The sequence below is a fragment of the Priestia abyssalis genome (assembly GCF_002019595.1).
In the GTDB taxonomy this organism is placed as follows: domain Bacteria; phylum Bacillota; class Bacilli; order Bacillales; family Bacillaceae_H; genus Bacillus_BA; species Bacillus_BA abyssalis.
This window is the reverse complement of the sequence record NZ_KV917369.1, coordinates 2,053,616-2,168,958: the sequence shown is the minus strand read 5'-3', so window position 1 is coordinate 2,168,958 and position 115,343 is coordinate 2,053,616. Positions and strand designations below refer to the sequence as shown.

Genomic DNA, 115,343 nt, shown 5'->3' with positions numbered 1-115,343 from the left:
AAACAGAATCTTTCTTAATCTAGTTCTTGATAATTTCTCGTTCGTTTAAAGGCTGAACAGGGCGATGGTTATCTGGAAAGATTCGCTGGAATGCTTGAATTTGTTCTTTTGACATTTCAATCGGCTGTTCAAAAACAATCCATTTTACCTCTTCCGTACAAGGAGGCGTCGTTAACGAACCGTTGTAATGGAAAGATGTTTGATCTTCAGGGAGTAAAGCTTGTAAATCAACCGGCTCTTTTACGGAAATATCTTTTTCTGTTTCTTCCTTCGGTAATAGATCCCAAACAGATGCCAGTTTTTCGTTTTCTTTTCCTTCTTGAATCATCACGCCGAGGACGGCAAGCTTACCGTTCGCATCTTGATGCACAAGATGCAGTTCCATATCATACTGTTCACCATTAAACTGATGTAACGCTTTTTCTTTAATGTGATTTTCATTCACTTCTACCATCCCCTTTTATCATCGGTATTCAATAATTTTTTCTCTTTTTTAACTTTCCTAAGGAATCATGATATTCATTTTTGAAACAAATCAATAGGAAAGCCGTAACCGGGCATGCCTGCCGGTGTTGAAATTTTTATTTCTTCTTTCATTTCCCCATCCCATTTTTTCATGTTTTTCGCATCTCCCTAAGATGAAAAAACATGTTTGCCGCCTCATTGTAACAACAAAATATGCACATTGATAGATTATGAAATTTAATCAAATTAAAAATAATATGCTCCATTGTGTGTATAAAATCCACAAAAAGAATGCGACATGAGTAAAAGCACTCATGTCGCATTCTTTTTGCATAAAATGAAAATATTACATTACCGAAAACTGCTTGTTACCTTTTTTCCCGTCTGCTGAAGTGATTGATCGTTTTTGCCAAAAATCCATCTTAATATTAATGGAATGATAAAGAGGATGAAAAAGACCCGAAAAAGCTGATAGGCAGCGACCATAGAAACATCAGCATTGACCATATGGGCAGTTACCCCCATTTCAGGAAGGCCGCCCGGGGCTATGCTTAAAAAAGCCGTAACAAGATTCATAGGATAAATGAGGCTTAGTACATACGCAATGACAAGCGCGAAAGCAACAATCAAAAAACCTGCCGCCAGCGAAAATGGCAGCAGACGCCGCCAGTTGCCAAGCGTGTTAAATTTAATGCCAAGTCCCAAATAAATACCAAGACTGCACTGGGCTGCAATAATTAGTTCCTGCGGCAGATGCGGCGGCGCCCAGCCCGTTACAGTGAAAACAGCAGAAGTTATAAGCGGACCAAGAATCCACGGTGTTGGAAACCTATATTTTGCTGCAAGGACAGCAACAATTAACACAGTTGCAGCAACAATCAGAACACTCGGTATGGAAAAAACGGCAGATGGGCCTTCGGCAGAAACCTCCATTGCCATTGAGTTTCCACTGACAGATCCGGCCAAGCCGTGTATAGCGAGAGACGGAACTATGAAAACAACTGTCAGCATGCGGATGGTTTGCATGAATGTAACGATGGTCGGTTCAGCCCCTTTTATTTCTTCACTCAACAAGACCATTTGCGATAAGCCGCCAGGGGTCGTTCCCATCACGCTGCTAGGCAGGTTGATGTTGGTATAGCGGGATATAAAATAAGCAACGGCTAAACCGAAACCAATCATTAAAACGGTCGAGAAAAACATGAAGGGCAGCTGAGCGGCGATTTGACGGGCACTTTGGGCCGTAAAAGACAGGCCCATACTGTAGCCCAGCAATAATTGACCACCATTTCGGCAGCGAATCGGCCAATACAACTTACGTTTTGTCATTACCTGCCAGAAGAGAACAGCAGTCAATGGCCCCAGCATCCACGCGAGTGGAAAATGCATCACTGTAAATATTTCTCCTCCGGCAAAAGCGATAAGAATCGTTTCAATTAGCTTGAACAAATCGCTCTTACTTATCCAAAAGCTCCTGCTGGACGAATGGAGCATGATACAAACCTTCTTTCGTCATATACGTAAAGTCGATGATTAACATAATAGGATAAGGATGTACCTTTTCTTACTATCTTTATCCCAAGGAAAACTCGTAAGAAGCACAAAAAACTGCAAGGCTTCTGATCAGAAGCACTTGGCAGTTTTTTGTGCGAAACCTAGTATACTTTATAACCGTTACAATCACTTTAGGCTAAACGGAAGATTAGCCCATATTTTGAATTAACGCATCGCCAAATTCAGAGCATTTTACTTCTGTCGCTCCATCCATTAGACGGGCAAAGTCATAAGTGACAACTTTAGAAGCAATGGTTTTCTCCATTGAAGAGATGACTAATTTAGCCGCTTCGTGCCAGCCAAGGTGTTCAAGCATTAATACACCAGAAAGGATAACCGAAGATGGGTTTACCTTATCAAGACCTGCATATTTTGGTGCAGTTCCATGAGTTGCTTCAAAAATCGCATGTCCCGTTTCATAGTTGATGTTGGCTCCTGGAGCGATACCGATACCGCCCACTTGTGCAGCCAATGCATCAGAGATGTAGTCACCGTTTAAGTTCATGGTAGCCACTACGTCAAACTCGCGCGGACGAGTCAAAATTTGTTGTAAGAAGATGTCTGCAATCGAATCTTTTACGATAATTTTGCCTGCTGCTTCCGCTTCCTCCTGCGCTTTGTTAGCCGCTTCTTTCCCTTCAGCTTCTACGATACGATCGTATTCAGCCCATGTAAATACTTTATCTCCAAACTCTTGTTCCGCTACTTCATAGCCCCAGTTTTTGAAGGCACCTTCTGTAAACTTCATGATGTTTCCTTTGTGCACAAGTGTTACGGATTTTCTGCCTTCGCTAATGGCATAATTAATCGTCGCGCGAACGAGGCGTTTCGTTCCTTCTTCTGAAATAGGCTTGATTCCGATACCAGATGTTTCAGGGAAACGGATTTTATTAACACCCATTTCCTGCTGCAAGAAGTTGATGACCTTTTCTACCGCTTCTGTTCCTTTTGCATACTCGATACCCGCATAAATATCTTCCGTATTTTCACGGAAGATGACCATATCTGTATCCTCAGGTCGCTTAACAGGTGAAGGTACACCTTCAAAGTAGCGAACAGGACGAAGACATACGAATAAATCTAACTCTTGGCGCAATGCAACGTTCAATGAACGAATACCGCCGCCAACAGGAGTTGTAAGCGGGCCTTTAATCCCGATTATGTATTCACGAATGACATCTAATGTCTCTGAAGGCAGCCATTCGCCCGTTTGGTTGAATGCCTTTTCTCCGGCTAACACTTCTTTCCAAACAATTTTCTTCTCGCCATTATATGCTTTTTCAACAGCCGCTTCCAATACACGTGAAGCTGATGCCCAAATATCTGGACCTGTGCCGTCACCTTCAATAAATGGAATGATAGGGTTATTTGGTACATTTAATGTACCGTTTGCTACTGTAATTTTTTCTCCTTGTGTCACAATGATTACCTCCTCGATTGCTTGTCCAAACTTATTGCATGAGCCAGCCATAATAAAAAATGGTTTTATTATGCACAACAAACTTCGACATTTACGGTTATTGTATAGATTTTTCGACAATTTCATAACCAAGTTCCATCTTAATACCTTATTCATAATAAGTAAATAAAGTAATTCATTGTCTTTATCATAAGAAAAAGTTATTAAATGAAGTGATCCTTATTTAACTACTACATAATTAGCAGTACGTTCATTTTGAGGGAGAACAACTAAGAAAAGAAAATCTTGATTTAAAATCTTTCTTTATAAAGCATCTTTAATAGCTCCAATTTGCTTTTAAACAATTCTTTTCTTAGCTAGTAAACGCACATTAATGGAGAAAATCCTGCATTTTAATGTGTTTTACAAGACTCGTAAAGACCTTGTTCTTTTAAAACAGAGATTAACGTTTCACCCATGACAGAAGGTGTTTCCGCCACTTTAATGCCGCACTCGTTCATCGTTTTGATCTTTTCAGCAGCTGTACCTTTACCGCCAGAGATAATAGCACCTGCATGGCCCATACGTTTGCCTGGAGGGGCTGTTTGACCGCCGATAAAGCCGACAACCGGCTTCGTCATGTTGGCTTTTATCCATTCAGCCGCTTCTTCTTCCGCTGTTCCGCCGATTTCACCGATCATGATGACCGCATACGTGTCTTCATCTTCGTTAAACGCTTTTAATACATCGATGAAGTTGGTACCATTCACAGGATCTCCACCGATACCAACAGCTGTCGATTGGCCGATGCCCGCTTCTGTTAACTGATGAACGGCTTCATATGTTAACGTACCAGAGCGTGAGACAACCCCTACATGGCCTTTTGTATGAATATAGCCGGGCATGATGCCAATTTTACATTCTTTTGGTGTAATGACACCCGGGCAGTTTGGCCCTACAAGGCGAGTCTTTTTCCCTTCCATATAACGCTTCACTTTCACCATATCCAACACTGGAATGTGTTCGGTGATACAAATCACTAAATCTAGTTCAGCGTCTACCGCTTCTAAAATCGCATCTGCGGCAAATGGAGCCGGAACATAAATGACAGAAGCACTCGCACCTGTTTTTTCGACGGCTTCGGCCACCGTATTAAAAACCGGTACACCTTCCACTTCCGTACCGCCTTTTCCTGGCGAAGTACCCCCTACGATTTTGGTGCCGTACTCCAACATTTGTTTTGTATGGAATAAAGCGGTTGAACCCGTGATCCCTTGGACAATAACTTTTGTATCTTGATTAATAAATACGCTCATCGATAGTCCCTGCCTTTCTTATCCTACGAGTGAAACAATTTTTTGTGCGCCGTCTGCCATAGATTCAGCAGCTGTGATATTTAAGCCGGATTCTTGTAAAATTTTCTTTCCTAACTCCACGTTCGTTCCCTCTAAGCGAACCACTAATGGAATCTCTAAGCCCACTTGTTTTGTGGCTTCTACCACACCTTGAGCAATGACATCACACTTCATAATGCCGCCGAAGATGTTAACGAAAATTCCTTTTACATGTTGATCTGAAAGAATAATTTTGAATGCTTCCGTTACTTTTTCAGCTGTCGCACCGCCGCCCACATCAAGGAAGTTAGCAGGTTCTCCGCCGTAATGTTTAATGATATCCATGGTCGCCATTGCCAGACCGGCACCATTGACCATACAACCGATGTTTCCGTCTAATGAAATATAGCTTAAATCATATTTAGAAGCTTCGATTTCTTTTGGATCTTCTTCTTCTAAATCACGATATTCTAATACATCTTTTTGACGATAGAGTGCATTGGAATCAAAGTTCAATTTTGCATCAAGCGCCATGACTTTCCCGTTTCCCGTTGTCACGAGCGGATTAATTTCTGCAATGGAGCAATCCTTTTCTACAAATACTTGGTATAAACCCATCATGAATTTAACGGCTTGTCCCACTAATTCTTTTGGGATGTTAATATTAAAAGCTAATCTGCGAGCTTGGAAGCCTTGTAATCCGATAACTGGATCGATGACTTCTTTGAAGATTTTTTCAGGCGTTTTTTCTGCTACCTCTTCAATCTCTGTACCGCCTTCTTCTGATCCCATCATAACAACACGTGACGTAGCACGATCCAATACTAAACCAATGTAATATTCTTTTTGAATATCGCAGCCTTCTTCAATAAGTAAACGCTTAACTTCTTTTCCTTCTGGACCCGTTTGGTGAGTCACAAGCGTCTTCCCTAAGATTTCCTTAGCATATGTCTGAACTTCTTCTAAGTTCTTTGCGACTTTTACACCGCCGGCTTTACCGCGGCCCCCTGCATGAATTTGCGCTTTGACAACGCATACCTCAGAACCTAGTTCCTTTGCCGCTTCTACTGCTTCTTCTACTGTAAAAGCCACTCGACCGTTTGGAACTGCTACCCCATATTTTCTAAGGAGTTCTTTCCCTTGATACTCATGGATATTCATGAACCATCCCCCTATTTTTCGTGAAAATTTGCATACTGCTAACCCTAAAATGAAACTTGCATTGATTTTTTGCGAATAAAATCTATTTGTTGATAGATACTCGAAAAATTCGCAGCGACTGTAATCGCTCTCAAAACCATATATCCTATTTTTAGTTTTGGCTGTTCATTAAAGCAGGATACATGATATCGATGCGGCAATCATACTCTATTATTGCCCTTTTTGTAAATAATCAGGAATTTTATTTTATTAAAATCAATTTGTTTATTTTGTTCAAAAAAAATTATACTTTTCTTCAAACGAAAGGCTGAGAAACAAACATAATGTATACGTTTGCTTCCCAGCCTTTTTCATCCCATGTTTAAGGCTTATATAGCTGTAAGTACTAACCCTGGATCATTAAAATAAACAACTTGTGAAAGGATTTTGCATCCTGAAATTCCTTTGAGTGCCTCTCTTGCTTCTTTTTCGTTGTCATACTCAAACATTTTCGTGTTACCCTTTGAATAAACAGTGATTACCCACATGCACCTTTTCCTCCATTTAAATATATTTTCCTTTTCTCCCTGGACAGACAAGCGAATATTTGAAAGCGATGTCACTTTTATGTACCCTCTTTCTATCCAATACAGCAATCGAGCCGGCACGGTCCAAGTTGTTCATTAATGATGAAGGTTTGTTTCATCTCTTTTGCTGATGCAGTCATTCTAATACACCACATCTACCTCTGTAAATAATTAGAATAGTAAATTTATAAAATCTTAATAATTCATTTTGTTCATTTCGTTCATTGCTTCAAACCTGAATCATTCATCAGTTCTTCATACATCTTACTCTGCTGTTTGAGGAAGAGCTCCGTTTGCCGGCTATTTTTATAAAAAGGGCTCCAACTATATGTATTAAGTACCTCTTTCCATTCATCGGTTACGACCATCTTATAGATAACCTCATCCCAATACGCCACTTCTTCTTTTGTCATATCAGCAGGCCCCATGACACCCCTCCAGTGCTGAAACACTAAATCAATTCCTTGCTCCTTCCAGGTGGGCACTTCTTTCAGCCCTTCTAATCGTTTTTCAGAAGAAACCACTAATATATTCACTTTTCCCTCTTGATAATACTTTTCCGCCTCTGAAAAGGACATCGGAGCTGCACCGATTTGTTCATTAACCAAGGCATTCACCAGGTCTTCACTATTTCTATATACAAAAAATTCAAGTTCTGCAGGATTAATTCCAAATGCTTTACTTGCTTGCACGAAGGATAAATGGTCATCATTTCCCAGCTTTACAGAAACGCCCATTTTAACCATTTTCGCATCTTTCTTTAATCTGTTCATCAATTCTTCAGCACTCCGTATAGAAGAGTTTTTAGAAACGACTACTACCTCCCACTCAGTAGCTAATATAGCAATGGGGGTAAATTCCTCATATGTTAACTGACTTCGTCCCAATAAATGATTCGTGATCAGTAAGCTTGAATTCACAGCCAGTACATTTCCTTGCTGCTGTTTAACATACTTCCATCCCACTTCACCGCCGCCTCCTATTTTATTGGATACCACGATAGGATTTTCCACAATATTTTCCTCATTCAAAATGGATTGCATAGACCGAGCAGTCAAATCCCAGCCTCCGCCGACAAAATTAGGGGCGACGAATTCTATTTGTTTACTATCTGATTTTAGCTGATTTTCTTGCGGCTCGTCATATGAGCAGCCCGCTGTCATTCCTGTTAAAACGCATATCAAGCCCCACAGCCATCTAGTCCGCTTCTTCATGGTTGTTATATCCCCCGTTTTTTGTGTATTACAACTTCATTTGACTACGCTTCAGCGGCATGTAAAATCGATTACTCAAGCTAAATAATATTTGCGTTCCGGTCGTCCGACAATTCCGTATTCAAGCTCTGCCGTACATTCATTAGTCGATACTAAATATTCCAAATATCTTCTTGCTGTCGTTCTTGAAGCACCCATTTTTTCTCCCATCCCCTCTATGGTGATACCTTCATCCAAACTTTGCATAATCTCTTTTACCTTTTGCAGCGTAAAGGCATCAACCCCGGAAGGTAACTGCTTTTGGTCAAGCTCTTTTTCTTTTATTTTTCCGAAATATGTGTCAACTAACGATTGATTGACTTCCGCATGACTCTCTAACAGCTGTTTCTTTTTCTTGTAATCTTCAATGGTCTGAATAAACTTTTCCAATGTTACCGGCTTAATCAAATAGTGGCATACACCGTTGCGAATTGATTTCTCCAGCATGCTTTTTTCAGTGGCTGCTGTAATCATGATAATGTCGACATGGGGAAAACGATCTCGAATCTTTGGAAGTAAATCTGTACCAAGTTCATCGGGCATATAAACATCCAATAAAAGCAAGTCTACTTCCTTTTCTTCCAGCATCTCCATTGTTTCTTTCGCATTTAGAGCTTTTCCTACAACTTGTATTTCTTTTATTTTCATCAAAAATTGTTCCTGCACTTGTGCCACCCTAAAATCATCTTCTGCAATAGCAACTTTTAACATATCAATCCTCTCCCTCTCATGTATTGTTCTCAAGTGTCTTTGGAAGATAAATGGTAAAGATGGTTCCTCCACCTTTACGATGAGCGATTTCAATGGACCCCTTTAATATATCAACCATTTCTTTCACATTAGCTAGACCGTAACCACGATTTTCTCCTTTCGTTGAAAATCCTTTGCTAAAAATGACATCTATTTGCCCATCCGATATTCCTTTTCCGCTGTCGGCTATCTCAATAACAATGTCATGACCAATATCCGTTACGAAAAATGAGACGATCTTTTCTGGTTGATGGGCAACAGCATCAAAAGCGTTATCAATAATATTTCCAATAATAGTCACAAGATGAGAAATGCCGATATGTTCTGGCAGCGGACTGAGCGTACTGTCACTATCAATATCCAGCTGTATTTTCTTTTCGGATGCTTTTCCAAGTTTCCCTAACAAAATAGCCTGTACGGTCGGATCCAAAATCTGATCGAATAAAATCCGATTCTGGCTTTGATGTACGTTAGATTCCTTTTGAATAAACTCAAATGCCTCGGTATACCTGCCTAATTGGAGCAGAGCTGATAACACATAAAGCTTATTGGTAAATTCATGGGTTTGGGCCCGTAAATCTTCTGAGTACTTTCTCACTTCAGAAAGCGTATCAATTAACCTTTGCAGTTCCGTTTTATCACGAAAGCTGGCCACCGCTCCGACCATTTGTCCGTTTTCTAAAACAGGCGTCAAGTTAAGGATGAACACTTTTTCGTTAAACGATATTTCCTGGTCATTTTCTACTATCCCCGTTTTTAATACTTTTTCCATGTGAGAGTGAGGAAGAATATCGTTAATATGTTGGTGAGAGTATTCCTCTTTTATATCCAGCATATTTTTGGCAGAATGATTCATCATGGCTATGAAGCCATTTTGATCGATGGCGATAATTCCCTCTTTTATAGATAATAAAATGGCACTTCTCTCTCTATATAAAGAAGCGATTTCATGTGGTTCAAGCCCTAATGTATCGTTACGAATGTTTCGCGCCAAAAATACTCCTCCGACGATTCCCACTACTAGAACAGCCATAGAAACTAAAATAATGGTTTTTATTCTATTAAGTATATTGATTTGTATTTCCCTCTTTGAAAACTCCACCGTTACAACACCAACTACCTGATTGTAACCCTCATGTTCTAAAATAATCGGGGCTTTTCCCATCAGGGCCGGACCAATCACACCCGTTCCCTCTAATGTATAATAGCCGCCAAAAATCAAAGCCCTATAGCTTTGGTCATCTACTATTTTTCGCCCTATCGAATTAGGGTGGACATATGAGTAGATAATTTTTTCCCGGTTCTCCACTAGTACATTTGCCGCTCCCGCCTGTTCACGTGCTTGTTCAATGATTGGCTGTATATCCCCTTGAGGATTCGCTGTTTGAAATGCTTCTTTTATTTCCGGCATGAAGGAAATAGACTTCGCCGTCTGCAAAGCCAGCTGCTCTACTTGACGCTTTGTCTCAACTGATTGAATGTACGCAAATATAGCTGCGAGAAGAAAAACGACCAATAAAATTAAGATAATAATTAAAGTGAGAATCTTTGTTTGCAATGAAACCTTGAAAAACTTTTTCATGTTTGCACCCTTCAGCTATATAGATCGATTTAGCAAATTTGACCTGACCAAAAAACGATCATGTCAAATTTGCTAACCCTCGAGAGCACATTCAAGTTGTCTAAATGACTGATTGTAAATGCCCTTGTTGGAAAGAAGATGTGTCAAGTTATTAAGTAAAAATTTATCCTGCATTAACAAGCAGTAAGATGAAATATTTGTTATATTCCCAAAACAACTACAGCTAAATTTTACACTTGTTAATTCTATATATCAACGTCTATCTCCCATTGTATGAAGAAGAGCTGTCTTGCAGATTCCCAACAGACAGCCAAAGAAGTTTTTGCTAAAAGAACCCGCCTTCCCCCAAGTTTTATCGGGAGTGACGGGTTCTTTTAGTCAGTTAAATCATGTGTCACATCTTTTAAAAGATTTCTAGAAAGAAATAATGCCCGTAACGAGTGCAACAAGCAACATCACCATCGATGTGCCTACCGTCCACTTTAACGTGAATCGCTGATAATCTCCAAAGTCTACTTTAGACATTCCGACTAATAGATAGGTAGATGCCACAAGCGGGCTTAATAAGTGAACAGGTTGGCCAAGGAGCGAAGCACGAGCAATTTCTACCGCTTCAATGCCGTATGTAGAAGCTGCTTCCGCAATAATTGGCAGTACTCCAAAGTAGTAAGCATCATTAGACATGAAGAAGGTAAATGGCATGCTTGTAATGGCCGTAATAATTGCTAAATGCGGACCCAAAGCATCCGGAATAAGTGAAACTAGACTATTGGCCATGGCATCAACCATTTTTGTACCTGATAAAATCCCTGTAAAGATACCGGCTGCAAACACTAGAGATACAACTGCGAGCACATTGCTCGCGTGAGCAGCAATTCGTTCTTTCTGGTCATCTAGATTAGGGTAATTAATAATGATAGCAATGGCAAACGCGATCATAAACAAGACTGCAAGAGGCATGATTCCCATAATAAGCCCTGCCATCAAAGCAACCGTCAAACCGAAATTGACCCATAACAATTTTGGACGTTTCGTCTCCGCTATTTCTACGGTAGCCGCTTGCTCGGCAAATGCTAAAGATTCCTTTTGGATGGAGTCAAAATGGAGCACTCCAAGGCGTTTTCGTTCTTTCATTCCCAAAAGATAAGCTGTAAAGATAACCCAAACCGCACCGCCAATCATCGCCGGAATAAGCGGTATAAACACTTCTGACATATCAAGACTTAAAGCGCTGACTGCTCTTGCCGTAGGGCCGCCCCATGGAGTAAGGTTTGTTACCCCCACACCCATTAAAGCGATGGCCGGTAATATAAGTGGATTCATTCCAAGTCTCTTGTATAGTGGAAACATCGCTGAAATCGTAATCATATACGTCGTCGTTCCGTCACCGTCTAAAGATACCACAAGTGCTAAAACAGCAGTACCTATCACAATCTTTAATGGATCTCCTTTTACTGCTTTCAAAATTGTATGGACAATAGGATCAAATAAACCCGCGTCAATCATAACACCAAAATAAAGAATGGCGAACATTAACATAACTCCAGTCGGAGCCAATTGTTTAATCCCTTCTAATGACATTTCCCCTAGATCACTTGCAAAACCTCCGATGATGCCAAACAAGACTGGTATGACCATTAATGCAATCAATGCCGATAGCCTCTTTGTCATAATTAAAAACATAAAGACAACTACCATCGAGAATCCTAATATAGCTAACATAATACCCCTCCCATTACATTGGATACGCTTTCAAACGACCGCGAACATCTTTCACATCTAAGCCAAAATATCCCCATTGCTGCTTTTTTGAGTTCTATTTATCCCGCCTTAACGGATAGTAAATCCCACTGATGGAAATCTGATTTGTTCTATCAGTATGTACATGAATGCCCCATCACTCCGTTAAATCATGATCAGCATGATGAAGGTATTTCAAATAGATTAATAACGGTTTGAAACAACTGATTATGTTTTCCTTCCCCCTTCTGCCAGCTCTTGTTAACGCAAACTGACTGCTTGATTGTTATGCGCTTACAAAACTTTTTTTACAATTTTCTGTTTCTTATGAATTTAATCATAATTTAATAGAGGGTCATCGTAAATAATTCGAAAAATAAAACCTTAAAAAACGATTGGTTCGATTAATTCATTTTGTTTAATTTCGTTATTTCGTTCATTTTGTTTATAGAAGAATGGGCCATAGACTTAAAAACATCTATGGCCCATTTTTTACGCAAAAAGACCTTTGCCGTTGCGGGCAAAGGTCTTTCTAAGCATATCGTTAATTACTTTACAACCTTGTATTAACCTTCTAACAATAAAGATTCTGGATCTTCCAGCAAGTCTTTGACCATAGCAAGGAAGCTCACAGCCTCTTTCCCGTCTACGATTCGGTGATCGTATGAAAGGGCGATATACATCATCGGACGATTCTCCATACGCTCTTCATCAATGGCTACAGGGCGTAATTGGATTTTATGCATACCTAAAATCCCCACTTGCGGGGCATTTAAGATTGGCGTTGACATTAACGAACCGAAAACGCCTCCGTTCGTGATTGTAAACGTACCCCCTTGAAGCTCTTTTAGTGTCAAGTTATTGTCACGCGCTTTTTTGCCAAGCTCTGAAATTTCACGCTCGATTTCAGCAAAATTCAATTTGTTGGCATCACGTACTACTGGAACGACTAAACCTTCAGGTGCTGCTACCGCAATCCCGATATCGTAATATTTCTTGATAATGAGCTCATCCCCTTGAATCTCAGCGTTCAGCAACGGGAATTGCTTTAATGCCGCCACAACGGCTTTTGTAAAGAACGACATGAAGCCAAGACGTACATCATGCTTTTCATAGAAAGCGTCTTTTCGTTTCTTTCTTAAATTCATGACTGCTGTCATGTCTACTTCATTAAATGTCGTTAACATAGCGGCTGTATGTTGAACTTCAACAAGACGCTTCGCAATCGTTTGACGGCGGCGCGACATTTTAACGCGCTCCTCTGGTTTTGCCGGATTTACTTCCGCTTGTTTTGGCGCAGCTGCCGCTGGAGCCGCTTTTTCTTGCTTCACTTCCGGCTTCGCTGATGGTGCCTCTGCATGCGCTTTTACATCGTTCGGACGGATTCTGCCAAGCGGGTCACTGCTTTGCACCGCATTCAAATCAATTTTTAACTCTCTCGCCAATTTTCTCGCTGCTGGAGAGGCAACCGGACGTTTTCCTTTTTCCAACTCTTGTACCGTCGATTGAGCACTCGGTTGGTTAACAGCCACCGGTTCTTCCTGTTTCTGTTCAGGGACCGGCACTTCTTCCTGAGCAGCAGAAGCCGTTCCCGCTTCTGACTGCACATCTAAAACCGCGATGATATCGCCAACCTCCACCGTGTCACCAGGTTCTTTCAAAAGTTTCGTTACAACGCCCGAGTCTTCTGCCGTCACTTCTAAGTTGACTTTATCCGTTTCAAGCTCTACGATGCTTTCCCCTTTGTTGACTTGATCTCCCACTTTGATCAGCCATTGCAAAACTGTTCCCTCTGAAATGGATTCCGCTAGTTCAGGTACTTTGATTTCAATCATGTTCTATATCCTCCCTGTTCCTTAAGACTGCAGCGACATTGGCAGCTTATATATATGTTTTAGAGGTTGTTCAAAAAGTCCGGGAAAAATGACTGTCGAATTTACTTGTACAGGACGTACTGATCCGACGTTCGCCACAGGACGTGGCGGTCTTTAGTCGGGCGGCGTCAGCTTTCTCCCTTTTGAACATACATTTTTTTAGTAGTTGGTTAGATTTTGTTCGTTTGTTTGGATATCCCAAATGCTGTTTTTGCTAAGAGCTTCGGTCACAATTCGTTCTTGTTCTTTTTTATGAACATTCGGTTCTCCGCCTGCAGGACTTGAACGGTCTGGACGTCCAATATAATGAGCTTTTACGTTATCTGGAGACAAATCATATAAAATTGGTGCAAGGTAATGCCATGCTCCCATATTCTTCGGTTCCTCTTGAACCCACACGATTTCTTTTACATTTGGATAGCGTCGAAGAATGGCATCGATTTCTCCCATCGGGAACGGATATAACTGTTCGACGCGCACAACGTGCACCCAGTCCAGATTTTGTTTTTCTTTTACGCGATCAATTTCTACAGCAAGATCAATCGCCACTTTACCTGTCGTCAAAATTAAACGCTCCACTTTTTCAGGATGTTTCCCAAGCTCAGGCTGCTCGATCACTGTCTGGAAGCTTCCCTCGCTTAATGATGTATAAGATGAAGCCGTCAGCGGATGGCGCAGTAAGCTCTTTGGTGTCATAATGACTAATGGTTGGGCATAATCGGTTCCTGTAATCGCTGCTTGACGACGCAAAATATGGAAATACTGGGCAGCACTTGTCAAGTTGGCTACCGTCCAGTTGTTTTCCGCAGCGAGTTGCAAGAAGCGCTCCAATCTAGCACTGGAATGCTCTGGCCCCTGACCTTCATACCCGTGCGGCAGCAGCAGTACAAGACTCGATTTTTGTCCCCACTTGGCACGGCCCGCAGAAACAAACTGATCGAATAAAGCTTGAGCCGTATTGGCAAAGTCCCCGTACTGAGCCTCCCAAAGAACGAGCGTTTCAGGTGCAAAAACGTTATAACCATATTCAAAACCGACCACTGCTGCTTCAGAAAGCGGACTGTTATGAATGGAAAAGGATGCTTTTGCTTGAGGCAAACGATGAAGCGGCGAAAACTTTTTGCCTGTTTCCGTGTCATTCAACACAACGTGGCGATGGGCAAACGTGCCGCGCTCGGAATCCTGGCCGGTTAAACGAATTGGTGTACCATCTTGTAAAATGGCGGCAAACGCTAAAGTTTCAGCAAGTGCCCATTCCACTTTCCCCTCACCTTCAAGCGAGTGGATACGACGCTCTAAAATCCGTTTTAACTTTGGATATACATTGAAATCCTCAGGCCATTTCAACAAATCGCTGTTTATCTCACGCAGCGTATCAAGCGGCACCTTTGTATCCATCTCCGGAATTCCTTTAGCGATGAGTTCTGGTACTTCCGCTTCTTTTACTTGCCCATCCTTGCCTTTGTCAGAGATTCTGTCATATTCACTTTGAAGTTTCGTTTGAACCTCTTGATTGATTTTTTCTGATTCTTCCGCACTTAAGATTCCCTGTTCTTGCAATTTCTTTGCATACAACGTTTTGACCGTTGGATGGGCATTGATTTTTTTGTAAAGCTGCGGCTGGGTGACAGCCGGGTCATCCATCTCGTTATGACCGAAACGTCGATAGCCGACTAAGTCAATCAAGAAATCTTTTTTGAAGCGTGAACGATATTGATAAGCAAGATCGATCGCCGCCAAACAAGCTTGCGGATCATCTGCATTGACATGAATAACCGGTATTTCATATCCTTTAGCCAGGTCACTCGCATATTTGGTCGAGCGGGAATCCGGACTGTCTGTTGTGAAACCGACCATATTGTTAGCGATAATATGGATGGTTCCCCCAGTATGATAGCCTCTTAAGCCCCCTAAATTCAACGTTTCAGCTACAATTCCCTGACCCGGGAACGCTGCATCACCATGAATCAGAATTGCAAATGACTTCGATACATCTTGCTCCGGATATCCGGCTTTGTCTCTTTCCTCCTGGGCCGCTCTAGCAAATCCAAGAACAACAGGATCGACAAATTCCAGATGACTCGGATTGTTCGCCAATGTAATGCGTGCATGGATCGTTTCCGACTCTTCAATCGAACGGTCTCCCCCTAAGTGATACTTTACATCTCCCGTCCAGCCGTAATTAATGCCTCGTGAGCCTTCGGAAGGGAAAAGATCCTTGTTCGGAGAATGGTGAAATTCTGAAAAAATATTTCCGTAAGGTTTACCTAATACGTGCGCTAACACATTTAAGCGGCCTCTGTGGGCCATGCCGATCATGACATTGTGCACCCCGTCATGCACACCTTCTTTAATAAGTTCATCAAGCATCGGTACAAGCATATCGACTCCCTCAATCGAGAACCGCTTTTGACCGACAAATGTTCGATGCAAAAATTGCTCAAACCCTTCAACTTCTGTTAGTCTTTTTAAAAGCTCTTTTTGCTCTTCCTTAGAGAAGTCACGATGAATAGCGCCGGTCTCGACCATTTGGGTTAGCCAAGTGCGCTCTTCAAGGTCATGCACATGATCAAATTCATAGGCTAAAGAACCTTTATGAATCTCTTTTAAGCGTGCAATCGCTTCGTCCGCTGTTTGAACCTCATCCGGCGAATGCTCCCATATTGCTTTAGCGGGAATCGCTTTCAAATCTTCTTCTGTTAAACCGAATTTTTCAGGGTTCAATATATAGGCTTCATCAACACTCTTTTCTAAAGGATTGATTTTGGCTGCTAAGTGGCCATATGAACGAATATATTCAGCAAATTTTACTGCCTTTACGACCTTGTCGATATTTAGTGCATTGGCAGGGGCAACAAACGAATTTCCGCCGGCTTCGTTGACGCGTTCTGCTTCAAAAGAGGGAGCTCCCCAATTTTCAAACAGCTCTTTTAATTCCACCTCAACAGAGTCTGCATTAGTCAAATAACGCTCATATTGCTCCATCACATAGCCAAGGTTTGGACCATGAAAATTGTGCCATGGATTTTGTTCGTTGTTTTTCATCCCCATGTTTCATACCCCCAGTTGTGCTTGGTAATCTCTTCTAGTATACAACTACAGTATACAGTATTTCTAATAATCTGACTTTCGAAAATTCACCCAATTCTCTAAAACATGCTTATTTTTCAAAAAATTATACTGTAATCGTTTTCAAACTTATCTAAAGTTCGACGATTCCATTATACCTTTCCTTGCTGGAATGCGAAAGCCGAAAGTCTTACAACACACTGTAAATCAACTAATTACTCTCTTCTCATTTATGTACCTTCCTTTTACTCTTTATACTTGAAAAACAGTGCTGAGTTAATAGTAATCCATCCTTTTCATTATGTAAATAATTGAAAAAATAATTTTCCAAAAAATCTTTTTGTTCATTTTGTTCATAAAAAATCTACATAAAATAACTGGACATGGATCCAAGATCCCTGCCCGGTTATTCAGAGGTTTAAACTAGAAAAGCATAAAATAAGATAAAAATAACATAGATTCCTCAAAAATCTCACGAGGAGCTGCTTTTGCTCTCTTTTCTGTTTCTTTCCAGGAGCTTTTGTGCACGGATTAAAATCTCTCTCGGCTTTTCTTGGCGCTTTAGACGAAGTTTCTTTAAGATGTTAAGTTTGGTCATTCTATTTCCCCTTATGATTTACTGTCTACTCTTTTTACAAGGATGTGAAAGGTGACCGGCATGCGCTTCTCTTTCTTATAATCATCAAATATCTTACCCTCTCCTAATTATATCGAACATTTGTTCTTTTATCAACAAAAAAAACAACCATGGAGAAAGATCCCATCGTTGCTCAGCGTACCTTCATTCTATAGGCTTAACCGGTATTTGAATCTCTGTTAAAAACTCTTCTTTATTTTTGGAAATGTAATCATCAATAATCGTCCTTTCAATCGCATCCCCAATGATGGTATAACCATTTTTTTGTATAAAATCGAACAGCCGGTCATAGTAAGCGGATGCTTCAATGCGTCTTTCGTTGCAATACATGCAAACATACGTCCCTTTCGCCAATACGGCGACTAAATCATTTGATACTTCTTCGTCTTCCACTATTAAAAAAATGGAATTGTATTCGGAGAACTCCCTCTTTTTAATGTTTTGTATCGAAATGGTGACACCGACGCCGCCTATAAAAATAGAAGCTGTTCGTTTCGAAATGTTTTCCAGTTTCCTTAAGGACAGCTCCAGCTCCGGGGTCGAACGAATGGGTTCTTTTAAGCGTAATACACGCCTCTCCTCAAGCTGTTTAAAAAACGGCACCCCTATCTTATCCAAGTTTCTGGACTGTTCCAGCTCTTTAATCCGATTTTCAAAACGATGATTGATTTGCTGAAGCTCTTTTATTTTTTGAAGCGTATTTTCTTGCTGCTTTTTTAGAATGGTTAAGAAATAATTAATATCCCTTTGTTCGAATTGCGCTTTGATTTCTTTCAACGGGATACCTAACTCTTTTAAATAATTGATCGTATTTAAATGTTCAAACTGCTCCGTCGAGTAGTACCGATATCTACTCTTTTCATCTACCTTCATCGGCTTGAATAAACCAATTTCATCGTAATAACGAAGAGTTTTAACTGGTATATTATGAAGCTTTGAAATCTCCCCGATGGAAAATTGATTTTTCATTTTGCTCACCTTGCCTTATCTGTTACTTTCTACTCCTGCTGATTTTCACCCTACTTTTGCCTTTCTGTTCTTTCATTGAATAGACTTCCTTATGGTTTTCCTGACCGCTTATACATAAATGATGGAACAAGGGCTCTCTTTGCCCATGTTCCATCATTTTTTATACCTTCTTCCTACTTCCTTCACCATCTCTGCCACGGAAACTAGACCGCCGGCATTTTCATACGTTGAATCTTCATATTTTGAAAGGATTGTTCATTTAAATTGATGGTGCTGCAAAACTGGAAAAGAAACTCCATAAAGTTCAGTGTATAATCTTTAGTACGTAATGAATCGCAGTGTGAATGACAATCATTATGGGGAGACGCTCCATATAAGAATGGAAAATCACCTGATCATACACCGTTCGTCTATTTTGCAGCACCAGCAAGCTAAACCTGATTGGATGCTTGAGGAAATCAAGCAAAATAAACACAAATTTTGTTTTCGTTGATATTCTCGATTTCAATGTCCATATCATAAATTTCTTTTAGGATCGATGAATCGATGATGTGATCAGCAAGACCTTCCTTTACGATTCTCCCGTCTTTCAATGCAACGATATAATCCGAATAACAGGAAGCGAAGTTAATGTCATGAATGACGATAATGACCGTTTTTCCAAGTTCATCCACAAGCCTTCTCAATACTTTCATAATTTGAACCGAGTGTTTCATGTCCAAATTGTTCAATGGTTCATCCAAAAGCACATACTCCGTATTTTGGGCAATGACCATCGCGATGTAAGCCCGTTGCTTTTGACCTCCGCTTAATTGATCCAAATATTTATGCTGAATATCCTGCAATTCCATATAAGCAATGGCCTCATCGATGTATTTCCAGTCTTCTTTTGTCAAATTTCCTTGCGAGTATGGAAATCTACCGAATGAAACTAACTCCCGGATTGTTAGCCGGATATTGATATGATTCGATTGCTTTAATATTGCAATCTTTTTGGCCAAATCATTGCTTTTACATTGGCCGATTTCCTTGCCGTCTATGAAAATATTGCCATCATCCTTTGCGAGCAAACGGCTGATCATCGACAGCAAGGTACTTTTACCCGCTCCATTTGGACCAATAAAAGAGGTAATTTTCCCTTTTACTATGTTAACCGATACATTGTCTATTACTTTTTTGTTTCCATATTGTTTTGAAACCCCGATAACTTCTACCATGACTTATTCTCCTTTAATAGAAGATAGATGAAATACACTCCACCCACAAAATTGATGATGACACTTAATGTCGTGGAGAAGGTGAATACACGTTCAACGATTAACTGCCCTCCGACCAGGGCAATGATACTGATCAGAACCGCCCCTAAAATGAGTTGTTTATGCTGATACGTTTTCAAGAACTCATGGGTCACATTTGCCACAAGTAATCCTAAAAACGTTATGGGACCTACTAAAGCGGTCGAGACTGAAACAAGGATGGCGATAACGATTAACAACCTTTTAACGACATAATCATAATCAATCCCTAAATTGATCGCTTGCTCTTTTCCAAGGGAAAGCACATCCAAATATTTTGTGAATCTCCTAACATAACCGATGGTTAAGAGCACGAGGACAATCGCTATGATCAACAAATCTGTATTCACATTATTGAAGCTGGCAAACATCTTATCTTGGACAAGCAAAAATTCATTCGGGTCGATGAGGACTTGCATAAACGATGATAGACTTCCAAAGAACGTTCCAAATATTAACCCGATTAACAGTAGAAAATAAATGTTTTGCTCTTCTCTTTTAAAAAGAATTTTATACAGCAATCCTGCAAACACGACCATCATCCCTACCGATATGATAAAGTTAATGTTTTTATCGGAAGCTGTCAGGCTTGCAGATCCGAATACGAAAATAACAAACGTTTGAACTAATAGATAAAGAGAGTCGAGTCCTAGTATACTCGGTGTCAATATTCGATTATTTGTGATTGTTTGAAATATCATCGTTGAAAAAGCGATCACTCCGCCTGTTACGACAATGGCCAATATTTTTTTTCCCCGTCTAGGAAGGGCGTACCCCCAATTACTGCCGAGATCAAGGAATAAAAACAGAAGAACTAAGATTACAGATACAATAGCTAGAACACTTAACTTAACATTATTACTCATATGCCTTTCTCCTCATAATTAAATAAAGGAAAATTCCACTTCCGATGACTCCGACTGTCACACCTATCGCAATTTCATATGGATAAATAATAAGACGTCCGAGTATGTCACAAGCCAATACAAATACGGCTCCGAGCAAAGCTGTATGAGGAAGGCTTTTCTTCAAATGATCCCCCTGATACATCGTCACAATATTTGGGATAATCAGACCTAAGAAAGGGATGACCCCTACCGTAAGTACGACTATGGAGGTGACGAGAGCAACGATGATCAGTCCTATATTAACGATTTGCTTATGATTGAGTCCCAGATTGATGGAAAACTCTTCGCCCATTCCTGCAATAGTAAACTTATTCGCAAACAAGTACGCGATGATGACAACAGGAATGCTAATATATAAAAGTTCGTATCGGCCTTGAATGATCATTGAAAAATTCCCTTGCAGCCAGGAAGACATATTTTGAATGAGATCATGTTTATAGGCAAAAAATGTGGTGATGGAACTGATAATATTCCCAAACATCAACCCGACAAGCGGGATGAAAATCGCATCTTTATATTTCACTTTTTCTAAGATCTTCATGAAGATAAACGTTCCGAGCAAGGCAAACGCAAATGCCACAAGCATCTTTACCAATGGACTGGCCGAAGTGAATAGCATCAGCGAAACTAAAATTCCTAATCTCGCAGAATCCAACGTACCGGCAGTGGTCGGTGAAACAAATTTATTTTTGCTTAGCTGCTGCATAATTAAACCGCATATGCTCATGCTCATTCCGGCAATGATGATGCTTATTAATCGGGGGAACCTGCTGACTGCTAAAATCTGAGCCTGTTCGCTGCTTAAATGAAACAGGTCCAAAGGCGTTAAATCCTTTACCCCGATAAAGATTGAACAAATGGATAAAATAATCAGTGCAATGAATAAATATCTTTTTTTCATAATTCTTCCTTACTCTTTCACATCCCGAGAATTAGTTTATACTATGTATGGACTTTCAATGAAAACGATAATTATTATCAATATTTAATAAAAAATAAAAGAACGATTTCTTTATATAATTCGCCTACTCCCCCTGATCCTCCCTTATCTAACAACATTAATGGATAATCAATATACGGAGTGATATTGATTATCATTACTATCAATAAATTAAACCCTCCAGTTACTGGAGAGTCAACCTTTTTATAAAAAATTAATTTATATTCAAAAGCAGCCTTGTTAAAGACCACTCTTTTCAAATGTCTAAATCTCACTTTAGACTTCACAAATAAGCCGGTAACGGTTCCCTTAAAAACGATTGGACATGGGCAAAACAACCCATGTCCAATCTTATACGTAAATTCGTATGTCCCGTCCTTTATACGTTCATCTTGTCTGCTGTTTGAAGCTCTCGGTTTCTCAGTTCCACACGGCGGATTTTCCCGGAATCCGTTTTTGGCAATTCATCCACAAATTCAATCAATCTCGGATACTTGTAAGGAGCCGTCATGTTTTTAACATGATTCTGCAATTCTTTTGATAGGGCTTCCCCAGCTGTGTAACCCTCTTTTAAAATGACAAATGCCTTCACTACATTTCCTCTGATCGGGTCTGGACTTGCAACAACGGCGCACTCTTTCACACCCTCATGTTTCATGAGTGCATCCTCCACTTCAAAAGGGCCAATCGTATATCCCGAACTGATGATGATATCGTCCGCTCGCCCTTCAAACCAAAAATAATGATCTTCATCCTTACGCGCACGGTCTCCCGTTACGTAATAATTTCCTCTAAAAGCGGCTGCTGTTCGTTCAGGCTCTTTGTAATAACCTTTAAACAATGCCCCAAAGTCTTTTCGAACGGCAATATCCCCCACTTCTCCAGCTGGAACTGGTTCACCGTTTTCATCAATAATGTCGATGAACTCTTCTAAAATCGGTTTCCCCATCGACCCTTCTCTGAATTCCGCTCCCTTTAATGTCCCAATCAATAATGTACTTTCTGTTTGCCCGTAGCCGTCCCTTACGTGAACACCGAAATGGCGCTTAAATATATCTACTACTTCCTGATTAAGGGCTTCACCGGCGGAAACGGCACTATGAAGGCTTGTTAAATCAAATTCTTGCAAGTTATTAATCTTCGCCATCAACCGGTATTCGGTCGGTGTGCAGCATAGCACATTGATTTTTTCATCCTGAAGAAGCTGCAAATATTTACGAGGCTCGAATCGACCATGATAAACAAATCCTGTTGCCCCTTTTCCAAGCACGGAAAGAAACGGGCTCCATACCCATTTTTGCCACCCTGGACCCGCCGTCGCCCACACGGTATCCCCTTCACTAATATTCAGCCATCGGTCCGCAGCGATACGCAAGTGGGCATATGCCCAGCCGTGACTATGAATAACCCCTTTCGGCTGACCTGTCGTACCGGATGTATACGGCAAAAACGCTATATCATCTTTCGTCGTATCTGCTGCGGCAAATTCATCAGATTCACCATTTATCATTTCTTCCATTGATATCCAGCCGTCCGTTTTGTTTCCAAATGCAATCTTAAACATCAAGGAAGGCGTTTCGTCTTCGATGTTGTCTATTTCCTTACAAAAAGGAGCAAACGAAATAACAGCTTTCGCTTCCGCATGATTAATCCGATAACTAATATCTTTTGCCCGCAGCATTTCTGATGACGGAACAATGACAAGTCCCGCTTTCAAGCAAGCAAAATAGATAATATAAGATTCAATTAGACGCGGCACGGTGACCAGCACCCGGTCTCCTTTTGTCAGTCCCTTTTTCATCAATCCGTTTGCTAATTGATTACCTTGTCTTATAAGTTGATCATATGAAATGCTCTTTTTATCTCCTTGTTCATTTTCCCATTTCAATGCCATTTTTGGTGAAGCGTGCTTTTCAATTTCTTCTGTTAAATTGTACTGTTCAGGTGCAAGCAATTCTTTTACGTCCATAATTATTCTCCTCTCTTTTCTTTTAGCATCATTATAATATTTCTTGATGCAGGCACCCATCCCCTCTTCAATGAGTTATATTTCAGAAAAATTAGAAAATAAAACAGTATGTAAATCATCTTTTAAGAAATCCCCTTGTATTCATTTATTATATACCTAACAATTAGCATCAGCTACTAATATGTATTACTATTTTTGAACATTTACATTTCGACTAAAAGGAAAGAACAATGAATGACAAAATTGTGGCGTGCATCACAGCGCAAAATCATGCTTCCATTTTATATAGATGAAATCAATTTATATCACAAAAAGGCAATTTTCCGCTTTTTAATAAAAAGTGAAAAATTGCCTTTTTTTAAATTGGCCTATAGGATTCATATCTAATCGCAGTTCTCACGCTCTTTATCCCAAGCCTCCACAACTTCACTGACAGCCAATACTCTTTTGCCTTCCGTAATGTAAAGAGAGTGGTCATATATTTTGAAGTTTTCTAAATTCCATCCTTCATAAATAATAAATCTCCCGCGTTTAATCCATTGTTCTAACTCATGCTCCGTCACTGAGAAATACTTCATAATATCTTTTGAATCATACGCTTTGCTCATAAAGCCTCCTCCTGATTTTTATGTATTGATCGTACGGTAAATGTAAATTCCCCAGGCAGCATAAATACTAGACTTATGTAAATAAACCTGACCGCCGAAAAAGCCGTCTCACTTTTAGAGTTAGAGACAGCTCATTCATGCACATGTTGTTATATCTTTTACTATATAAGGGAGTCTAACTTATTTTTTTAACATACACTATGGATTCTTAGCATATTTGTGTGTTTCCTTCTCTTCCACTCAGAATAAACTTACAAAGTTTTTCTTATATACTATATACATTCCACATAGTTGTTTACAATCGAATTCATAAACCGCTCAAAAGCTTGTTGCCCTCGATCATCCCGTTTAAATACACCAGCATGCTCCAAGATCGCGGCGAATACCATTCCGATTTCTTCTTTTAAGATTTCATGCACATTTTCGTCCGAAAGTTCTGTATGCTTTGCTTTGACCTTTCTCGCCCATTCTAAATGTTTGATGATGTCTTCGTGCTTTTCTATTTCTGTTTCAAATTCATCAGAAACGAGACAGTGTGCCAGCAAGTTCATTTCCTCTTTTAACCGCCCTGGCAACACCGCAAGCCCCATCACTTCAATTAACCCAATATTTTCTTTTTTAATATGATGCACTTCTTCATGCGGGTGAAAAATTCCCATCGGATGGTCATCGTTTGTTCGATTGTTGCGAAGAACCAAATCCAGTTCGAAAAGTTCGCCCCTTCTTCTGGCAATCGGTGTTATCGTATTATGCGGCGTCTCATCCGTAAAGGCCAAAATCTCCACATCTGCATCGCTATATGTCTTCCACTCTTGTAAAATATAATCCGATAGCTTCACAAGTCCATCGCGCTCGCTGCTTTGAAGGCGGATAACAGACATCGGCCATTCCACGATACCTCCCCGTACATTCGGATAATGTTTAAACGTAAATTCTTTTTCGATTTCCGCCTTTGCCATCGGAAACTGGTGATGACCGCCCTGAAAATGATCGTGCGTTAAAATAGAACCTCCCACAATTGGCAAGTCCGCATTGGAACCAAGGAAATAATGTGAAAATTGGTCCACAAATTGCAGAAGGCGCGCAAACGTCTCTTTTGATATCTTCATCGGTGTATGCTCCGCTGAGAAAACGATCGCATGCTCGTTATAGTAAACATATGGCGAGAACTGCAAAAACCATTGTTCATCATTGAGCTGAACAGAAATGATACGATGGTTTTGTCTTGCCGGATGATTCACGCGGCCCGCATAGCCGGCATTTTCCTTACACAACAAGCACTTCGGGTAAGAGCTTTGCTTCATATTCTTTGCCGCCGCAATCGCTTTTGGATCTTTTTCCGGTTTTGATAAGTTAATCGTAATCTCTAAATCACCGTACTCGGTCCGTGCCAGCCATTGTTCGTTTTTCCCAATACGGTCTGTCCGGATATAATGAACATCTTTCGAAAACTGATAGAACGCTTTTGTCGACGCTTCTGCTCCTTCTTTTTCATAACATTCAAAAAATCGGCGATTTATTTCAGAAGGAAGCGGCACAAAGCATGCCATGATCTTCGTATCCAACAAATCACGATACGTGACGGTATTTTCCTTCAGACGTCCGTTCTCGGCTGCCCAATCTACTATTTTTTCTACTATTTCTACAGGAGTATGAGCCTGTTCCTTAACTGTTTCTACTGTTTCAAATTCATCGAGTTCCAGTACTTCCAACAGCTTATTTCGAACAACTTCTATATCCCATTTTGTAATTAATTCTTTATTTAAACCATACTGAAGTAACCGTTCAATTTGTTTATAAATATTGATTGCCATGATTGCCCCTCTCCTTTAGTAGAGAATAGAAGCAACATGATGACACGATTTTCCTCCCTGTCGGTCACCATGCTGCATTTTTTTATTTATCGTAGCCGTTCGGATGTACCCGGAACCAGTTCCATGCGCTTTCAATCATCTTTTCAAGCGAAGTATAGCGCGGCTGCCAGTCCAATTCTTTCATTGCTTTTTCAGAGGAAGCAACAAGTTTGGCAGGGTCGCCCGCACGTCTTGGCGCCACTTCTGCCGGAATGGGGTGTCCTGTTACATTACGTGCTGCATCAATCACTTCTTTTACGGTAAATCCATGTCCATTTCCTAAGTTATATGTGCCGCTCATGTTGTCACGGCGTAATTTATCAACCGCTAAAATATGAGCATCCGCCAAATCAGTTACATGAATATAGTCACGGATACAGGTGCCGTCATGTGTATCATAGTCATCTCCGAAGATGTTTATTTTCTCGCGCTTGCCTAACGCCACTTGCAAAATAATCGGTATTAAATGTGTTTCAGGAGTATGATCCTCCCCCAGCTTTCCGTCAATATGGGCACCTGCCACGTTAAAATAACGCAGCACTACGTATTTTATGCCATAAGCTTGCTCCGACCATTTCAACATCTTTTCAATCGTCAATTTAGTTTCTCCATACGGGTTTGTCGGTTCTGTCGGGTCATCTTCCAAGATTGGAAAGTTTTTTGCTTCCCCGTATGCCGCAGCAGTCGAGGAAAACACGATTTTCTTCACATCATGCTTCACCATTGTACGCAGCAAGCAAAGGGTTCCGTATACATTATTGTCATAATACGTTAACGGATCGTCTACACTTTCGCCGACAAGTGAATCTGCCGCAAAATGAATAACCGCTTCGATATCGTGTTTTGTAAACACATCACTTAAAAATAATTCGTCTCGCAAATCACCGACATAGAGCGTCACGCCTTCTAATACGGCTTGTTCATGCCCTTTCTGCAAATTATCGACTACAATCACTTCTTCCCCTTTATCGAACAACTCGGAAACGGTATGACTGCCAATATACCCAGCGCCCCCGCAAACTAAAATAGCCATTTGATGCTCCTCCTTTTTCCTTAAACGATTTCACGAACTAACTCTTTTGCACCATCGCCTACTTGTACGACGTAGAAATCGGCTGTTAAGCCTGTTTTTTCTGTATATCTCCGACCTGCATGTTCAATGAACGAATCGATTTCACTATTTTTCACAATGCTAATGGTGCATCCTCCAAAGCCGGCACCCGTCATGCGTGAACCAAAAACCCCTTCTTCCATCCAGGCTGCTTCCACTAATGCATCCAATTCTTCTCCTGTCACTTCATAGTCATCTCGCAGCGACTTGTGAGACTGCTTCATCAATTCACCAAATCCGGCAACATCTCCCGCTCGAAGCTTTATGACTGCTTCTTTTGTCCTTGCATTTTCATAAACGGCATGTTTCGCGCGCTTGCGGTCAGTTTCATCTTGAACTAAATATTTATGCTGTTCAAACTGCTCCGGGGTTATATCCCCTAACGATTTAATGTGAAGTTCTGTTTGCAATTGTTTTAACGCCCTTTCACATTCCCCGCGTCGTTCATTATATTTGGAATCTGCCAGCCCTCTTCGTTTATTTGTATTCGCAATGACTAATGAAGCATCCTGAAGCTTGAGCGGACTGTATGTATAATCTAATGTCTGGCAGTTTAAGAGAACAGCGTGATGTTCTTTTCCCATCCCAATCGCAAACTGGTCCATTATGCCGCAGTTAACACCGATAAACTCATTTTCTGCTCGTTGGCTCATTTTCACCATGCTCATCATATCTGCTTTTAGACCGAATAGTCCTTTTAATAGTACTGATGTTGCCAATTCAATGGAGGCCGAAGAAGATAACCCCGCTCCGTTTGGAATATTTCCGTAAAACAGTACATCAAATCCTTGATCGATGACATAACCATGTTTTTTAAATGTATCGATAACACCTTTCGGATAGTTCGCCCAATCATGAGCTGCTTCATATCGAAGATTATCTAATGAGCATTCGACAATGTCTATATTTTCAAAATTTACAGAATACATTCTGACCATCTTGTCAATCCGCTTTTGCACAACGGCATAGGTACCAATGTTTAAGGCACATGGAAAGACATGTCCACCATTGTAATCCGTATGTTCACCAATTAAATTGACGCGTCCCGGCGCGAAAAACACTCGGGTTCGTTCATCTGATACATGAAATGTTTTTATAAATTGTTTGATTAAATTTTCAATCATGGTTATCCTCCATCCCTTTCTTGCTATCTATTAGGCTATCGTTTGAAGCAACGATATAAGATTGCTGCTTCTACCTCCTTAGATCCGAATCCAATCATTATGATCTTTTATCAGCTTAATTTTATTAAAAAACGAAGTAAAATAACTAATATTTTTCGATATTTTTACTAAAATTATATATGTAATATAACAAAAAAACCGCTTTCATTCAATGTTATTTTTGAATTTATATGTATAAAAGCTCATAAATCCAGTAAAAACTTAATTTATTTTAGTAATTTTAACTAAATATAAAAAGCCACATAATAAATCCCCCAAAAAAATGGCGGTCTTCTATTAGTATTCAAAAACAACCTCAACCATAATAAGAGGAAACATGCACGAGGAGTGACGATGCCAAGAGAAAAGCAAACCTATTTTGTCCAAACGAACGTTAATAGATGTTTCGTATACGCTAAAAATGGCGAGAATAAAATAAAGAAAAGCGGATTTTAAAATTAATATGAAAAGTAAGCGTTTTTTTGCTATATTACATATAGGAATTAACATAAAGTTAAAATTAAATTTCCTATGGTTTGGTGATGAAATGACGACAATAAAAGATATTGCGCGTGAAGCGAATGTATCGACCGCTACTGTATCGAGAATATTAAACGACGATCAAACGTTATCAGTAGCTGAGGACACGAGAAAACGAGTATTGGAAGCAGCAGATTTATTAAATTATAAGCCTTCTAGAAGAAGGAATCCCAAGAATAGAAAAGTTGAACAAAATGATAGATACACGATCGGTCTAATCTTAAGTTCTTCCCAAGAAGATGAAATACATGATCCTTATTTCTTGTCTCTGCGTCTGGGAGTAGAGATGGGTTGCGAACAGCTTTCATTAAATATCGGTGCAGTCGTTAGAGTAAACAAGAAAGGTTCTGTAACAGGATTAAACGATTTAGATGGTATTATCGCAATCGGTGCAATAGACCCTCAAGAACTAAAAGAAGTTTATTATCAACACCAAAATATTGTATTCGTTGACTATTTGCCTGAAGAGGACGTTTATGACGCGGTGATATCAGATTTAGAAAAAGCGACCTATAAGGTGATGAATTATTTATTTGAACTCGGCCATGCAAACATCGGTTATATGGGCGGCAAAACAGGGATTAAAGGATTGAATGGAAAAGAGTGCGCAGAAATGGATGACGTCCGAAAAAGTGCGTATCAGAAAGTGATGCAGGAAAAAGGTCTGTATCAACCGGAAAATGTATTAATAGGCGAATGGGGACCAAATGGCGGATATCAGTTGATGAAAGAAGCCATCGAGAAAGACTGTTTGCCAACTGCAATGGTAATCGCAAGCGATCCGATGGCTATAGGGGCGTTACGCGCATTACATGAAGCAAACATAAAAGTCCCTGAGGATATTTCAATTGTCAGCTTTGATGATATTGAAGCAGCTCCATTTCTCAACCCTCCACTCTCGACAGTGAAAGTCCATACAGACGAAATGGGAAAAACAGCAGCAAAACTTTTATATGATCGATTGAACGGGAGAAGTATACCGGTAAAAGCCGTACTGGCGACTGATCTCATTTTAAGAGAGAGCTGCCAGCCTAAATCATAATTATATATCCATCTAGAAAATGGGACATGGTTAAAGCGACCATGTCCCATTTTCTAGACCTTTGAAGGCAGACTCAAGATGTCTAGATAACTATTTGTAAACTATGTCCAATCGAATAGAGAAATGTTGAGTTATTCCGCTAAGCCTTCTTTTTTCATCGTGTCTCCTAAAGCAGTGATGGCATTTGCCGCATCAGAGCCTTCAGCAATAATTTTGATCATAGCACCTTTTGGTATACCTAAAGACATAACGCCCATGATAGATTTTAAATTAACGGTTCTACCATTATACTCTAAGTTCACATCCGCATTGAACTTGCTTGCCGCTTGTACTAATGTTGTGGCCGGGCGAGCGTGAACTCCGGAATCTGCTGTTACTGTAAATTGTTTTTCTGCCATGTTTATCAATCTCCTTTATTTACTGTTAATTTCTATAATGTTTTCTAAAAAAATCCCCTATATATTAATATAATACTTTCCCCTGAAATCTCAATTTATCTTTAGCATGATCCTTCGTTATAATATCAATACCACTATCAAGTTGCTTTCGCGATCCTTTTTCCCCTTAATCGCCTTTAGCGCTTGTTCCACGCTCATATATCCGAACATCATAAGGATTCTGCGCCACGGCGGCACTCACCATTCCTTTCAGGATAGACTTCACCCTTTCCTCCGTTTCTTACTTTTTCTTTACGTTACTTATAAAAAAGAAAGCGGCCCACATATAACTAATTGTGTTGCCGCCGATTTCCGTCTATTTAGAGGCTGTCAGCCGCCATACACAGCTTTGGAAATCCCCTTTCAATTCTGCCGGAACACTTAAGCCCACATATTCAAGCTCATCACCGCCAAATACTTTATTCGTTTCCTCCACTTTGTATGTTTTGTCAGGATCAAGCCCTTTTACTTTAAAGCTGTTAAATGGAGCGTTCGCTTCTGCCAACACACGGAAATAAAAGACAATGGCTTCTGTTTTTTCTTTATTGACAAATAACCAGGCTGTTTCATTCCCTTCAAACGGACTAAGCAAACGATAGAAATCGCCGAACTGGATAAGCTGCCTCATTTCTTTATATTTGGCCACCTGCTGCTTCACGGTTTCTTTCTCCTCATCCGTCAACTTCGTTAAATCTAGTTCGTATCCTAAATTTCCTGACATCGCCACATCTCCGCGCATGTCCAGCGAAGTGATGCGGTTCACTTGATGATTCGGAACAGCCGATACGTGTGAACCCATCGAAACGATTGGGTATACAAGGCTTGTCCCGTATTGAATCTTCAAGCGCGAAACGGCATCTGTATTGTCGCTTGTCCATGTTTGCGGCATATAATAGAGCATTCCCGGATCAAATCGTCCACCTCCGCCTGAACAGCTTTCAAACAGAACATTCGGGAACGAAGACGTGATTTGCTCCATCACCTTGTATAAGCCAAGCATATAGCGGTGTGCCGTCTCTCTTTGCCTATCCGGCGGAAGTATTGCCGATCCGATTTCGGTCATATGGCGGTTCATATCCCATTTCACATACGTAATCGGTGCGCTTGCTAAAATATTAGATACCATTTTAATAATGGCTTCACATACATCTTCTCTTGAAAAATCAAGGATCAGTTGGTTTCGGCTTTCTGACCGGGTATGGTTCGGCACATGCAAGCACCAATCTGGATGCTGACGATACAGATCACTGTCAACCGAAATCATCTCAGGCTCGAACCAAAGTCCAAACTGCATATCCATATTCCGAACCTTGTTTGCTAAATCATCCAGACCATTTGGAAGCTTTGCTTGATCGACAAACCAGTCCCCCAGAGATGTCGTGTCATCGTCCCGTTTACCGAACCAGCCATCATCAAGGACAAACAACTCAATTCCTAATTCACGTCCGACACTGGCGATCTCTAAAATCTTCTCAGCATTAAAATCGAAATAAGTCGCTTCCCAATTATTCACTAAAATCGGACGTTCCCTATCCCTGTATGCCCCCCTCACAAGACGGGTTTGGTAAAGCTCATGAAACGTTCTGGACATCTCTCCTAATCCATTTGATGAATAGACCAGTACTGCTTCCGGTGTTTGAAACGCTTCTCCCGGTTCCAGCTTCCAGTTGAAATCAAACGGATTAATCCCAATGGTGACGCGGGTATTCCTAAATTGATCGACTTCCGCTTGAGCAAGAAAGTTCCCGCTGTAAACAAAGTTAAACGCATAGACTTCTCCCGCCTCTTCATTCGTTCCTTTTCTCAAAAGGGCCATGAACGGATTATGCTGGTGGGAGCTTGCCCCTCTCGTGCTTTCAATCGACTGGACTCCATGACGGAGCGGCTGTCTTTCAATATATCTTTCCTTTACATGCCCCCCATGGAGGTGCAAAAAGTCAAAATCCGCATCACGGAAATCAACACTCATGCTTAAAGCGCTTAAAAGTTTTAACGATTCTTTCCCTTCATTTATAAAGCGGGCTGAACGGGTAATTACATTCAGCTGTTCAAAAACCGTATACGTTAGCGCAACTTTTAAGCCCGATACAGCATCCTTCATTATAATCTCAAGCGTTTCTGCTTCTTCATCGTTCTCTGCATATGTCGCGGGCAAACCTTCCAAAGAACACTTTCCTTTAAAAATCGAATGAGAATCATATCTCAAGTCAGACACTGTTGATCCGTTTTCCAGCTGAGTTTGGTAAGCCGGCTTCCTAAAATCTGTATTGCCGTATTGCGGATATTCCTGCGGCAAAGTATCGAGCGAAAACGTACGGTCTTCCTTATGCTGATACGGATTTCCCGAGAATCCGCGGTCGGCAAACTGCAGCTGATTAGAATGGTTATACCGCTTTACTTTACGTCCCCAATACAAGTGTGATACATACCCATCACGGATAACTTGCATGACATAGCTCGTGTCCTTCGCTTGCAAGTGAAATATTTTTTGTTGTTCATCAAACATAATGCCCATAATAAACTGCAACCTCCTATTTTCTCTTTCTCTCTTTACTTAATCGCCCCTCTTACAACACCGCCGATGATCCATTTTTGTGCCATGATATAGACAATTACCATTGGTGACAATGCTAATAAATAAGAGGCAAAAGCTAAGTTAAAATCCGTACTGAATTGACCCTGGAAGACATACTGCACTAACGGAAGCGTGGCATCTGCCGGATCATTCAGAATGATCAGCGGGAGCATAAAGTCGTTCCATGCCCACAAACAAGTTAGGATGCCAACGGTTGCATTAATCGGTGATAACAGCGGGAAAATGACCTTCCAGAACACCCCCCATGTACTGCAGCCATCCACAATTGCTGCTTCCTCGAGTTCCATTGGTATAGAGCGGATATAGCCGACATAAATAAAGATGTTTAAAGCCGCACCATAAACAATGTATAAAAAGATCAGCCCGCCCGGATTATCCATCCCCAGTGCAGAAGTTTGTTTTACAAGCGGAAGCATGATAATAGGAAACGGAATAAACAAGGCGCTGACAAAGTAGTAATACAGCCCTTTAAAAAACTTGCGATGCATGTTTCGTGCAATCGCATACGCAACCAATGAGTTCGTTAAAATCGTAAATACCACGGTAACAATCGTAATAATTGCACTGTTTTTAAATGCCGCAAAGAAGTTTGTTGCTTCAATGGCATTTGCAAAGTTTTCAAAATGGAATCCCAATGGAAGCGCAAAAACAGAATCAGCCAGCTCTGCTGGTGTTTTTAACGCAATCGATACGGCAATATACAAAGGCAGGAAGATAAACAGGGATCCTAATGCAATTAAAATTGTAACCGGCCAGTTTGTCTTTTGTTTCATTACATATCCATCTCCCTTCGTTGGAGGACCTTAATTTGAAATACCGAGATGATGACAATGACGATGAAGTACACAACCGAGTTGGCAGATTGGTAGGCAAATTCCCCGCCTGAAAACCCACCTTTATAGATAAGGACCGAAATCGACTCTGTTGCACGGCCCGGTCCGCCTCCTGTTAAAGCAATAACTTGATCAAATACCATTAAAAAACTCTTCATTGAAAGCACCATATTAATCGTGAAGAAAGGAGCGATCATTGGGAACGTAATTTTCCAGAATTCCTGCCATTTATTGGCTCCATCAAGGCTCGATGCCTCATATAATTCACTCGGAACGGTTTGTAAGCCTGATAAGTATAAAATGACATTAAAAGCACAAGCTTGCCAAACAGCAACGATTACAATCCCAATCCAAGCTAAATTTTCACTTCCTAAAATATTGGTGGACAAGAAGCCGATATGCAATTTTTCTCCCATTTGCGGGATCACATTCGCAAAAATATAGTTGAAGATATAGCCAACGATTAACACACCAAGTACATTGGGAAGAAAATACACTCCGCGAAAAAAGTTCTTCCCTTTAATTTTTGCATTTAAGCCCACAGCAATAAGCAGACTCAAAATATTTACGAGAATGGTAGCAAGAACAGCAAATTTAAAGGTAAATAAGTAAGAGTTTAAAATGTTTGCATCTTTGAAAAGATTAAAGTAATTTTTAAGTCCAACAAAATCGTAAGTAAAACTTAACCCGTCCCAGTTTGTAAACGAATAATATACACCTTGCAAAGCTGGTAATGTGTGAAAAAAAGCAAAAAGGAGAACAGCAGGTACAGTCATTACATAAAAAGCGACATTTTTACCTTTTATCCTTTTTCTCTTTTTTTCCGCTTTCATCGCAAGAATACTGCTAGAGTTGGCTATGACAAGATTATCTTTTTTCATGTCTTTTCACTCCCTTTTTAGAAAACGGAGAAACTGGGGATCCCCAATTTCTCCTTGATCGTTATTGACGGTCGGCTACTTTCCCCCATTCTTTATCCAATGTTGTCAAATACTGCTTCGCATCTTTTTTCTCCGTCAATACTTGCAATTGTTTATCCAGCCCTACGGCAGACGGTACATAATGATCAGGGAAGTCAACTACCTCACCTTTTGCAAAACTTTCCTTTAAACCTTCCACTTCAGGGGCTTCTTGTACGATGCCTTTTTTGGCTGAAAATGCGTTTTGCTGTGCAATGTATTCTTTCGCGTTTTCGTCAGCTAAGAGAAACTCGATGAACTTCTTCGCTTCTTTTCCATGCTCTGTTGTGACAGATTGGGCAAGCAATAAGTCCACTCCTGATACTACCTTTGATTCGCCCGGAGTATTTGTTACTGGGTAAGGAAATACACCAAGCTCGATGTCCGAATTAGCTTTTTTAACCTCTGGAATCGCCCAAACACCTTGGAGATACATGGCGGATTCACCTTTCGCAAAAGCCGCGTTTCCGTCATTGTACGCTTTACCGGATTGATTTTTATGGCCATATTCCAGAAGAGTTAAGAACTTGTCCACCGCTTCTTTATGTCCTTCGGCAAATGTCGTGTTTCCTTTGTTTAACTCTTTAAAAAAGTCTTCGCCCTGTGTATTGGCTGCCAGTACGTTATAAGAAGGCAATGTTGTCCATGAATCTTTAAAAGTGAAGTAGAATGGGATTTTTCCAGCTTCCTTCACTTTTTCTGCTGCTGCGATGAACTCATCCCATGTTTTCGGTACTTCAATACCTAACTCTTTGAAAATCGCTTTATTATAAATGACAGCATTTGCGTTTGTTGCATACGGAATACCATATACCTTTTCTTGTTGCGACACGTCTTTTAACATTTTGGTATAGGCCGGTTGAATATCCTTTAACAAGGCATCTTCAGAAACGTCTTTAAAAGCTCCCGCTTTTGCAATTTCTTTAAACGCTGAATCTCCACCCATTCCAATTACATCAGGAAGATCGCGCTTCGCTACACGTGTTTTTAATACTGTCGTAGCATCCGGCGGATTGGATTGAACAACATCAATTTCCGGATTTTCTTTCTCAAATTTCTCTATTAATTGATCAAATGTCCCTTTTGCTTCTGATTTATATTGGAAAAACTCGATTTTCACTTTGCCGCCAGATCCACCTGCCGCCTCTTCCTTACTGCCACAGGCTGATAAAGTTGAAACAGCTAATACACCCGTCATCAATAATGCCATCGTTTTGTTCATCTCATTATCCCCCTCATCATTTCACCCAAATTTAGTAAACGCTTTCTTTCGTCTATAAAAATTTTTTACACTCGTTTATTGAAAACTATTGGATTAAGACTAGTTTAATTGGCCACCTTTGTTATGTACCACTCACCCCCTTTACATTATGCACATGCTCATTTTATCTCGATTGACAACTTTCTCTAACAACGAGTTCGGTTCCAAGAACAGCTTGCACCGGTACACCCCTTCCGTTCAATCGATCCCATAAAAGCTTTGCTGCCGTTTTCCCCATTTCATGTGTGTGAATCTTTACTGTTGAAAGAGGAGGGTTCAAAAATGCCGCTGCCTCAATGTCATCAAAACTGATGATTGAAATGTCTTCAGGAACTTTGATGTCAGCTTCATAGAGCGCTCTTAGTGCTCCGATGACCATTGGATCACTCGCTACCACCATGGCACTCGGCAAATTCCCTTTCTCTATAGCCTGTTTCATCAATTGATACCCGCCGCCTGGCCCCCATTCTCCTATGAGCACATTTTTAGGGTTGTATAACCCTCTTTCTTTCATCACTTTTTCATAAGCAACTTTTCGCATATCATCAGGCTCTTCTATAATTTGGCCGTCATTAATGCTCTTAACGTTATCCCTGCCGCCCATATAGCCAATTTCTTCATGGTTCAGCTTGAATAAATGATTTAAAACATTTTTGGTAGCTTTCTTTAAGTCAGAAGCAACCACATCGTAACTTCCCTCATGAGACAAGTGATTTACAAATACAATATTGTTATTTTCATAGTAAACTTTTTTGATTGAATCCGGATCGATTCCTCCGATTACGATAAGACCATCTAAAGCCTCCAATCCCATAATCAAACCACTTTTGCCGATCCTTATCACATTTACAATATTGAGGGAAAGCTGTTCACAGGCAAGCTCGACTCCGAGACGGATAGATAAGAAATACGGGTCATTTATTTCATCTTCTTGTGTAAGGGCTAAAACAAGACCGATATTATATGAAGTTTTTTGTTCAGCCGTATAATTCTTTGGAGTTCTTCTTCTAGAAGGTTTATAGTTTAACTGCCCTGCTGCTTCCCACACTCGCTTCCTTGTTTCCTCCGCTACCGAGAGTGTTTGATCGTTATTCAATATCCTCGATACAGCCGCGACAGATACATGCGCTTCGCGAGCAACGTCTTTTATCGTTGTCATTTCATCACCACACTGTAGTAAAATACATTTCTATATTTACTAAAATATTTTATTATTTTTACTAAATTTATAGATGTAATATATCAATAAAATCATTAAAATACAACATTTTTTTGAAAATTATCTATATTTAAAGTAAAAAAACAGGGGAAATTCCCTGTTTCCTTCATAAATTTAACTAAATTTTTTTCGACACTCATCTCACCCCCATACATTCACAGTAAAGAAAACAGCGAGATTCTAATTGAATGCTAGTAAGAACGACAAACAGCCAAGGCTACTAAAAAGTGCTTGACTGTTTGTTTATCTCTTCATTCAATTAGTTCTCTTTTATTCATCCTTTAATATAAGGTCAATGGCAACCCTCTCTTCTTGCGAGAAATCAAGATTTTGAAGTGCCGCTACGTTCTCGTCGATTTGTTCCGGTCGGCTTGCACCTATTAAAGTCGAAGTTACTTTGTCATCCCTTAATGTCCAGGCAAGCGCCATTTGAGCCAAAGTTTGTCCACGCTCCCCAGCAATCTTATCCAATCTTATTACCTTTCTCAAAAGATTTTCCGTAATATCTTGAGAATTTAGAAAAACACTGGCACCAGCCGCTCGGGAATCTTGAGGAATGCCGTTCAAATACCGGTTCGTCAACAAACCACCCGATAAAGGCTTGTAGGCAATCGAACCAATTCCCTCTTTTTGCAGCAACTCTTGAAGTCCGTCTTCAATCCATCGATCAAACATAGAATATGATGGTTGATGAATCAAACAAGGGGTTCCTAATCGTTTTAAAATATCTATGGCCTGCTTCGTTTCCTCCACATTGTAGTTAGATAAGCCGATGTATAAGGCTTTCCCTTGCCGGACGGCATGATCGAGTGCCCCCATTGTTTCTTCCAAAGGGGTTTCTGGATCCGGCCGGTGGGAGTAAAATAAATCTACATATTCGATTCCCATTCTCTTTAAGCTTTGATCCAAGCTTGCCAGTACATTTTTTCGGGATCCCCATTCTCCATATGGACCCGGCCACATATAGAAACCAGCTTTCGTTGAAATGAACATTTCATCGCGATAAGCTGAGAAATTTTCCTTCAGTATTCGCCCGAACTGTTCCTCAGCAGAACCCGGAGGAGGTCCATAGTTGTTAGCTAAATCAAAATGGGTGATACCTAAATCAAATGCGCGCCTCAGCATTGCCCGGGCATTTTCATAGGAATTTATCCCGCCAAAATTGTGCCAAAGACCTAAAGAAACGGCGGGTAACTTTACACCGCTTCTGCCGCAGCGGCGATATATCATATTGTTATACCTGTTTGAATTAAAACTATAAGTCATATCTGTCATCCTCTCCTATTTTACTATGAATAATCTTATCATTTTTACTAAAAAAATTACTAGACAAAGATGACAGATTATATAGACTTTAACCAAAATCAAATTTTCCTCTTGTTTAAATAATAAGTAAATTTTACTTTTTAGCTATACTTTCCTGCAGCCTGTGTTCAAGACCTTTTAAATCTTCCCTTCATGCCTAAAAAAACAGTCCTCTCATGACGAAAGGACTGCTTACATACATTATGATTATCAACTTTTCGTAAGTGAGCATCATGCCAGCGATTAAATGCTCATGCCCACTGAAAGTGGTCTCCGCAAAATGGGATGAACATTAATTTGGTTTGACCCAATTCAATCACATCATACGGTTTTAGCAAATCGGATACGACCACTTCATCATCATTTAAGTAGACGAGCCCTCTTGAGTCCCCGGGATAAATGCGGAATTGCTTTTTCTTTGGGCTATAGCTTATAATTGCATGGTTCTCCCTTGAAACGGCTTCATCTCCAGAAATGTTAATATCCATTTTTTCCGAGCGGCCAATGAAATTCCGTTCACTTCTTATCCGGTAATCTCTTCCTCTATCCGGGCCTTCAATACAAACTAACCAGCCAACGACCGGGTCAAGTCCTGTTTGCTTGCGGACGATGGCCACCGTTTTCCCATCATCATTTCTTGGAGGAACAGAAGGTGTTTTCGCTTGGGTTACACCCAGTTGGTCGTTTCCAGTCGAAAACCTTGCTTGGGTTTTCTCCATATCTCCCCCTTGGTTTGGCCTTTTTGGCATCGTCACACCGAGATTCAAGTCGATATTCACCCCGCAATGGGGACATAAACTATGTTTCGTCTCATCATAATAATGCCCTTTTTCACAACGTTTCACTTTAATTTCCCTCCTTTTCACTTTGTTGAATCAGCCATTTAAACACACCGTCTGAACGTATTAGTGTATGAATAAATGTACTGCTGGATTCATAGGTTTGTGTCCCGTCGCTATATGAAAGTTTTTGGGCGACTTTTACTTTTGCCGTATTGCCGTTAATCTCTAACACTTCGATACTCTCAATGTTGACCTCAAACTGCTCATATGCATGAAACAAATCGGTCAGCATCTTTTCTGTTCCCGAATAGACAGGGCTTTGAGGATCAATTGTACTCATGTATCCAGCAACATTCTCTTCTTCCATTGAAATGGCATTGGCATGAATCGTGACTTCAATTTCTCCCTGGTCGCCGCTGCCGCCGGTCAATAGCGCTTCGATCTTTTCCATATCCGGATGGGTGATTCCGGCTTCCTTCAACCGTTTAAAGTCATCAAGCACATAATCTTTAAACGTTTTGCCGTTGTCCACTGCCGTATCTTTATAATTCATATACAAATCAGCGGCTATTTCATAATCACCGTTCAACAAATAGGCATGAGCCAAATCAAGTTGAAGCCATACTTGATTCGGGTCAATTCCGAGCCCCTTTTCCGCTGAAGCGATCGCTTCTTTTGGCGATTGATTAAATATTTGCAAATACGACAATGTCTCATATGCGGATGCCAGCTCTTTCGGATTTTTTTGGAACACAGGATCTTTGGCATACAAATCCTCTAAGATGACAATGCTTTCCTCCGCGTCTTGAAGGCCATAATAGTAATAGCCTAAATCTCCTTTAATTGATGCGATATTGCGAGACAAGACCCCTTGAGCATATTGGGCATCAAAATCGCCGTCGTTTTTCACCAGTTCAGCAGCCATATCCCTTGCCTGAATGTACAGAGTGAGAGCCCCATTCAAATCATTTTTCTGATCAAGCTCATGTCCCTTATTCCAATATTCGTTTACTAACTCCATTTTCTTCGTTTGAATGGCCGCAGCGTCAACCGGCAATTGAATCCCTTTGCTTATTTCCAAATTCACCGCATCATGTTCTTTCGCTTTTTGTTCCGGTTCTATCGATTGCTTGACGACATGCCCCGTTCTCACGATGGCACTTTCCACATACACGACATTCCCAACTTTCAATCCTGCATTCGTTAAAAAGGTTTTCGCTTCTTTTTCCGTTGAATCCAGAACATTTGGTACGGTTACTTGTTTAACGGCATGATCCTTTCCTGTCTCCTGCTTGGTGTGGTTATTGTTATTTGGCTGGGCTGGTTCCTCTGCTGCTAATCCAATGAACATCAACATCAGCACAAAGCCAACTGACACGATTCCAATAAGTACCGCCCCTCCTGCAATCCATGCCCATTTGGCTCCTCCATTTTTCTTTTTCGGTTGTTGGGGTTGAACCTTTTTTTGATGAGTGAGATTGAGAGTTTCCTTTTTTTCCACTTTTTCAGGTTTTATTTCCCCCTTTTCCTCAAAAAGCTCTCCACTCCCCTCCCCGGTTGACTTTAATAATGCTTGCTGAAATTCTCCGATGATTTGATACCGGTCTGTTTGCTTCACAGCGAGTGCCTTCATTAAGGCCGCTTCCGCTTCCGGCGGAATGTCTGCTCCCAGCTTCGACGGCCGTTCGATGGTGTCTTCTTCTAATCGATCCAGTGATTCCGGGGGAACATGGCCGACGATTGCGCGGTAAAAGGTGGCCGCCGCCGCATAGACATCCGTCCAGGGTCCTTGCTTTCCTTTCGAACGATACTGCTCTTCAGGTGCATAACCCGGTTTTAAAATAACCGAGATGCTTTTGCTGAATTCGTTCATGGCATGCCTTGCAGCCCCAAAATCCAGCACTTTTACTTGCCCTTCTGCTGTAATATAAATGTTGTCAGGGCTAATATCGCGGTGAAGAGTCCCCGTTCCGTGAACTTCTCTTAACGCATCCATTACCGGTATCATAATCTTAAGTGCTGTTCCAAATGGGATTTTTCCACCCTGCATTTCCAAGTACTGTTTAAAATCAATGCCTTCCAGATAATACATTACTAAATAGGCGGTACCATTTTCTCTAAAAAAGTCCCGTACCCCGACAATTCCCGGGTGAGCATTGAATTGCGCCAATGTTTTCGCTTCATCCAAAAATTTCTTCAGTCCATGTTCAAAATGGGATTCAAGCTGTCCTGTAAAGACGGACACGGCGGTATGTTCAGGGGATCTTGTGGCAAAATCCCTTGGCATATACTCTTTGATCGCTAGTTTCATGTCTAAATTCAAATCCCAGGCTAAATACGTGATCCCGAATCCGCCATGCCCCAACACACGCCCCAATACATACTTTTCATGCAAAACAGTGCCCGGCCGCAAATGCTGAGGAGCTTCTGCCGGGGTACCTTCCACCCAGCCGCAAAACGGACAAACCTGTGCCTCTCCTTTGTTCTCCATACAACCAAAACAAAGATGGCTGAAATCGCTCATGATGACACCTCTTTCATGATGAAAATGTTCCTGCTTTCATAAGAAAAGCGCAAGCGCCTTGATGAGGAAGGCCGACTAAGACCGCCGCGTCCTGCGGCAACGTCGGCATGACCCACATCCTGTGGCCCCAAGGAAATAGGGATTGACCCATAAGGCGCTTTTTGCCTTATGAGGGCAATCATCTTTTCCACAACGAGCTAGGCGCTGGAGCTAGACACCAGCACTCATCGAATAATTCTTTCTTATTTCTTTACAAAGACAGCCAGTGCTGTGAAATTATCTTGATTTCCCTGCACACGTTTTTCAAGAATGGCAAGCATGCTGTTTAACCAATGGTCTGGAGAATGTGCCGCCATTAATGCATTTTCCATTTCTTCTTCCATCACATATTCCCAAAATCCATCTGTACATAGTAAGAAAGCATCACCATGCTGCAATTGTACTCCCTTGTTCACGGCCGCTTTTACGGAACCGTCCGTTCCAAGCACACGATAAAGCCGATTCCGATCCTCATGAAAACGGATTTGTTCCATCGTTAATTCACCCGCATTCACGAGTGCTTGACAAACGCTATGATCCTTCGTTCGAACCGCTATTTTGCCGCGGCGAAAATGATAAAGTCTCGAATCTCCAATATGTGCCCAATTCGCTGTCTTCTCCGAACAAACGAGAGCGACCATCGTCGTTCTCATGGAAGATAACATCCGATTATTTTTCTGTTCGGTCAGAATGGCTTGCTGAGCTTTTTCCATACCTGCTGCTAAAACATGCGGTGCAACACCTTTCGTTTGCTCGTAATGAAAAAGAAAGGTTTGAACGGCTATTTTAGAAGCAATGTCCCCGGCCTGATGCCCTCCAAGCCCATCAGCAACCACCCAGCATCCGCCGCCTCTTTCCATGTAAAAATCAGCAAAATCTTCATTTACACGCCTGCCTCCTTCATGCGAAACGATCCCTGTTTGAAACAGCATTCAGCGATTCTCCAATCGAACTTCAAACATATTTTGCGATGAACTCAAGTAAAAGCGATCTCCTGAACGGAGATGATAAGTTTGACCAGCTTTAAGCCTTTCACCCGATTGTAAAAAGGTTCCATTTGAGGAATAATCCTCTACTATAAATATTTGACTTAACTCATTATATTTGATGGAGCAATGTTTTCTGCTTATATCCACCGTATTCATTGGATAGACGAGCTGACAGAAATTAGGATCCCGGCCAATCGTAATTTGTCCCGCTCCTAATTCAATAATCTGATTGTTAAAATATCCATTCACACCGACCATCAGCGGTTTTTGTTTTGTTACAGAAGCGGCAGACGACTGCTTCTTTACCGGCGGAGGAGGACTTGACGATTTTCCTTTCTTTCTAAAGATAACGGCCAGCAATACAATCACAACTAAAAGGAATAATGCAGCGGCACCGCCAATCCCTACAATCCACCATATTCCATTTGATGTTTCTGTCTCCGCTTGCACAGGAGCCGGTGCATTTGCCGATGAAGCCGTCAAATATGGAATACCGCGGGACTCTAATATAGGGATAAGCTCATCAATTTGAACGGATCCGTTGATGCCTGAAGCTGTCGTCACCCCAAACGTATTGATTCCCACCACTTGACCTTGTTCATTTACTAAAGGGCCGCCCGAGTTGCCTGGATTGATATCTACATCCACTTGAAAGATTTTACGTCCTCCCTGAGTGGAAATCTTACTAATAATTCCTCTTGTAATCGTGACATCATCCGGTTCGCCTGACGGAGTATCATCAATTAAATCCGCATCGCCTGGAAAACCGAGGGCATATACTTCTTCACTTGCCTTAACATTTGCGCTTGTGCCAAGTTCCATTGGAGGACGTTTATATAAGTCTTGTGTTAACTCCAATACAGCAATATCTTTTACTTTATCGAAGGCAAGCACATTCACATTAATTTGATCCTCTTTTGACAGCAAAACGGTAACTCCGTTTAAATTGGGCTCCACCACATGATAGTTTGTTACGATATAACGAACGGGTTCGGTATCACCGACCGCAAAACCGGTTCCTATATACATCCCTTCCGCTCCATAACAAAGAATGCGAACAACACTGTTCCGCAATTGATCGATTGACCTTGTTTCAGCTTTTGTCGGAAGAAGATAGGCAAACACTAAACTAATCGTAAGTAAAAAGATGAAACAATAGCGCACTTGTTTCGTGACTACAGCCATCACTTTCATGCATTCTCCCCCTTTTGATCATCACATTAAGCAATCGTTAACATCGCTGCCGTTACATTATCTTGATGTGGTTTTTGTTTCGACAAAGCGATCTCCACCATTTTTTCCGCTGCTTCTTGGGTATCCAAGCGGCAGGCAGCAATCATTTCAGCTTCAGAAACAGAACCATAAAGACCATCGCTGCAAAGGATAATTCGATTTCCTGTAAAAAGCGGGACCGCTTCAACGCTGTAATCGACTTCCGCCATTTTCTCTAATCCTATGAAACTCGTTAAACTGTTTCGTTCTGGATGTAAGAAAGCCTCTTCTCGTGAAATCTCTCCCCATTCGGCTTTCGCGTCAAGTTCTCTCGCGTATACATGATCCGTTGTCAATTGATGAAGGGTACCGTTTTGCAGCAAATAAATCCGGCTGTCTCCAACCGATAGCCAAAATAATTGTTTATCATGTACGACTGCAGCTATTAAAGTCGTCCCTACACCTTCTTCTAAGCCCATTCGTCTTGCCAGTCCTACTACAGCGGAATTGGCTGCCTGACATGCCAACAGCAGCTTTTCCCCAATTGACTCAACAGATGGGGTAGACATGTAAGCATCTAAAAATGTTTGGACCGCCAACTGGCTCGCTTCTTTGCCGCCGGCCAATCCGCCCATCCCATCGGCCAGTACAGCCGCTGATCCGAATTTGTGAACGAAAGCACTGTCGCTAATATCAGAAAATCCAAATGCATCCTGCTGCTCAATCCGGCTGCCAATGTGCTGGGCATTGCCGGGAATGACGCTCATTTTTCCGTCAGCAATTACACTGTCGCGTTGATTTTTCTTTGTTTTCAACAAAAAGATGGCAATCGAAAAAACAAATAAGAAAAAGATTACATAACTCCACCAAGGGAGGCGTTCAAAAAAGGCCGGAACCACTTCCAGCCATTCTGTCCACTCCTTGGATGGTGCTGACTTTTCAGCTTCATTCTCCGCTTCCGCAACTCTATCAAAAGGTGTCCACACAATAAAAAACAGGAACAAAGCAAATATGGCCTGGAAGATTCGCCTCATACATACACTCCTTTTACAAGAATGATGATTGCCAAATGCTGCAACGCTTTTTCTGAACCGAAAAGGGAGGCAAGATGCAAGGAGCATAAGAAAAACGGTGTTTCTCATACTTAAAAAACCTAATTCGTCCAATCGTGAATTAGGCTTCCAATAGCGTGTAATATCCACTATAAGTCGGTATGAGAGAAAAAGCTGATAATGCAAACCAACAAATACAACTGAAAACAAGGGGAATAATAGTGATCAGCAAGCAGTTTTTTCTAACTGATTTTTTATCCAAATCAACATCATTCATCCAAACGATTCCGACAACCGGAATAAAAAAGGATAATAGATAAAACAATGTTAGTTGTTCACCTGACATGCCTGCTCACCACCCATTTTCAAAAATATGGACTTACTGCATAGTAAAAAAGTTTCATTGGAATAAATGTATGTATGAAAAATTTTAAAGTTGCTTGACCTTATTTTTATTTTTTGTCTCATTTGAACGGAACATCATCCCGCAGTTCTTATTGCCAAGCCTCTAAACTAGTTCCGTTTAAGTTAAAGCCAGATTGTGCATATATTTGAAATTGCTAATTGATTTAACGTTTAATATGCGGTTAACTATAGTAGAGAGCTAAAGGAAACTTCCGTCCGTCGGGGCTTCCTTCCTGGTCATGCGGGATGAAAAACAGCGTTTACATACATAAACGTCCAATATAAGCTCCATACAACGCCGATATATACACTTAAGGAGAATCAATTAATGACAAAACAAAATAAAATCGCTTGGATTACAGATAGTACCGCTACTCTTTCAAACGCATTCATTGAAGAAAATGACATTTACGTCATTCCCTTGAATATTATTTTCGGAGAGACTTCGTACAGAGAAAATATTGATCTTTCCGCTTCCGAGTTTTATCAAAAATTAGCGGAATCAAAGGAACTTCCGAAAAGCTCGCAGCCCGCTATCGGAGATTTCGTTGAGCTGTATAGCAAGTTGAAACAAAACTATGAATATGCGATCGCCATACATGCTTCCAGTGTGTTAACAGGAACGTTTCAGGCTTCGGCGACCGCTGCTCAAATGGAAGAATTCAATGTGGAAGTGATTGACTCAAAAATCGGATCCTATCCGTTAGGAAAAATGGTGGAAAAAGGGGTAGAGTTAGAAAAACAAGGGAAGTCGTACGAAGAAATCGTCTCCCATCTTCGCACACTGCCAGATAAGGGCCGACTGTATCTCGTTCCCGGAAGCTTGACGCAGCTTCAAAAAGGAGGCCGACTTTCAACAACGCAAGCGATAATCGGAAGCTTGATCAAATTAAATCTAATCGTTAAATTTGAAGACGGGAAAGTAGTGTTATCCGAAAAAATTCGGAAAGCAAAAAAAGTGAAAGAACGCCTGTTTCAAATTTTTGCCGAAGAAGCCCACCTTATTAAAGAAGCAAGTATTGTTCATGGAAATGATGAGGATCAAGCGAACGAATGGAAGAAAGAATTGGAAGAGCTTTATTCACATATTAAATTTACGACTACTACCTTAAGCCCTATTGCTGGAACCCACTTGGGTCAAAATACACTCGGATTAGGGTGGGTAAACGAATAATAATCCATTGGAATTCGTAATAGAATTGTCTATGTAACGACCATGTCAAAAAAATTGATACAGAAAGCCCCTTTCACCTTACTTGAAAGGGGTTTTCTATTATTAACTCCAATCATTTGTCGAAAGGCCTCTCCTTGGTGTACAAAAAGGACCAATTACATCCATAACCACTTTTGCTTTTATTTTTATATCTGCACATATAATGGCATTGACAAAAAATTGGTTTCCAAAAATGGTGTTTTCTCGTTCACAGAATGTCTGATGGATATTTACTTTTATATTGTCAGCTCCCAGAGGAGACGGTAAGCAAACGATGACCTCTTCCTCCATAAGCAGCGTTTCATCGAATTGGCATATTATCCGATTTAATGAGGTATTTCGAATCGTAATCATTAAATGCAAGAACCATTGGATGGTTATCCTTCCAGGATTTCCGTTCATGATGTTTGTAATCGTATAGCTTGGATTCCCTACCGCCTTACATTCTACTTTTATCGTATCGCCATTCATTATCGCTTCCCTTACGAATTCTCGGCAGCAGTCCTCGTTATCACCATCACATGGATAAGAGATGGACGCTCTTTCCCTCGTTTTGATTACTATCCAATCATAAACCTTGTCTGCTTCTATGCATTGAAGGCCAAGATTAGAAAACCTTTGGGTAAGTTCGATATTTAGAACAAGTGTCTCGCCGGCCTCAAGAGTTATCGTGAATTCAGCTGGCAAATAGTTCGGGGTATTCGCGATCACTCGATAGCTTCCGGGAGGCAATCCAATGATGATATAACTTCCATCCGGAAGTGTAACGGTTGACCTGATCGGAACGCTAGATCCTAATGGATAAACTTGCACAACCGCTCCTTCTATAGGCTGATTCGTTCTTGCATCAGTCACTCTTCCAACTAAGGATGCAGGTTGATCGTCGAGAACAAAGTTGAGTTCAGTCGTCGTTCCCCTGACTAGAGTAACGGTTTGAATCTCGGATTCAAAGCCAAAAGCAACGGCACTAACGGTGTAAGTTCCAGAATTCAACCGAGGAATCGTGTACTCCCCATTTTCATCCGTTAAAGTAGAAGTAATGAATTGACCATCGGAACTGAATACACGTATTACGCCCCCTTCAATAGGGTCCCCCGTTCTTCCCGACAAGACTGTTCCCGTCAAAATAGCCGGATTGGATAATAAGTTGGCATTAAGGGTAAGGGATTGCCCCGCTGCAAGAGTAATATCGCTTGTTTGGGAAGCATAGCCATCTGCCGAGAAGCTGACTGTGTAGTCTCCTGGAGCAATCCCTGTCAATCTATACCTTCCCTGCGAATCAGTCAAAATCGAAGCAACAATAATTCCCGTTCCTGTAATGGAGACGATGACGTTTGCTCTAACTATGGGTTGACCTGTTTCTGCATCTCTTACTGTCCCTTGGATAACAGCTGGATTGGATGCTAATTGTACATTTAATATTCGGTCTTCATCTGGAGCCAATACCACCCGGAATACTTCTGTTATATAATTTTCTTTCGAAAACTCAATCCGGTATTCCCCTTCCGAAAGTCCGTTCAGAAGATAACGACCCATTGGGTCTGTAATAGTTGATCGAACAGGCACCGTCGACCCCACGAAAAACACTTGGACTAAAACTCCGGAAATCGGCTGCCCGGTTCTTTCATCTGTTACTGTTCCCCTTAATCTTGCAGGGTTCGGTGGCAATTGGAAGTTGACTGTCTCTTCTTCTCCCGGAGTCAACGTAATGACCATCGTTTGAGAAGCATGGCCCTCAGCTAAAGCGGTAACAGAGTATGTGCCTTGCGCCAAGCCGGAAATCGTATACTGGCCATTCATATCCGTCAGCGTACCGCCGATTAACGACCCTTGCAAATCGAACACTCGAATAAGGGCATTTGGCAGGACAGCTCCAGTTGCAGCATTGCGAACTGTTCCGTTAATTTGAGCTGGATTCCCTACTAACGCGGTATTGACTACCTCTACCTCTCCCGACGCGAGAATGACCGGGACTGTCTGGGTAACATACTCGGGGGCAGAGAAGACGACATTGTAGCTGCCCAGTGCCAGACCGGTTAACACATACTGCCCATTTTGATCGGTTTGTGCAGACGCGACTATGATTCCTGTTCCCTGGATGACAGTCACCACTCCGGCCTGCTGGATTGGAAGGCCGGTCGCTGCATCCGTAACCTGGCCGCGAATCGTGGCTGGATTCGGCGTCAACTGGGCATTCAATGTCCTCACTTCATTTGGAGCCAGCATGATCCGGAAAACTTCTGTACTGAAATTATCGGTGGAAAAGACGACTCGATATTCTCCTTCACCCAACCCCGTAATGACATAATCACCATTTGGATCAGTGAGGATCGTTTTAACTGGAACAACTGTGCCAGGAATAAATACTTGGACCAATACTCCTTCAATCGGGTTATTATCGGCCGCGTTCGTCACTCGTCCTCTTAACGTCGCCGGATTCGGTGTCAGCTGGAAGGTGACCGTCTCTTCCTCTCCCGGAGCTAAAGTGACGGGTAACGTTTGAGAAGAAAATCCATCTGTACTAGCAATAAGGGAAATGGTACCTTGCGGCAAACCCGTTAATACGTAGTTCCCCGTTATATCCGAAAAGGCACTTCCTAAAAACGCTCCCTCCAATGTAAAGGCCTGGATAAGTACATTTGGAATGAGATTTCCGGTTAAAGCATTCGTCACAGTTCCTCTCACAGCAGCCGGAAACGTATCTAATGAAGCATTCACAGTCTCCGTTTCTCCTGGAGTCAAGATAACCGGAACCGTCTTTGTTTGGTAGTTATCAGCGGAAAAGACAATAGTATAGGAGCCTTGCGGCAAATTAGGCAACATATAGGAGCCAGCAGGCTCTGTCAGGATGCTGGCCACTACAATTTCCGTATTTGGAATGACAAGTTGGACTAACGCTCCGCCAATCGGGCTGAATGTGACCGCATCTGTTACCGTACCCGTAATAGCAGCTAGGAATGGATTTAATAAGACATTGAGAGTTTCAGTTTCATTCGGACCCAATATAACATTGTGGACAGAATTGGCATACTGATCAAAACTGACGATGACTCTTACGGCCCCTGCCGGCAGCCCATCCGCTATATAAAAGCCATTCTCGTTTGTTAACACTCTTCGAAGCAGCACTTCGGTTCCTTCCTTGAATATCTGGACAATTGCTCCGACTAATGGAATCCCCGAAACGGCATCGGTCACGGTTCCTTGAAGGGTGGCCGGAGAACCTATTAGTGCAAAATTTAAATTCTTGATTACATTTGGCACAACTTCGATGTTCTGGATTTGTGGCTGGTAGTCTAAATTAATAGCAGTCACCGTATAATTACCCGGTGCAAGGCCAGTGATCACGTAGCCTCCTTCCATATCAGTCTGTATGCTCCCAACAATCACTCCCTGAGAATCCAACACCCTTACAAGAGTATTCACTAAAGGCACTCCGGTTGAAGCGTCTGCCACGGTTCCTTGAACACCGCCCGGGTTTGAGGTTAATTGAAAATCCACTTGTTGGACCGTATTGCTGATGACTTGAGCAGAAACACTGGCAGAGCTAAAGTTGGGTTCACTTGCCACCAATACATAAACGAGGGGAGCCAGCGTCGTTGTTTGGTAGAATCCACTTTCATCAGTAATAGTCGTATATACGATTGGTCCTGTGCCTGACAGCTCCCTAACAAGCACTGTCGCTCCTTGTATGGGAGTTCCTGTTAGAGAGTTGGTGACAAACCCTTGAATAATACCGGGATTTGGTGTCAAAGCAAAGCTTAAAGTAGAAGTTTGGTTAGAAGATATAATCGCCCCTGCTGATTGCTGGCCAAAATCTGCTGCATTCGCCACTACAGTATAAGTACCCGGTGAAATTCCCGAAAAAGAATATTGACCAAATTGATCGGACACAGCAGCCTGAACGAGGGTATTGGTAAAGTCAAATAATTGAACGACAGCGTTAGGAATCGGATCACCGTTCACTATATTGGAGACAAAACCGTTCAAGTTTCCAGGATTCGGTGAAAGGCTTAATGTCGTATTCAAAACGGCTCCTCTGTCAGCAAATACACTCATTGAATCTGTTCCAAAGTTAGAGGCATCTGCCGTAATAGCCAAACTTCCTGCAGGTAAATTCGTAAACACGAACTGCCCGTTTGAATCAGTAACTCCAGTTCCAACAATAATGCCATTCTGCTGCCTAACGCTTACGTTAGCCCCGGCGATCGGCGCTTCAGTTGCACTATTTTGAACCGTAACCGTCAACGTAACAGGATCTGGTGTGACGACATTAACAACATTGGTTGTCGTATCTGATGTGACTTGAGCCGAAACGGTAGATGCGCTGAAACCTGGAGCGGTTACCGTAACAAAGTAATTTCCCGGCGGCAGACCAGAAATCGTATACGTACCATCACTATTGGCCAATACACTTGTTACCAACACTTTATTTTCATTGAAGATTTGAACTTGAATATTGTTGCCTGTTACAGGATTTCCATCTGTATCTAACACCGTTCCGCTGATCGCACCCCGGTTTGGCGAAAGAGCAATATCTGCGGTCGTTGTCTGATTGCTGGTAATAAGGGCCCCTATGGTAGTAGATCCAAATCCGGCTCCGGAGGCAGTGACTGTCACCGGGCCTAGCGGTAAATTATTGATTGTATAGTTTCCAAAAATGGTCGTTGTCGCCGCAGCAAGAATGGTTTGTGTCACCGCATCCCGAACAACAACCGTTGCTCCTCCAATCGGTGCCCCTGTTTGCGAGCTGGTAATCTGCCCATTAATAGATCCGGGGCTTGCTTCGAGTGAAAGGTTAACACCCGTCAAATCTTGCCCTGGATTCAGAACAACTCCTACGAAGGATGGGATAAAGTTTTCGGCACTCGCTTTGAGGGTATAAGACCCAGCTGGTATATTCGTAATCGTATATTGCCCTTGTACATCGGTAAAAGCGAACCCGATGACAGTCCCCGTCGAGTCCGTAATATGAACAAGGGCATTAGCCAATGGCTGGCCATTAGAGGATGTAATGACTCCAGAGACCGTTCCTGGATTCGGCACAAGGTCTAGTGACACGGAAGAGGATTGATTGGCTACTACCGTTACCCCTGCATTTGTTGTACCAAAACCCGGGGCGGTTGCGGATACTGTATAACTTCCGGGTGCCAAGTTAGAAAATTGGAACGCCCCATCAGGATTGGTGACAGCAGAGTCGATAAATCGTCCATTATTGTCCAATAAGCGAGCGACGGTTCCTGTAACGACTGGATTCACCGTACCTGTAATCTGTCCTGGCTGCGGAACAAGTGATACCGTCACCGGCGTTGTTACATTCGATTGAACAAAAGCTCCTACTGTTCCGTTTTGAAAATTATCCGCAAAAATGGTCAACGTATATTGATCGGGCGGAAGACCATTGACGACGAATGTTCCATCCTCGCTCGTTAAAACGGTGGTGATAAGGGCTCCTTGACTATTAACAACGTTTACGGCCGCCCCTGGGATTGGGGTTCCTCCCTGCGAGTTTAACACCGGTCCAGTGATCGAACCAGGAGATGGGCTCAACGAGACATTGGCTGTTGATGTCTGCCCCGATACGACCATTTCTGAAACCGCAGCCGTCTGGAAATTACCCGCAGATATAATGAGCGTGTAGGAACCTGGAGCCAATTGATTGACTAGATATTGACCGTTTGGATCACTGAAAACAGTGGCCACAATTGCTCCGCTTGAGTCTACCACTCGGACTTCCACATTGGCTCCTGCAATCGGGGTTCCTGTTTGAGCATCCGTAATTTGCCCGGTAATGGCACCCGGGTTCGGTGCTAAGGCGAAATTGACCGTTGTGGTAGCATTCGGTGAAATCACAGCCCCGGATATAGCTGTTTGAAAATTAGGTGCTGTCGCATTTACCGTATACGTACCGGAAGACAATCCGGGAATCGTATATATTCCATTGGAATCCGTTACAGCCGAAGCAATAATAATGCCGGTCCCTGTACTAAGCTGCACGCTCACTGTAGCACCGATAATGGGAGTTCCATTACTATCCGTCACTTGCCCCGTCAGCGTACCGGGATTTGGCTGCAAGGTGAAATTTAATAGTGTTATCTGGCCATCAATGATCATGGCCGCTAACGTTTGAGCAGCAAAGTTTTCGGCACTTGCCACTACCACATAATCGCCCGAGGCGAGATTCGGAATCAAGTAATCGCCGTTGCTGTCCGTGACGGCTGTCGCGACAGGTATATTATTTTGAAAAACCGTTACTTGTGCACCTTCAATTCCTACATTACTGTTATTAACAACGGTCCCAGACAAAGCACCGGCCATTCTGCTTAACGCTGCATTAATAACGGTCGTCTGATTAGAATTGACGATAGCCCCTACTGTGCTGCTTGAGTATCCATTCGCAGTAAAAACTACACTGTATGAACCGGGAACAACACTCTCAAAAAGATAGGTACCATTCCCATTTGTTATGGTCGTATTAACAACCGTACCGCTCGAATTGATTAACTGAACAGTCGCTCCGCTTATTCCAGTGCCGGTTAAACTGTCGGTTAGCGTTCCTGTAATTCTTCCTGGATTTGGCTGCAGAGGAATATTAGTGATCGTCGTGGCATTGCTTATAACCGTTGCGCCCACAGTGTTAGTTCCAAAGTTAACGGCACTTGCCCTCACCTGATACTGTCCGGGTGCCAAACCTGAAAACATGTAGGTTCCAGAACCATTCGTCACCGTGGAATCCAGAAATATTCCCTGATTAGTTAACAATTCGACGGTCGCACCAGGAATAGGTGCTGAGGTCACATCATTCGTTACCATACCTGTAATCGCTCCCGGATTCGGCTGCAGCACAAAATTAACCGTGGAAGCTTGCCCCGGCTGTGTAATCACTCCCTGGGTCTGAGATTGGAAGGTTGGCGCCATAACTGTCACCGTATATGGACCGGGAATCACATTGGTAAATGAATAGCCCCCTAAAGCATTCGTGGTCGTTTGAGCAATGACCGCTCCCAGATTATTCGTTAACGTGACAGTCGCATTTTGAACAGGATTGGAATTACCTGTCACAGTACCTTGAATCGTACTAGGTGCCGGTGTGAGAAAAATATTTTGTGTGAGTGATTGGCCGCTCGCAACAGTGACATTTACGGAAGCAGGTAAAAAATTGGGCGAATTGCTGACGGAGATCGTATATGAACCTGGGGTTACATTAGTGAAACTGTAGAAACCGGATACGTTAGAGGTCGTTACTGCTACGGGATTGCCGTTTTGAAGTAACGTTACATTGGCTCCGGGAACAACCGTACCGTTGGATTGATTGATGATTGTTCCGCTAATAGTGGCGGCACGCTGGACATCGATATTAACAGTAGACGTATTAGATTGAATACCCTTTCCCGTAAAACTATCGAAACCTGTTGCCTTCACTCGATCTAACAAATACTCGGCATTTTGTTCATCATTTGTAAAACTCCCTGTAACCGTAAACGTAAGAGTGGCCGTAATACTTGGATTCAAATTTCCGACATTCCATGTCAATGTACGGTTGCTTGAATTATAGGTGGTCAGTCCCTGGCTTGCAGAGTTCACAACAAAGCTGGAAACAAAGTCTAATCCTACTACATCGGAGGCAAAAATGGTGGTCGCTTGCGATAGTCCCGTATTCGAAACGGTCATCATCCCCGTCCAAGTGGCAGTTTGCCCCAAGAGAACTGAAGTTGGTCCCGATGTTAATATTTTATCTGTCCGTAATTGAGCCCTTACATCTACTTCACCTGAAGAAGCCGGCTCACTTAATGCATTGGCGAAACTGAAGCCTTCAACTGCACGTAATGAATCTTTATTAAAGTTATTTGCATTGGTAGAGGTAAAGTAAATGGCTCTAATTAAGGAGCTTTCAGTAATATTCAAGAAAGAAAATACAGTGCTTGCCGGTAAAAACCAGTCCAAAAAGTAGTCGGGGTTGCCGCCAAAATTTGAGTCTGCTTGCGTAATCCGAGCAAAATCGTAATTCGTAATGGGCTGGCTGAAGTTCGGGTTTCCTCCGCCCGTCCCTTCCGCCGGATCATTCCAGGAATTAACGAGTTTGTTCGTATTTTGAATAAGGTTTACGGTATTATTTAAACCATTTACATTAAACAACCAATCATACGTACCCGGCACCCCGCTTGTGTTAATAAGAACCCCCCATGCAAAGTTATCAAATCCAGTCAGCTTGCTATTTCTGGGATCTGCATTTAGACGCAGCCGAAAATACACATTTATGCCATCATAGGCAAAAAAACCTGCAGGGGAAGTAGAATTTCCTACAATATCCGTGGCTGCAGGACTTTCATCCCCTGTCGTATCAAACAAAGGGACACCGTTGACTAATATCGGGGTATATTGAGTATTACTTGGAAACGGCACACTTTTTCCCCTCCTAATAACTAAATGTTCCTTTATCATATGCTAATTGGTAATTTTCGCCTGAGTAAAATGCTTAGCAAATGCAAGCTTCCTCTTTTTTAGTCTCATTAGTTTGTAAGGAATTGTTTCAAACAATTGAAAAAGGGAAATAAACCAATAGACAAGTTTTACAAGGAAAGGAGAAAACACAATGAAGACGATTACAGTACAACTCCAGATTGATGAACAAGCCATACCCGAAGATAAAATACAAGTAAAATTGGCGGAGCATTTAAAAGGGACGGAATTTGATTTAATTTCTTTTACAGAAAACGATGAACGAGAACAAACTGATTCTACCTACGCAAAAATGCATGCTTCTTTACCATCAAAGCCTGATGGAGTCGACCCTGATATCAATTCTGCCGGAGCAGGAGGGCAAGTTTCTCCTGATTCAAGCGGTTATCCCAAAATAAAATAATATTTTGGAGCAAGCCACAGGAAAACAAGGGAGAAACAATACCTCCTCCTTTGTTTTCCTTTTATTTTGCTCAAACCCCAAATTCATATAGCCCAATCAATTTCTTCCTTAAAAATTTTTTACTGTGCTCTGTCACCAGCACCCGTCCAAGTGAATATATCCTTTATTATTGGTGTAAGAAAGGATGAGATCATTGGCAAAAAGCAATAGAGGCCATTCCCTTTATAAACTGCCTTCAAAAGGAAGAGGCACTTGTCCCGTTTGCAGTAGAACGAGAATCAAACTTCTTTACCCCGCCAGCAAATCGGACGGACAGAAATTCAAAATATGCAAGAGGTGCCGTAACGCCTCTCAAGAACGAATTGACGCAGCGAACATATGAAGAAAGAGGAGGACTCAAAGGCATGAAAAACACCTTTGAGCCATCCTCTTTTCTCTTTAATATGTATTCGTTTGAATTTTCAGTTTTACAGATGCACGCTCATCTTCCCATTGAACCGATACCGGATGTTCAAAAAAATGAGAAAGATACTCTTCCGTTAACACTTCTTTTGTGTTTCCGGTCTTGTATATCTCCCCGCGGCGAAGGAGCAATGTCCGCGTAAACACAGGCATAATTTCTTCTAAATGATGTGTAACATAGATGAGGGTCGGACCATCAGGCCGCTTTGCCAATTCATTGACGCTTTGAAGCAATCTTTCTCTTGAGAACAGATCAAGTCCGTTACATGGTTCATCTAATATTAAGATAGCCGGTTCAGCCATAAGCGCTCTTGCGATGAGCAGCTTTTGCTTTTCCCCCTGCGAACATGCAGCATACGTACGATTGACTAAATGGCTGCAGCCCATGATCTCCATGAGGGAAAGAGCCCGTTCCAACTCTTCTTGCATCACATGCTCATACAAGCCGATGGATGCATGCTTCCCGCTGATCACGACTTCTTGCGCTAAATCGTGCCCATAAAGCTTTTCCTGCAAAGAGGAACTGACCCACCCGATGGATTTCCGCAGCTCGGGCAAATTAACCGCACCAAAACGCTGACCAAGAACGTGAACGGTTCCCTTTGTCGGCCAAATGTATCCGTTAATAATGTTTAACAGCGTCGTTTTTCCCGACCCATTCAGGCCAAGCAGCGCCCAATGTTCGCCCTTTTTGACTTGCCAGCTTACATCATGAAGCAAATTGGTCTCTTCTCGCTTCCACGATACTTTCTGTAAATCAATTACATATTCCATAGAATGAACACCTCTCCGATTCCCATCATCACTTTTTCCATAAAATATTAAAAATAGTTCTTATTTTTCTCTCTTGTTCATTATACCAAATATTGGTGCGAAAAAGAGAATTCACTGCATGTTTCTACTGCAATATACAACTTTAGTTTGACAGCCATTTAGACTGACAGATAATGTAGACACGCAGTCGAACCGGAAAAACCCTAGTGGGCACATAAAGGGTTCTCACCTAAGCGGATGACGCCACCCCCGCAAGGGGGGTGTCATCCGCTTAGGTCTAGAAAATTCGACATGACCCCCTTTTGGTCATGCCGAATTTTCTAAATCGATCTATAAATATTTTTTCTCCAATAATGCCAGCAGTCTTTCACTAAACTTTCCAATTTCAGAAGAAGGTTTTCCTTTTAGCCCGTGAGGATGGGGAACTTTTTTCCCCTGATTCCATATTTGCTTCAATAATTGTGGGGTTTGTTTAGCAGATTCAACCACTTCATTAACTAATTGTTTCTTGTGTTCGATATCCATTTGGATCTCCCGCTGTGTTTGCGTCAGCTTGTTCATTTCACTATTAATCATATCTGCTTTTCGCTGAATCCGTGCCGTTGTTTCTTGGACACTCATTAAATTCGGCTTCATCTCTTTAATAGCCCTAAAAATTGAATAACCCAAGTAAATAAGGGAAAGAACAAAAAGCGCAATGCTCGCATAAACGATAACCATTGTGTCAATCTCCTCCACTTCGAAAATAAATGTTTGTTATATGTTATGTACCCACTTTTTTTGAAAAATAACAGTTGTCTTCATTCTATATGTTTTGGTGAAGCATTTAGTGTCCGTTTTCCGGTAACTTTACCGGTGCTTTTATTCCATGATGATGGAATCTCGATGAAAACATGTATAAGATGAAACTTAGTTTAAAAGTGGGTTTAAACTTGCTTCATACGGGGAAACAAACCCTTACATCAAATATTAAAAGAAGAGGAGGCAAAACAAGATGGAATGGATTTTATACGTAAGTGTTGCATTAATTGCCGTAGCTTTTGCGGTCGTATCTATTTTTCTAGTAAAGGCATTAAAGTCGCTTGATCAAACATTGAAACATACAGCGGAAACAGTCGAGCGCCTTCCGGGACAAATCGATGGTTTGACGAATGAGGCCACCATTCTTCTTCACCAAACAAATCAATTGGCTGAAGACATTCAAGAAAAAACAGGGGCTCTGAATTCAACGTTTCATGCAGTGAGAGAAGCCGGAGATTCTTTGAGAATGGTAAATGAAACGGTGAAAGATACGACTGAAACAGTATCACATCAAGTAAGAAAACAATCGGACAAGATTACCGAGGCCGTACGATGGGGAAATACCTTATTCGCCTTATGGAACAAATGGCAGGCTCAAAAAAGAAACAAACATACTTATAACCAGGTAAAGACTGAACAAACCTATTAATATCACCGAAAATGAAGCCTCATCAGGGTGAAAAGCATGCCTGTTGAGGCTTTATCCTGCCTTCTTATAAACATGACTTGCAAGTAATGATACGCAATCTTCTTGTACGATATAGAGAAAAAATGCACTCCTTTTTTCCGTATCTATAAAAAATCTTTTATGAAATAGAAACCAAAAACATCTCTCTTAACCATAATATTATTATGTAAATATTTATTACTAAACAAGAATAGCCTGCCCTTTCCCCTGACCGGTTTTATTCCAGTCTTTTCGGAAAGTGACAGGCCCTATGAGTTCAAAACAGGATTTCAAGCAGCGCGCTTAAATCCCCCACTCATGTAATTCAAGTCGACGTACGCCTTCTTTTACATAAGGGTCTGTTTCGGCTAATTGTTTGGCTTCCTCTAAAGAATCAGCTTTGTATACCACTAAACCTCCCGCTCCATCCACAAAAGGTCCTTTAGCGAATATTTTCCCTTGTTCATCCAATGTCGATAAATAATCCAAGTGCTGAGGACGGTATTGCTGATTGAGTTCCGGCTTTTCCATATGTAAGATTGCTGCATAATAAGGCATGTTCATTTCCTCCATTATAAGTTATATGTATTATCCTTATTTAATTCTCTCAATGAATAGGATTTTCCTTTATTCTAGCTCCTTTTTTTCAAAAACGAAAAAATCTCGATCTATCTCGAAGTTGTTTTCGTTAAAGCGGAATAAATGAGGATTCAACAAGCGTTTTTACTGAAAGTCCCTCCTTCTTATTCGTAACAGTTTCCCATTAGAGAGTTCATCCACTCGGATCTTAATTGGTCATTGATGCCCAAAAATTTTTAAAAACTCCCCCATGATTCTGCAAACTATTGCTGTAGAATCATAGGGAGTTTCTGTGTCGTCAAAACAGCTCAATCTTATTTATCCCGCATTAACGGGCAGTAAGACTCCTGCGGCTGGAAGTTTCCTTTATGATACCGCTGCCATGGAATGAAAGGACTTGTTACAGATCCCACCTTACCAATACACCGCATTGTGTAAGGCCTCCACCAAACCCGTACAATAACAGCAAGTCGCCGTTTTCCACTTTTCCCTCTTTGATTCCATTATCCAACGCCAGCGGAATGGACGCCGACGAAGTGTTGCCCATATACTCCACACTTGTAAGTGATCTTTCAAGTGATAGTCCCGATCTCTCACAGATGGATTCAATGATTCGCAAATTGGCGCTGTGGGGGACAAACCAGTCTACATCCGTTTTGTTCATTCCCGCCTTAAGCAAAAGCTGTTCAATCCCTTTCGGAACAGATCGAACGGCCCATTTGTAAACTTCTCGTCCGTTTTGAACCATCTTACCATTCGATTGAAGTTCCACTCCGTTCATTGTCTCTCCAATAATCGTTCGGTATAGATGAATGCCGCCTGCACCTTCCGTTTCGAGATGGGAACCGAAAAATCCCGGGTTTTCCTCTTCTCGCTCCACTACCATAGCCCCTGCGCCATCACCAAATAAAATACACGTGGCCCGATCTTCGTAATCGATTACTTTAGACATCGCCTCAGCACCAATCACCAGCACTTTTTGATGAGCGCCTGAGGAAACCAAGCCATTGGCGACATGTAATCCATATGTAAACCCTGCACAGGCAGCACTTAAATCAAAAGCTGCGGTATGGGGAATATTAAAATACTCTTGTACTCGGCATGCAACGCTTGGAAGAGCATATTCAGCCGTAGTCGTTGCCACGATGATGCAATCCACGTCTTCTAAATATAAACTGCTTCGTTTTACCAAGTCTTCTACCGCTTTTATCGCAAGCGTTGATGTCGATTCATTTTCAGCGGCAATTCTTCTTTCCTTCATGCCTGTTCGCTGTACAATCCACTCATCACTCGTATCGACCATTTTTTGCAAATCTTCATTTGTTAACCTTCGTTCCGGAACATATGTCCCGAATGCCGTTATCTTTGCTTGTGATTTCACGATAACGAACCACCCTTCTCTTATTTGCCTTTATACTGTATCACCTAATATTATCACCTGGTACTAAAACCTTCAACATTTTTTGTCCTCCCTTTTCTTCAAATGATTGTAGATTAACATACACTTTCTAGAATGAAACGAGATATTTGAGTATAAAAAACAGCGATTCATCCCCCACTTTCACTCCGTTTAGAAGTGGAGGTCTTCTCTCTTAAAATGATAAAAAAGCACCAGTTTTCACTGGCGCTTTTCTTTCTGCCTATTCAGAATACTTCTTTTCACTGGAGGATGTATCTTTCGTATGATACCCGTCTTTTTCCTCGCGCTTTTCTTCTTTTAAATCTTCCATAGGAATCGGATCGACATATTGTTCGCTCTCAAAGCGGTCAAACAAACTTTCTTTTTCTGTTTCATATTGTTCCGGATGGTCCATGTTTCCTTTTCTGTTCTTTTCAACAAACCGCTCTTTCCTCTCAGTCATAAAAGCCACCTCACTTTTGGAATGTTTGATTTACTTATCCCCCTTTTAGGACATTGCAAAACATCGGTGTCCATCTATGTTAAATGAGAGTTGCCAAAGCAGGCGAATCATCAAAAAAGTGTTTTATTGCGGAAAGTAGGAAACTCTATAGTTGATTTTCCATTACAATTAGGAGGTAATAATCATGGATCATGTTCACGATAACCACTTGGACAATACATTTGATGATACTTTTCTTCCAATCACATCTATAACGGACGGGATGGGCCAAGCCGTCATGCCGGATATTTTTTGTCTTCCTATTCAAATAGTGAATATTATATTTATCGGAAATCCTGCTAATTCCAAAGAATTCGTGCTTATTGATGCCGGTATGCCGCATTCTGCAGGAGCTATCGTTTCAGCTGCCCAAGAACGCTTTGGCACAGACTGCCAGCCGAAAGCAATTGTTTTGACTCACGGGCATTTTGATCATGTAGGGGCACTCGTGGAATTGACAAAGCAATGGAACGTTTCTGTTTATGCACATGAGCTGGAGCTTCCTTATTTAACGGGGCAGCAAAATTACCCAAAAGGAGACCCTACCGTTGACGACGGCTTCGTCGCGAAAATGTCTCCGATGTTCCCGAATCACGGCATTGACTTAGGGGGTCGTATACAGTCATTGCCTAATGACAGCACGGTCCCTTTCATGCCGGGATGGCGCTGGATTCACACACCTGGGCATACACCGGGACATGTCTCGCTGTTTAGAGATGAAGACCGTTCACTGATCGTCGGAGATGCGTTTGTCACAGTCAAACAAGAATCCCTTTACAAAGTAATCATGCAAGAACAAGAAATAAGCGGACCTCCAAAGTACTTCACGACAGACTGGAAAGCAGCGAAAGACTCGGTCGCAGCGCTCGAAGCATTGAAGCCGGCAGTTGCCATTACAGGCCACGGACTTCCGATGAACGGAGACGAGTTGACGCAATCTCTAAAAAAACTGGTAAACCATTTTGATGAAATGGCCGTTCCGAAAGACAGCCGCTATGTAAATTAAATTCCGCTCTATGAGTGCGGAAAATATGTTTAATGATTCTTTCAGAGAGGGACGTGAGAGCATAATGGAAGGCGTACATGCACGGACTCATTTAACCGCAGCCGAACTAGAAGCCATCACCGATTTAGCCAATACATGCAATCAATGGGAACAAATTAATCTCACTATTCCCTTGAACCTTTCCATATTGCAAAGTCGTGACGGAAAAGAAACAAATGATTTCTTATATTATTGTCACGGACAATTGACGGGTTTTCTTGGCATGTACTCATTTTCAAATAAACACGAAGCTGAAATTACTATCATGGTCGACCCTCATTTCCGTAAAAGACATATCGCTTCCACCCTTCTGAAAGAAGCGAGCCAGCATTGGAAACCAAGGAGCATCCAAAGCCAGCTGCTTATTACAGACCGCTCTTCGCTTTCAGGCAAGGCGTTCCTGACAGCGATTAACGCCGTCTACCGTTTTTCCGAATACAGCATGATTCTCATTCCCGATAAAGTATCGATGACGAACGAAAAGGCAGTCCAACTTGTACGTGCCACTCAAGCCGATCATGTACATATTCAAATCATTTTATCGGAAAGCTTCTCTTTTTCGAACGAAACAGCGAGTGAGATGATCCGACAAACAATTTCTGATTCAAGGCATATACTCTATGTAGCCCGAGCCGGCCCTTCTTATATCGGAACCGTCACCGTCAGCGAACACCCAGAAGAACTGTATATCCGGGCTTTCGCGGTTCGATCATCATACCAAGGGAAAGGTTATGGGAGGAAAATCTTGATACAATTGATCGAAACACTGAAAAATCAAAGTAAAAAAGCCATTATGATTGAGGTTGAGACTTCTAACAAAAACGCCCTTCATTTATACGAATCGTGCGGCTTTCGAGTCAGCTCGGCCTACGATTATTATTCTTTACAGCCAGCAAAGAAGGCGTAATCAACTAAAACGGCATGGAAACCCGCTATTTTTTGGTTCTCCATGCCGCTCCCGTGTTATTTCTTTATTTTCACTTCCACGTTTCTCAGACCATTTTCCTCAAACTCTTGCTCATACTCCAGTTCCCTTTGTACTACTTGTTCTATTACATCCGATGAAAATCTGTGGCCTGACTCCATTGCCCGATGGACATCCCTTTGGGCAAGAAGGCTTGCAAGCTTCATCCAAAATGCCTCTTGATCGTATGTATCTACGAGATTCATCATTCGATCTTCCAGCCTCTGCGTAAAAAACGAATGCGTTTCATAATGCTCGAAATGCTTAGGCAAATCAAAATGGCGCGAAACATTAAAAATAGTTTGTTCCAGTTCATTATAGGGATTGCGCTCCGGTTCATTTTCATATGACGAGTTGGTGACCCATTTCCCTAAAAACACCAACTCTGTCAATTTTAAATACTCTTCTTCTGATAACGTCAGCTTAAGCTGATCTTGCTCCTTTTCAGCTTTCATTGTTTCGCTCCCATTCTGTCATACGTTTTTGTTTCATTATACACTAAAGTACCACTGTCACCACCCGTATTTTGTCGATTCGTTTGACAATATGCGAATTGTTACAGGCAGTTACATGTCATTTCCATAAAAAAACTCCCCTTGCCTTTGTTCAAGAGGAGGTCACTTTATCAACTATTATATTTACAGATCGTCAATGTCTATTCATTCCTGCTATCAGGAATTTTCGGCATATCACCATTTTAGCTTTATTCAGCATGAAAACCATCTACAAATTAAATTTCTGAAGCCGCTTGTAAAAAGTACTTCTTGGGATATCCAATAATTTGGCAGCCATTGTCACATTTCCCTTTGTTTTTTGTAATGCCTCCATCATCAAGTCCTTTTGGATTTTTTCACGCAATGTCAGTTGAGTTGAAGGCTCGGTTTGTTCCCCGTCCGAAATAGATGAAGCCGGCCATCGGAGGCGGGTATTCAGCTCAGGCAGCAAGTCGGATATTTGCAATGGAGTTATGGACCCGTTTGGCGATACAATTTGCAACCGCTCCAATACGTTGAATAATTCCCGGATGTTTCCCGGCCACTCGTACTGCATAAGTCTATCAAAACATTCATCCGGCCATTTAATGGTCCAATTGTTTTTCTGGCAAAAATAACGTACTAAGCGGGGAATGTCTTCTTTCCTATCACGTAAAGATGGAACATACATTGGATACACATGGAGGCGGTAGTATAAATCTTCACGGAATGTTCCTTCGTGAACGAGTTGAAGAAGATCACGATGTGTAGCTGTGATGATTCGAATATTTAAAGAAATTTCTTTTATCCCGCCAACAGGTGTCACCTTTCGTTCTTGTAAAACACGCAAAAGGGCCACTTGCATAGATGGAGGAATCTCACCAATTTCATCAAGGAAAAGGGTCCCGTTGTTTGCCTGTTCGAATTTCCCCTTATAGCCCTGACGCTTCGCCCCTGTGAATGCCCCTTCTACATAACCGAACAGTTCGCTTTCCATCAGCTCTTTAGGAATAGCACCGCAATTCAAAGCAATAAAAGGGCCGTCTTTGCGTGAACTGTTTTCATGGATGGCTTTTGCAACCAGCTCTTTTCCCGTCCCGGTTTCTCCCAATATATAAACGCTGGCATCCGTCAGGGCCACACGCTTCATGTCATGTAAAGTACGCTGAAACGCTTGGCTCGTACCGGTCTCCCCTTCAAAATAAAATGACTTAGAAGAAAAAGCGGAAACGAACGGTTCATCTGGTTTTCGGAGCATTTCTTCCGATAAATGCAAGCATGTTCCGATTACATTCTTATGATTCTCTGAAAAAACGGGGCTTTCCGTTTCAACCCGAAATCCGTATGGCAATAGTTCATTCACTCTCATGCCAACAACGTTTGGGATTCGCTGACGAACAGACTTACTGCTCGCCACCACCGTCTTTTGATCATCACAAATAATTAACGGCTGGTTTATTTCAATGAAGTCGATGCATTTATGAATCAGCTCCATCTTATGTTTATGAGCTCGTACACTTAATTCTCGTTCAATCGAATGTGCAAGAGAAGCCACCATTCCAAGCATAAAAGGATGAGTACTATTTACAGGGCAGGAAACATCAATGATTCCAAGAAGCTTCCTGTCATCACTGTAAATGGGTGCTGCCGAACAGCTCCAATGATGGGAAGCGACTGAGTAATGTTCTGTCCCGCTGATCATGACCGCTTCTCCCGTTTGGAGAGCTGTTCCGATTGCATTCGTTCCCACTTCTTGCTCCGTCCAGCGAACCCCCTCAACAAAATTGATTTTCCGCGCATCATGCAAGACGCCTTTATTTCCTGTTAAGGACAAAACATACCCCTCAGGATCAACTAATAAGGCCATCATTTTCGACTCCTCAATGACCTCTTTCATTTTTTCCAAAGGAGATAAAGCTGCATTGAGAAATAACGAGTTTTTCTCTTTTTGAGCGATAAGTTCCCCATTTGTTAAAATATGCTGCCCCTGGCTTAAATACGGATTCACATCCTCCTGCTTGCAGCGGTACCACGACTCCATGATTCGTTTGTTTAGCCTGGATGACTCAAGGATTCCCTCATTTACAAAGCGCTTCCATGTATTCATATAACAGGTTGTACCAAACATTAGATCCCCCTCAAAATTTCGTTTATCATTTGGCATAAATGTTCATCTGCACTGCTTTTAAAGGTTATGTCATGATGTGTAATTAAGTGGAAAATGAAAAAGGGATATTGCTGAAGAAAAAAACAAGGTGTTTATTCGGAGTATTTTTTACCATTATAGTTGATAACAAAAGCGCTTTCAATATATATAAATCCACATAAACCTTTGTGAGCATATTCGAGATGGAAGACCAAAACATGCGTAGATAGTGTAAAACTCAATAATAAACGTTGAAAAATTAAGTAATACTTATATAGACGTTTTCATATTTACCAAATTATCGCAGAAAACACACAAAAAGCTTCGCGCAAGGTTTTGGCGCAAAGCTAAATTGAAAGGCTGAAAGATTTACAGATTTACTAACATTGAATGTTTTTATAAAAAACACGTCTTAAAGAGACGGGTTTACCAATATTTTAATTTGGCTTTTGCTTTGTGTTAAAGCCTCAAATCCCTCAGAAACGATATCATCTAATCCAATATGTTTGGTCACTAACTCCGAAGCTTGGATTTGGCCGTTGGCAATGAGCTGGATAACCTGTGGGAAAATGTTTCGATAAGCGATGATGCTAGTCATTTTCCGTTCCGTTAAGATAAAATTATTCAACGGGATTGAGGCCGGCTTTTCCCATATACTGATGTTGACGACATTTCCTTCTGATCGGGTGGATTGAATGGCTGCATTAATGGTCGGTTCAATACCGGCCACCTCAAACGCTACATCAACACCAAGTCCATTTGTATGATCTTTAATGGTTTGAACAGTATCCACATCCAATGGATTGACCACAATATGTGCACCGACTTGTTTAGCGATTTCCCTGCGCTCGGGAGATACTTCAACGGCAATAATTTGACTTGCCCCCGCTGCTTTGGTTGCTTGAATAACTCCACACATCTTCATTCAATCGAAAGGTATCATAATCACCAATCCAGACAACTTGAATTTGCCCTCAAGGGTTCACCTATGCGGATGGCGCCAACCCCGCAAGGGGGGTGGCATCCGCATAGGTCTAGAAAGTTGGACATGACCGTTCTTTGGCCATGTCCAACTTTCTAAATCGATCTATATATTAAACATGTACGGCATGACCAACGGCACTGAGCAGCGCTTCATGAATCGCTTCTGACAGCGTTGGATGGGCAGCGATGAAATCCTCCATCACATCCGCAGTCATTTCGGCATGCAGCATGACTGTTCCCTGCCCGATTAATTCTGTCGCATGCGGTCCGACAATCGACAACCCAATGATTTCATTGTATTGCGGTTCCACCATTACTTTTACCTTTCCAACCCGCTGATTTAGAATGAGCGATCTGCCGTTTGCAGCGAATGGAAACTCTCCGACTCGAATATCACCGTAATGACTCCTCGCCTGTTTCTCGTTCATCCCGACACTGGCAATCTCAGGCGATGTGTAAATGCAGCGGGGAACGGCACGGTAATTCACTTTTACATCATGGCCGCCGGCATGCAGTGCAGCAACGCTTCCCTCATGAAATGCAACATGGGCAAGTTGTATCCCTCCGGTTACATCTCCGCACGCATAAATATGGGGTAAGTTCGTTTGCATATGTTCATTGACTTTAATTCCTTTCGGAGAATAGTAAATACCTATGTTCTCTAAATTCAAATCTGCTACTCTCGGCTTTCTTCCAACAGAAATGAGCACGTAATCGGCTCTTTGTTCATGAACACCATCTTGGTTTTCAAATACGGCCTGCTTTTTCTCTTTATTCAATTCTTTTAAAGAAGTGGAGGTATACACCGTTACGCCATCTTTCTCAAGCTCCTTATGTAAGACAGAAGCAATATCCTCATCCTCACCAGGCAGAAGCTGGTCCGCCATCTCAACGACAGTGACTTTTGTTCCCATACGGCTGTATATACTCGCAAACTCGCAGCCTATCACTCCTCCTCCTATAATGAGAAGGGAAGAAGGAACAACAGGAAGGGACATCGCCTGCCCGCTGTGAACTACCCACTCACCATCAAATGGAGCAAACGGTAAGCTAACAGACTCTGATCCCGAGGCAATTATAAAACGATCCCCTTCTATGATTTCTTGTGTTCCCTCGTGCTCCACACATAAACGGTGTGCAGTCAAAAAAGAAGCCTTTCCTTTTATCACTTTAACTCTATTTTTCTTCATTAAATAACCTATACCTTGAACGAGTGTTTGGATGACCTCATTCTTACGCAGTTGAACACGGCCCCAATTAATTCCTACTCGAACGGATGAAAGATTAATTCCAAACTCTTCAGCATGTTTGACTTTATCGTACACTTCCGCACTCTCCAATAATGATTTCGTCGGCATGCATCCTTCATTTAAACACGTTCCGCCTAAAGGCCCCTGGTCAATGAGAATGACTTGCTGTCCCTGCTGGGCGGCAGTAATTGCCGCCACATATCCTGCAGGTCCTCCTCCAATAATAACTAACGTTGTCATCTTCTCCACCTTCTTTCTATACGAGCATCATAAACGGTTCTTCTAAATATCGCTTGATGGTACGGAGAAAGGCTGCAGCAGGCGCCCCGTCCAATACACGGTGATCAAACGTTAAGCTCAGCGGCAAAATCGTTCTTCGCTGCAATTCTTCCCCTTTATACAGGGGTGTGTCATAGGCGGCTCCAACCCCTAGAATACCTGCTTCCGGTGAATTCAATATTGGCGTGAAGTGCTCAACCCCGTAAGCCCCAAGATTGCTGATTGTAAACGTTGAACCTTTCATCTCATCGCTGCCAAGCTGCCCATTTCGCGCCCGCTCAGCAAGTGTCTTCATGTTTTTCGCCAACTGGACGAGCGAGTCATTCTGCGCATGCCGGATAACGGGTACAACTAACCCTTTTTCCAAAGCAACAGCCATCCCAAGGTGAACGTGATCAAAAATATGGATTTGATCATCGATATATGCACTGTTCATCTCTTTATGCTGCCCGAGTGAGAGCACAACTGCACGGGCAACAAAGTCTGTAACAGTCAGTTTTGTTTCATAGCGGGCTTGAACCGTTTCTCCTATTTGTTTTTGCAGGGCCATAAGATCTGTTACATCCACTTTCATCGTCAATGTTAATTGGGCGCTGCTTTGCAAGCTTTCTTGCATCCGTTCGGCAATGACTTTTCTCATACCGGTTACCGGAAGCTTCTGTGCTTGCTCTACACTGTCAGCTAGAGAGTTCACCATTTCATTTTGTTTTGGGGGTTCAATCGAACAGCCACCATCAATTGCCTGCTGAACATCCTCTTTTGTAATCCTTCCTCCCGGTCCGGTTCCTTGGATCGTATTAAGATCGAGACCAGCGGCTTCGGCCATTTTCCGTGCGACAGGAGAAATTTTCAATCGACCGTTTGATGCTTTGCCCGCGGAGGACTGCGGCTGCTTGGTAATTGTCGCCGCTGCTGCCACTTCCGTTTTCGCTGTTTCTAAATTCTGTTCGACTCTAGTAATTTGTTCTCCCGCATCCCCGATGTAGCAAATGACAGTACCAGGAGGGACGCCTTGTCCCTCTGGAACGATAATATCTAAAAGGGTCCCTTCTGCCGGGGACTCAATTTCCATTTCGATTTTTTCTGAATTGATGCTGGCGATAAGCTCCCCCTTCACAACAGGGTCACCAACCTGCTTGTTCCAAATCGAAACAGTTCCTTCTTTCATGGCCATTCCCAATTTCGGCATCACAATTTCTACAGCCATTTAGTTCTCTCCCTTCTCTTTTACCGATTCACACGCCTAGCAGCGAAGCATCCCCTAATAGCTCTGATACGGCCGCCACCACTTTTTCCGGTGTAGGCAGATAAATATCTTCCAAAGGAGGAGAAAAAGGTACTGGCGTATGCGGTGCCGTAATTCTTTTAATCGGTGCATCGAGTGTATCAAATCCTTTATCTGCCACTAAAGCAGCGATATCCGTTGCGATGCTGCATCTCGGGTTGGCTTCATCGATAACGACAAGACGATTGGTTTTCGCCACAGAAGAAAGAATCGTATCTTCATCAAGCGGCGACAGACTGCGTGGATCAATGACTTCAATTTCAATTCCTTTAGCTGCAAGCTGTTCGGCAGCGGTTAATGCGGTGTGGACCTGTTTGCCGATGGCGACGATTGTTAAGTCCGAGCCTGCTCGCTTAATGTCTGCCTTTCCTAATGGAATCGTATAATGTCCTTCAGGAACATCGCCTGTCATATTATAAAGAGTCTTATCCTCGAAAAAGATAACAGGATCATTGTCTTCGATAGCTGCAAGCAATAGCCCTTTCGCATCATAAGGGGTAGACGGAACAACGACTTTCAACCCCGGGATGCTCGTGAACAAGGCATATAAACTTTGGGAATGCTGGGCAGCTGCCCTGAATCCGGCTCCGTGCATCGTACGGATCGTAACGGGCACCTGGGCTTTTCCGCCAAACATGTAACGGAATTTGGCTCCCTGATTCAGCACTTCATCAAGGCAGCTGCCGATGAAGTCATTAAACATCAGCTCGGCAACCGGCCGTAATCCGGTGGAGGCAGCTGCCATAGCCGCTCCTATATATCCGGCTTCTGCAATCGGTGTATCTAAAATCCGATCACGGCCAAATTCCTGAACCAATCCTTTCGTAACCCCAAGTACGCCGCCCCATGCTTCATCATCCTGCAAGTGGTCCACTTGGGCGCCGCCAGCTACATCCTCTCCCATCAAAATGACATTCTCGTCATTTCTCATTGCAATTTTCATCGCTTCATTGATTGCTGCGGACATGCTTAAAGTTCTTGCCATCTTTTTCTCCCCCTTAAATTGAATTAATAAGATACATAGACATCTGTTAATAATTCTGATTCACTTGGATACGGACTTTCTTCACTAAACTTAACCGCTTGTTCCACTGCCTTTTCCACAGAATCTTCTAAAGCCGTTAATTCGTTTTCCGCCAACAATTGCTGACTCAATAAATAATTTTTAAATTGGACAATGGCATCCTTTTCCTGCTTATGTTCCACTTTTTCTCTTTCCGGTTTATATTTTTGAGCATCTCCCTCAAAATGGCCGTAATTTCGGTATGTTATGCATTCAATTAACGTCGGGCCTTCACCTCTGCGAGCTCTTTGAACCGCTTCTTCCGCTGCTTGATAAACAGCTAGTACATCTTTTCCGTCCACACGAATACCAGGAATATTATAAGCAATGGCACGATCGGCAATCGTCTTGCAGCTGGAAGCATACGTAAACGGTGTCGCTTCCGCGTATCCATTATTCTCGGCAACGAAAATCACCGGAAGCTTCCAAATCGCAGCCAGGTTGACCCCCTCATGGAACGTTCCATGATTATTGGCGCCGTCGCCAAAAAAGCAAACGCTTACATTATTTGTCTTTTTGTATTTGGCTGTCAAAGCAGCGCCGCATGCAAGCGGAAAACCGCCTCCTACAATCCCGTTCGCTCCCAACATTCCTTTATCTAAATCCGCAATATGCATAGATCCGCCTTTTCCTTTACACAATCCCGTAATCTTTCCGTATATTTCGGCCATCATTCCATTTAAATCACAACCTTTAGCGATGCAATGACCATGTCCTCGGTGTGTGCTCGTAATGCTGTCCTTGTCATCAAGATGGGCACAGACTCCGACAGCCACTGCCTCCTCACCCGCATATAAATGAACGAAGCCAGGCAAAATTCCTTTCGCGAACTGCTCATGCACCTTATCTTCGAATTTGCGGATTTCCAACATCTTTTCATACATCCATCGAGCTTTCTCCCGGGTTAATGTAACCCCTTTGCTTTGCGTAACTTCCATCCTTTTCAGCCTCCCGTCTTTCCTTTTCTTTTCCTCACTCTTATTTATTGCAAGTACCATGCCAACATTTAAACTGCGAAATGATAGAGTTTTATCGATCCTTCTATAAAAAAAAAACGAGACAAAACGAGACAGTCGTCTCGTTTTGTCTCGTTTCGTCTCCATAACAGCTGCACACTCTTTTGACTTAACCCTTAATCGGCCGCTCAAGAGCATATAAATCCTCTTCAATCGAAAGCATTTTTTGCTCTATCAACTCTTTCGTATCTTTGATTGCTTGATTGTAAAAGTGAGGGCCAAGATGTTCCTTTACAAATTCTAAAACACTCTCTGCGGCCAGTTCCCCGATTTCTTCCCCTCTTTCCTCCTCAAAAAAACGCTGTATATCCGCTATCATTCGATTCTTTTGTTCTTGTGAAAATTTGATAAACAATGAAAACACTCCCTTTGATTAAGTGAAACCTTACAGATTACTATGAGCTTATCAATACAAACCTCTCATTTATAGTCTTTATTTTCTTCTTATTCTATGTACACATATGAAAAGGAAAGCAAAAACCATTCTCTGTTATGTCATATATTCCCTAAATAGAGACTGGATTTGTATAATAGATATAAACGATAGATAGAAAGAAGAGATGGCATGATAACCCTGACATACTTCCAGCAAACTAAGAAGATATGGAGAAAGCAAAATGGATGATCGCGATTGGCTTATTTTAAAAGTTCTTTACGAAAAAAAGAACATCACAAAAACAGCTCAAAGTCTATACATCTCACAGCCGGCCTTGACGAAGCGAATTCAACAAATGGAGAAAGAATTTCAAGTCGCCATTATCGAACGGGGAACGCGCGGGGTTCACTTCACCCCTCAGGGAGAATATATCGCCAAATGTGCCGATGAGATGCTTAACCGCCTTCGTGAAATTAAAGAAGCTGCCCTTAACATGGACGAAGAAGTCGTTGGAACATTAAGGCTCGGTGTTTCTAATTTTATTTCCAAACACAAACTGCCCCGTCTTTTAAAACTTTTTCGCGAAAGATTTCCGAAAGTCGACTTTAAAGTCACAACAGGATGGAGCCGTGAGGTGTTCAATCTCATATACAACCAAGAGGTTCATATCGGAATCGTAAGGGGAGATTACCAATGGGCAGAATCGAAACTCCTTCTCTTTGAGGAAAATATTTGCGTCGCTTCTAAAGAGAAAATAGATCTTCGCGATTTGCCTTCCCTGCCAAGAATCGAATACGAAACAGATACTCTCTTAAAACCGATTATCGACAATTGGTGGAGCGGAACATTCTCACAGCCTCCTTTAATCGGAATGGAGGTTGACAAAGGGGATACGTGTAAGGAAATGATCATTAACGGGCTAGGATATGGAATTCTCCCAAGCGTTCTGGTCCAGAATCACGATGATTTGCATCGCATTAATCTTGCGGATGCACAAGGAAAGCCTATCATCCGACAAACATGGATGTTTTATCACCAAAAATCGCTTGAAATAAAGCTAATCAAAGAGTTTGTTAAATTCGTAGAGAAATTGGACTTTAAATACGATATATAAGAAATGCCGAACAGGCTCGTTCATTCCCTATAAGTATAGCTTGTGCAATTGAACAATAAGAAACGCGGGAGAATACCCACGTTTTTTTTATTAGGCGAACAACCCCAATGAATACGTTACCATTCCTTTTCTATATATCCAGCAATAAATAATCGGTATTTCCATTAAACGGCCATTCATTTTATCATAAAAGCATGAATGGAGGCGGATAAATGAATAAAGTGACAAAGAGGCTGATCCATATTTTTAAAAATCACGAAGGCGATGACTTTGATGCGACTTTGCAAGATGAGGTCCACGGAGTTGCCGGATTTCATTTCATGAGCTATATCAAAACGGCCAAAATTCATACCGGAGTCGAACGATTGACCGTGAGTGAACCCTTAACGGGAAAATACTTTTGCTTGCCGCTCATTGATATTGCGGAAATCCATGACGAGACCACAGGAAAATATGACATAGCTTATACGGTGAAATACCATAATGGCTATCATGTCTTTATCCAAATATTCAAACCGGATGAAATATATACAGGAAACTTCTATCAGAGGGATTCTTATTATCCATTCATTCGGGAGGAATGTAATACACTGAAATTTCCGAATATCAATAACAGCCTCGCTATGCTGAAAAGAAAGGAAAGTCTCTGATGGATGTTTTAGCCTTGATCGTAATGAACGTTATCTTACCTGTATTTTTCCTTATTGGGGCGGGTGTATTTCTTCATCGAAAATTTACGTTCGATATGAATACCTTATCAAAATTGAACACCTACTTTTTATTACCATGCGTGGGATTCGTCAATATTTATGAAAGCAGCATTGGCGGAGCCATCCTGTTGGACACCCTCGGCTTCTTGTTGCTGCAAAGTGTTTGTTTAATCACTCTCAGTACAGGAATGGCGAAAATGGCCAATTTTGACCAAAGCCTTTCCGCTGCTTTTAAAAATAGCTTCGTCCTAAGTAATTCCGGGAACTTCGGACTTCCCGTCAGCCAGCTCGTTTTCCACCAAAATCCGCTCGGCCTGTCGATCCAAGTGGTGGTGACCATTTTTCAAAATCTCCTTACCTACACTTACGGATTGATGAATTCAGTATCCGGCCAGTCGAACGGTACAAAAGTTCTGCGGGAGTTGTTGAAAAACCCCATGATTTACGCGCTGTTGCTCGGTTTGCTGTTCAATACGACAGCGATTAACATTCCTTCATTCATTTGGGCACCGATCGAAAACAGTTCCAATGCGTTTCTGGCCATTGCGCTTGTTACACTCGGCGCCCAGAGTGCTTATTTGGAACTTAACCGTTTCTCATTGCCGCTCGTTTTGAGCTTGAGCGGCCGCTTAATTCTTTCTCCCGTTATTGCCCTTCTCTTGATTTTATCATTAAAACTTGAAGGGACAACCGCCCAAGCGCTGCTTATCGCAAGCTCATTCCCGACTTCAAGAAACAGTGCCCAGTTTGCCCTTGAGTACGGGAATCATCCCGAATATGCGGCTCAAGCGGTTTTGATGTCGACTGTATTCAGCAGCATGACCGTCACCATCGTTGTATATGGATCGAAAATGTTATTTTAAAGCTCATGGGCCTGCACGAAAAAAGCTTGCCTCAAGAAAAAGATACCCTTTTCTCGAAGTAAGCTTTTTGTTTTTCATTTCCACCCGCAACACAAGGATGTATTATTTGATAACCTCAGGCTCACCATATTCTTCTCCGAACGTTTCGACTGTTACTTTTTTCATCTTTTGTTCTTTTAATGGCTTATCCTGGCCGTCACGCTCGACTTCCACAATTTGTTTGACAGCCTCTATGCCCTCTGTCACTTTACCGAAAGCTGCATATTCGCCATCCAAATGCGTAGCATCTCCCGCCATGATAAAAAATTGTGAACCCGCAGAGTTCGGATCATTCGTTCTTGCCATTGAAATGACACCAGCTTCATGTTTTAAGTCGTTTTCAAAGCCGTTAGAGCTGAACTCTCCCGCAATGGTATATCCAGGCCCGCCGCTTCCATTTCCTTCTGGGTCTCCCCCTTGGATCATAAATTCTGGAATAACACGATGGAACGTTAATCCATCATAAAATCCCTTTTGGACTAAAGAAACGAAATTCACGACTGTATTTGGAGCGATGTCCGGATAGAGTTCCAGTTTTATTTCCTGATTATCCTCCATGACGATGGTCACAACCGGGTTTTTCTCCACTTGAATTTTTTTCACACTTGGGGTTTTCTGTTCTTTCTCTGCTCCGCACCCTGATAAGAGGAAGCCAAGAATAAAAATAACAGCCAAAATCGGATACATGGACATTCGAAGTTTCATTTTCATTAATCTCCTTCCTATAGTGCTTGTCCCAATTTGATTCACTTAAAGTTTTAGGACTATCAAGAATATCTCTATATGATGGTAACATTTAACACCCAAAAATGGGAGAGAGGATGACCCAAAAGATATAAAAATAACTTTTGAGCCATCCTCCCGAAAAAACTTACTCTATCGTTTAAACAGCATGTAAATTAAAAGTAAACAACGTAAATGATTGCAGCTAAAACAATACGATAAATTGCAAACGGAACGAGTTTAATTTTGTTGATCAGCTTCAAGAAAAAGCGAATCGAGATTAACGCAAATACGAAGGCGCTAATAAAGCCAGCGATAAAAAACGGCAGCGCATCCAGCGTAAAGTATTGCCAGTTTTTCAGCAATGACAGAAAGCTTGCGCCAAACATGATTGGAACGGCCATAATAAAAGTAAAATCAGCCGCTGCACGGTGGCTCATTCCAAGCAAAACACCGCCGGAAATGGTAGAACCGGAACGGGAAAAACCAGGCCATAACGAAAGACATTGAATGAGTCCGACTGTCAACGCTTGTTTATACGTAATTTGGTCGACCGTTTGAACTTTTGGATCTTTCGCACCAAAAAAGTCAGCCAAAATCATAAAGACCGCTCCTATAACCAAACCGATTAACACGGTAGCTGTCGAAAATAAATGTTCATCAATATAATCTTCAAATAATACTCCTAAAACGCCTGCAGGAATTAACCCAACGATAACTTGGGTCAGCTTAAGACGATTCGGCTGCTGAGCGGCATTTTTGTTGAAGCGCCCCAATCCCAGCATATCTATAAAACGGTCTTTAAAAACGAAGACAACCGCCAAAATCGAACCGAGCTGAATGACAATTTTAAATGTATTGGCTGTATATTTGCCTAAAAATTGTTCTGAATGCAGCCACATATCATCCACGATAATCATGTGACCTGTTGATGAAACGGGCGCGAATTCTGTTAATCCTTCAACAAGGCCTAAAATAATTGCTTTTAAAATCATCAATAAGTCCATCTTTTTTAATTCTCCTTGTGCCAATTTGTAAAATTTCAATTCTTATAGTTTAATTGCACTTCAAGTACATCATTATACCGCAACTGCTATTTGTTTGTCTTGTACTATATAGATCGATTTAGAAAATTCGACATGACCAAAGAGCGGCCACGCCAAATTTTCTAGACCTATGCGGCTGATGAACCGATTGTGAATGTCCCTCGATCGAATGAAGAGAAATTTTCATCCATTGAGGCTATTGAAAACCAGTTGCCAAACGGGTATAAAATCCATCAAGAAACCGAAACAATGGAGTGAGCCGCGGAACATTCCCGCGGCTCACTCCATTGTTGAAAACTCCCTTATCCATTAAAGGATTCGGCTATTGTCCCAATTGTTTAATCTGGTCGATAATGCTCGTAATTTCTTGTATGGACTGAAAGATTTCTGTATTCTCCAGCAGGGACGGGTCAAGCTTGCCTTCTTCCACATTGTTTAAGTACAAGTCAATTCCCTGTACGACTTGATTATTTTGTTCCACAATTTGCTGGTGCAAATCTGCAGCCATGTCCGGCGGCTGAAGTGCGTTGAAGTCTTCTATATCTTGCTTCATCTCTTGCAGCTTCGTCTCCAACTCTTGTGCCGCTTGCTGGTCACTAACAGCTTGTTCGGCAAGAGCCGGAATCTCATTCGCAAACGTACTAGCTTCATTGACATAGTCCGTCGCTTCATTGACATACGTCAATGTGTTGTTCACACCTTCTAAGGAAGAACACCCTCCAAGAAGCAAAAAAGGAACGGCAGAAACAGCAATCAGCCATTTTTTCATTCAAATACCTCATTTCATAAAGATTGGTTGCATACGACACTTTCTATTTAACGAAATTCTGACATAAAATATCACTTAGCAAGCTTAGAATGTTTATCATCAATTCGCTGCTCAATTTTTTTCATTTCTTGTTCGTTGTTCATTAACTCTTTTTTGTTTTCCAATACTAACTGTTCGAATGAAAGTTTAATTGTTTTTCTCATCGTTACTCACCTTCTTACCAGCAAAAAAGGCTTAAAATGTCTTTTTGCCTTTTCTCTTTTTGATTTTGTTCATAATGATAGGGACCAGCCGTTTTCTTGCCATCTTCAATCCTTTCTTAAATGCAGTGCTTTTGAGTACTTTCGAAAGTTTAGACATGATTGTGCTCCCTTCTCATATTGATTTTCACAAATTCTTAAATCAAAACTACGTGCTTTCCCGTAAATGAAAAACGCCCCTACCATTTTCAATGGTAAAGGCGTTAAGTACAAAAGACCTTTACCAATATACATTGGCAAAGGTCTCGCTAGCAATAAACATTGCCAACAAAGCCGGGGATTTGGATCCCGTCATGACGACTTTGTTGTAACAGCTACTCCCCTTTGGAGAAAACACGTTTCATTTATTTGAATTCATCATAACCCGAATGGAGTCATTACGTCAAATAAAAAACTAAAAAATAGCGTCAAACAATAAAGAACCTTTGTAGAACTAACATAAAACAGTGTTTATGTATAACTTCACGATTGGGAAGAAAACTAACTAAGAGGTGATCGACATGGAAAAGGATACGTTTGACCAATATACCGATCAAATAGAGAACTCAAGCAAAAAAGGCGCAAACGAAGATATTATTCACGTAAGTGCAGAAAGCGAAGGGTATGATTTACGCATTTCCAACCTATTTGGATCAGGTAAAAAACAAGAAGCAGCCGAAAACAAACATACATAATATCTACTTCTTGTTTTTTTTCATACAGAATTTCCTGCACTCCTAAAAAACAAGATAGAATTTGACAGAAAACGTTCTTATTTCTTTATTTAGGATGAGAAGATTAGGCACATTATATTCCATCCACTTGAGCAAAATAACGTTTGTTCCTATATTGAGTAAAAAGGAGGATTAAGATTATGAACCAAAAAGGACAATACCAACCGGAAGATACCGGGAAGCTGACAAATTTCCATTATGGCACTCAAAAGGATAGACGCAAGCCGGAAGCTCTTACTCCTGAAGGTACAAAGGAAATGAAATCTAAATAAAGGTGCATCCATTACCGCTAAACGTGCGAAAGGGCCGGTACTACATATCGGTCTTTTCTATTTTGCATATCACAAATACTATCTTTATATCCTGATCAATAAGGAGCAAAAATGGATGAAAGTATTAGCAGTTTTCGTATTCATCTTTTCATTAAGCATTTCACTTATTTTAACAATGGACATTCTTTTAGGCTTTAAACTCTCTCATGCATTGTTCAATTTACTTAGTCCATTTTGGGTAATCGAAACTGGAGAATATGTGATGTTAATATTTTTTCTCCTTCTTACAATTGGGCAGCAAATTGCCATCATCATAAAAAATAAATCACACAAACAAAAGGGTTCTAGCTAGCTTTATTTTTGAAGCGATTACGAATCATGGCAACAAGCAGCATGAGCAATGGAATAAGGATAAGAAGAGGAATACCAAGGTAATAATGGACAAAAATAAATCCTTCTTCCGTCATTTCTGCAAAATCTGAAGCGATCATCATGGACAAAAAAATAAGAATACCTCCGATTGGTAAAAGTATGGGTTGATGATTTTTCAAATGAAACAAATCGGCCAGTCCGATAACGGCACCATATAAATAGATAGACGCTTTAAAAAACACGGTTATGAGGAGGGTAAACACAACAATGGCATCAAGCCTTTGGATGAACTCAAGAAGGTTGACTTGTCCCACTGTTGCTAACGTAGGAAAGGTAGCTCTCTCCATTACACCAACACTTAGAACAGCTATATTTAAGCTTGCTGTCCAACTTAAAATAAGACCACTTGAAATTAAGGCAGACAGCCATACTTTTTTTACTAATTCAGGTCGGTTTAAATATGGAAGCAGCATCGTAAAAACAAGCATTTCTGCAAAAGGGAAAATGACTATGTGCGGAAAGGCTGTCGTGACGATCGGTTTCCAGCCATGTTCAAGAAACGGCTGTAAATTATGAAAATCAACATTACCTGAAATAAGGACCAAAAAGTTACCCGCTCCCCTCTCCATTACTTGTTATGGCCAGGTTTCATTTATTTTGTTATACGTTTTTATCCAAATCCTCTGTTCAAGGAATAAATAAAATGAGGCTAATTAGCTTTATTCTTGAAACGATTACGAACCACGGAAACAAACAGCATGAACATAGGAATGATTACCATGAACGGCATGTGAAGGGGGTACTGTATCACATTTAGACCTTCTTCAATATGCTCCGCAAAATCTGAAGCAATCGTCATGGATAAAACGGTAAGAATGATGCCGGCAGGCAGAAGCATTTGTTGGTGACTTTTTAACTTGAATATATCGACCAGTCCGATGACGGCACCATAAAAATAAATAGAGATTTTGAAAAACATCGTAATCAGAAAGGTAAGGACAACAAGCGCATCCAGGCGCTGGATAAACTCAAAAAGATTCACCTTTCCGATGGTTGATAACAATGGAAAAGTAGATCTTTCTACTTCTCCAACACTGAGAACGGCTATATTCAAACTTGCTGTATAGCTTAAGATAAGACCACTTGAAATCAAGACAGACATCCAAACTTTTTTTACTAATTCAGGTCGATTTAAATACGGAAGCAGCATCGTAAAGATAATCGCTTCCCCGAAAGGGAAAAAAGTAGTTAACGGAAATGCGGTTGTCATAATTGGCTTCCAGCCATTTTCGAGAAATGGCTGCAAATTATGAAGATCAACATTACCCGAAAGAAACACTAGCAGATTTCCTGTAAATCCCAAGAAAATGGTAACAACAATAAATACCTCTGCTGTTCTCCCTAACACTTCAACCCCTAGAGAAAGTACATAACAAATGGCAAGAACCAACAATATATTGATGGCCAATAACGGTGTTTTGGGCAATGTCGATGAAAGCAGCAAATCACCGAAGTCACGCAAATTCCGGGCAGCAGCGTACAAAAAATAGACGGTGTATAATAAGCCGATCATCCACCCTATATATTTCCCGAATATTTTCCTGGCATATCCGGTAAGCGGCAGATCAGGATATTGACGAAATAAAAAGTAGTAAATGAAAAATAAAACGATCCCTCCGCACATTCCTAGAAGAATTGCAAGCCACGCATCTTTTTGGGCACCAACTCCATAACTCACAACAAGCGCGCTTCCGAGTTCAAATAAAAACATCATGGCAAATAGTTGAATAATACTAACCTTTGCTTTCTCCAACAGCTGACCTCCCTTCGCTACTTGTCATGACTAGACTTCTCCTTATTTTATATACGGCTTTGTTCGCAACCCTGAACGCCGAATAAACGCTTGCACATTTATTTTGACTTCAGTCTCGGGGAAGATTTCATCATCCCAATTTTTCTTGATTCTCTTCCACAATTTTGGGTCCTCACGGTTAACTGTTTCACCAAAACGAAAAATATCGCTTTTTTGTTCTTTAGCGGCGTCTACGGCCATCCTGATTTCCTCTTTTATTTCCTTCTTCATCTGTTTTTCAAGTTGTTCAATGGTTTCATGTTTATCAAGATCGGTTGGACAATGGACTTCTGAAATGTGACCTTCTGATCGGACTGTAAGATGAATAACAGGTTTTTGGTTCTTTATTTCTGCTTTCATCTTCGTATTGGAGCGCATCAGGTCAACGGCTATTCCCTTTTTTTTCTTTTCACAATCAAGATTCATAACCGTTTTGGTCACTTCATTATTAATCCATGTCGCTCCCCGTGCCGCATCCCCTTCTAACCATTTTTTCAGTTTTCCTTTTTTAAAAATGGCAAGTCCCTTTACCTCGATATCTGTATTGGGAGAGATTTGTTGAACGTTTGTTAGCTTGTTCCCTTCCATTGGGTCACCTATAATTTGAATCCCCGTTAGATTGGCCCCTTCTCCGCTTAATTGCTGAATGACTTGATCAGCACGAGTACTGGCATACTCGCCCCAGATTTTTTTAGTGGCTTCCAAACCTCCGACAATTTTGGCAGCAGGAACGGCCTCTAAAGGTGTCGCAATTTGAAGAAGAGTCTTTGCTGTATTATCTCTTACGATTAAAATCGGAAAAAGGGTACGAAATTGTGCATCACGTTCAATCCAATCAAATAAATCTTGAATTCCTTTGTTTCTCGCCAGTTCCTCCCCAATCACCATTAATTGGACATGGGGAAAAAAAAGCTCTTGAGGTGACTTTGGCGCAATTTTTCGGAGAGCTTCCGCAACAGTACTTCCTGCAGCCGAATAAGTCGTAACAGGAGCCATTTCTGCTTTTCCTCCCCCTTGCCCTGCCGCACCGGCAATTTGCCCTTCATTCATAATTTGGACGGTTACACGATATCTGTTTTCCACATCATCACCGCCTTCGTCAATACCGATAGCACTTACAATGTCAAGGTCTTGTAATTCGGCGCGATCCCAACAGCCTGACAACAACCCCATACATAAAAACATAAAGAACAGGATGAATGGTTTATGTTTCATTGAAATCCCTCTTTGATTCGTTGTCCTTGTTTTGCTCTTCTCTCGGTGACGGACCGAGATCCTTAGTATTGCCGGTCCTCTTTATTTTCGTTTGGTTAATTAGTCGAGGCCGTGTGGACAAAAACGGCTTCGGGAAACGAATGATGGTATCTTTCCAATCAGAAAGAATGAGTGGGGCGAAGGGAGTCAAATAAGGAATACCAAAAGAACGCACACTGCAAGTATGTGCCACTAACACAATGACTCCAAGTCCAATTCCGTAAAGTCCGAAAGAGGCTGCCAAAATCATCATTAAAAAACGAAGTAAGCGCGTCACATCCATCATCGCATAATGAGGGATCGTAAAGCTGGCAATGGCTGTCCCTGCCACTACAATGACCATGGAACTTGAAACAATTCCTGCCGCAACAGCAGCTTCTCCCAATACAAGTGCACCCACGATTGAAACCGCCTGCCCAATAGGCCTTGGCATGCGAACACCCGCTTCCCGCAAGACCTCAAATGTTAATTCCAACAATAGAGCCTCTATAAATACCGGAAATGGAATTCCTTGTCGCTGTGCGGTCAAGCTCACTAATAAAGGTGTTGGAATCAATTCCGGGTGAAATGCAATAAACGCAATAAAAAGCGACGGCCCAAACAGGGTGATTAAAAATGAAATAATCCTTAGAGACCTCAAAAAACTGGCAATATTCCAACGCAAGTAATAATCTTCGGCCGTTTGAAAAAATTGAATCCATGTGGCTGGTAAAATTAAAGGATTAGGTGTACCATCCACAAAAATAGCGACACGCCCTTCCAACAACTCTCCTGCCACCACATCCGGGCGTTCTGTTACAAACATGGTCGGCCAAGGTGTCCATGTGTCGTCATTAATCCATTCTTCGATTGTGTTGGAACCAAGAATTTCATCTGCTTCAATTTTACCGAGCCGCTCTTTGACTTCAGTAAGAAGCTTATCATTGACAATCCCTTTTATATACACTATAGCGATATCGGTTTGTGTAATGTTCCCGAGCTTCATCGTTTCAACCCATAGATTAGGGCTCTTAATTCTGCGCCGAACCATGGATGTATTGGTAATAAGCGCCTCAACAAAGCTCTCTTTAGGTCCTCGGACAGCAGGTTCTGTCGCAGGTTCTGTAATTGCCCTTAATTCCCCGCCTTGTGCAGAACAACCGATGGCCTGACTTGAACCGTCGATAAAAACAATTGTTTGGCCAGATAAGAGGGAAAGGTACAGCTTTTTCCAATCCTTTATGTCCTCAGTTGTCCCGACTGTTAAAACATTTTCTTTTATATGTGTGAATAATTGATCCTGCGATTGCAAATCATTGCTTCCAGTATCGGAAGCGTCATTCATCAACCTTTCTATGATCGAACTTCCGATGATATCTTTATCTCCCAACCCATTTATATAAACAATCGCTACTTTATGCAGTGAAGATTTTCCGAGTTTAAATTCACGGATCATTACGTCACCGCTATTCCCTAAATCTTCTTTAATATTTGCAAGGTTTTCATCTAAATGTTGACTGATTTCGTCTTTGTTTGAAATAATTTCTGTTTCTTCATATTTCTCCGTATGTCTTCTTTTTTTTCGCTTTTTGATTAATCGGTTCCATCCACTGTTCATATTCCATAACACTCCAAATCTGCATTGTCATCGAATGAAGTGTTCGATGTTTCATCTAAATATTCATTTTCTCCTTCTTTCCTGATTTAATACCTTTTTCTTCCTCCTCAGAGTTTCTTCATCATTTGCCTATTGGCTGCTGAACAGCCTCATATCTGTTTAGATTGGGGGCCCATACACATCCTCCTTTTCTGAACCCCCAAAAAGGAAAAGAGGCTTTTGAACAGCCTCTTTTCCCTTACAGCATATAATATTTTAAGTATTTTTATTAAATCGCAACCGTTTCCGGCCATTAAATCCACCAACTACTTGCCCATCCGGACGATACACTTCTACTTTCATCGAATTAACCCACTCCGTTTTTTACTTATCATTTCGTTTTATTAGATACTGAAAGGACCCGTTACTGAATCCTTGATTTTACTGGATTCTCATGACGGGTCCTTTCAGTAGGGTGGCTCAAAAGGCTTGATTTCCAGGCCTTTTGAGCCACCCTATTTATTTTTTTCTTCCTTTTCTAAATCCCATATAAAAAAGCAGACCGCTGTAGGCAACAAATCCTAAAATCGAGAACAGCGCCTGTTTGTAATTGCTCCATATATGCTGAATCCCTGTTATCAACACCCCTTCTGTCTGCAGATAATATAGATAGAAGATAAGCAAACCGATCGAAATCAAGAAAATGGATCTCAATGTCCGGGCGAAGTTGATGCTCTGAAGCATATTTCCTTTCTTTTTCACCTTTTTTTGCTTCCCTTTTTTCACTGGTGTCTTCGTTGTCGAGGGGGCTTCTTTCGGCTCTTTTTTTACCTTTCCGCCCCTTTTTTTGACTGTTTCCTCAGGCTGCTGCTTGTCTTGATTAACCTCTCCCTGTTTCTTCACTTTCCCCGTTCTTCTTTTCACCTTTGTTCCTTCCATTCTTTTCATCCCTTTTATTCGTTTCGTTACTATTAACTATAACGAATATGTCCATGTTCTGTCAGCCTTTTAAATTAAGACTCTTTTAAAGATCATGGTTGGATTTTCTAAATCAATCTATATAGCCAATTGAACTACTCACCGCTTAACCCCCTTATGGGCTGTTTGAAGCGGGAGATTCCTAAGAACACCAGTGTATCCACCAGTTATGGATTAGGCGATCCCCGCAGTCCCTGCGGTTAGAAGTCTTACGGCTTCGTTTTTTAGGTTGATTCCTGCGTTAACATCCCGATGATGATGGGTATGACACTTAGGACATTCCCATTCACGCAATCCGAGATGTTTAACGTCTTTGTTTTGGTGGCCACAATCGGAACAAAGCTGACTGGAAGGAAAGTTTTTCCCTACCGTTATCACTTGTTTTCCATACCATTTTGCTTTGTATTCCATCATCGTTTTGAATTGTGACCAAGATACCTCGCTGATTGCTTTAGCAAGATGGTGATTTTTAAGCATATTACTTACAGACAAGTCTTCCATCCCGATGATGTCGTGGTTTTTGACAATCTCAGTGGAAATTTTGTCCAAGTAATCTTTTCTCCTATTCGCAATCTTTTCATGAATACGGGCGACTTTCCTTTTGGCTTTGGACCAATTCGCACCGCCTATGGTTCTTCTGCTCATCACTCTTTGTGCTTTCGCTAACTTTTCTTCTAACGCGCGGAAAAATTTTGGATTCGAGTAGATGGTTCCATCTGAAAGAATGGCAAAATCTTTTAAGCCGACATCCAGTCCAATAGCTGAATGGGTTTTTGGTAATTCCGTTACCTCCGATTCGGTAGCTAAGGAAACAAAATATTTATCGGAAGGATTTCGCCTGATGGTCGCACTTAAAATTCGTCCTTCAACTTCACGACTTTTCGCAAAACGGACGAGACCGAGTTTGGGCAATTTTATATAGTTGCCTATAACCGCTATATTTCCATTGGTATGTTTGGTCGTATAAGATTGAACCGGATTCTTTTTGGACTTAAAACGTGGTAGCTTATTTTGTTTTTTGTAATAGCGATCATAAGAATCAGCTAACTGTTCGACTGATTTTTGGAGGGCAATACTATCGACTTCCTTTAAAAAAGAGTAGTGTTTTTTTAGTTCGGGAAGTGCTTTCACCGTTTCGTATTTATTTAAACATGTCACTTTCCAGTTATTGGTTGAAAACTGTCCGTTTTGAACCATTTCTTGGACGATCGACCAATAAGCATCTTTTTCTTTTTGTTTACCGAGGAAAAAATTGAAGACGAATCTTGAACAGCCAATGGTTTTATTCATTAGCTCCATTTGTTTTTTGTTGGGGTAGACACGAAACTTGTAGGCTTTGTTCACTAACATGTAGTTCACCTCACAAATAAGAACATTTGTTCCTATTATACCATCATAAGGAAAATTTTGTCTACCGCCAACCGACATTCATCTCCCACCTACTCATTGGGCTACGCCCTTCACCTTCCTTGAGGTGGGAGTCTTCTGTCGGTAAATGATAAAAAAGTCGATGTTTTCATCGACTTTTCTTATGTAATTCATTATAAATCGTTTCTCGGTAAACGCTTCCAATTGTTATAAAAATGAACCCATAGCTAAAATCAATTTATTCCTTGGATAATATTACTGAACCTGTTTTGAATGACCCACTCATAGTTAAAGCGGCTTATTTATCAAACCTTTTTATTTTAATGATTTTCTTCTCATCCATTGTGTCGCAGCCCACTTATCTCCATTTATAACTGGTGCTCCACCATGTAAGGTTAGCTCGTTTAAAGTCTGATCATGATAAAAATATTCGAAGTACACTGCCATCCCCTTTTGTGGAGAAACTGAAAAATTAAGCTTAGGAAAAAAGGTTTCTCCACCCTGCTCTACATCGTTTAAGTACATGACGAGTGTGCTAATTCTAGGATTATTAACTGATTTATTTGCTGACGAAAAAAAGTCAAAATGTGCTTTATACTCTTGACCGATTTTATAATTAAGCACTTGAAGACCCTCTCCATGTTGGGCAGGTACATTCATGATAGACGATATTCTTTTTTCAACTCTTGTGATAATGTCGTTTTCGCTTTCTTTCAAAAACGTACTGCTACTTGTTCTGAGTTCATTTACTTCACGTACATCTCCAATTTTTGAACGCTGAAGATTATCTTTTGACAACCTAATTAGCTCATCACATTCTTCATCACTTAACACATTTCCCAGAATGACGATTAGTGGTTCTTCTAATCTAGCAATTATATTAATTTCTCTATCTTCTGTTTTAATTTTATTGCCAATGTGATTAAAAATAGTTTGTTCTTTAATCGTTAATTCTTTAGCATCCATTATCAACGTTCATCAACCTTTTCGAATATTTTTATTTTTCAAAATAATTAGCTGAGTCTGTTACTGAAAGCGTCCATTCATTAAATAGTATAAGCGCTTTCATCTAAAGGGAAGATCGTGATAGCTTTTAACTTCTATATAAGGTTTTATTTCCCCCTCCTTTTCAAATGATGTTCATTTTCTTACTGATTTCGGTATCAAATTTTACACCTTGCATTAGTGTATATCTATCATTTTATTACTATTTTTTATAAAAAAGAAGAGTTATTTTACGCTCTCAGCCATGCCTAAAGAGATGGCTCCTTTAAGCCTTAAACCAAAAAGGCCCTGTCCGGAAACCCCAATTGAATCGAAAATTCCGTGACAGGGTCAAATAACCGTTCTGTCATATATTCACGTTCATTGAGACCGGGTGAAACGATCAGACCGCTTTAATCAATTTTTGGAATAATCCCCGTATCTGTTTGATACCCTGCAACCGGATAGGCCGGAATTTCATACCAGCGCTCTTCCTCCACGTCAAACACCTCTTTCGAAGCAATTCCATACAAAATAGCTTTCAGTGCTTGATAGTTTTGCTTTGTCAAATAACCATTCGATTTTTGCCCCAATCCGCCCTCTCGGGAATTCCCTTTCGTCTCAAAGAAAATGGCCGGATTACTGTGTTTTTCTGGATTCAGCCCGTCATAGTCCAATCCAAGCATCATACCGGAGACGACCCCGCCTTTAATATCAATATCGTATTTTTGCTCTCCCGCACCTACTTGATAACGGTCGATATGTGTATAACCATACTTGTTTAGTTCGTCATAAACATATGTGACCATTTGTTTCGTCACCTTGTTATACAGGCCATCATAGATGTTTGGCAAGGTCGGTCCATCCGGAGCCAGTGATACCCCTAAGGAGAACGATGTAGACTCATTTGTCCCATAAACCGTTTTGAATCCTTGGTGATGGAGGTCAATCGCATAGTCAGGCTTAACCTCCACCCAATACTTATAAACAGTCAATGATTCTTTTGCTTCAAATCCACCTTCTTCTTTCCAGTCACGGTTCAGGTCGACGTATTGACCAGTTTCTTGTACTAGTGTCTGACGTTTATTCATAATGGAGCCATCGGGATTATACATTGGAATGACATAAATTGTGAGCTCTTCTAAAATGGTTTCAACATCCGCATTTTGGCTGCTGCTCAAATTTTTCAGAATTTGCAGCGCTGCCTCTGTTACAAGCTTTTCATCGCCATGAATTTGGGCCTGTATCCATACTTTCGTTTTGCCTGTTCCGATGGTTGCGGCATAAATACTTCGATTTTGTTCCGTCTTTCCGTACTGATCGAGTGTAAACACCTCAACTTTTCCAAGACCGTGGCTGCTATGCTCGATTTTATGTAAGGTTTTTTGCATATCCTCATAGGTTACGATACTATTTAACGTATCATTCCCATTGGTTGATGGTCCTCCCGGAGTTGTTGGCTCTTGCGCAACCCCTGGAGAAGCGATGGCCATGCATGCGGCTAAAGGTATCAGTACCTTCTTTGTGAATTTCTGTTTCAACATCAACGATTCCCCCTTATAAGAATAGGGCACGAAGTACTAGTTGTTTCTCAAGCCCTTCCTGATTTTTACCAAATCTATTAAATAAATTTGACAAACTTATCCAAAAACCTTTAAATAGGCCGAAAATTCGATATATTTATCTATAAAAGAAACTCTGATCATACGATAGCCTCACCCTACACGGATTGAATAGCAGGTCTATCGTACGAACAGAGTTATTTGGAATTGTTTTTTCGCTGATATCGATAACGATTAATGTTTGCGAAGCCTTAAAAGCAGAGAATATATGTATTCACCCCATGAGAGCACAGCGAAATGAATAGGAAGAAAAATGGTCCCAAAACTTCTTTCGAACCAACCGTGTTCGATATAAAAATGTTTGAAATAGAACCACCAGAAAATAATAGACGATTCCCATTTATAAATGATGTTGTTGACAATACTTATCAACAAGCTCTTCGATTTGGTCATGTTCTGGAAACTCTCCCGAAAATGTAAATGTAATTTCCTCTATGAACTCCCCATTTTGATATACATGAACTGCTCCATTTTGATTAATAACACTAAACTCAGGTTCAAACCGATAACCGCTTCGTTCAATTGCGCCCATGATGTCTACTCCTTTTTCAATGGCTCTATTCTTTTTGATCCTTCTTTATTATGAGCCAAAATAGGAAAAAATAAGTATTACCCGAAAAAGAGAGATTAAAAAAAGCAAACTCCAACACCCCATTGGGTTTAGAGTCTGCCTTTTTAACAAGATTTCCTTTATAAACTGTTTCATTCGATGAGAAACTTGTGGGCCAGGACCATTTTGTCATGAAAGCCGTTTAACGCGGCCGTTGAATTTCTGCTTCCAGTAGCCGTGGGACATGTCCGCAACCGCGACACCCGTTGAACTTTGCGATCCTATGAATTTACCATTACCTACATAGATTGCAACATGTCCATCTTTTTTATAAGTATCAAAGAATACGAGATCTCCCGGCTGCATTTGGCTTACCGGCACTTGTGTTCCCATTCGCTTTAAACTTTCCGTACTGACGGAGCCAACCGATCCTAGTTTAATCCCTACTTGTGAAAAGGCCCAGTGCACAAACGCAGAACAATCAAATAATCCATTGGCTATATCGTATTGATTTCGGCCGCCGCCAAACACATAAGCAGAATTCCCGATCCACTTATTACCGACCGTCACGACATCCCGAATATTGCTGCTTACAGGAACTGTAGCTTCATCTGAATATGTTTCTTTCATGGCTGCTTGTCTTCTTGCTGCCTCCAATTCTCCGCTCCGCTTTAGTTTCTCTATAATATCTTGCTGGATGGAAGACTCTTGCAGAGCCAAACTTCCGTCTTTTTTCTGCAGCTCAGCCTTTAAGCTTGCATTTTCTTTTTCCTTCGCTTCCAACTCTTCGATTAACGCATCCTTTTGGGCTTTCTGTTCCTTTAATTGGGCCATCATACCGTCAAGTTCTGTTTTCAAGCCTTGTAAATCGGCTAACTTTTTCTGGACAATTGCTTGCTTCTCTTCTAATTTCTGTTGGTCTTCCTGCGTTTGTTCCAGTATATCCTGGTCGGCTTTTGCGATGGTGCTCACAGCAACCGCCCGTTCAATAAAGTCTCCAAAGGTTGAAGAGCCAAGCAATACTTCCAGGTAATTAACTTTCCCGCCGCTTTCTTGAAAAGAGCGTACGCGTTCTCTTAATAATTCATGACGCTTTTCAAACTGTTCTTTTAATATCGCAATCTCACTTTCCAGCTCTTTAATTTCAGCTGATCTTTTTGTAATTTCTTCCTGCGTTTCTTGAACTTTTATCTGATTTTCATTAAATGCTAAATCAAGGCGCTTAATTTGCTCAAACATTTTCCTTTGTTCCTCTTGAAGACGGACAACTTCCTTTTCCGCAAGTTGTATACGTGACTGTGCCTCTATGCGCTGTTGTTGAATGGCCTCTTTTTTCATTTTCATCTCATGAATCGATTCAGCAAAGGCAGCCGGACCCGTAAACAAACTTCCCAATCCAAGCATCATTGTTGTATTTAATACTACCATCTTCCGTTTCAACACTATATTATATCCTCCAATTTCCTCTCCCGGTCAAACCGTGAATCTATATGTGATGTAATCAATAAATGAAAAATAAGCATCGATTAAACATTTGAAAGTCATTTCTGGCAAAATAGGAAAATAGATACAACTCTTTTTCCCTCCAAAATTATACCATGAGTTAACGGTTAAAAAGCATCGATTATATTACAACTACATTACATTTTACAAAAAACCCCTCTCCCCCACCTGGATTTTGTTGATTTGACGAATAACGGAATGACACACACTCCATTTATTGAATTCCATCCTAAAAACCTTTTTACTTCCATCGATTATGTACTTTTTTAAAAAATCACCTATAGGCTATTCAATCTGAGACTCCAAAAAATTTCGAACAAAGATTAGAAAAACTGATGTTGCAAGAACAATAAAACTCCCCTTTCTACTCGTGAAAAAGGGGAGCACAACAAAAGTCTTCTAGAGCTTTAAAGCAATATTTTTCAATTGAGTGTAGTTTCGCAGTGCCTCCAATCCCTTTTCACGGCCGATGCCGCTTTTTTTATAGCCGCCGAAAGGCATCTGAACCCCTCCTCCGGCACCATAATTGTTGATGAAAACTTGACCGGCTTTAAAACGCTTTGCCATCGTATGGGCGCGCTGTATATCTTTCGTCCACACACCGGCGACAAGGCCGAATTCCGTACAGTTAGCAAGCTCAATCGCTTCTTCCTCATTTTCAAACTTGCTTACAACAAGGACGGGACCAAAAATCTCTTCTTGAATCAACTTGCTGTTCCAAGATAATCCTTCAATACAGTCATGCTCATTCCTCATCATCCATTCAAGAAAGCAAGGGCAGCTGATCGATAAATTTCCGTTACTTCCGCCAGCTCATCCAAATCGATATATTCATTGATATGGTGAGGGATTTCCCGGTCTCCTGCGCCGATCGTAATAATCGGAACGCCTGCCAGGTGAAGAAATGTCCCATCCGTTGCCCCTGGAACTCCGTAATAGATCGGCTCTTTTCCTGTAACATCCCGGTAAGCTTTATCGACCGCCCGGACAACGGGATCGTTTCGATCCGTTTTCGTCCATGGGCGGTCTTCGATCAGTTCGGCCTCTGCCCGGAAATCAGGATCCGTTTTTTTGAGATTCGCAAAAATGTCTTGAATTTGTTCAAGCAGCACCCCGTGATCTTGCCCTGGAACCGTTCGGATATCGAGCGTTGTCATGCATTGATCAGGCATGACATTAATCTGGGGTTCCCCCTCCACCGGAGCCCTTAAGATGGTCGGGGTAATACTTGGCCAGCCGAGGTAAGGATGCTTGCCCAGACGCTCTTTTTCCGCATTTTCCAGCTTCTCCAGCTCTACGATGATTTTTGCCATTCTTGTATTCGGATTAATTCCAGATAAAGGCATGGCCCCATGCGCCATTTTTCCAAACGTTTTGACGATGACCCGCATCGCCCCTTTTTGAGTGATGCATAAATTGTTTTCCCCCGGCTCACATATGATAGCGCCGTCCACGCCTTCAGCCCAGCCGCGTTTAATGAAATGTTTGATTCCAATCATCAATCCTTCTTCATCACATGGAATGCACAAAATAATTTTCCCCCGGAAGACTTCTCTGTCTTTAATGATGGAATGGACGGCCGTAACGGCGGCAGCTAAATTTCCTTTCGTATCGTTCGTTCCTCTTCCATACATCCTTCCATCCACAATCTCCCCGCTAAACGGCGGATATTTCCACGAAGACAGGTCGCCTTCTGTCACCACATCTGTATGCCCTTCAAACAACAGCGTTTTCCCCGGCTTCCCTGAGTCCAAAATCCCGATGACATTCGGCCTTCCCGGCACCACTTCTTCTACATGCACGTCCACCCCCATTTGCCGCAAATAACCCGTCATAAATAATGCCACCTTCTGCTCGTTTCCATCGGGATCGTTCAGCTTATACACACTTGGGATTCTCACCAGTTTCTGCGTAAGGGAAATCACTTCCTGTTTATCTCTTGTTAATCGTTCGGATGCTGCCGTTTCTCTCATTTTCGTTCCTCCTTTATCTTTGATTAAGAGACTTCCATCAGGGGGAACCTTTTCACCCCTGATGGTTGAATCTGACCTTCTGTCCGAGCCCGCTCCGGCTTTTTGGTGACCTGTTATCCTTTAGAGGAAGACACAGGGCGTGACTGCTTCTGGAATACCACTTCACCGTCTATGATTGTCATGTGTACGGACAAGTCCTTTATGTTTTCTGGATCGGCTGATAAGATACTGGAATCCAATATCACAAGATCGGCGAGCTTTCCTTTCTCAATGCTTCCTTTCATGTCTTCTTCAAAACTCGCATATGCCCCGTTCCATGTATAGGCGCGGATCGCTTCCACCACCCCGACCCGCTGGCGGCCGCCAACGAGCTGGCCCGATGCGGTTTTCCGATTCACCGCAACATGGATTCCGAACAGCGGATCATAGTGCGTCACCGGGCAGTCCGATCCGGCAGCGGCTATGATTCCATTGTCGATATAATCCCTCAGCGGGTACATCTCATTAACGCGGCTGCCGTAATTTTTCACATAGCTTTCGCCGAATTCGTAGAAAAACGGCGGATTAGGGATAGGAATCACACCCAGTTTTTTCATTCTTTCCTGCAGATCCGCAGAAGCAATCCCAGCATGCTCGATTCGGTGACGGTGATTTTTCCGCGGTTGTTCATCAAGTGCTTTTTCAATGCAGTTCAAAACCATTTCGATGGCCCGATCCCCCTGAGCGTGCGCCGTGATTTGATATCCTTTTTTGTGCGCTTCCCCTAAAATGCGGTCAAGCTCCTCCTGCGAGTAATAAAGGATTCCGAAATTTTTGGAATCGCTTGTGTATGGCTGACGCGTAGCAATGGTCGGTCCCGTGCTGCTTCCATCTGTAAATACTTTTGCCGGCCCTATTTTAAAGAACTCATCACCAAGACCTGTCACAATTCCCGCGCTCATTATATTGTCTACAAAACGGGCAGAGTCGTTCAGCGTGCAAATCACCGCATACACCCTAACGCGGATGTCCTTGGCCTGGACCGCCTGCTGCATGATGCGGAAATTATCCGTATCTAATACGCCTGCATCATGCACGCTTGTTATGCCGGAGGAGATAAAATGGTCGGAGGCCGTTTTCATGCCTTTTCGCAACTCTTCTTCTGTATAACTCGCGATTTCATTCATTGCCATGTTGGCCGTCTCGACAAGCCTTCCCGTCGTGTTCCCATCGACATCGCGTTCGATGAACCCGCCTTCGGGATCAGGGGTAGTCCGGTCAATCTTTGCGATCTCCAGCGCTTTGCTGTTGACGATCGAAATATGCCCGCAAGTCCGGAGAATGAGGATCGGATGCTCGCTTGAAATGTGGTCAAGCTCCTCTTTCGTCGGGTAACGTTTTTCCTTGATTTTCGTCTCATTGAATCCCCAGGCCCTCACCCACTGGCCTTTTGGAGTTTCCTTCGCTTTGTCCCGAAGATCCGATAAAATGTCTTCAAGCGACTTGATATGATCCGCTTTACAATTGACGGCCTGCTGATTCACCCCGTACATCGTCAAATGCAAATGTGAATCGATAAAGCCCGGAAGAAGGCTTTTTCCTTCCAGGTCAATTACTTTTGTTTTTTCTCCGATAAATACTTTCACCTCCTCATTCGTTCCGACCGCTTTAATGCGGTTTCCTTCCACCGCAACCGCTTCTGCTATCGTATTGCGCTCGTCGACCGTGACTACCTCACCATTCAAAAATACTAGATCTGCGATTGTCATGTTTTCCTCCTTCTCTCCCCTTGCGTTTTTTGTGGGAGAATATAAAAATTTTGGCTTAACAGAAATGCCCCGCTCCAACACCCGGCACCTTGATCAGCACTTGTCAGGGCTGATCAAGGTGCTTTCCCTCTATGGCATCTTACAAATTAAATGATCCGCAGAAAAGTTCCCAGGTTCGTTTGGCGATCGAGAATATGAACTCTTCTACACATCCAAAACGAGGAGCCTGTTTCATCTTACGTTTCCAGCTGGTTTACTTCTTTTCTGTTCACAACGGCGCGGCTTGTGATAACGCTTACAATACTCATAACGATGATATTGACCAGTACAGCTACAAAACCAGTATTGATATCTTTGATAAACTGCGGAGCAGCAGGCAGCAATGTACTCATGGTCGTACCCGTCATATTGATGTAGATGACCATAACTTCACCCGCTACAATCCCGGCGAACGCCCCGTATTTCGTCACAAAGTTGTTTTTCATGAAGCTCAGGAATAAAGATGGAGCGATTTGAATGACAAGACTGTATGACATAATATTCAATAAGGCGAGCGCTTCTCCGCCGGTGAGCGCAAAGTAAAACGATATGCCCGACAATAAAATGAGAAACAGTTTAGAAGCGACCGATACTTGCCTTTCTGTCGCACCAGGTACAAACACCTTATACAAATTACGCGCCAGACCCGTCGATGAGGACATCAGCATAACAGACGCAGGGACGAGTGCCGTTAACAGTCCCGCTGCACCGATAATGCCGATAAACCATGGATCAAATGTTTGAACAGAAAGTTTCAATAAAGAGAGGTCCCCCTCCGGTCCCTGTAATCCCGGAATTTGCATGAAAGCCGTAAAGCCGACAAAAAAAACGAACAGCAATAATAACGTGTACAAACTTAAGGTCATTGTATTTTTCCGAAGCTGCTTTTCTCCTTTTGCAGTTAAAACGACAGCGAAAGTAGTGGGTAAAACGTAAAAGCCCATGGAAGTCATTAAGACGGTCGAAATGAACCATGAAACACTCAAGCCTTCATCAGCCAGTATCAGCATTTGAGGATTCGTCTGCTGGACGGCCTCAAACATCGGTTGAACACCCCCAAAATAATGGAAAGGGAGGTAGATGCCGATAAAAATGACGACAACCAAAATTAAAAAGTCTTTGACGACAGCTGTCCATGCCGAGCCGTGAATGCCAGAGATCAGAACGTAAATCGTGACCACGAGCGCTCCAATGCAGCTCGCCGCCGCCGGTGAAATCGTTTGATAGGAAGCTTGGGAAACAATGATGCCAAGCCCCTTGTACTGCAAAACAATATACGGAACCATCGCAATGGCACCGACCACCGAGACGAGGACTCCCAAATAAGGGCTCTTATATTTGGATTCATAAAAATCACCTTGCGATATTAAATTATTCTTTGTGGCGTAGCTCCAAATTTTCGGTGAAAGCCAATAAGCGAAAACATAGGCAAGTGTAATGTATGCGATTACATAATAAGCAGCCGATCCTTTTGAATACGCCCAGCCGCTGCCCCCGAGAAAGGTAAAGGTCGTGTACACTTCTCCAGCAATCAGCAGGAAAATGAAAATCGTCCCGAAATTCCGGCCCCCGACGGCCCATTCCTCCATGCTCATCTGTTTTCCTTTTCTTGCCCTTACACCGAGATAAAGCGAAAGTAATAAAAACAGAAGCATAATCAGTAAAGAAATGTTCATTCTACTCCCCCCTCCTTGTTATCTGGATCCAATTTATAGACAACAGCCAAAATAACGAAAGAAAGCAAAATCCACAGAACGATCCAGAAAAGCAGGAACGGCAAACCGAATACGTAAGGTTCAATTCGATTGGCCAGAGGAAGAAACCCCAGCATTCCAATAAAAGGGACCAACAGCAGCCATTTAATATGTTTCAAACGAACACCGCCTTTTCAAATATAGGTTAATTTTTTATCAAAAGCGTGATGTATTTTTGAATAGTTCTAATAGTTGTGTCGAGAAAACGCAGGATGCGTGAATGGTATGAATGATGCCGCGCGAGTTTGATAGAATCGAATGGAAGTGTTTTGAGTAAACTAACCATTTTCATGTAATTCATAGGGAGCATAGTGCATATAGAGGTTTTTTCTGCGCTGACGATCTCTGTATGTAGTAGCAAACCGTTTCGCCTGTTTTCATGCAAAATGTCGAGATGAACAGAACCAGTTATGACAATCTGTTTGTTTTGTTCCGCTTCGGTAACCACGCCGTTCGCGATCCATGGAACATAATTCCGGAAATACTACATAATCGGAGTCATGCGGCACTTCCTTCATCAATGACCATACATGCCTCTCAAATTCTTGAAAGCTGCCCACAGGAGCGGCTTTCATCTAGCAAACTGAAATTTTTGCGTGTCTCATGTTAGCCTCCCTTCTCTTTCACTTAATTTAAAGACTATTTAAAGACAACTTTTTCATCCCTTGAAGGAATCACTATTTCGTTGTCTAATATTTAAATTAATGACTTTTAAAGAGAATGTCAATTGAAATTTTCTAAATATTTAAAATTATTTTCATTGAAGATATTTAAAATAAAGACAAAAAAGAGACATTACATTTTTGATATAATAAAGGAAAACCATCCTCTCATTATGCTTTAAGACAGAGGCTCACCTTTCCGCTGAAGCGGGATAGATAACTGGAACAAATTTTACATGAAAGGTGAAAAACATGAAGTATAAAATCGGCATTATCGGACCACAGGTTTTAGTAAAAGACATAAGCGAGGTCGTTTCGGAGTTTCACGAGCTGGAGGCCGTTCCGCTCATTTACGAATCGGAATATAATGCACCCAAACTTATCCAACAAGCACCTCACCTTGATATTTACATGTTCAGCGGATTAGCTCCCTATTATTCTTGCAAGAAAATGTTAACAGATGCTCATTTATCCTATGTGATTCCGTTTGAAGGAACCGATATTTATAAAGCCATGCTTGATATTTATATGACCTATCACTTTTTTCCTATCATTAGCTTTGACGGCATCCACAAGCAGCATCTCAAGGAAACGAGAGAAGAAATGGGAATTTCCCATATTCCTTTCCACTTGCAGGAGCCAAAAGAAAAATGGGATAGAGATGCGTTTTACGAGAAACATGTTTTCTTATGGAAAAATAAAAAAACCCAGATTATCGCCACATGTGCCAATTCGGTATATCAAAAACTGAAAGAAATAAATGCTCCGGTATATTTGATCAAGCATACGAAGCAAGTTATCCGCGAGTCGATTCAGCAAGCGCTTTTGCTTTGTTTGAAAAGAAACAGCCACGAAACGCAAAGCGCTGTTTTGCTTCTGAAATGCGAAAAGGCTGAGACAAATGAGCTCTTACGGTATTCAAGCGATATAAGCGGCCTGTTCTCAGGCTCCAGTGCGCTCAGCGGACAATTGCTGACGATCTACACGACCCGTGGAATCGTCGAACGCGTTACCGATCATTTCGCCGATTTTTCCATATTTCAATCAACCGCTCGTTCAAGAGTCCTGGCACTAGGAATCGGTTACGGACAAAATGTGGACAAAGCGAGGCACAATGCGGAAAAAGCAATGAAGTACGCTGATGGGGAAACCTATCATTCTGCCTACCTCCTTGATGATGATCAAAGAATAAGCGGTCCGTTTTCTCTAGCGGGAGAATATCCTTCTCCATCCCTGCCGGTTTTCGTCCAAAACCATAACCTCCCGCTGTTATGGAAGCTGCATTCATGGCTAAAAGGAACAAACATGAAGGTCGTCACCTCACGCGATGTAAGCGCCGGATTAAACACGACGATCCGACATGCAACAAGGGTGCTAAAAGATTTACATGAAAAAGGTATTGCCCGGATTGAAGGGCTTGAGCATCCAAGCGGCAAAGGACGTCCAAGGACGGTTTTTCATATCGACATGGCAGAATTGGAAAATTTATTAAGATAGTAAATGCCTCCTGCACCGTATCGATCCTTCGATAACATGCAGGAGGCATTTTCTTTGTCAATTTTTCATCTCAATGTGAGGAAAAGGCTGTCAAAATATCGGAAGACGTGTATGATTATAGTTAAAGAACTTTAAATAGGATAAAATTAATAAAGAGGTGGTAGATATAATGAAAGACCGAGATTCAAATATAAAAGTTTTCGCATTGAACTCCAATCCTGAACTTGCACAAGAGATTGCGGATTTGCTTGGAATCAAAATGAGCACAAATTCAATCAAACGGTTCAGTGACGGAGAAATTCAAATGAATATCGAAGAAAGCATTCGCGGCTGTGATACATATTTGGTACAGTCTATTGCTCGTTCAGGCAATGAGTATATGATGGAACTTTTGATTATGATCGATGCCTTAAAAAGAGCATCCGCTAACACAATTAATGTAGTACTTCCATACTATGGTTACGCCAGGCAAGACCGAAAGTTGGGTGCCAGACAGCCTATTACCGCGAAATTAATAGCGGATCTACTAGAAACTGCAGGAGCAACGAGAGTCATCACCATTGACTTGCATTCGTCTTCAATTGAAGGATTTTTCGATATCCCCGTTGATCAGCTATCAGGAATCCAAACATTATCCGCTTATTTCAAAGAAAAGAACCTCTCAGATGTTGTCGTAGTAGCTCCAGATAACAGCGGGGCGCTTCGCGCAAGAAAAATGGCCAGTTTTCTCGATGTGCCGATCGCGTTTATGGACCGACGTACCTTTAATCCGGAGGAGCCGAAAACAGTTAACGTTATCGGTGATGTGGAAGGGAAAACAGCGATTATCATTGATGATATGGTCGATACAGGTGAAAATCTGCTTCTTACCACAAATGTTTTAATCGAACACGGGGTAAAAGAAGTATACGGCTGCTTCACACACGCTGTTCTTTCCGGTTCTTCCATTGAAAAAATTGCCCGTTCTATCATTAAAGAATTGGTTGTAACCAATACAATCGCACTGCCTGAAACAAACTATGGAGAAAAAATTAAGGTTCTTTCCATAGCACCGCTATTAACAGAAGCAATCGAACGCACTCAAAATAAATTTCACTCTTAATAAAAAACCATTTTTCAGGTCACAAATACTAATCATCAGCATTTTAAAGCGAATAAAAAGTGCCTGCTACCACCAACGGAGCAGGCACTTCTTATATCATTTCCATTACGGTCTGTTCAAGATTTTCCCCCAAAAATCCATTCTCTCTTGTACATTCTCTTCCGTGATAATGTCGATACCGACGTCGACCTTTTTTTCAACGGTTTTGTTCTCTATTGCTTTCAATGCCTGTTCAACACTTATGTATCCCATATCATACGTATTTTGGGCGATCGCAGCATCCATTTTTCCTTTTTTAACCAATTCTAGCATATCCATAATACCATCGGTTCCCGTAACGGGAATTTGCATCTCTTTTTCTTCTATCACCTTTAATGCTCCTAAAGCCATTTCATCATTACTCGCAAATACTCCGTCAATATCAGGTGTCGTTCTTAAAATGACTTCCATTGCCAACTGGGAAGAATTGACTCCTCCAATATCATGCTGTTCAACTAAAACCTCGATGCCGGCTGCTTTGAACGCCTCTTTGGCACCCTTTATCCGTTCAATCATCACTGGGTCATGTTTGTTCCCTCCCAAAATGACGACCTTGTCCCCGGACTGCAGCCTCGAAATCAGCAGCTCAGCAGATTTCCCCCCCAATACGTAGCTATCTGTGCCAACAAAAGCCGTTTGTTTACTCCAGCCAATGTCCGTATCGACCATAAGCACAGGAATATTCTTTTTCGTATATTCCTCCAGTATCGGTATAGCCGATGATGCATTCGGTGCGACAATAAGAGCATCCGGATTTTTGCCCAAAGCCTGTTTCAACATATTTAACTGTTGTTGTTCGTATCCATTGTATTTATAAGGAGCGGCTATAATTTCCCCGTCTATCCCAAAGTCCTGAAACGCTTTTCTTGCTCCTATTTCAACCATTTTCCAATATTGCGCACTTCCTGTTTTCAAAACAACAGCCACCTTAGGCTTATCCTCTTCCTTAGGAAATACAGCGACAATTCCTATTAATATAATAAGTGCAAACAATCCGCTGCTTATAAGCAGGAAGTGCGGGTTCTTTTTCACCATTGGCCACCTCCTCTTACCCATTTCCAAAAGAATTAGCATTTGAAATGGATGGAAAAGACTGTTCCTTGCTGATTTGTTTTCACTTTGATGACCGCATCGTGGCGGTCAGCTACACTATAGCAAATGGCTAAACCCAGCCCGGTTCCATTCTCTTTTGTCGTGAAGAAAGGGGTTCCAATTTTATCCAGTAAATCCGGATTAATTCCTCCACCTTGATCTTCTATCTCCAGCACAACCCCTGTCTCTTCCGCATATGTCTTAATCGTAAGGGTTCCCCCGTAAGACATAGCCTCGAGACCATTTAAAGAAAGGTTCAACACAAGTTGGCGGATTTCTTTTTCATCTAAACACAATTCAGGGCATGTGCCTAAATCCAGCAAAACACGTTTATCCGAAAGGAGGGCTTCTGCTTGAATGAGTGGAAATAACGCTTCGATAATACCATTAAGCTCCTGTTTCGTCTTATCGCTTGTCTTATTTTTTGCTAAATTCAAAAACTCTTTAATAATGCTGTTCGCCCTGTCAAGTTCTTCCATCATTAAATCAATATGCTCAGGCGATAAATCACTGCCGCTATGCTTCCCCATTTGTAAAAAGCCGCGAACGGTCGTCATCGGATTTCGAATTTCATGTGCAATTCCAGCTGCCATCTCCCCGATTAAATTCAAACGGTCCAGCCGGGATATCTCCTTCTCTAACAGGACTTGTTCCGTAATATCGGTCATGGCAATAAGGAAACATGCTTCATCTTGAATATGAATGAATTCCGTTGACAGTAAAGCGTCCCTCTTTTCTCCCTCTTTTGTTATATAACGAATTTTCTCATTACGAACCGGTCTGTCAAGTTCAAGAATACGAATATAGGATTTTCCTCGATGAGAATTGGAGACGAGCTGGACGATGTCGGCTGCTTCACCTTTTACCTCATCATAATGATAACCCGTATGCTTCAGCCAGCTTGAGTTGACATCAATATATCTTCCATCCTTTGCAGAACGAATGGCGAGCGAACAAGGACTGGACTCGAACACTTTTCGAAAACGTTCCTCGGATACGAGAAGGTTTTCCGCTATTTTTCTTCGTTCTTCCACTTCCTTTTTAAGCATCGCATTGGCAGTCGAAAGTTCGAGCGTTCGTTCTTCCACCAGCATTTCTAAATGATTGAATTGCTGTTTTTGCACTTTCTCCATCTGTTTACGTTCTGTTACATCTCGAATGGAACAAACAAAGATTTGATGGTTCTCAATCGTCGCTTCCCCAATTTGGATATCCGCAGGAAAAGAGCTGTTGTCTTTACGCAAAGCAAGTGTTTCAATCACCATCCCCTTAGAGGTGATTGTCCCATCTTCCTCCACGGCGGGAAGCAAAGCGGTCACATGCTGATCCAGCAAATCATGCGGGATATAGCCAAACATTTGCTCTACTGCAGGGTTAACAGATAAAATATAGCCCTCTGCATCAAACGTAATAATCGTATCCATCAATGTTTCGCTGATGACCTTGTTTAATGCTTCCGTCTTACGCAAATTCAAGGTCGTCCTGCTTAGTTTTCTGTTTATTTTTTCAAGCTCAAGCGTTCGTTCCCGCTCACTTTTAGTCAGTAGCTGCTCATGATTTTGATGAATCTTGACAAACTGTTCGATTTTCCGTTTCAACGTATCTGGATGGAACGGTTTGAATATATAATCGATAGCCCCCACCGAGTAACCGTGAAGCACATGTTCCATGTCCTGACTGATGGCCGTAATAAAAATGATAGGAATATTTTTTGATCTTTCTCTTGCCTTAATAAGCTTCGCTGTTTCAAAACCGTTCATTCCCGGCATTTGCACATCCAATAAGATGACAGCAAAATCTTCTTTCAATACACATTTCAATGCTTCTTCTCCAGAATTCGCACTGACCAAATGATAGTGGGGAGACATAAGGACCGCTTCCAAAGCCAGCAAATTCTCCGGGCGGTCATCCACCATTAAAATATTGACTTTTTGTTGTTTTATATGATTATTTGCGTTTACGGTATAGCCTTTCGTCTGAATCGAACTCTTCATAGTAGTCTGCATTACTTGTAAACCGAACCCCCTCTCTTTTACCTAACCCAAGAAACCCCTGTAAGCTAAGACTTTCATATAACAACCCGTGTACATGATTTTGTAAGCTTTTATTGAAGTAAATCATGACATTTCGGCAAATGATGATATGAAATTCATTGAATGTATGATCGGTTGCCAAATTATGCTGGGCAAACACGATATTTTCACTTAAAAACGGATGAAAGACGACTTCTTCCTGTTTTGTCGTGTAATACTCAGAAAAAGCCCTTTTCCCGCCAGCCTGAAAATAATTTTTGGTATATGATTGCATGCGGTCCAGCGGAAAAACACCTTGCTTCGCTTTTTCCAGAATACCCGGATTAATATCCGTTGCATAAATTCTTGCTTTATCGTATAGCCCCTCCTCCTGTAAAAGAATAGCCATTGAATAGACTTCTTCTCCGGAAGCGCAGCCAACATGCCAAATCCGAATATACGGATAGTCCTTAACAAGCGGAATGACTTTGTTTCGAAATGATAGAAAAAAGGAGGGATCACGAAACATCTCTGTGACATTAATAGAGAAATCGGCAAACAGTTTTTTCATGATGGCATGATCATGAAAAACCCTTTCCTGTAAGCCGGATATACTTTTTAACTTTTCAGCATGAATGCGATGCCAAATTCTCCGTTGAACAAATGGGTAAGCATAGTTTCTGAAATCAAGGTCGTAATATCGGTAAATACCTTCCAGCAATAACCCGATTTCAATTTTTTCTAACTCTGCATCTTCATTTTTTCTTATGATACCGACTGAATCTGTAATGGCTTTTCCCACCTATCTATACAACCATACTTGCATGAGCGAGAATAGTTGATCTAAATTGATTGGTTTGCTTATATAATCCGAGGCACCTGCCTCTAAACATTGTTTCTTGTTTTGTTTCATCGCCTTTGCGGTCAGTGCAATGATAGGCAACGTTTGAAACGGAGTCATCTTTCGAATGGCCTGAATCGCTTCAAGTCCATCCATTTCAGGCATCATGATATCCATTAACACAAGGTCGATATCCTGATTTCCCTGAAGTGCTTCAATCCCTTCCCTGCCATTTTCTGCAAAGAGAACTTCAATTCCGCATTCCTCAAGCGCTGTCGTCAAGGCGAATATATTACGCATATCATCATCTACAAGAAGAACCTTCTTACCTTTAAGCAAGGCTTTTCCATGAGGTTCAAGACCCCGTTCTTCATCCGGCTGTTGAACCGCCTCAACGAGCTCCTCTGAGAAGCTTTTTTCTTCCATGTATGCTGCCGCTACTTCTAACTTCGAGGATAATACTTCTACTTTACCGTTAGACTGATAGCTTGGTAAATAAAGAATAAACGAGCTTCCTGCTCCTTCTTCACTATGAACCTCAATAAATCCGCCCAGCAGTTCAGCCAACTCCCGGCTGATTGAAAGACCTAATCCTGTGCCGCCATATTTACGGCTCGTCGTGCCATCTGCCTGTTTAAAAGCTTCAAAAATCATCTTCTGTTTTTCCGGCGAAATCCCAATACCGGTATCCACAACCGAAAAAGCCAGCACCGGTGCCGTTTGGTCTCCAAAGACTCGTCCATCTACTTCTTCCTTGTCCGCTTTGCGAACAAATAAGGATACACTTCCCTCTTCCGTAAATTTAAGGGCATTGGATAATAAATTTTTTAAAATTTGCTCCAGACGATGTACATCCGTATAGAAAGTCTTTGGTAAATCAGAATCAAGCTGAATGTTGAGCTGAAGTCCTTTTTGCCGCACAAGATGGGAAAAGTTTCTTTTTACAAAGCCTTCTACATTCGAAAGTTTCACTTCTCCCGGAACGATGTCTATTTTTCCTGACTCTACTTTCGCCAAGTCTAACACGTCGTTGATCAAGTGCAAGAGATCGTTGCCGGATGAATAAATCGTACGAACATACTCCACTTGTTTCGGAGTCAAATTTCCCTCACCGTTCTCAGCAAGCATTTGGGCGAGAATTAATAGGCTATTGAGCGGCGTTCGAAGTTCATGGGACATATTCGCTAAAAATTCTGATTTGTATTGGGAACTGAGTTCGAGCTGCTGCGCTTTTTCCTCAAGTGTCAAACTGAGTTTTTCTAGTTCCCGCTTTTTCTGTTCAGAGTTTTCATATTGCTCTTCCAACTTTTCATTAACCGTTCTTAATTCCTCCTGCTGCAACTGCAGTTCTTCGGATTGACTTTGCAGTTCTTCCGTTAAAGCCTGTGATTCTTGCAGCAGCTTTTCCACCTTCATGTGGTTGATCATACTATTAATCGCAATCCCAATATGACTCATGACTTCATGAAGCAGTATTTCCTGAAGAGGAGTAAACGCTTCAAAACAAGCTAATTCAATGACACCTAACACCTCTTCTTCAAACATGACCGGCAGCATAATAATGTAGTTCGGAGTTGCCATGCCGGTCCCAGAAGCAATCTTCACATAATAATCATCCGGAATTGGAGTAAGCACAATTGGTTTCTGGTCTGCTGCACATTGCCCCACGAGCCCTTCTCCAAAACGAAAACGATCAAATCCGCCTTGATGATGGTACGCAGCATAGGAGGCCAGCTTTTCTAAACGCCGCTGGTTGCCTTCTCCCTCCTTGATGTAGAAAATGCCGTATTGGGCTCCTACCATTGGCGTCAGCTTTTTGATAAGCAATTGAACCAATGTCTGTAAATCTTCTACCCCTGGAGAAATGATGGCAATCTCGGCAATTTTGGACTTCAGCCAGCCATGCTCCTCTGCCTTTTCTTTTAACTCTTTCTCCTGCTTTGCATGTTCTTCGAGAGAGTGGGCCATTCCGTTAAAAGCTTCCGCAATAGCACCGATTTCATCTTTGGAAGTGACTTCAATGCGCGGCAAATGGTCGCTCTTACTTGAGGAAACCTGCGTCATCACGGTAGCTACCCGATTAAGATTCCTTGTCATGTTCCTGATTAGTGTCACAGCAATGATTAACCCAATGAAAAGCGCAATGGTGGCATACGTGTAAGTCATCTTAACAGCCAGACTATGCGTGTCACGGCTTCGATAAAGCTCGTCTTTCATCCGCTGGTCCTGCAATGTATACAGTAAACCTGCAATTTGCCGAATTCGTTCTTGATTTTGTTTCATATCGTACCAAAACAGCTTTTCAAATTCTTCATTCTTTCCTGTTTTTTGAAGCGTTATAATCTCTTGGGACATATTATCGTGTATGTCGTAAAGAGTCTTGAATTTTTGAATGAGTTCCTGTGACTTCTCCCTTGTATCCGCCTTCTCAAGAGATTCCACTGCCGTCTTAATATTTAACTTAGATTGTTCGATGTTGTTGTTAATGGCTTGAGCGAGATCATCGGGAGGGTTAGACGTAAGCTCTTTCAATTCTCTGTCCAGATTAATCATTTCGTACTGAATGGTGGAAGCCATCCTGACCCTCTCTGCTAATTCCTTAACGACCAGATTCACTTTCACTGTTTGTTGGTTGAGCATATTCATTAATAGCACCAATAAAATAAGGGCTAAAACTAATATGGAGCCTAACCCTGTGTAAAGCTTTGTTGTAAATTTCATACAGCCTTCTTTCAACCCCTTTAAATAAACATGGACAGATTAAATGTATATACCCGTTAGGCAAATAATGATAAAAACAGCATTTTTTTCCATAACCCTATTATTAGACGAAAGCCAAAATTCCTATTTTTAACGATAATTCACCTGTATAGAGGGGATAAACACTTATTTAATTCTAACTTTTCTGAATTTTAACAGAAAAAATGAAAGATAGACAGAAAGTCATGATGGAGAACGAAAAAAGAAACCTCTTGTATAATCATGCAAACACAGTTTATTTTTTCGACATGCTTTCCGCTTTTTCCTTGTCCTGTCAGACTAATTACATTCTGCATAAAGATTATTTGACACGATTGATGGTGACCCATGTCAGATCTAGTAGTTTTATATATTTGAGGCTAATTATATTATATAGGGACACAATGGGCAATAACATGGGGGAACATACTCATATATTTCACTGTACCTTCATATCGATTTGGGTTGAAAGTTCACTTCGACTTCATGTCAGCGATTTGCTCGAATATACCTAAAACGTGACGGACACAAAAAGAAAAAGACTGCCGGAAACAGTCCTCCCCTTCACCACTCCTATTTCTCGGAAGCACACTTTATGCTGGGAGGATGAAACATCCCCTTATAATAATAAAGGCAGCGTGATACAAAAAGTGGTGAAACGATTATCTGATGTACATCCGATTTCACCATGATGTTTTTCGATAATCTTTTTACATACATATAACCCAATCCCTGTCCCTAATTCCTTTGTTGTAAAAAACGGTTCAAAAATGGTGTGGATGGTTTCTTTCGGAATGGCAGGGCCATTATTCGTTATTTTAATTTCGACTCGTTCGCTCAGTACCTGGCAGTCAATGTTGATTTCTCTATTATGTCTGATTTGCTGCAAAGCATCAATTGAATTTAATATGATGTTCAGGAACACTTGCCTGATTTCATTTTTATTCGCATATATTCTTATATCTGGCTTTACATTTAAAGAAATTTGGACATCCCCGTCAATCATACTCGGATAAATGAATTCAAGAAGTTCATGAAACAATTCTTCTAAAGAGTGACTGTCCTTTTCACCAAGATTGACTTCTTTTTTGGAAACATGAAGAAACTGTGTAATCCGATAATTTAACTGATTTAATTCCTGAAGGATAATATCCATATATTTAATATCCGGATATTCATTTTTTATAAGCTTGCTAAAACCAAGAATGGACGTCAGCGGGTTTCTGAACTCGTGCACGAAACTAGAAGACATTTGTCCCAAAATGGCTAATCGTTCTTTATGGGTTTGGTCAATAAATGAGATTTTTTCTTGTAATTGCTCATCCTTTATCTCTGTATACTTTGTTACAGCATGATAAGAAAACCGATCGAACAAAAAGTTAATATCTTCGATGATGGATTGGAGCTGTTCCATGGGAAGACCCGAACCATTCACCCATTTCATAATCTCACTTCGTCCCAAATTCACATTATATACAAACTCTCCAATATTTATATTGGCTTCTACCCTTTCATGCGCAACTTTATAGGCCAGTTTCCTTATCTCTTCCTCACTCAATGGCTTCTCGATGTTTTTGCGGATCAATTCCAACATTTGCACACCATTACTCATTACTTCCTCTTTATGTATATCATTGGAGGAAATCATCACTTGTTGTCTCCATGACTCTAAAAAAGTAACACTATTACTTTCTAAAAACGTGATTAAATTATGTGAGGCTGCCTTCATAATAGCACCTGCCTTTCAGTGTCTTTTATAGAAGATCACATTTCTCATTGTTTCGAACACTTTTAATCCTATTTTAACACATCAAAAGTGCCTGTCATCATCCCATTAACTCAAATCATGACAGGCACTTATATCAAGCTTCCGAAACCGGCTGTTTCTTGAGCTTGGACAACTCAAACAGTAAAAACAAAACTGCAGAAATATATATGAACATGGAAAAGAAATAAATACAGTCACATTTACAGGCCAGCTTTTAAATCTGCTCAATTATAGAAAAGAAATAGAATAGAGTCCTGCCCCTTCCTCCAACTGATCTATACGAGCTATTGAACCGGTCGTCACTTGAACGACATAAATAATTCCATTCTTCCCTGCAAAAGCGATTTTACTGCTGTCAGGCGACCATATTGGTTTCGAGAAGGAGTCGCCCAATCCGTTAGTTAACTGCACATTCCCTCCATTACGCGGGTTATACAACCAAAGATCGTAAGACCCGCCGTGGTCGGATGTATAGGCAATGAGCCCGTGATCACCCGGAGGAGCGTAAGGGATCACGAGCTTCATTCCTGGGAAAAGGTTAAAGGACGGAAGTTGGTTTACCTGCCGAATCAGCTCGTAATTATTATTCCCTCCCGTTACCACGTTATATCTTCCGGCAATCTCAAACAACGTATCTTCCGGTTGAACAATATAATACGGAACACCGGGCGACACTTTCAACAATTGGCCAACCTGAATGACATATGGGGGATGAAGCTGATTCGCTTCAATGATCACAGATGATGGCACTCCATACATTTGAGAAATCTGAAAAACTGAATCTCCCGGCTTCACGCGGACTACATTTACCCCTGGTGGAATCGACAGCTGTTGGCCCACAAGAATTGTGTAAGGAGGCTTCAAATTGTTGGCCGCAATGAGAGACTCAACTGGAAGTTCCCATCTTCTTGCCATCTGATACAATGTATCTCCGGGACGAACGGTGTAAAAAAGCTGCATGATTATCACTTCCTATATGTTTCGTTATAATCTTTGTAAAGAAACGAATTTTTTTGAGATGATGCCTTGCTAATCTAGCTATCTTGTAACCAATGTCTTATTGCACGTTAAACAAGCAGATAACCAGGACTAGTATCAAGTCACCTCTATCCGATCGCAAACACAATATCCAGCATCTGTCTCCTCTTCCTGCCCATATCTTATTCGTTTAGGCGGTGCGGGGTTCAAAGTAGAGGGGGATAGATAAAGAGTGCCTTCCTCTTAAATCAGTGAAAAGCATCCCCTTTGACATCTCCTAAAACAAAAAGAGACGTGGACGGAACGTTATCACACGTTCTGTATACACCAAATACATACCTTCTGAAATATCTGTTACCAGAAAGAACTTTTTATCCTTTCGATTCTACACGTTTTTTACTCAATTCTTTGAATCCTTTCTGACATCTACAATTTCTATACAAAACTTCTAAACTTTTATTAATATTTGTCGAATAATAAGATATATTAGCGAACTTCGCGTTGTTACATCAAGATGAGGAGAAATGATATATGAATCGGTTAAAGAATAGAAAGAAATCTACCTTCTTCCCCCAAAAGTCTTTAAGCACAAAACTGCTTATCATTCTTTTAATAACCTCGATATTGCCCTTGGTTTTATCCACTAGCATGATTTACACCAATACAACCAAAGGATTTACATCATTAGTGAATGAAAATAAGGAAGCGGTTGAAAGCGCCGTTACAAACAAGTTTGATTCTACTTTCGAACGACTATTAGAACTCTCAAACATTTATGCTGCTGACCAAGAGCTTATCACTGCTTTCAAGGCCGGGAATCAGAGCAGTTTGGCCGAAAAGGTGCAACCGGTTTTTGAGAGACTGCAGAAGGAACATCAACTTGAAGTATTGGAATGGGGAACGACTGAAGGCACCGTCTTTTTTAGGGGACACAATCCTGAAAAATTTGGAGACGATAAAAGTGACATACCAGCTGTACAGCAAGCATTAAACGGAAAGGAATCCGCAGGGTTTGAATTCGGGAGCAGCGGATTGGCTGTACGCGCTTTTGTTCCTATTAAATCCGGCAGTGAAATCATAGGAACCTTACAAACCGGAGTGGACGACAGCTTTTTAAAAGATTTAAAACATACCCTGCACGGTGTTAATCTAGACTTATATGATTCAACTGGAAAGATTGTCGTTTCTTCAGAAAACACGAATATCGGCAAAAGTTTGGCTGACCGTTCCCTCATTGATACATTACAATCGGGGAAAAAGGTGTCTACAAAAAGCAAGGAAGCCATCCAAACGTTCATCCCGATGTATGACCCGACCAAATCAGAAGTCATTGGCTTCATTAGCATTAGCCAGGACGTCTCTTTCCTTAACAAGCTAAGCAGTAAGATTACTCTTTTGTCAATTTTTCTTACAGCTGCTGCTATGATCGTGGTGATGATTGTCGTGATCATATTCAGCAGAAGCATTACCCGCCCTTTAAAACAGGTCACTTCATTTATGGGTGAATTTTCAAAAGGAAACTTAGCAGCCTCCTTTGAGGGGAAAGAGCGGCAAGATGAAATTGGCCAGTTAAGCAGTTCAATCACTGAGATGAAAGAACGATTAAAAGATATGGTTGAACAAATTGCAGACGTCTCTGTTGTTATTAAAAGACGCAGTACAAAACTTAATCAATCTTCCAAAGAAATCAAAGCAGGAAGCCATCAAGTCGCTGTAACGATGCAAGGGCTATCTGCAGGGTCAGAATCGCAAGCCCATACAGCTCTGGAATTAGCGCAAATCATGAAGGATTTTACAGCAAAGGTTCATGAGGCAAATGAAAACGGGAATGAAGTTGCAGCCACGGCAAATAATGTATTTCACTTAACAGCAAGCGGAAAAGACCTAATGGATTCTTCCGTTGGTCAAATGAAAAAGATTCATAGTCTTGTAGAAGATTCAGTCCTCAAAGTTCAACGGTTGGACGATCAATCAAGAGAGATATCCAAACTCGTTCAAGTGATTCAAAGCGTTTCAGATCAAACGAACCTCTTGGCTCTCAACGCCGCAATCGAAGCAGCACGGGCGGGTGAACATGGAAAAGGATTTGCTGTTGTGGCAGATGAAGTTCGTAAACTGGCGGGGCAGGTTTCCCATTCCATTGTTGATATTACCAATATTGTAGAAAGCATTCAAGAAGAATCCAAGCAAGTAACTACCTCTTTACAACAAAGCTTTGAACAAGTAAAAGCAGGAACAGATCAGATGACATCAACCGGGGAAACGTTTGAGCAAATTAAACACTCTCTTTCCCTTATGTTAAATAAGATAAAGGTTATTTCTATCAACCTAACAGATATCACGACAAACACCGCAGAAGTACATACGTCAATTGAAAATATTTCATCCATTTCTGAAGAATTTGCAGCCGGTGTCGAAGAAACGGCTGCCTCAGTACAACAAAACAGCAGTTCCATGGAGCAAATTGCCAGTCATGCAGATTCCCTGGATCAACTAGCGAAAGAACTCCAAGTACTTATGGAGCAGTTTAAAATCAATTAAAAGTGCCAGGCACTATCCGAATTCGGAAGTGCCCGGCACTTTTCATTTATATAGATATCCATTACCCTGTTGCTTCCAATGATTCTTCTCCCCTCTTTTTATAGATGATCTTAGAAACAGTAATGCTGAACTCAAATAAAAGAAGCAGCGGGACCAGAACAATGATGGCTGAAACGAAATCTGGAGGTGTCACCAAAGTCGAAACTACCGTTAATACCACATATGCCACTTTCCGGGTTTTAGCTAATCGAACTGGGTTTAACACACCCAATCTCGTTAAGAACATAATGACAATCGGCATTTCAAACAAAAAGCCCAGCGGCAGTGTTAAATTGAATAAAAACTTAAAATATTTATCAACGGTATACATCGTATTCATTTGATCAGCCACCAGTGTGCCAAGAAAAGAAAGGACATTCGGAAAAAGCACAAAATATCCGAACGAAAAACCAATGGCAAAACATAATAAAAGGGCGGGAATGAAAAAAAAGACGACTCGTTTTTCATCTTGTTTCAACCCTGGCTCAATAAATCTCCATATTTGAAAAACGGCCACTGGAGTCGTTGCAACAATAGCAAATGAGCCCGCAATCACAAAATAAATCCATAAAATGTCGCTTGGTCCCAAAATGGTTAGTTTTTGCTCTGCTGAATCAACAATCCAATTATATATATCCTCTACAAATACAAAAGCCGCACAAAGAAAAAGCAAAAAGCAAATTAATATAATAATAATTCGCTTTCGAACTTCTTCTAAATGATCCATTAGGCGCATCTCTTTTACTTCCATAGATTCACTTCCTTCATGCGTTAAGAAGATGTAAACAATTGTTTACATCTTCTTTGTTCCAATGTAATTTAATTCTTTGCTTTCTTTGCCTGTTCTCCTTCATCCTCACCAGCGACTAAATCTCTTGTAGCACTTTTAAATTCACTCAGTGTACGTCCAAATGCCCGTCCAATTTCAGGCAGTTTAGACGGTCCAAAAATGACAAGTGCTATTATTAAAATGAGAATTAATCCTGGAACACCAATATTTTGTATCATTACCATCCACCCCCGTTCAATAATTGATAAAAGTTTATTTTTTATATGCGACAAATGCTTCGATCTCAATCAACCAATCCGAGTTTACTAAACTATCAACACCGACCGTGGAACGGGCTGTCTTAACCGGATTTTCTTTTGTATTAAAAAACTTCGCATATGCATTGAACCACCCTTGATAGTCTTGCTTATTCCCCTTGTTTGAATCTGGGGTAAGATACACACGAAGATAGGTAACATCGGACAGCGAAAGTCCTTTTTCTTCAAGCTGTGCTTTTAAATTATTTAAAATCCCGATAGCTTGTGTTTCCGTATCACCGTATCTTTCATAAACTGTTTTTCCATCTTTATTTAAAAGCGGAGGGACAGTTCCGCTAAACATGAGCTGATTGTAATTACGCGGAACCACCACCGAATTAGAAATTGAAGAAGTCGGGCTTCCGAAGAAAGTCACCTCTTTCAAATGTATCGCCGTTTTTTCGGTACCTGCCGACGCAAATGAAAACCCCGCCATCAAGCTGGCTCCTACAACAGCCGAAGCCGTCATCATTTTGATTGATTTTTTCATATATTCATCTCCCTATGTTATAAATTGGATGGCTTGTTAGCCTATTTTAGCGGCAACCGCATCACTTTCTGTTAATACTTTTTCATGAATTTGGCTAACAGCAATTCGTGCCGATTCAAAAGCGCCTGCCATCCATCCTGTTAAATAACTGAGATGCTCACCTGCAAGATAGATTCGTCCCTGCGGTTTGTTTAAGATTGGATAGTAGTTTCTAAGATCCGATTCGGAGTATGAAGCCCATCCGCCTTCATTGAATTTAATTTTATGCCAGGCAACCGAAAAGGAAGTTTCAAACTCCTTCGCATACTGCGGATGGATTTTTCCTCCCTGTGCTAAAGCTTTGGCTTGTCTCTGGGCAAGTGACAAATTCCCATACTCCACAGCATTTTGGCCAAAGTTATAATAACCAATTAACACACCTTTTTGTGATAAAAAGTCAGAAGAGGGATACCAGATTTGTGAAATATCCATATTTGTCGTAGTAATTCCCCCTAGAATACGATCCTCGTTCTCCCAAAAACGATTTTTAAACTGAAGACCTATTTTTCCTGTCGTCGCATAATTAATACTTTTAATCGCATTTTTCATTTGTGAGTCGAAATCTGCCGGGATATTTTTTAATACAGGAAGGGGGATCGTGCATATACAATAATCCCCCGTTATTTCCTTCGCTCGTCCGTTAGCTTTTGTCTTATAGGCAATCCGTACACCGTCTGCCGATTGTCTAATTTCTTGAACTTCGGCTCCAAACGTAATTTTTCCAGGAAGCTTTCTTTCCAGCGCTTTTGGAATTTGGTCCATTCCTCCAACAGGCTGGAACATCATTGGCTGCTGCTGGAAGCTGTAATCCCCGCTTATACTGTTCATCATTCCTGATTGTAAAAGCTCAGTGAAGGAATAGATTTGATCCAAAGTCCCAGGCTTATGGGCGCCTCCGGGCAGTTCCTTATATCCGCGGCGACTTGAACCTTTATATGTATAATCTGAAGATAAGTCCCCTTCACCTTTTAAATAATTCTTTAATCTTTCAATATCTTCTTTTGTAAGAGAGGAATCAAGTGCTGATTGATTTGCCTTTGCCAATAACTCTGATACATAGCCGCGGGTATCCGCTTTGACCGTCCCTTTGCGAATTTTTTTCCCTGATAACGGCCCGGCATTTTCCTGATAGTAATAGGAGAATTCATTGACATTACAAAACACTTCGAGTTCAACACCAAGTTCTCTACAATAATCAATGGTGACGTGATGTTGTGGAATGCGGGCAGGTCCGGCATTCATATACTGTCCTTTATCAAATTTGGCCACTTGTTTTACCCCATTAATTTCTGTTTCTTCTGTTCCTCCTCTTATCGTCCAATTTCTGCCGCCAGTTCGATCTCGCGCCTCGAGAATATGGCAATTATAGCCTGCTTTGCCCAATTCATAAGCGGCTGCCATGCCCGCAATTCCGGCCCCTAAAATAATAATTTTTTTACCATTTTTATTCGCCATGACTAGGTCACTTTTTTTAGGAGCTTCAAATCCTTTTGCACTTGCCAATAGCGGGCTGCCTACTAAACCTAAAGATTCCATAGCCCCCCAAACCGCAACTGCTCCCCCAACTTTCCCAACTTGATCGAGAAAATCTCTTCTTGTCATACTTTTTTCTTGCTTCTCTCTCATTCGTACACTCTCCCCTCTATTAAATAAGACAAGTTCATCATATAGAATAAAATTCCAATACAGTATATATTTGTAATATTTTCTTACACAGTTTTTATTTAGTAAAATCAAAAAAACAATAAAAAAGCCTGCTGTTAAGAAAAGAAAACGTAACTTTTCCTGTACAGCAGGCCTTTCCCATCCTTTACTATGCAGTTAAACGGTCTATTAATAAAAAAGAATCCTTTACCGTATTATGAAAGAAATAGCTTTTGAAGTAAAATCATCATAGAAACATCTTCCTATAAATGTGATTCATCATTTCATAAAAACGGTCACTACTTGATTAGAAATGATGGGTATTCCCCTCGTTAATCCTCTTCCGGTTCATTTTTGACCACAATCACTTTGTTTCGAATATCAATGCTGTATTTCAAATTCCAGGATGTTTTATACACTTCAATCATATGCTCGTGAACGATAAATCCAAGGACAACATCGTCATCCCAATCGAACAGCACATAATCATTGCCATTTGAGTACAATCGATGATCTTTATGTGCCGTCATCGTCCATCCGTTCCATAGCTTTTGTTCAGTTGGTTTCATAATAAAACCCCTTTACGTTTTCTTTTAATTTTAACAGTTTGAACATGAATGTGATACAAATTACAGCCTTTCCCATTTAAAAGATTAATAGTGATTCCCATCATCATGAAGACCCAGCCGAAAAAAAGGCCTCATTTCCTCATCCAAAAGCACTATTCCCCGTTTTTTGTCGATCTATTCGACAATCTTCGTCTAGTGACAGGCCTCACATGCTAATGGTAGAATGAATTATACATGGGAATCGCTTACAAACATGGGGAAAAGGGGTAGTAGTCATGAAACGAAATAAATTTAGAATTTGGGACACAAACGGGATGTACAACGGGACTCCAGGAATGCTGGAAGATGGGGCAAGCATGGAGATTGGACAAGAGATTTGGAACCATCATAATTACATAAAAATGCAATATATCGGCATTCAAGATCATAAAGGGAACGAAATTTATGAGGGCGATATTATAAAAGGCTTTAAACAAGTGCATATTCCAAGCTGGGATGGGTTCGATTCGTCTGATGATAACTGCTACGTGGAACTGGATGATGAGGAAATCGGAATCGTTGTTCACCAAACAAGAGGCTTTAAATCGGAA

General features: G+C 41.4%; 95 protein-coding genes and 1 pseudogene (1 of these 96 cut by a window edge). 16 read left to right on the top strand and 80 right to left on the bottom strand.

From position 1 onward, the window contains the following. Positions 1–19 precede the first annotated feature (19 nt). From BK575_RS09950 to BK575_RS09850, 23 genes are all read right to left on the bottom strand, one after another. Entirely contained in the window at positions 20–445 is a 426-nt protein-coding gene (locus BK575_RS09950; protein ID WP_235867351.1) for a carbonic anhydrase family protein, read from the bottom strand. A 371-nt stretch (positions 446–816) separates the two neighbouring features. Then, positions 817–1,959, bottom strand: coding sequence for an AbrB family transcriptional regulator (locus BK575_RS09945; RefSeq protein WP_235867350.1), 1,143 nt, complete (start codon positions 1,957–1,959; stop codon positions 817–819). 208 nt (positions 1,960–2,167) lie between these two features. Continuing rightward, positions 2,168–3,490 carry an NADP-dependent isocitrate dehydrogenase gene (gene icd / locus BK575_RS09940; RefSeq protein ID WP_268877760.1) on the bottom strand — a complete coding sequence of 441 codons (1,323 nt, stop codon included), beginning with the start codon at positions 3,488–3,490 and terminating at the stop codon, positions 2,168–2,170. Between the two features lie 341 nt (positions 3,491–3,831). Beyond that, entirely contained in the window at positions 3,832–4,734 is a 903-nt protein-coding gene (sucD, locus tag BK575_RS09935; protein WP_078410232.1) for a succinate--CoA ligase subunit alpha, read from the bottom strand. A gap of 18 nt (positions 4,735–4,752) precedes the next feature. Next, positions 4,753–5,913, bottom strand: coding sequence for an ADP-forming succinate--CoA ligase subunit beta (gene sucC / locus BK575_RS09930; protein ID WP_078410231.1), 1,161 nt, complete (start codon positions 5,911–5,913; stop codon positions 4,753–4,755). A gap of 368 nt (positions 5,914–6,281) precedes the next feature. Then, the gene (locus BK575_RS28475) at positions 6,282–6,440 is read right to left on the bottom strand and encodes a hypothetical protein (RefSeq protein ID WP_169907696.1); all 159 of its coding nucleotides are present in this window, start codon (positions 6,438–6,440) and stop codon (positions 6,282–6,284) included. Positions 6,441–6,700: 260 nt separating this feature from the next. Further along, positions 6,701–7,693: a tripartite tricarboxylate transporter substrate binding protein gene (locus BK575_RS09925; RefSeq protein ID WP_078410230.1), complete on the bottom strand. Its 993-nt coding sequence runs from the start codon at positions 7,691–7,693 to the stop codon at positions 6,701–6,703. Between the two features lie 75 nt (positions 7,694–7,768). After that, the gene (locus tag BK575_RS09920) at positions 7,769–8,443 is read right to left on the bottom strand and encodes a response regulator (RefSeq protein ID WP_078410229.1); all 675 of its coding nucleotides are present in this window, start codon (positions 8,441–8,443) and stop codon (positions 7,769–7,771) included. 16 nt (positions 8,444–8,459) lie between these two features. Then, on the bottom strand, positions 8,460–10,064 hold the full coding sequence (locus BK575_RS09915; protein WP_078410228.1) for an ATP-binding protein: 1,605 nt from the start codon (positions 10,062–10,064) through the stop codon (positions 8,460–8,462). 414 nt (positions 10,065–10,478) lie between these two features. Further along, positions 10,479–11,786: a CitMHS family transporter gene (locus tag BK575_RS09910; protein ID WP_078410227.1), complete on the bottom strand. Its 1,308-nt coding sequence runs from the start codon at positions 11,784–11,786 to the stop codon at positions 10,479–10,481. Between the two features lie 584 nt (positions 11,787–12,370). After that, entirely contained in the window at positions 12,371–13,639 is a 1,269-nt protein-coding gene (gene odhB, locus BK575_RS09905) for a 2-oxoglutarate dehydrogenase complex dihydrolipoyllysine-residue succinyltransferase (protein ID WP_078410226.1), read from the bottom strand. Positions 13,640–13,837: 198 nt separating this feature from the next. Further along, positions 13,838–16,729 (bottom strand): 2-oxoglutarate dehydrogenase E1 component, encoded by a 2,892-nt coding sequence (locus tag BK575_RS09900; protein WP_078410225.1) that lies wholly within the window; start codon positions 16,727–16,729, stop codon positions 13,838–13,840. Positions 16,730–17,219: 490 nt separating this feature from the next. After that, positions 17,220–17,345: a hypothetical protein gene (locus tag BK575_RS29325; protein WP_268877711.1), complete on the bottom strand. Its 126-nt coding sequence runs from the start codon at positions 17,343–17,345 to the stop codon at positions 17,220–17,222. A 183-nt stretch (positions 17,346–17,528) separates the two neighbouring features. Next, entirely contained in the window at positions 17,529–18,353 is an 825-nt protein-coding gene (locus tag BK575_RS09895; RefSeq protein ID WP_078410224.1) for a MerR family transcriptional regulator, read from the bottom strand. 458 nt (positions 18,354–18,811) lie between these two features. Further along, positions 18,812–19,570, bottom strand: coding sequence for an iron ABC transporter ATP-binding protein (locus tag BK575_RS09890; RefSeq protein ID WP_078410223.1), 759 nt, complete (start codon positions 19,568–19,570; stop codon positions 18,812–18,814). Further along, entirely contained in the window at positions 19,564–20,514 is a 951-nt protein-coding gene (locus tag BK575_RS09885) for an iron chelate uptake ABC transporter family permease subunit (RefSeq protein WP_078410222.1), read from the bottom strand. Before BK575_RS09885 ends, BK575_RS09890 begins: the two co-directional genes overlap by 7 nt. Beyond that, a complete protein-coding gene (locus BK575_RS09880) occupies positions 20,507–21,457 on the bottom strand; it encodes an ABC transporter permease (protein WP_078410221.1) in 951 nt (316 codons plus the stop codon). The genes BK575_RS09885 and BK575_RS09880 overlap by 8 nt, the downstream gene beginning before the upstream one ends. Positions 21,458–21,534: 77 nt before the next feature. Beyond that, the gene (locus tag BK575_RS28860) at positions 21,535–21,756 is read right to left on the bottom strand and encodes a hypothetical protein (protein ID WP_078410220.1); all 222 of its coding nucleotides are present in this window, start codon (positions 21,754–21,756) and stop codon (positions 21,535–21,537) included. A gap of 119 nt (positions 21,757–21,875) precedes the next feature. Beyond that, complete coding sequence (gene mbcS, locus BK575_RS09870; protein WP_078410219.1) at positions 21,876–23,465, bottom strand: acyl-CoA synthetase MbcS; 1,590 nt, start codon at positions 23,463–23,465, stop codon at positions 21,876–21,878. Between the two features lie 383 nt (positions 23,466–23,848). Then, on the bottom strand, positions 23,849–24,073 hold the full coding sequence (locus BK575_RS09865) for a hypothetical protein (RefSeq protein WP_078410218.1): 225 nt from the start codon (positions 24,071–24,073) through the stop codon (positions 23,849–23,851). A 272-nt stretch (positions 24,074–24,345) separates the two neighbouring features. Beyond that, on the bottom strand, positions 24,346–25,887 hold the full coding sequence (galT, locus tag BK575_RS09860; protein WP_078410217.1) for a UDP-glucose--hexose-1-phosphate uridylyltransferase: 1,542 nt from the start codon (positions 25,885–25,887) through the stop codon (positions 24,346–24,348). A gap of 82 nt (positions 25,888–25,969) precedes the next feature. Continuing rightward, positions 25,970–26,959, bottom strand: a complete 990-nt coding sequence (galE, locus tag BK575_RS09855) for a UDP-glucose 4-epimerase GalE (RefSeq protein ID WP_078410216.1) — start codon at positions 26,957–26,959, stop codon at positions 25,970–25,972. Positions 26,960–26,979: 20 nt separating this feature from the next. Further along, complete coding sequence (locus tag BK575_RS09850) at positions 26,980–28,161, bottom strand: galactokinase (protein WP_078410215.1); 1,182 nt, start codon at positions 28,159–28,161, stop codon at positions 26,980–26,982. A gap of 586 nt (positions 28,162–28,747) precedes the next feature. On the opposite strand from BK575_RS09850, the gene BK575_RS09845 reads away from it, so the two are divergent. Continuing rightward, the gene (locus BK575_RS09845) at positions 28,748–29,782 is read left to right on the top strand and encodes a LacI family DNA-binding transcriptional regulator (protein ID WP_078410214.1); all 1,035 of its coding nucleotides are present in this window, start codon (positions 28,748–28,750) and stop codon (positions 29,780–29,782) included. A 131-nt stretch (positions 29,783–29,913) separates the two neighbouring features. Here the strand turns inward: BK575_RS09845 and BK575_RS09840 are convergent, their stop codons facing one another. The 13 genes from BK575_RS09840 to BK575_RS09780 all read right to left on the bottom strand — a co-directional run bounded on the left by BK575_RS09840 (position 29,914) and on the right by BK575_RS09780 (position 45,336). Beyond that, positions 29,914–30,180, bottom strand: coding sequence for a phosphocarrier protein HPr (locus BK575_RS09840; protein WP_078410213.1), 267 nt, complete (start codon positions 30,178–30,180; stop codon positions 29,914–29,916). Between the two features lie 355 nt (positions 30,181–30,535). Continuing rightward, on the bottom strand, positions 30,536–32,734 hold the full coding sequence (locus BK575_RS09835; RefSeq protein WP_078410212.1) for an alpha-galactosidase: 2,199 nt from the start codon (positions 32,732–32,734) through the stop codon (positions 30,536–30,538). Positions 32,735–32,769: 35 nt separating this feature from the next. Next, positions 32,770–33,588, bottom strand: coding sequence for a carbohydrate ABC transporter permease (locus tag BK575_RS09830; protein WP_078410211.1), 819 nt, complete (start codon positions 33,586–33,588; stop codon positions 32,770–32,772). Beyond that, positions 33,588–34,481: a carbohydrate ABC transporter permease gene (locus tag BK575_RS09825; protein ID WP_235867474.1), complete on the bottom strand. Its 894-nt coding sequence runs from the start codon at positions 34,479–34,481 to the stop codon at positions 33,588–33,590. Before BK575_RS09825 ends, BK575_RS09830 begins: the two co-directional genes overlap by 1 nt. A 109-nt stretch (positions 34,482–34,590) precedes the next feature. Continuing rightward, the gene (locus tag BK575_RS09820; RefSeq protein ID WP_078410209.1) at positions 34,591–35,829 is read right to left on the bottom strand and encodes an ABC transporter substrate-binding protein; all 1,239 of its coding nucleotides are present in this window, start codon (positions 35,827–35,829) and stop codon (positions 34,591–34,593) included. Between the two features lie 163 nt (positions 35,830–35,992). After that, complete coding sequence (locus tag BK575_RS09815; protein ID WP_078410208.1) at positions 35,993–37,027, bottom strand: LacI family DNA-binding transcriptional regulator; 1,035 nt, start codon at positions 37,025–37,027, stop codon at positions 35,993–35,995. A gap of 330 nt (positions 37,028–37,357) precedes the next feature. Continuing rightward, a complete protein-coding gene (gene mgrA, locus BK575_RS09810) occupies positions 37,358–38,353 on the bottom strand; it encodes an L-glyceraldehyde 3-phosphate reductase (protein WP_078410207.1) in 996 nt (331 codons plus the stop codon). Positions 38,354–38,643: 290 nt separating this feature from the next. Beyond that, positions 38,644–39,237 carry an FHA domain-containing protein gene (locus BK575_RS09805; protein WP_235867349.1) on the bottom strand — a complete coding sequence of 198 codons (594 nt, stop codon included), beginning with the start codon at positions 39,235–39,237 and terminating at the stop codon, positions 38,644–38,646. 1 nt (position 39,238) lies between these two features. Further along, positions 39,239–41,698, bottom strand: a complete 2,460-nt coding sequence (locus BK575_RS09800; RefSeq protein WP_078410206.1) for a protein kinase domain-containing protein — start codon at positions 41,696–41,698, stop codon at positions 39,239–39,241. Between the two features lie 242 nt (positions 41,699–41,940). Beyond that, positions 41,941–42,669: a PP2C family protein-serine/threonine phosphatase gene (locus tag BK575_RS09795; RefSeq protein WP_078410205.1), complete on the bottom strand. Its 729-nt coding sequence runs from the start codon at positions 42,667–42,669 to the stop codon at positions 41,941–41,943. Beyond that, positions 42,670–43,920, bottom strand: coding sequence for a S1C family serine protease (locus BK575_RS09790; RefSeq protein ID WP_078410204.1), 1,251 nt, complete (start codon positions 43,918–43,920; stop codon positions 42,670–42,672). It lies immediately after the preceding gene. Positions 43,921–43,946: 26 nt separating this feature from the next. Next, positions 43,947–44,972 (bottom strand): PP2C family protein-serine/threonine phosphatase, encoded by a 1,026-nt coding sequence (locus tag BK575_RS09785; protein ID WP_169907694.1) that lies wholly within the window; start codon positions 44,970–44,972, stop codon positions 43,947–43,949. 139 nt (positions 44,973–45,111) lie between these two features. Then, on the bottom strand, positions 45,112–45,336 hold the full coding sequence (locus BK575_RS09780; protein WP_078410202.1) for a hypothetical protein: 225 nt from the start codon (positions 45,334–45,336) through the stop codon (positions 45,112–45,114). A 387-nt stretch (positions 45,337–45,723) separates the two neighbouring features. Here BK575_RS09780 and BK575_RS09775 point away from each other — a divergent pair, with 387 nt between their 5' ends. Then, positions 45,724–46,569 (top strand): DegV family protein, encoded by an 846-nt coding sequence (locus tag BK575_RS09775; RefSeq protein ID WP_078410201.1) that lies wholly within the window; start codon positions 45,724–45,726, stop codon positions 46,567–46,569. Positions 46,570–46,671: 102 nt separating this feature from the next. On the opposite strand, the gene BK575_RS28005 is transcribed toward BK575_RS09775, so the two are convergent. Continuing rightward, positions 46,672–55,008: a carboxypeptidase regulatory-like domain-containing protein gene (locus tag BK575_RS28005; protein WP_169907692.1), complete on the bottom strand. Its 8,337-nt coding sequence runs from the start codon at positions 55,006–55,008 to the stop codon at positions 46,672–46,674. Between the two features lie 190 nt (positions 55,009–55,198). Here BK575_RS28005 and BK575_RS09705 point away from each other — a divergent pair, with 190 nt between their 5' ends. Continuing rightward, positions 55,199–55,468 carry a hypothetical protein gene (locus BK575_RS09705; protein WP_078410200.1) on the top strand — a complete coding sequence of 90 codons (270 nt, stop codon included), beginning with the start codon at positions 55,199–55,201 and terminating at the stop codon, positions 55,466–55,468. Positions 55,469–55,906: 438 nt separating this feature from the next. Here the strand turns inward: BK575_RS09705 and BK575_RS09695 are convergent, their stop codons facing one another. After that, positions 55,907–56,704: an ABC transporter ATP-binding protein gene (locus BK575_RS09695; protein WP_078410198.1), complete on the bottom strand. Its 798-nt coding sequence runs from the start codon at positions 56,702–56,704 to the stop codon at positions 55,907–55,909. Between the two features lie 330 nt (positions 56,705–57,034). Next, entirely contained in the window at positions 57,035–57,424 is a 390-nt protein-coding gene (locus BK575_RS09690) for a DUF948 domain-containing protein (RefSeq protein WP_078410197.1), read from the bottom strand. 274 nt (positions 57,425–57,698) lie between these two features. Between BK575_RS09690 and BK575_RS09685 the strand changes: the two genes are divergently transcribed. Then, a complete protein-coding gene (locus tag BK575_RS09685; RefSeq protein WP_078410196.1) occupies positions 57,699–58,154 on the top strand; it encodes a DUF948 domain-containing protein in 456 nt (151 codons plus the stop codon). 321 nt (positions 58,155–58,475) lie between these two features. On the opposite strand, the gene BK575_RS09680 is transcribed toward BK575_RS09685, so the two are convergent. From BK575_RS09680 to BK575_RS09670, 3 genes are all read right to left on the bottom strand, one after another. Next, positions 58,476–58,730: a YciI family protein gene (locus BK575_RS09680; RefSeq protein ID WP_078410195.1), complete on the bottom strand. Its 255-nt coding sequence runs from the start codon at positions 58,728–58,730 to the stop codon at positions 58,476–58,478. A 421-nt stretch (positions 58,731–59,151) separates the two neighbouring features. Continuing rightward, entirely contained in the window at positions 59,152–60,132 is a 981-nt protein-coding gene (locus BK575_RS09675; protein WP_078410194.1) for a ketoacyl-ACP synthase III, read from the bottom strand. 259 nt (positions 60,133–60,391) lie between these two features. After that, complete coding sequence (locus tag BK575_RS09670) at positions 60,392–60,613, bottom strand: hypothetical protein (protein ID WP_078410193.1); 222 nt, start codon at positions 60,611–60,613, stop codon at positions 60,392–60,394. 184 nt (positions 60,614–60,797) lie between these two features. Between BK575_RS09670 and BK575_RS09665 the strand changes: the two genes are divergently transcribed. Together BK575_RS09665 and BK575_RS09660 are read left to right on the top strand one after the other, a co-directional pair. Further along, complete coding sequence (locus tag BK575_RS09665) at positions 60,798–61,658, top strand: MBL fold metallo-hydrolase (protein WP_078410192.1); 861 nt, start codon at positions 60,798–60,800, stop codon at positions 61,656–61,658. A 64-nt stretch (positions 61,659–61,722) separates the two neighbouring features. Then, the gene (locus BK575_RS09660; protein WP_169907690.1) at positions 61,723–62,604 is read left to right on the top strand and encodes a GNAT family N-acetyltransferase; all 882 of its coding nucleotides are present in this window, start codon (positions 61,723–61,725) and stop codon (positions 62,602–62,604) included. Positions 62,605–62,660: 56 nt separating this feature from the next. Here the strand turns inward: BK575_RS09660 and BK575_RS09655 are convergent, their stop codons facing one another. The 8 genes from BK575_RS09655 to BK575_RS09620 form a co-directional block, all read right to left on the bottom strand. After that, positions 62,661–63,116, bottom strand: a complete 456-nt coding sequence (locus BK575_RS09655; RefSeq protein ID WP_078410190.1) for a hypothetical protein — start codon at positions 63,114–63,116, stop codon at positions 62,661–62,663. A 268-nt stretch (positions 63,117–63,384) separates the two neighbouring features. Continuing rightward, positions 63,385–65,262: a sigma-54-dependent Fis family transcriptional regulator gene (locus tag BK575_RS09650; RefSeq protein WP_078410189.1), complete on the bottom strand. Its 1,878-nt coding sequence runs from the start codon at positions 65,260–65,262 to the stop codon at positions 63,385–63,387. Positions 65,263–65,692: 430 nt separating this feature from the next. After that, positions 65,693–66,199: a zinc-binding dehydrogenase gene (locus BK575_RS09645; RefSeq protein ID WP_235867348.1), complete on the bottom strand. Its 507-nt coding sequence runs from the start codon at positions 66,197–66,199 to the stop codon at positions 65,693–65,695. A 175-nt stretch (positions 66,200–66,374) separates the two neighbouring features. Further along, positions 66,375–67,754 carry a dihydrolipoyl dehydrogenase gene (gene lpdA, locus BK575_RS09640; RefSeq protein ID WP_078410188.1) on the bottom strand — a complete coding sequence of 460 codons (1,380 nt, stop codon included), beginning with the start codon at positions 67,752–67,754 and terminating at the stop codon, positions 66,375–66,377. A 16-nt stretch (positions 67,755–67,770) separates the two neighbouring features. After that, the gene (locus tag BK575_RS09635) at positions 67,771–69,000 is read right to left on the bottom strand and encodes a dihydrolipoamide acetyltransferase family protein (RefSeq protein ID WP_078410187.1); all 1,230 of its coding nucleotides are present in this window, start codon (positions 68,998–69,000) and stop codon (positions 67,771–67,773) included. A 28-nt stretch (positions 69,001–69,028) separates the two neighbouring features. Continuing rightward, a complete protein-coding gene (locus tag BK575_RS09630) occupies positions 69,029–70,063 on the bottom strand; it encodes an alpha-ketoacid dehydrogenase subunit beta (RefSeq protein ID WP_078410186.1) in 1,035 nt (344 codons plus the stop codon). 23 nt (positions 70,064–70,086) lie between these two features. Further along, positions 70,087–71,079: a thiamine pyrophosphate-dependent dehydrogenase E1 component subunit alpha gene (locus BK575_RS09625; protein WP_078410185.1), complete on the bottom strand. Its 993-nt coding sequence runs from the start codon at positions 71,077–71,079 to the stop codon at positions 70,087–70,089. A gap of 187 nt (positions 71,080–71,266) precedes the next feature. After that, positions 71,267–71,512: a DUF2164 domain-containing protein gene (locus BK575_RS09620; RefSeq protein WP_078410184.1), complete on the bottom strand. Its 246-nt coding sequence runs from the start codon at positions 71,510–71,512 to the stop codon at positions 71,267–71,269. Positions 71,513–71,774: 262 nt separating this feature from the next. On the opposite strand from BK575_RS09620, the gene BK575_RS09615 reads away from it, so the two are divergent. From BK575_RS09615 to BK575_RS09605, 3 genes are all read left to right on the top strand, one after another. Beyond that, complete coding sequence (locus BK575_RS09615; RefSeq protein WP_078410183.1) at positions 71,775–72,647, top strand: LysR family transcriptional regulator; 873 nt, start codon at positions 71,775–71,777, stop codon at positions 72,645–72,647. 212 nt (positions 72,648–72,859) lie between these two features. Continuing rightward, positions 72,860–73,297: a hypothetical protein gene (locus BK575_RS09610; protein ID WP_078410182.1), complete on the top strand. Its 438-nt coding sequence runs from the start codon at positions 72,860–72,862 to the stop codon at positions 73,295–73,297. Next, positions 73,297–74,220: an AEC family transporter gene (locus BK575_RS09605; protein ID WP_078410181.1), complete on the top strand. Its 924-nt coding sequence runs from the start codon at positions 73,297–73,299 to the stop codon at positions 74,218–74,220. The genes BK575_RS09610 and BK575_RS09605 overlap by 1 nt, the downstream gene beginning before the upstream one ends. A 102-nt stretch (positions 74,221–74,322) precedes the next feature. Here the strand turns inward: BK575_RS09605 and BK575_RS09600 are convergent, their stop codons facing one another. The 4 genes from BK575_RS09600 to BK575_RS09585 form a co-directional block, all read right to left on the bottom strand. After that, on the bottom strand, positions 74,323–74,964 hold the full coding sequence (locus BK575_RS09600) for a peptidylprolyl isomerase (RefSeq protein ID WP_078414726.1): 642 nt from the start codon (positions 74,962–74,964) through the stop codon (positions 74,323–74,325). A gap of 194 nt (positions 74,965–75,158) precedes the next feature. Then, positions 75,159–75,989: an undecaprenyl-diphosphate phosphatase gene (locus tag BK575_RS09595; RefSeq protein ID WP_078410180.1), complete on the bottom strand. Its 831-nt coding sequence runs from the start codon at positions 75,987–75,989 to the stop codon at positions 75,159–75,161. A 361-nt stretch (positions 75,990–76,350) separates the two neighbouring features. Continuing rightward, the gene (locus BK575_RS09590; protein ID WP_078410179.1) at positions 76,351–76,797 is read right to left on the bottom strand and encodes a DUF6376 family protein; all 447 of its coding nucleotides are present in this window, start codon (positions 76,795–76,797) and stop codon (positions 76,351–76,353) included. A gap of 71 nt (positions 76,798–76,868) precedes the next feature. Continuing rightward, positions 76,869–77,000: an FbpB family small basic protein gene (locus BK575_RS09585; RefSeq protein WP_078410178.1), complete on the bottom strand. Its 132-nt coding sequence runs from the start codon at positions 76,998–77,000 to the stop codon at positions 76,869–76,871. Positions 77,001–77,557: 557 nt separating this feature from the next. Between BK575_RS09585 and BK575_RS28470 the strand changes: the two genes are divergently transcribed. The 3 genes from BK575_RS28470 to BK575_RS09580 all read left to right on the top strand — a co-directional run bounded on the left by BK575_RS28470 (position 77,558) and on the right by BK575_RS09580 (position 78,394). Then, on the top strand, positions 77,558–77,731 hold the full coding sequence (locus BK575_RS28470) for a hypothetical protein (protein ID WP_169907688.1): 174 nt from the start codon (positions 77,558–77,560) through the stop codon (positions 77,729–77,731). Positions 77,732–77,910: 179 nt separating this feature from the next. Continuing rightward, positions 77,911–78,042, top strand: coding sequence for a hypothetical protein (locus BK575_RS29320; RefSeq protein ID WP_268877710.1), 132 nt, complete (start codon positions 77,911–77,913; stop codon positions 78,040–78,042). Positions 78,043–78,157: 115 nt separating this feature from the next. Then, positions 78,158–78,394 carry a hypothetical protein gene (locus BK575_RS09580; RefSeq protein ID WP_078410177.1) on the top strand — a complete coding sequence of 79 codons (237 nt, stop codon included), beginning with the start codon at positions 78,158–78,160 and terminating at the stop codon, positions 78,392–78,394. Here the strand turns inward: BK575_RS09580 and BK575_RS09575 are convergent. The 15 genes and pseudogenes from BK575_RS09575 to BK575_RS09500 all read right to left on the bottom strand — a co-directional run bounded on the left by BK575_RS09575 (position 78,387) and on the right by BK575_RS09500 (position 95,734). Continuing rightward, positions 78,387–79,019, bottom strand: coding sequence for a GerAB/ArcD/ProY family transporter (locus BK575_RS09575; protein WP_235867347.1), 633 nt, complete (start codon positions 79,017–79,019; stop codon positions 78,387–78,389). The two genes, BK575_RS09580 and BK575_RS09575, sit on opposite strands and share 8 nt — an antisense overlap. Before the next feature lie 104 nt (positions 79,020–79,123). Further along, positions 79,124–80,227 (bottom strand): GerAB/ArcD/ProY family transporter, encoded by a 1,104-nt coding sequence (locus BK575_RS09570; RefSeq protein ID WP_078410175.1) that lies wholly within the window; start codon positions 80,225–80,227, stop codon positions 79,124–79,126. Between the two features lie 42 nt (positions 80,228–80,269). Next, the gene (locus tag BK575_RS09565) at positions 80,270–81,481 is read right to left on the bottom strand and encodes a Ger(x)C family spore germination protein (protein WP_078410174.1); all 1,212 of its coding nucleotides are present in this window, start codon (positions 81,479–81,481) and stop codon (positions 80,270–80,272) included. Beyond that, positions 81,471–83,117 carry a spore germination protein gene (locus BK575_RS09560; RefSeq protein ID WP_078410173.1) on the bottom strand — a complete coding sequence of 549 codons (1,647 nt, stop codon included), beginning with the start codon at positions 83,115–83,117 and terminating at the stop codon, positions 81,471–81,473. Before BK575_RS09560 ends, BK575_RS09565 begins: the two co-directional genes overlap by 11 nt. A gap of 498 nt (positions 83,118–83,615) precedes the next feature. After that, positions 83,616–84,035: a hypothetical protein gene (locus BK575_RS09555; protein ID WP_078410172.1), complete on the bottom strand. Its 420-nt coding sequence runs from the start codon at positions 84,033–84,035 to the stop codon at positions 83,616–83,618. A gap of 213 nt (positions 84,036–84,248) precedes the next feature. Beyond that, entirely contained in the window at positions 84,249–85,424 is a 1,176-nt protein-coding gene (gene tnpB / locus BK575_RS09550; protein ID WP_078414725.1) for an IS200/IS605 family element RNA-guided endonuclease TnpB, read from the bottom strand. A 333-nt stretch (positions 85,425–85,757) separates the two neighbouring features. Then, on the bottom strand, positions 85,758–86,408 hold the full coding sequence (locus tag BK575_RS09545; protein ID WP_078414724.1) for a 2OG-Fe(II) oxygenase: 651 nt from the start codon (positions 86,406–86,408) through the stop codon (positions 85,758–85,760). A 431-nt stretch (positions 86,409–86,839) separates the two neighbouring features. Beyond that, on the bottom strand, positions 86,840–87,970 hold the full coding sequence (locus tag BK575_RS09540; RefSeq protein WP_078410171.1) for a M14 family zinc carboxypeptidase: 1,131 nt from the start codon (positions 87,968–87,970) through the stop codon (positions 86,840–86,842). 418 nt (positions 87,971–88,388) lie between these two features. After that, on the bottom strand, positions 88,389–88,580 hold the full coding sequence (locus BK575_RS09535; RefSeq protein ID WP_078410170.1) for a YbxH family protein: 192 nt from the start codon (positions 88,578–88,580) through the stop codon (positions 88,389–88,391). A gap of 207 nt (positions 88,581–88,787) precedes the next feature. Continuing rightward, positions 88,788–90,041 (bottom strand): coiled-coil domain-containing protein, encoded by a 1,254-nt coding sequence (locus BK575_RS09525; protein WP_328589494.1) that lies wholly within the window; start codon positions 90,039–90,041, stop codon positions 88,788–88,790. Between the two features lie 459 nt (positions 90,042–90,500). Further along, positions 90,501–90,818, bottom strand: a pseudogene (locus tag BK575_RS09520) (aldehyde dehydrogenase family protein); the annotation flags it as partial. Positions 90,819–90,856: 38 nt separating this feature from the next. Continuing rightward, positions 90,857–92,074 carry a M20 family metallopeptidase gene (locus BK575_RS09515; RefSeq protein ID WP_078410167.1) on the bottom strand — a complete coding sequence of 406 codons (1,218 nt, stop codon included), beginning with the start codon at positions 92,072–92,074 and terminating at the stop codon, positions 90,857–90,859. A gap of 113 nt (positions 92,075–92,187) precedes the next feature. Beyond that, positions 92,188–93,822, bottom strand: coding sequence for an amidohydrolase (locus BK575_RS09510; RefSeq protein ID WP_078410166.1), 1,635 nt, complete (start codon positions 93,820–93,822; stop codon positions 92,188–92,190). A 236-nt stretch (positions 93,823–94,058) separates the two neighbouring features. After that, entirely contained in the window at positions 94,059–95,537 is a 1,479-nt protein-coding gene (locus BK575_RS09505) for a sodium:solute symporter family protein (protein WP_078410165.1), read from the bottom strand. Further along, entirely contained in the window at positions 95,534–95,734 is a 201-nt protein-coding gene (locus tag BK575_RS09500; RefSeq protein WP_078410164.1) for a DUF3311 domain-containing protein, read from the bottom strand. The genes BK575_RS09505 and BK575_RS09500 overlap by 4 nt, the downstream gene beginning before the upstream one ends. A 795-nt stretch (positions 95,735–96,529) precedes the next feature. Between BK575_RS09500 and BK575_RS09495 the strand changes: the two genes are divergently transcribed. Together BK575_RS09495 and BK575_RS09490 are read left to right on the top strand one after the other, a co-directional pair. Continuing rightward, a complete protein-coding gene (locus BK575_RS09495; RefSeq protein ID WP_078410163.1) occupies positions 96,530–97,774 on the top strand; it encodes a hypothetical protein in 1,245 nt (414 codons plus the stop codon). 169 nt (positions 97,775–97,943) lie between these two features. Continuing rightward, the gene (locus BK575_RS09490) at positions 97,944–98,876 is read left to right on the top strand and encodes a ribose-phosphate diphosphokinase (RefSeq protein WP_078410162.1); all 933 of its coding nucleotides are present in this window, start codon (positions 97,944–97,946) and stop codon (positions 98,874–98,876) included. A 105-nt stretch (positions 98,877–98,981) separates the two neighbouring features. On the opposite strand, the gene BK575_RS09485 is transcribed toward BK575_RS09490, so the two are convergent. The 6 genes from BK575_RS09485 to BK575_RS09460 all read right to left on the bottom strand — a co-directional run bounded on the left by BK575_RS09485 (position 98,982) and on the right by BK575_RS09460 (position 108,327). Further along, positions 98,982–99,950: a sugar ABC transporter substrate-binding protein gene (locus tag BK575_RS09485; RefSeq protein ID WP_169907685.1), complete on the bottom strand. Its 969-nt coding sequence runs from the start codon at positions 99,948–99,950 to the stop codon at positions 98,982–98,984. Between the two features lie 32 nt (positions 99,951–99,982). Next, entirely contained in the window at positions 99,983–102,013 is a 2,031-nt protein-coding gene (locus tag BK575_RS09480; protein ID WP_235867346.1) for a PAS domain S-box protein, read from the bottom strand. Then, on the bottom strand, positions 101,955–102,821 hold the full coding sequence (locus tag BK575_RS09475; protein WP_078410159.1) for a CheR family methyltransferase: 867 nt from the start codon (positions 102,819–102,821) through the stop codon (positions 101,955–101,957). The genes BK575_RS09480 and BK575_RS09475 overlap by 59 nt, the downstream gene beginning before the upstream one ends. Then, the gene (locus BK575_RS09470; RefSeq protein ID WP_078410158.1) at positions 102,822–105,581 is read right to left on the bottom strand and encodes a response regulator; all 2,760 of its coding nucleotides are present in this window, start codon (positions 105,579–105,581) and stop codon (positions 102,822–102,824) included. A gap of 637 nt (positions 105,582–106,218) precedes the next feature. Further along, on the bottom strand, positions 106,219–107,328 hold the full coding sequence (locus BK575_RS09465; RefSeq protein ID WP_078410157.1) for a histidine kinase N-terminal domain-containing protein: 1,110 nt from the start codon (positions 107,326–107,328) through the stop codon (positions 106,219–106,221). A gap of 267 nt (positions 107,329–107,595) precedes the next feature. Then, on the bottom strand, positions 107,596–108,327 hold the full coding sequence (locus BK575_RS09460) for a LysM peptidoglycan-binding domain-containing protein (protein WP_078410156.1): 732 nt from the start codon (positions 108,325–108,327) through the stop codon (positions 107,596–107,598). Between the two features lie 549 nt (positions 108,328–108,876). On the opposite strand from BK575_RS09460, the gene BK575_RS09455 reads away from it, so the two are divergent. Continuing rightward, positions 108,877–110,886, top strand: a complete 2,010-nt coding sequence (locus BK575_RS09455; RefSeq protein ID WP_078410155.1) for a methyl-accepting chemotaxis protein — start codon at positions 108,877–108,879, stop codon at positions 110,884–110,886. Between the two features lie 61 nt (positions 110,887–110,947). On the opposite strand, the gene tatC is transcribed toward BK575_RS09455, so the two are convergent. The 5 genes from tatC to BK575_RS09430 form a co-directional block, all read right to left on the bottom strand. Next, entirely contained in the window at positions 110,948–111,676 is a 729-nt protein-coding gene (tatC, locus tag BK575_RS09450) for a twin-arginine translocase subunit TatC (RefSeq protein WP_078410154.1), read from the bottom strand. 68 nt (positions 111,677–111,744) lie between these two features. Then, a complete protein-coding gene (tatA, locus tag BK575_RS09445) occupies positions 111,745–111,933 on the bottom strand; it encodes a twin-arginine translocase TatA/TatE family subunit (protein ID WP_078410153.1) in 189 nt (62 codons plus the stop codon). A 34-nt stretch (positions 111,934–111,967) separates the two neighbouring features. Then, a complete protein-coding gene (locus BK575_RS09440; RefSeq protein ID WP_078410152.1) occupies positions 111,968–112,501 on the bottom strand; it encodes a RidA family protein in 534 nt (177 codons plus the stop codon). A gap of 36 nt (positions 112,502–112,537) precedes the next feature. After that, positions 112,538–114,166, bottom strand: coding sequence for a flavin monoamine oxidase family protein (locus BK575_RS09435; protein WP_204524860.1), 1,629 nt, complete (start codon positions 114,164–114,166; stop codon positions 112,538–112,540). Between the two features lie 350 nt (positions 114,167–114,516). Further along, positions 114,517–114,753, bottom strand: coding sequence for a hypothetical protein (locus tag BK575_RS09430; protein ID WP_078410151.1), 237 nt, complete (start codon positions 114,751–114,753; stop codon positions 114,517–114,519). Between the two features lie 275 nt (positions 114,754–115,028). Here BK575_RS09430 and BK575_RS09425 point away from each other — a divergent pair, with 275 nt between their 5' ends. Beyond that, positions 115,029–115,343, top strand: the 5' portion of a protein-coding gene (locus BK575_RS09425; RefSeq protein ID WP_078410150.1) for a YopX family protein. It continues 144 nt past the right edge of the window; only the first 315 of its 459 coding nucleotides appear in the window; the start codon lies at positions 115,029–115,031; its stop codon lies beyond the right edge, outside the window.

Excerpts from the sequence above, each read along its gene's own strand:
- BK575_RS09600 (WP_078414726.1), bottom strand. The coding sequence starts at position 74,964 with ATGAAACTTCGAATGTCCATGTATCCGATTTTGGCTGTTATTTTTATT.
- BK575_RS09630 (WP_078410186.1), bottom strand. The coding sequence starts at position 70,063 with ATGGCAAGAACTTTAAGCATGTCCGCAGCAATCAATGAAGCGATGAAA.
- BK575_RS09455 (WP_078410155.1), top strand. The coding sequence starts at position 108,877 with ATGAATCGGTTAAAGAATAGAAAGAAATCTACCTTCTTCCCCCAAAAG.
- BK575_RS09835 (WP_078410212.1), bottom strand. The coding sequence starts at position 32,734 with ATGGGCATTATGTTTGATGAACAACAAAAAATATTTCACTTGCAAGCG.
- BK575_RS09610 (WP_078410182.1), top strand. The coding sequence starts at position 72,860 with ATGAATAAAGTGACAAAGAGGCTGATCCATATTTTTAAAAATCACGAA.
- mbcS (WP_078410219.1), bottom strand. The coding sequence starts at position 23,465 with ATGGACGTAAAAGAATTGCTTGCACCTGAACAGTACAATTTAACAGAA.
- BK575_RS09910 (WP_078410227.1), bottom strand. The coding sequence starts at position 11,786 with ATGTTAGCTATATTAGGATTCTCGATGGTAGTTGTCTTTATGTTTTTA.
- BK575_RS09900 (WP_078410225.1), bottom strand. The coding sequence starts at position 16,729 with ATGGGGATGAAAAACAACGAACAAAATCCATGGCACAATTTTCATGGT.
- BK575_RS09705 (WP_078410200.1), top strand. The coding sequence starts at position 55,199 with ATGAAGACGATTACAGTACAACTCCAGATTGATGAACAAGCCATACCC.
- BK575_RS09830 (WP_078410211.1), bottom strand. The coding sequence starts at position 33,588 with ATGAAACAAAAGACAAACTGGCCGGTTACAATTTTAATTGCATTAGGA.
- BK575_RS09555 (WP_078410172.1), bottom strand. The coding sequence starts at position 84,035 with ATGGAAGGAACAAAGGTGAAAAGAAGAACGGGGAAAGTGAAGAAACAG.
- BK575_RS09795 (WP_078410205.1), bottom strand. The coding sequence starts at position 42,669 with ATGCTGTTTCAAACAGGGATCGTTTCGCATGAAGGAGGCAGGCGTGTA.
- BK575_RS09505 (WP_078410165.1), bottom strand. The coding sequence starts at position 95,537 with ATGAACATTTCTTTACTGATTATGCTTCTGTTTTTATTACTTTCGCTT.
- BK575_RS09625 (WP_078410185.1), bottom strand. The coding sequence starts at position 71,079 with ATGGAAGTTACGCAAAGCAAAGGGGTTACATTAACCCGGGAGAAAGCT.
- BK575_RS09685 (WP_078410196.1), top strand. The coding sequence starts at position 57,699 with ATGGAATGGATTTTATACGTAAGTGTTGCATTAATTGCCGTAGCTTTT.
- BK575_RS09690 (WP_078410197.1), bottom strand. The coding sequence starts at position 57,424 with ATGGTTATCGTTTATGCGAGCATTGCGCTTTTTGTTCTTTCCCTTATT.
- BK575_RS09645 (WP_235867348.1), bottom strand. The coding sequence starts at position 66,199 with ATGTGTGGAGTTATTCAAGCAACCAAAGCAGCGGGGGCAAGTCAAATT.
- BK575_RS28470 (WP_169907688.1), top strand. The coding sequence starts at position 77,558 with ATGGAAAAGGATACGTTTGACCAATATACCGATCAAATAGAGAACTCA.
- BK575_RS09465 (WP_078410157.1), bottom strand. The coding sequence starts at position 107,328 with ATGAAGGCAGCCTCACATAATTTAATCACGTTTTTAGAAAGTAATAGT.
- BK575_RS09435 (WP_204524860.1), bottom strand. The coding sequence starts at position 114,166 with ATGAGAGAGAAGCAAGAAAAAAGTATGACAAGAAGAGATTTTCTCGAT.
- BK575_RS09785 (WP_169907694.1), bottom strand. The coding sequence starts at position 44,972 with ATGAGGCGAATCTTCCAGGCCATATTTGCTTTGTTCCTGTTTTTTATT.
- BK575_RS09660 (WP_169907690.1), top strand. The coding sequence starts at position 61,723 with ATGGAAGGCGTACATGCACGGACTCATTTAACCGCAGCCGAACTAGAA.
- BK575_RS28475 (WP_169907696.1), bottom strand. The coding sequence starts at position 6,440 with ATGTGGGTAATCACTGTTTATTCAAAGGGTAACACGAAAATGTTTGAG.
- BK575_RS09670 (WP_078410193.1), bottom strand. The coding sequence starts at position 60,613 with ATGACTGAGAGGAAAGAGCGGTTTGTTGAAAAGAACAGAAAAGGAAAC.
- sucD (WP_078410232.1), bottom strand. The coding sequence starts at position 4,734 with ATGAGCGTATTTATTAATCAAGATACAAAAGTTATTGTCCAAGGGATC.
- BK575_RS09845 (WP_078410214.1), top strand. The coding sequence starts at position 28,748 with ATGACGACAATAAAAGATATTGCGCGTGAAGCGAATGTATCGACCGCT.
- BK575_RS09540 (WP_078410171.1), bottom strand. The coding sequence starts at position 87,970 with ATGTTGAAACAGAAATTCACAAAGAAGGTACTGATACCTTTAGCCGCA.
- BK575_RS09490 (WP_078410162.1), top strand. The coding sequence starts at position 97,944 with ATGAAAGACCGAGATTCAAATATAAAAGTTTTCGCATTGAACTCCAAT.
- BK575_RS09945 (WP_235867350.1), bottom strand. The coding sequence starts at position 1,959 with ATGCTCCATTCGTCCAGCAGGAGCTTTTGGATAAGTAAGAGCGATTTG.
- lpdA (WP_078410188.1), bottom strand. The coding sequence starts at position 67,754 with ATGACAACGTTAGTTATTATTGGAGGAGGACCTGCAGGATATGTGGCG.
- BK575_RS29320 (WP_268877710.1), top strand. The coding sequence starts at position 77,911 with ATGAACCAAAAAGGACAATACCAACCGGAAGATACCGGGAAGCTGACA.
- BK575_RS09680 (WP_078410195.1), bottom strand. The coding sequence starts at position 58,730 with ATGCCTTATTATGCAGCAATCTTACATATGGAAAAGCCGGAACTCAAT.
- BK575_RS09880 (WP_078410221.1), bottom strand. The coding sequence starts at position 21,457 with ATGAAAAAAAGATATTTATTCATTGCACTGATTATTTTATCCATTTGT.
- BK575_RS09920 (WP_078410229.1), bottom strand. The coding sequence starts at position 8,443 with ATGTTAAAAGTTGCTATTGCAGAAGATGATTTTAGGGTGGCACAAGTG.
- BK575_RS09560 (WP_078410173.1), bottom strand. The coding sequence starts at position 83,117 with ATGAACAGTGGATGGAACCGATTAATCAAAAAGCGAAAAAAAAGAAGA.
- BK575_RS09820 (WP_078410209.1), bottom strand. The coding sequence starts at position 35,829 with ATGAACAAAACGATGGCATTATTGATGACGGGTGTATTAGCTGTTTCA.
- sucC (WP_078410231.1), bottom strand. The coding sequence starts at position 5,913 with ATGAATATCCATGAGTATCAAGGGAAAGAACTCCTTAGAAAATATGGG.
- BK575_RS09515 (WP_078410167.1), bottom strand. The coding sequence starts at position 92,074 with ATGAGAGAAACGGCAGCATCCGAACGATTAACAAGAGATAAACAGGAA.
- BK575_RS09925 (WP_078410230.1), bottom strand. The coding sequence starts at position 7,693 with ATGAAGAAGCGGACTAGATGGCTGTGGGGCTTGATATGCGTTTTAACA.
- BK575_RS09495 (WP_078410163.1), top strand. The coding sequence starts at position 96,530 with ATGAAGTATAAAATCGGCATTATCGGACCACAGGTTTTAGTAAAAGAC.
- BK575_RS09840 (WP_078410213.1), bottom strand. The coding sequence starts at position 30,180 with ATGGCAGAAAAACAATTTACAGTAACAGCAGATTCCGGAGTTCACGCT.
- BK575_RS09895 (WP_078410224.1), bottom strand. The coding sequence starts at position 18,353 with ATGAAAAATCAATTTTCCATCGGGGAGATTTCAAAGCTTCATAATATA.
- BK575_RS09440 (WP_078410152.1), bottom strand. The coding sequence starts at position 112,501 with ATGAAAAAATCAATCAAAATGATGACGGCTTCGGCTGTTGTAGGAGCC.
- BK575_RS09850 (WP_078410215.1), bottom strand. The coding sequence starts at position 28,161 with ATGATTGAAAATTTAATCAAACAATTTATAAAAACATTTCATGTATCA.
- odhB (WP_078410226.1), bottom strand. The coding sequence starts at position 13,639 with ATGATTGAAATCAAAGTACCTGAACTAGCGGAATCCATTTCAGAGGGA.
- BK575_RS09615 (WP_078410183.1), top strand. The coding sequence starts at position 71,775 with ATGGATGATCGCGATTGGCTTATTTTAAAAGTTCTTTACGAAAAAAAG.
- BK575_RS09545 (WP_078414724.1), bottom strand. The coding sequence starts at position 86,408 with ATGGATGCTAAAGAATTAACGATTAAAGAACAAACTATTTTTAATCAC.
- BK575_RS09655 (WP_078410190.1), bottom strand. The coding sequence starts at position 63,116 with ATGAAAGCTGAAAAGGAGCAAGATCAGCTTAAGCTGACGTTATCAGAA.
- BK575_RS09460 (WP_078410156.1), bottom strand. The coding sequence starts at position 108,327 with ATGCAGCTTTTTTACACCGTTCGTCCCGGAGATACATTGTATCAGATG.
- BK575_RS09590 (WP_078410179.1), bottom strand. The coding sequence starts at position 76,797 with ATGAAAAAATGGCTGATTGCTGTTTCTGCCGTTCCTTTTTTGCTTCTT.
- BK575_RS09605 (WP_078410181.1), top strand. The coding sequence starts at position 73,297 with ATGGATGTTTTAGCCTTGATCGTAATGAACGTTATCTTACCTGTATTT.
- BK575_RS09595 (WP_078410180.1), bottom strand. The coding sequence starts at position 75,989 with ATGGACTTATTGATGATTTTAAAAGCAATTATTTTAGGCCTTGTTGAA.
- BK575_RS09580 (WP_078410177.1), top strand. The coding sequence starts at position 78,158 with ATGAAAGTATTAGCAGTTTTCGTATTCATCTTTTCATTAAGCATTTCA.
- BK575_RS09885 (WP_078410222.1), bottom strand. The coding sequence starts at position 20,514 with ATGAGTAATAATGTTAAGTTAAGTGTTCTAGCTATTGTATCTGTAATC.
- tatA (WP_078410153.1), bottom strand. The coding sequence starts at position 111,933 with ATGATACAAAATATTGGTGTTCCAGGATTAATTCTCATTTTAATAATA.
- BK575_RS09480 (WP_235867346.1), bottom strand. The coding sequence starts at position 102,013 with ATGCAGACTACTATGAAGAGTTCGATTCAGACGAAAGGCTATACCGTA.
- mgrA (WP_078410207.1), bottom strand. The coding sequence starts at position 38,353 with ATGACTTATAGTTTTAATTCAAACAGGTATAACAATATGATATATCGC.
- BK575_RS09800 (WP_078410206.1), bottom strand. The coding sequence starts at position 41,698 with ATGAGCGATTTCAGCCATCTTTGTTTTGGTTGTATGGAGAACAAAGGA.
- BK575_RS09565 (WP_078410174.1), bottom strand. The coding sequence starts at position 81,481 with ATGAAACATAAACCATTCATCCTGTTCTTTATGTTTTTATGTATGGGG.
- BK575_RS09695 (WP_078410198.1), bottom strand. The coding sequence starts at position 56,704 with ATGGAATATGTAATTGATTTACAGAAAGTATCGTGGAAGCGAGAAGAG.
- BK575_RS09865 (WP_078410218.1), bottom strand. The coding sequence starts at position 24,073 with ATGAGCAAAGCGTATGATTCAAAAGATATTATGAAGTATTTCTCAGTG.
- BK575_RS09775 (WP_078410201.1), top strand. The coding sequence starts at position 45,724 with ATGACAAAACAAAATAAAATCGCTTGGATTACAGATAGTACCGCTACT.
- BK575_RS09825 (WP_235867474.1), bottom strand. The coding sequence starts at position 34,481 with ATGAAAGCGGAAAAAAAGAGAAAAAGGATAAAAGGTAAAAATGTCGCT.
- BK575_RS09510 (WP_078410166.1), bottom strand. The coding sequence starts at position 93,822 with ATGACAATCGCAGATCTAGTATTTTTGAATGGTGAGGTAGTCACGGTC.
- icd (WP_268877760.1), bottom strand. The coding sequence starts at position 3,490 with ATGGCTGGCTCATGCAATAAGTTTGGACAAGCAATCGAGGAGGTAATC.
- BK575_RS09635 (WP_078410187.1), bottom strand. The coding sequence starts at position 69,000 with ATGGCTGTAGAAATTGTGATGCCGAAATTGGGAATGGCCATGAAAGAA.
- BK575_RS09890 (WP_078410223.1), bottom strand. The coding sequence starts at position 19,570 with ATGGTAGAAGTTATCGGGGTTTCAAAACAATATGGAAACAAAAAAGTA.
- BK575_RS09650 (WP_078410189.1), bottom strand. The coding sequence starts at position 65,262 with ATGTTTGGTACAACCTGTTATATGAATACATGGAAGCGCTTTGTAAAT.
- BK575_RS09665 (WP_078410192.1), top strand. The coding sequence starts at position 60,798 with ATGGATCATGTTCACGATAACCACTTGGACAATACATTTGATGATACT.
- BK575_RS09470 (WP_078410158.1), bottom strand. The coding sequence starts at position 105,581 with ATGAAATTTACAACAAAGCTTTACACAGGGTTAGGCTCCATATTAGTT.
- BK575_RS09790 (WP_078410204.1), bottom strand. The coding sequence starts at position 43,920 with ATGAAAGTGATGGCTGTAGTCACGAAACAAGTGCGCTATTGTTTCATC.
- BK575_RS09815 (WP_078410208.1), bottom strand. The coding sequence starts at position 37,027 with ATGACAACGATAAAAGACGTTGCTCGCGAAGCGCATGTATCTGTCGCG.
- BK575_RS09585 (WP_078410178.1), bottom strand. The coding sequence starts at position 77,000 with ATGAGAAAAACAATTAAACTTTCATTCGAACAGTTAGTATTGGAAAAC.
- BK575_RS09780 (WP_078410202.1), bottom strand. The coding sequence starts at position 45,336 with ATGTCAGGTGAACAACTAACATTGTTTTATCTATTATCCTTTTTTATT.
- galT (WP_078410217.1), bottom strand. The coding sequence starts at position 25,887 with ATGGCAATCAATATTTATAAACAAATTGAACGGTTACTTCAGTATGGT.
- BK575_RS09485 (WP_169907685.1), bottom strand. The coding sequence starts at position 99,950 with ATGGTGAAAAAGAACCCGCACTTCCTGCTTATAAGCAGCGGATTGTTT.
- tnpB (WP_078414725.1), bottom strand. The coding sequence starts at position 85,424 with ATGTTAGTGAACAAAGCCTACAAGTTTCGTGTCTACCCCAACAAAAAA.
- BK575_RS29325 (WP_268877711.1), bottom strand. The coding sequence starts at position 17,345 with ATGACCAAACTTAACATCTTAAAGAAACTTCGTCTAAAGCGCCAAGAA.
- BK575_RS09915 (WP_078410228.1), bottom strand. The coding sequence starts at position 10,064 with ATGAAAAAGTTTTTCAAGGTTTCATTGCAAACAAAGATTCTCACTTTA.
- galE (WP_078410216.1), bottom strand. The coding sequence starts at position 26,959 with ATGGCTATTTTAGTTTGCGGGGGCGCTGGGTATATTGGCAGTCATACC.
- BK575_RS09430 (WP_078410151.1), bottom strand. The coding sequence starts at position 114,753 with ATGAAACCAACTGAACAAAAGCTATGGAACGGATGGACGATGACGGCA.
- tatC (WP_078410154.1), bottom strand. The coding sequence starts at position 111,676 with ATGGAAGTAAAAGAGATGCGCCTAATGGATCATTTAGAAGAAGTTCGA.
- BK575_RS09535 (WP_078410170.1), bottom strand. The coding sequence starts at position 88,580 with ATGGGCGCAATTGAACGAAGCGGTTATCGGTTTGAACCTGAGTTTAGT.